This window comes from Actinoplanes sp. NPDC048796, assembly GCF_040650035.1.
In the GTDB taxonomy this organism is placed as follows: Bacteria; Actinomycetota; Actinomycetes; order Mycobacteriales; family Micromonosporaceae; genus Actinoplanes.
Genome location: NZ_JBEZGO010000002.1, coordinates 828698 through 939799 on the forward strand (window position 1 = coordinate 828698; position 111102 = coordinate 939799).

The window sequence follows — 111102 nt, forward strand, 5'->3', positions numbered from 1 at the left end:
CGCCGAGCCACGTCCCGTAGGCGATGGCCGCCAGGGACACCCCGATGACCGAGCTGCTGACCTGAAGGGTCACGCCCACATAGGGCCCGACGAGGCGCAGCGCGACGATCTCGAGGACGAGCACGGCCCCGCTGGCGCCGAAGACCAGGGCGGTGGCGAGACCGGACGGCAGGGCACGCGGTGGGTTTCCCATCAGCCGGATGTTATCCGGGCCACCATCACAGCATGGACAGGTGCACGTGGTTCGTGTGGACCGCGGACGGGCCGCCGCTCGCGCTGTAACTCGTCCAGCCGGTGCCTGGCATCCAGATCTGTCGATACCAGATCACGTACATCACGCCGAGCCGGTCGGCGTTCTTGATGAAGTACGCCGCGAGCCGGTCCCCGTACGTCTTGTCGCCGCCGGTGGCGGCGGAGTTCTTGAACGTGGACGCGTTGGCCGAGAAGTCGCAGGCGCGGCCCTTGGGATGCTCGCCCGAGGACCGCTGGCTCCAGCACACCGTGTAGTGGGTGAAGCCGGCGGCGCGGGCTTCCTTGTAGGCGTGCAGCGTGCGCGGAGTGAGGCAGCCCGAGCTCGACGGGTCCTTCACCGAGCACGACTCGTCGGGCCAGGAGCCGTCGGAGTTGCGCGGGGCCGGCTGGGCCGACGCCGAGTTGGCCGAGACGAAGCCGCCCGAGCCGGAGCCGCCGCCGACGCTGGCCAGCGCCCGCTGCGCCTCTTTCTTCTTCTTGGTCAGCGCCGCGACCTGCTTGGTCTGCTCGACGACCTCTTTGTCGATGGCCGCTTTGGCCGCTCTGGCCCTGGTCACCGAGCCGCGGTACTGGTTGAGGACCTGGCTGTCGAGCTGGGCCATCATGTCGAGGCGCTCGATCCGCTCGAGGAAGATGTCGGGCGAGCTGCTGTCGAGCAGCATCGACATCGTGCTGGGGCGGCCGAGCCGGTACGACCGGCTGGCGATCTCGGCGACCTGACTCTCCATCGCCTTGGCCTGCGCCTCGGATTGCTTGACCGTCGCCTGAAGCTGGGTCTGGCGTTTCTTCGAGGCGTTGAGTTTCTGGATCGCGGTGGCCTGACCCTTGGCGGCGGACTCGAGCGCGCTGCGCAGGGTCTTGCTGTCACCCTCGTCGGGATCGGCTTGCGCCGCGCTCGGCACGGTCAGCACCAGGACGCCCACTGCCATGAGCAGGGCGAGCCCAGCGCTGATCCGGCGCAGGAAAACCGCCGCCACGGATACCTCCCCTATCGTCAGCGCGGGGAACTTTACCGCGCTGGGCAAGGGATCGGCAGATCGATCATGTGGCCGAGTAACCACCGTCGACGAAGAGTGTCTGGCCGGTTACGGCGACGGCAGCATCGCTGGCCAGGAAGACGGCACATGCCCCGAAATCATCCGGTACGCCGTTTCTGCCGATCATGGTGCGGGCGGCGTGCTTGGCGACCGTCGCCGGGTCGGCGAAGACCGGTTCGGTCAGTGGAGTGTGGACGACGCCGGGCGCGATCGCGTTGACACAGACACCGCGGGCCGACCACGCTTCGGCCTGCGAGCGGGTCAGGCCGACCAGGCCGGCCTTGGCCGCTCCGTAGGCGCCACTGTTCCCGTACGCCCGGAAGGCCTGTTGCGACACCACGTTGATGACGCGCCCCCAGCCGCGCGCGGCCATCAGCGGGCCGAAGGCCTGTCCAAGCAGGAACGGCGCGGTCAGGTTGGCCGCGAGCGTCACGTCCCAGTCGTCCTCGGTGAGCTCGTCCAACGGCGGACGGCGGTTGACGGCCGCCGAGTTCACCAGCACGTCGGGGGACCCGTACGTCTCAATGATCTCCGAAGCGACGGCCGTGACCGCCTCCCGCACCGCCAGATCGGCCGAGATCGCGTGCCCCTCGGCGCCGAACGAGCGCAGCTCGCCGACGACCTCCGCCAGCGGCTCGGCCCGGCGGGCGATCACGATCACGCGCGCTCCGGCCCGCCCCAGCGCGACCGCCATGGCCCGGCCGATGCCCGAGCTGCCACCGGTCACCACGGCGGTGCGATCTTTCAAGCCGAAGACGCTTTCGAGGTACGCCGACACGCGGCCCCCTTACAGAATCGACTGATCGGGGAAGAGCGTGTCCCGGACGGTGTGCCACACGTCGTCGTTGGGCGCGACGAGCATCCCGCGCTCGCTGTCCGTGGGCTTGTAGGGAGTGCCGTCGAGATGCAGCACAGTGCCCCCGGCCTCCCGGATGATCAGCGAGCCGGGCACGTGGTCCCAGGGCAGGATCCGCCAGAAGAGCACGAACTGCTGCTCGTCGAGGGCGACCGCCGGATATTCGTAGCCGGCACAGTGATGACCGTTGGTGACCTCGCCGAACGCGTGCGTGTGGGCGTCGGCCACCTCACGCAGGTGCTGCGGGAGGTAGTGCCGCGCGACGACCCCGCGCAGCGCCTCGGTGCCGGGATCGTCGGTGCGGGTCTTCACCCGGACGCCGTCGCGGTAGGCCCCGGAGCCGGCCTCGGCCAGCGTCATGTGATCGCCGACCACGTCGAGGATCCACGACGCCGCCGGCTCGCCGTCGCGCACCAGCGCCACCATCACGCAGAAGGGCGTCTTGCCGGCGGCGAAGTTGTTCGTCCCGTCGACCGGGTCGACGATCCACACGTCGCCGCCGTCGCCGAGCCGGTCGAGCACGCGCGGGTCGGCGGCCACCGCCTCCTCGCCGACCACGGTCGAGCCGGGCAGCAGCGCGGTGAGCCCGCGGGTCAGCGCTTTCTCGGACTCCTGATCGGCGATGGTGACGAGGTCACCCGGCGCCTTCTGCTTGATCTCGTCGTCGGCCAGGTGGCGGAAGCGCGGCAGGACCTCGGTCGCCGCGACCTCCCGGATGAGATCGGCGACCTGGTCAAGCACGCGGCGGCAACTTCACGACGCTGACGAAGAACTCGTCGATCTGCCGGATCACCGCGATGAACCGCTCGAAGTCGACCGGCTTGGTGACATACGCGTTCGCGTGCAGCTGGTAGCTGCGCAGGATGTCCTCGTCGGCGGCCGACGTGGTCAGCACGACGACCGGAATGCGGCCCAGGTCGGGGTCCTTCTTGACCTCCTCGAGCACCTCGCGGCCGTCCCGCTTGGGGAGGTTGAGGTCGAGCAGGATCAGATCGGGGCGTACGGCGTCGGCGTACTCGCCCTCGCGGCGCAGGTAGGCCAGCGCCTGGGCGCCGTCGGAGACCACGTTGAGCCGGTTGCGGACCTTGTGCTCCTCGAACGCCTCCTGGGTCATCAGCACGTCGCCCGGATCGTCCTCGACCAGCAGCACCTCGATGGGCGTGCCATCCGCCCGAACAGCGCCTGTCATGCCGTGACCTCTTTCCGCGTCTCCTGCGCCGGCACCTCGGGCGCGTCATCGTCGTCAGTCCCCGGCAGCACCGGAAGCGTGAAGTAGATCGACGTGCCTTCCTCGACCTCGAGGTCCAGCCAGATCCGTCCGCCATGATATTCGACGATCTTCTTGACGATCGCCAGGCCGATGCCGGTGCCCTCGTACGCGTCGCGGGCGTGCAGGCGCTGGAAGATCACGAAGACCTTGTCGGCGAACTCGGCCTCGATGCCGATGCCGTTGTCCCGGACGTTGATCCGCCACTCCTTGCCGTCCCGCTCGGCACTCACCTTGATCACCGGTGGCACGTCGGGGCGGCGGAACTTGAGCGAGTTGCCGATCAGGTTGACGAAGAGCGTGGTCAGCAGCGGCTCCTCGCCCTCGACCACCGGCAGGTCGGTCCAGACGATCTCGGCGTCCTCGCCGGCCCGGGCCTCGAGCTGCGATTTCACCTCGGGCAGGACCCGGCCCAGGTCGACGTCGGTGAACCCGGCGGTGAGGCGGCCGATGCGCGAGAAGGCGAGCAGGTCGTTGATCAGGCGCTGCATGCGCTGGGCGCCGTCGACGGCGAAGGCGATGTACTGGTCGGCGCGCTCGTCGAGCTGCCCCGAGTAGCGGCGTTGCAGCAGCTGGCAGAAGCTGGCCACCTTACGCAGCGGCTCCTGCAGGTCGTGCGAGGCGACGTACGCGAACTGCTCCAGATCGCGGTTGGAACGGGTCAGCTCCTCCGCCTGGATCTTGAGCTGGTCGTTGATCCACTCGATCTGGGTACGGGCCTCGCGGACCTCGGCCAGTTCGGCCGCGATCTTCCGCCGCATGCCGTCCACGTCGTCGGCCAGACTGGCCAGCTCGGGCGAGCCGGTGCTGACGATGTGCTTGTCGTAGTCGCCGTCGGCCACCTGCCGGACCTGGGCCGCCAGCTCCACCACCGGCCGGGTGACCAGGCGGTCGAGCAGCAGCAGGAGCGCGGCGCCGGCCAGGATGATGATGGCCGCGGCGGCGATCTGGATCGCCACCATGCTCTGGCTCGAGTCCTTGGCCGCGGTGGCCGCTTTCTGCCGCAGCGCCTGGATGTCGTCCTGCATCAGGGCGATCGACTTGCGCAGCTCGTCGAACTGCGTCGTCGAGGCGGCGTTGATCTTCTCCTGGCCCGCGTCGGGGCCACCGGTCTCGATCGCCCGGATGACCGGGGTGGCGACCTCGTCCTGCCACGTGGCGGCACGCTGGAGCACCACTTGCAGCGACTCGCGGATGGCGGTGTCCTCGGGGTGCAGATAGCCCTCGAGGCGGGACACCAGCCGCTGCTCGTCGGCCACGCCGGTCGTGTAGGGCTCGAGGTTGTCCTTGTCACCGGTGATCGCGTAACCGCGGATACCGGTCTCCTGGTCGACGTACGCCGTGTTCAGCGCCTCACCGGCCGCGCGCATCGGGCTGGCCCGGTTGAGCACGTCGTCGAGCTGGCGGTTGTTGGCGGTCGCGGTGATCGCGGCCAGGACGGCCAGCCCGGAGAGCAGGACAGCGACCGCGATGCAGAGCGCGACGACCCGGCGCCGCAAGGTCCACTTTTGCACGCTCGGGTTCACCGCCCACTCCCCTGCGAGATCAGCAACATCGCCACGTCGTCGGCGAGCGGGCCGCCGTTGGCCTGCTCGGCCCGGCCCACCAGCCACGCCGGAAGGGCGGGCAGCGGAACGGCCTTGGCCACGTCCTCGTCGAGCAGGCCGCACAGGCCCTCCACGTCGAGCCGCTCGTTACCGGCGCCGGTGTGACCCTCGATCAGGCCGTCGGTGTACATCAACAAGGACCAGTCATCTCCGGGGAACTCGATCTCGGTTGCGGGTGTGGGCCGGGGGCTCACCCCCAGGACGATCCCGGTACGGGCGTTCACCGGAACCGCCCGGCCGCCCGAGAGCAGCACCGGCGGCGGGTGGCCGGCCATCCGCACCACGGCGTTGTTACGGGACAGGTCGAGCGTCACCGAGGCGCAGGTCGCGAAGACCTCGCGGGCCCGCCGCTCGCTCATCAGCACCTGCTCGAGCGAGGGCAGGATCTGCTCGTCGGGCACGCCGGCCAGCACCAGCGCCCGCCACGCGACCCGGAGCTCGACGCCGAGCGCGGCCTCGTCGACACCGTGCCCGCAGACGTCACCGACGATCACCTGAAGCTTGTCGTCGCCCGCCTGCACGACGTCGAAGAAGTCGCCGCCGAGCACGCCCATGGCCCGCCCGGAACGGTAGAAGGTGTGCACCGAGACCTGCTCGGTGGACATGAGCGGCTGGGGCAGCAGACCACGCTCGAGACGGGCCGACTCGGCCTGGCGCAGCTCCACCTCGCGCAGCCGCTGGGCGTTCTCGTCGGCCCGCTTGCGCTCGACCGCGTACCGCAGCGCGCGGGTCAGCAGCACGCCGTCGACCTGGCCCTTGACCAGGTAGTCCTGGGCGCCCTCGGCGACCGAGGCCACACCCAGGTGCTCGTCGGAGCGGCCGGTGAGCACGCAGACCGCGGCGCTGCCGGCCACGGCCAGCAGCTTGCGCAGGCCGTCGATGCCCTCGGCGTCGGGCAGGCCCAGGTCGAGCAGGACGCACTGAACGCCGCGGAGCATGCCGCGGGCCTCGCGCAGGCTGGTCGCCACCCGCAGGTCGAACGGGGCCTCGGCCTCGTCGAGCAGCTCACGCACCAGGAAGGCGTCGCCCTCGTCGTCCTCGACCAGCAGGATGCGCAGCCGTTCCTGAGGGACGGGACTGCTGGTACGGGCGCGCGGCGCGACGGACCGCTCAGTCATGCCCCACCCCGATCGCTCCCCACCCCGCGCCAACCCGCTGATCGTGTACCACCGGATCGCCCGGCACAACACCGAGGCGGTCTCACGTGGCGTCCTCGGCTGCCACCCGGCGGGCGTGGTGGGCGATGACCTCACCAAGGATGCCATGGAGCCGGCCGCACTCCGGGCAGTGCAGATTGGCGTCCAGGCGGCGGCCGCCGCACTCGACGCAGGTGCCCCGGTCATCGGGATCGCGGTACGACTCCAGCGCCCGGCACATGGCGCGGATCACGTGATCGCCGACCGCGTAGGTGGCCTCACCCAGCGCGGTGCGCACACCGATCACCGCGACCGGCGCGGCTCCCGGCTGGGGGTCATAGGGTGCGACCCGGTCGATGAACTCCGCGACGACGGCGGCGGGGTCGAACGGCGTGCTCACCCCGTCAACGCTAGGCCACGCCCCAAACGATCTTCCGACTACCCACTGCCGTACCCAGGCGCTTAGATGACACCCATGCGTGCACCCGCCCTTGTCGATCCCGCTCGGCGGGCATCGGCCGCTGTGATCGCGATTGTCGTGTTCGTGCTGGCCGGGGTCGCGGCGGCGTGGGCCGTGCGGCCGCCCGAGGCGCGGGGCGCGTCGGCGCCGGCCGGGGAGTTCAGCGCGGGGCGCGCGTTCCCGTTGGTGGAGACGATCGCCACCCGGCCCCATCCGGTCGGCAGCGCCGCCCAGGACGAGGTGCGTGAGCGTCTGCTGACCACGTTGCGCGGGCTCGGGCTGTCGCCCGAGGTGCAGGACACGGTGTCGGTGCAGGGGGCCGAGCTCTCCTCCAGCGCGGGCGGGACGAGCTTCGCCCACGTACGCAACGTGGTCGCGGTGATTCCGGGCACTGCCTCCACCGGGCGGCTGTTCCTGGTGGCGCACTACGACTCGGTGCAGACCGGGCCGGGCGGCAACGACGACGCGGCCGGCACCTCGGCCGTCCTCGAGACGGCCCGGGCGCTGCTGGCCGGTCCACGCCCGCGCAACGACGTCGTACTGGTGCTCACCGACGGCGAGGAGGCCTGCCTGTGCGGGGCCAAGGCGTTCGTCGACCAGCATCCGCTCGCCCGGGACGGCGGTGTCGTGCTCAACCTGGAGGCCCGCGGCAGTTCGGGGCCGGCCATCATGTTCGAGACCACCGACCGCAACAGCCGGCTGGTCGGCGTCTACGGTTCGGCTCCGCACCCGGTCGGCACGTCGTTCGCGGTCGAGATCTACCGCCTGATGCCGAACGACACCGACTTCACGGCGTTCAAGGACAAGGGCTTCGCCGGCCTGAACGCGGCCTACATCGACGGCGCCGCGATCTATCACGCGCCGACCGACGTGCCCGGCGTGATGGACCAGGACAGCCTTCAGCATCACGGCGACAACACCCTCGCTCTCACCCGTGAGCTGGGCGATCGTGACCTCACCGGGCTGAGCAGCGGCCAGGACGCCACCTACTTCCCGGTGCCCGGCCTGCTCGTGCGCTACCCCGGCGCGCTGGTGTGGCCGCTGGCCGTGCTGGCGCTGCTCGCGGTGGCCGCCCTGGCCTGGCTGGCCCGCCGCCGTGGTCTGATCACCGGGCGCCGGCTCGCCGCCTCGGCCGGGCTCACACTGATCCCGCTGCTGCTGGCGCCGGCGCTGGCCCAGGTCCTCTGGTGGCTGCTGACATCGGTCCGGCCGGGGTACGCCGAGCTGCCCATCGACCCGTACCGGCCGGGCTGGTACCGGCTGGCCGTGGTGGCCCTCACCGCAGCCGTGCTGTTCGCCTGGTTCGCGCTGTTCCGGCGGAAGGCCGGCCCGGCCGCGCTGTCCATCGCCGGGCTGGCCTGGCTGGCCCTGCTCGGGGTGGTGCTGGCCGCGGTCACGCCCGGCGGTTCCTACCTGGCCGCGCTGCCGGCCCTGGCCGGGGCGGTCGCCGGCCTGGTCGCCGTCCGGGCCCGGCCGTGGATCCAGGTGCTCGCGGTCACGGCCGGCGGGGTGGTCGCGGTGGTGATCCTGCTGCCCACGGTGGTCATGCTCTTCCCGGCGCTGGGCCTGCGGCTGGGCGCGGCCGGCGTGTTCCTCACGGTTCTGCTCGGGCTGGCCCTGCTGCCGGTGATCGACCTGATCCACCCGGTTCCCGGCGGCCGCCGGGGCGTGGAGGCGGCCCGCGACCGGCGGCGCGGCGCGCTGCCCACCGTGGCCGCGGCCCTGGCCGCGATCGTCTTCACCGTGGTCGGCCTGGCGGTCGACCGGTTCGACGCCGGCCATCCGGCGCCGACCCAGTTGATGTACGCGATGGACGCCGACGACAACACGGCCCGATGGGTCAGCGACGAGCCGAAAACCCAGGAGTGGACGAGTCAGTACGTCTCGGGCGACCTTCACCGGGTCGACGACACGCTGCCGTCCTTCGGCGCCGAGGAGGTCCGCACCGGCCCGGCCCAGGCGGCTTCTCTCCTTCCGCCGAAACTCACCCTCACCGGCGACACCCGTTCGGGCGACACGCGCACGATCAAGCTCCGCCTGGAGCCGCAACGGCAGGTCCGGCTGGTCACCCTGCACGTGGGCGCGGACACTCCGGTGACCTCGGCCGACGTCGAGGGCCAGGCGGTGCCGATCGGCAAGCCGGCCGCCGAGGGCCCGTGGGGTTTCGGCTTCGCCTTCCACGCCCCGCCCACCGGCGGCGTCGAGGTCACGCTCACCGTGCGCGCGTCCGGACCGGTCAAGTTCCGGGCCATGGACGGCAGCGACGGCCTCACCGACCTGCCCGGATTCCGGGCGCGCCCGGCCGGCGTCGGCGCCGTCGGCTCGCACACCAGTGAACTGCTGGCAGTGGCCAAGTCCTATACGTTGTGACCATGGCCCAGGTCCTCTACTCGGTACAGATGTCGCTGGACGGCTACATAGCGGGTCCCGGCGGCGACATGTCCTGGCTGGCGCCGCACCTCGGCCCCAACCCGACCGCCGACGCCCTGGTCGACCGGATCGGCGCCATGCTGGTCGGCCGCCGCACCTTCGGCGGCGACGACCCGAACAAGGGCACCGACAAGGAGGGCGCCATGTCCGGCGCCTGGGAGGGGCCACAGTTCGTGCTGACCCACGAGCCGCCGCGGGATCCGGTGCCGGGTGTCACCTTCGTCACCGGCCTGCGTGAGGGCGTGGAGGCGGCCAAGAAGGCGGCCGGCGAGCGGTACGTGAACCTGCTCGGCGCCGACGTCGCACGCCAGGCCCTCGCGGCCGGGCTGGTCGACGAGATCCTGACCTTCGTCTCACCGGTGCTGCTGGGCGACGGCACCCGGCTGTTCGCCCAGCCCGGCGGGGCCGAGATCCAGCTGGAACGCATCGTTCAGGCCGACCACGATCCGGTCGCCGGCCTCTGGTACCGCGTGGTGAAGCCGTGAGGATCGCCCCGGCCGGGCCGGCGGACGCCGCCGAGCTGACCAAGGTCTACGTCGAGGCGTTCCGGGAGCCCTGGCCGGCGGACACGCTGCCCACGCACGCCGGCCGGGCCGGCTTCAAGTGCCTGGCCGCGTGGGACGGCGACGAGATGGTGGGCTTCACGTACGGCTACACGGGCGAGTTCGGCCAGTGGTGGACCGACCGGATCGCCTCGCTCGTCGCGCCCGAGCTCAGCAACTGGCTGGGCGGGCACTTCGAGCTCGTCGAGCTGGCCGTGCTGCCCTCGCACGAGCGGCGGGGCATCGGCTCGGCGCTGCTCGACGCCGTGCTGGACGGGCTTCCGCACCGGGTCGCCCTGCTCACCGCCACCGATGACGAGAACGCGCCGGCCCGGCGGCTCTATCACCGCAAGGGCTGGCGCGTGCTCGCCGACGGGGTCTTCGACGGGGCGGTGCTCATGGGGCGGACGCTGAATTAGCGGCCCCGGCCGCGACGGCCGGTGGGCGCGTCGTGGCGGAAGTGCACGAAGAGCCGGCCCCAGTTGTCGCCGTCCTTCTCGACCCGGTGGTAGAGCTGCTTGATCTCTTTCTGGTCGAGGAAGCGGAGCACCTTCTTCTTCAGCGCTCCGCTCCCCTTGCCCGGGATGATCTCGACCATGGCGGCCTTCTTCTGGATGGCCTCGTCGATGACGCCGCGCAGTGCGCGGTCGATCTCGTGACCCTTGTTGAAGATGTCGTGCAGGTCGAGCTTCAGCTTCACGGTTGACGATCCTATGACTCGGGCGACGGCGACGACTCGGACTTGCCCAGCCACTCCTCGACCCGGTGCACGGCCTCGGAGTAGTCGGTGTGCTGCTTCATCGCGGCGGCCAGGCGCAGGTGCGGCAGGGCCTCACGAAAGCGGCCGGCCCTCTCCAGGGTCCGGCCGAGCACGTGGTGCGCGTAGTGATCCGATGGATCATGGTCCACGAGCTCTCTGAGCTGCTTCTCGGCCCCGTTGAGCTGGGCCGAGTTGAAATAGGCCCGGGCGAGCAGAAGCCGTACGGCCGAGTTGTGCGGCTCCGCCTCGACTATCGGCTCGAGCAGGCGCGCGGCCCCGAGCGGGTCGCCGGACTCGAAGTAGAAGGTCGCCTTGCGGTAGTCCTCCAGAAGATCCACGTCCCACGCTCCTCTGCCCACGCGCCTGCAACAACGCTTGCACAACAACGGCCGAACGGCGAGTGTTCCGTTGATCCAAGCTTCCCGACAAAACGGCTCATATGGCAACCCAGCCGTCAGACAATGCCAGCGTGGGGGACTTTCCGAGTCAGTTCGTGTCCGCGCCGGCCCGTCCACGATTCGGGCGGCTCAAGGCGGCAGTCGTGGGTGTCTTCGCGATCTCCCTGTGCCTGATGCTGGCCGGGGGCACGTCGACGCCGGCGGTGAACTCGCCCGCCTTCCTGATCTCCGGGATGCGAAAGATCCCCTCGCCGCCGTCGGGCACCTCGTGGGCGCCGGCCCCGCGCGAGGCCGGCGGCCTGCGGATGGTCGCCAGCACGGACGGGCAGTCCTTCCAGGTGCACACCGCGGGCGGCGACCGGGATTTCCTTCCCGGCGTCGATCTGAGCGACACCACGCCGGGCCATCTGCCCGGCGAGCCGGCCATCTCGGCCGCGCAGTACCGGGCCTGGTTCGCGGCGATGGGCTGGCTCGGCATCCGGGTGGTGCGCATCTACAAGATCCACCCGCCCGCCTTCTACGAGCAGCTGGCCGCCTACAACCAGGACAACCCGGAGCGGCCGCTCTTCCTGGTGCAGGGCGTGTCGATGACCGACGTGTCGTACATCGGCGAGAAGAACCTCTTCGACGCCCGGGTGACCACGACGTTCCGGCAGGAGCTGGAGGCCGCGGCCCGGGCCGTCTCGGGCGATTTCAGCCGCTCGACCCGGCCCGGCCGGCCCGGCGGCGTCTGGAACACCGATGTGACGCCGTGGCTGGTCGGCTGGATCATCGGGGCCGAGCTCGATCCGCGCGCCGGCGCCGCCTCCGACCAGCGCAACGCGTCGGTGAAGCGGTACACCGGCAAGTATTTCCGGAACACGCCCAAGTCCACGCCGACCGAGCGCTGGCTCGCGGCCCGGATGGACGAGCTGGCCGGCTACGTGGCCAAGAAGGGCGTCAGCCAGCCGATCGCCTTCGTCAACTGGGCCACCACCGACCCGCTGCGGCATCCGGCGGAGCCGCTCGACCAGGAGGACCTGCTCCAGATCGACGCCAACCACGTGCTGCCCACCGCCGACTGGCCGGCCGGCACCTTCGCCAGCTACCACGCGTACCCGTACTATCCGGACTTCCTTCGCTACGAGCCCGATCTCAACAATTTCCAGTACGAGGGACAGGCCGATCCGTACGCCGGATATGTGGCCGCGCTGCGCAAGCACCACTCCACGATGCCGACAATGATCACGGAGTTCGGCGTGCCGTCCTCGATCGGCTCGGCGCACAGCGGGCCGCTGGGCCGCTCGCAGGGCGACCACAGCGAGCAGGAGGCGATGCGGATCAATGCGGACCTGCTGCGGATGATGAAGAACCAGGGGCTCGCGGGCGGTTTCCTGTTCGGCTGGATGGACGAGTGGTACCGCTACACGTGGAACACCGTCGGGCACCAGGACGGGGCGCGCCGCCAGCTGTGGCACGACCCGCTCACCAACGAGCAACACTTCGGGGTGCTCGCGATGGATCCGGCCGGCGCCCGGGACGCGGCCGAGCAGCAGTTGCTCGACAGCGACGGCGCCTGGCCGGCGCGCGAGGTCAAGGCCACTACCGATGAGGCGTACGTGACCCTCGACGTCAAGCTCGCGAAGTCGCCGCCCGGGTCGATGATCGTCGGGTTCGACGTGCTGGACGCCGTCACCGGGCCGCCGATGGCCGGCAGCACCGACCGCCGGCCGGACGCGGTCTTCGCGCTCAACCTGGTCGGGCACACCGGCCAGGCGTACCTGCGCGACCAGCTCGACCCGCTGAAGCTGGACTTCGCCGTACCGGAGTCGGCGCGCGGGCCGGCGCCGGCGGGCTGGAAGCCGTTCGAGCTGATCACCAACCGGGCCCACACCGTGCCGACGACCAAGGCCAAGCAGCCGGTGGAGCTCCAGAACGCCGGTCTGCTCGTGCACGGAAGCTGGGATCCGTCGGACGACAAGGCGGACAGCCGGGCGCTGTGGCACCTCGACGACGACCGTCTCACCGTTCGGGTGCCGTGGGCGATGCTCGGTTTCGCCGACCCGTCCACGCGCCGTGTCGCCGTACCCAGGAACGGGAATTTGACCTTGTCGACCAGCCCCGGCGTGACCGTGTCGCTGACCGCGTCCGGCACCGAGCAGGCGATCGGGCAGGTCAAGTGGCCGAACTGGAATCGGCCGAACTACACGGAGCGCCTGAAGCAGGGTGCGTCGCAGCTGCGCGACGCCGCGCTGTCGGCGACGAACGGCTGACCAGCAGCATCGACGCGCCGGCGGCGATCATCAGAGCGCCGATCGCGACCAGCAGCAGCGTGGTGTTGCCGGCCGGCCGCTGGGGCGGATAGCCGGCGCCCCAGCAGTAGACCTCGCCGCTCTCGGTCAGCGCGCAGGTGCTGTCCCCATCGGCCACGAGCTGGACGACCCGCTGGTGGAGGCCGACCTCGACGACGTCGTCGCCTCCGCCGGCGGCCGAGGCGGGCGCCGCTGACAGGGTGAGCGCCGCGGCGACGGCCAAGATCACAAGTATCCGTCGCATGCAACCATTATGGGCGTTTTATACGCTTTCGGGGGTCTTCGACACTCCAGCGGCGGCGACCTCGGCCAGCACCGGGGTGGCGGTGATGGTGTCGGCCGCGGTCACCGTCGCGTAGCCGGCCACCTCGCTCGCGGCGTACCGTGTGGTGCCGAGCGTGGCCGGCCCGAAGGCCGCGGTCAGGGCGAGAGCGGTGCCCAGGGCCAGGAAACCGGTGCGCCGCCGCCATCCGAGGTGCTTCGTCGTCTGCGTCATAGGGACCACGATCAGGGCGTACGGTGTCTGTCCGCTGTGCGGAATTCATGCGTTTCCTGTGCTTCTGATCCACAGGTGGTACACAGGAATCAGAAAGCCGGCGCAAAGCGTGGCCCGCGAAAGTAGGGGCATGACGATGGCGAACGCAGATTCCAGCACCGAGCTCCGGCGGCCCGACGGCAGCCCCGTCCGGGTCCTCGTGGTCGACGACGAGCCGACCCTGGCCGAGCTGCTGTCGATGGCGCTGCGCTACGAGGGCTGGGACGTCAAGAGCGCCGGCGACGGTCTCTCGGCCGTTCGCACCGCCCGCGACTTCCGCCCGGACGCCGTCGTCCTCGACATGATGCTGCCCGACATCGACGGGCTCGAGGTGCTGCGCCGGCTGCGCGGCGAATCGCCCGAGGTGCCGGTGCTCTTCCTGACGGCCAAGGACGCGGTCGAGGACCGGATCACCGGCCTCACGGCCGGCGGCGACGACTACGTGACCAAGCCGTTCAGCCTGGAAGAGGTGGTGGCCCGGCTGCGCGGCCTCATGCGGCGGATGGGTCACTCGCCGATGCGTACCGACTCGCAGCTGATCGTCGGCGACCTGTCCCTGGACGAGGACAGCCACGAGGTGCGGCGCGGCGGCGACCTGGTCACGCTGACCGCCACCGAGTTCGAGCTGCTGCGCTACCTGATGCGCAACCCGCGGCGGGTGCTGAGCAAGAGCCAGATCCTCGACCGGGTCTGGAACTACGACTTCGGCGGCCAGGCCAACGTGGTGGAGCTCTACATCTCGTACCTCCGCAAGAAGATCGACGCGGGCCGCTCCCCGATGATCCACACCATGCGCGGAGCCGGGTATGTCCTCAAGCCCGCGGACTGAACATCCGGCCCGGTGGCGCAGCCCGCGCGGCTGGCCGCTGCGCACCCGGATCGTCGCCATCATCATCACGCTGCTCACGATCCTCGGCCTCGCGGTCGGCACCACGGCGTACGTCTTCCTGCACGACCAGCTCTACAGCCAGACCGACGCCAAGCTCGACGGCGTACCGGGCCGTAATTTCCCCGGCACACCGCGACTGAGCTTCAACCCGGGGCAGGAGGACAACGGCCGCAGCAAGCCGTACCCCGGCCTGGAGACCGGCGCCATCACGGTCTACTTCGTCAACGGGGAGTTCACCGACGGCGGCAAGGTCAAGACCGTCCAGACGACCACCGGCTACAGCACCGAATTCGAACCCCTCGGTGACACCGCACTCGCGGAACTGAAGTCCGTCGCGGTCGGCGACAAGGTCAACATCACCGTCGACGGCGATTCCTACCGGGCCACAGCGAGCGTTCAATACGACGGGGCGGTACGAGTCACCGCGCTGTCTCTCAAGCCGGTCAACGACACGCTGTTGCGGATCGCGCTGGTCACGGCCGGGGCCATCCTCATCGCGATCGGTGTGGCCGGGTGGGCGGGTGCGTTCATCGTCAGGCGTACCCTCGCTCCGCTCGACCGCGTCGCCGCCACCGCGACCCAGGTCTCCGAGCTCAAGCTCGACCGCGGGCAGGTCGAACTGGCCCAGCGCGTGCCCGAGAGCGACACCGACCCGCGCACCGAGGTGGGCCAGGTCGGCGCCGCCCTCAACCAGATGCTCGACCACGTCGGCAACGCCCTGGAGGCCCGGCACGCCAGCGAGATGCAGGTACGGCAGTTCGTGGCCGACGCCAGCCACGAGTTGCGTACGCCGCTGGCCGCCATCCGCGGGTACGCCGAGCTCAGCCGGCGCAGCCGGGCACCGATCTCGGAGGAGATCGCGCATGTGCTCAACCGGGTCGAGTCCGAGGCCAAGCGGATGACCCTGCTCGTCGAGGACCTGCTGCTCCTCGCCCGCCTCGACGCCGGCCGCCCGCTCGCGCACGACCCGGTCGACCTGACCATGCTCGTGGTCGACACGGTCAGCGACGCCCACGCCGCCGGGCCGCGGCACTACTGGCAGCTCGACCTGCCCGAGGAGCCGGTCATCGTCTACGGCGACGGGGCCCGGCTGCACCAGGTGCTGGCCAACCTGCTGGCCAACGCGCGCACCCACACGCCCGAGGGCACGACCGTGACCGTGGCCGTCACCACCATGCCGGACGCGGCGGTGATTCACGTGATCGACAGCGGGCCCGGCATCCCGGCCGAGCTCCAGCCGCACATCTTCGAACGGTTCGCCCGCGGCGACAGCTCCCGGTCGCGGGCCGCCGGCAGCACCGGCCTGGGCCTGTCGATCGTGCACGCGGTCGTCACCGCCCACCGGGGCCAGGTGGCCGTACAGAGCGAACCCGGCCGTACGGTGTTCAGCGTCATGCTCCCGTACGACGCGCCCCGGCCCGCCGTCCCACCTGCTGAGCAGCAGCTGGCTCCACTTCCCAGCTGACGCGCTATGCTGTCCGACGTGTCTCGTTGGTATTCGTGGTTTAGTGGGCCGGCTCCCGCCGGTGCCTCAGCCATGCACTGAGACATCCGCCAGAGCCGGCCCGAGGCAGCGACTTGACGTCGCTGCCTTTTTGTTTGCCGCCGGCTCCTTTCTTGGGCCGGCATCTTCTCCGCCACCGTCCAAGGAGTGACCGAATGACTGCCCCCGAGGTTCAGCGCGTCCGCGACCAGCGCATCGAGAAGGTCGTCCCGCTGATGAGCCCGGCCCTGCTGCACCACGAGCTGCCGCTGACCTCCGACCTGCACGACACCGTGCTGGCCGGCCGCAAGCAGGTCGAGGACGTGCTGAACCACCGAGATCCGCGCCTGCTGGTCGTCGTGGGCCCGTGCTCGGTGCACGACCCGGCCGCCGCCGGCGAATACGCGTCGCTGCTGGAGAAGGAGGCGCAGCGGCTCAGCGACGACCTGCTGATCGTGATGCGGGTGTACTTCGAGAAGCCGCGCTCGACGGTCGGCTGGAAGGGCCTGATCAACGACCCCGCCCTGGACGGCACCGGCGACGTCGGCACCGGCCTGCGGATCGCCCGGCGGCTCCTGCTGGAGATCGTGGGCCGCGGGCTGCCGACCGCCGTGGAATTCCTCGACCCGATCACGCCGCAGTACTACGCGGACACCGTGGCCTGGGGGGCGATCGGAGCCCGTACCGTCGAATCGCAGGTCCACCGCCAGCTCGCCTCCGGCCTGTCCATGCCGATCGGCATGAAGAACCGCCCCGACGGCAGCATCGCCACCGCGATCGAGGCCATCCAGGCGGCCGAGGTGCCGCACGTCTTCCCCGGCATCGACTACTCGGGGACCCCGGCCATCCTGCACACCTCGGGTAACCCCGACACCCACCTGGTGCTGCGCGGCGGCGGCGGAAAGCCCAACTACAGCGCCGAGGACGTCGCGCACTCGCTGGAGCTGCTGCGGGCGGCCGGCCTGCCGGAGCGCCTGGTGATCGACTGCTCGCACGGCAACAGCGGCAAGGACCACCTGCGCCAGCCGCTGGTGGCCGAGGACGTGGCCGGCCAGATGGAGGCGGGCCAGCGCGGCATCAGCGGCGTGATGTTGGAGAGCTTCCTCGTCCCGGGCCGGCAGAACCTCGGAGGCCCGTTGACGTACGGCCAGTCGGTCACCGACGCGTGCATGGGCTGGGAGCCGACGGTCGGTGTGCTCGAGCGCCTCGCCGTCGCCTCCGCGAAGCGCCGCTCCTCGTAACTCACAGCGGGCTTACAGGAACGACATAAGGGCGCGACAGGGGCAGCGTCGACAGTGGCGAGGTATTGATCCTCCTTCCGTGGAGAGCCTCGATGACTTCGACGTTGCCCACCCCGCCGACGGCGGCGCCGCAGCCTTTGTCGCCGCCTTTGCCGCCGGCTTTGTCGCCGGCTTTGTCGCCGGCTTTGTCGCCGGTGCCGAGAACGCGCTTCCAACGGCTTTACCTCGGCCCGAGCGGCGACCCGGGCTGGGCCCGGCCCTCCCTGCTCGGCCTGCTGCTGGTCACCGGCGTCCTCTACATCTGGGGCCTCGGCAAGAACGGCTGGGCCAACGCGTTCTACTCGGCCGCCGTGCAGGCCGGCACGAAGAGCTGGGAGGCGTTCTTCTTCGGCTCCTCCGACGCCGCCAACTCGATCACTGTGGACAAGACGCCCGGATCGCTGTGGTTCATGGAGATCTCGGCGCGGATCTTCGGCGTCAACGCGTGGAGCATCCTGATCCCGCAGGCGCTGATGGGCGTGGCCAGCGTCGCGCTGGTCTACGCCACGGTGAAGCGGTGGTACGGACCGGCGGCCGGCCTGATCGGCGGCGCGGTGCTCGCCTCCACCCCGATCGCGGCGCTGATGTTCCGCTTCAACAACCCCGACGCGCTGCTCGTGCTCTGCATGGTGGCCGGCGCATACGCGACCGTACGGGCCATCGAGAACGGCTCCACGAAGTGGCTGATGCTCGCGGGCGCCTTCGTCGGCTTCGGCTTCCTGGCCAAGATGCTGCAGGCACTGCTGGTGGTACCGGCGTACGGCCTGGCCTATCTGATCGCGGGCCCGCCCAAGCTGGGCAAGCGGATCTGGCAGCTGCTGGCGGCGGTGGGGGCGCTGGTCGTCTCGGCCGGCTGGTACATCGCCATCGTCGAACTGGTACCGGCCGCACACCGGCCGTTCATCGGCGGCTCGCAGAACAACAGCATCCTCGAGCTGGCGCTGGGCTACAACGGCCTCGGCCGGCTCAACGGTGACGAGACCGGCAGCGTCGGTGGCGGTGGCGGCGGCGCGGGCGGCGGGATGTGGGGCGAGACCGGGATCCTGCGGATGTTCGACAGCTCGCAGGGCGGTCAGATCTCCTGGCTGCTCCCGGCGGCGCTGATCGTGCTGGTGGCCGGGCTGGTCCTGACGGCCCGCCGGCCGCGCACCGACCGGCAGCGGGCCGGCCTGATCGTGTGGGGCACCTGGCTGCTGGTCACGGGCCTGGTCTTCAGTTTCATGCAGGGCATCTTCCACGCCTACTACACGGTCGCCCTGGCGCCGGCGGTCGGCGCGGTGGTCGGCATGGGCGTGGCGCTGCTCTGGAAGCACCGGTCGAACGCGATCGCGTCGCTCACGCTGGCGGCGACGGTGGCGGTGAGCGCCTGGTGGTCCTTCCATCTGCTGTCGCGCAGCGCCGACTTCCTGCCCTGGCTGCGGTGGGTGGTCCTGGTGGGCGGTCTGGCCGGGGCGGTGGCGCTGCTCGCGGCCCTGCGCCTGCCGGCGCGGATCGCGGCTCTGGCGGCGGGGGCCTCTCTGGCCGCGGTGCTTGCGGGTCCGGCGGCGTACGCGGTACAGACGGCCTCAACCGCACACACGGGTTCCATCCCGTCGGCCGGCCCGTCCACCGGCGGTTTCGGCTTCGGCGGCGGCCGGGGCGGATTCCCCGGCCGCGGCCAGGGCGGCTTCCCGGGCGGCTTCCCGGGCGGCGGCGGTCAGGGCGGCTTCCCGGGCGGCGGCGGTTTCCCCGGCGGGCAGAACGGCAACGGCACTGGTGGTACGGGCAATGGCGGCACCGGCAACCAGGGCGGCTTCCCCGGCTTCCCGGGCGGCCAGAACGGCACCGGCAACGGCGGAACCACTGGAAACGGCGGAACCGGCAACGGCGGCACCGGCAACGGCGGCGCTGCGAATGGCGGCTTCCCCGGCGGCGACGGCCGTGGCGGGATGCGCGGCGGTGGCGGCATGGGTGGTCTGCTCGACGCCGCGACGGTCAGCGACGAGATGAAGGCGCTGCTCGAAGCGGACGCCGACAAGTACACCTGGGTGGCGGCCGCGGTCGGCTCGCAGAGCGCGTCCGGCTACCAGCTCGCCACCGGTGACCCGGTGATGGCGATCGGCGGCTTCAACGGCACCGATCCCTCCCCCACGCTGGCCCAGTTCCAGCAGTACGTCGCCGACGGCAAGATCCACTACTTCATCGGCAGTGGCGGTCTCGGCGGACGGGGCGGCAGCTCCAGCGGCAGCAACTACTCCTCGCAGATCGCCGAGTGGGTGGCGGCAAACTACACGGCCAAGACCGTGGGCAACACGACGGTCTACGACCTGACTGCTTGATTCACCCCGGAAGGACGGGCGGCTCCCCCTCGCGGGGAGCCGCCCGTTCCATTTCGGACTGGCTCGACTCACAGTGCCGCCACAGGAACGGCACAAAGCCCGCTCAGCCGCCACGATCATGGTTGTCGACATGAGCCTTTCGACGCAGCCCACGCCTGACGTTGCCACGACCCACGTCGATGCACCGGTGCTCGACGTCGTCGTCCCGGTCTACAACGAAGAGGTCGATCTCGGCCCGTGCGTGCAGCGCCTGCACGCGTACCTGCGGGCCTATTTCCCGTACCGCTTCCGGATCACGATCGCCGACAACGCGAGCACCGACTCGACCGCCGACGTGGCCCGGCTGCTGTCGACCGAACTGTCCGAGGTGCGCTGGGTGCACCTGGCCGAGAAGGGCCGGGGCCGCGCGCTCAAATACGTCTGGACCCATTCGGACGCGGCCGTGCTCGCGTACATGGACGTCGACCTGTCGACCGACCTGGGCGCGCTGCTGCCGCTGGTCGCCCCGCTGATCAGCGGGCACTCGGACCTGGCGATCGGCTCACGGCTGGCCCGCGGCTCGCGGGTGGTGCGCGGGGCGAAGCGCGAGTTCATCTCCCGCAGCTACAACCTGATCCTGCGCGGCACGCTGTCGGCCCGTTTCACCGACGCGCAGTGCGGCTTCAAGGCGATCCGCGGCGACGTGGCGGAGCGCCTGCTGCCGATGGTCGAGGACACCGGCTGGTTCTTCGACACCGAGATGCTGGTGCTGGCCGAACGGGCCGGCCTGCGCATCCACGAGGTGCCGGTGGACTGGGTGGACGATCCGGACAGCCGGGTCGACATCGTCTCCACGGCGATGGCCGACCTCAAGGGCATCGCCCGCTTGCTGCGCGCTTTCGGCTCGGGCCGGCTGCCGCTGGCCACGCTGCGCGAGCAGTTGGGCCGCAACCCGCTGCCGGTCGCGGGTGTGCCCACCGGCCTGACCGGCCAGCTCATCCGTTTCGCCGGCGTGGGCGTGGCCAGCACCCTGGCCTACCTGGCCCTGTACGCGATCCTGCGCACTTTCGCCGGCCCGCAGTGGGCGAACTTCATCGCCCTGCTCGTCACGGCCATCGCGAACACGGCCGTCAACCGCCGCCTGACCTTCGGCGTCCGCGGCAACGACGGCGCCTGGCGACACCAGGCCCAGGGCCTGATCGTCTTCGGCGTGGGCCTGCTCCTGACCAGCGGTTCGCTGGCCGCGCTGAACACCGCCGCCCCCACCCACTCGAAGCCGCTCGAACTCGTCGTCCTGGTAGCGGCCAACCTGCTGGCCACAGCGGTCCGCTTCCTGATGCTGCGCGTGTGGGTCTTCCGCTCCCGAGCCCGGGCTTGACCTGCCGCCGGGATACCAGCACTTCCAGCCCAACGAAGAGACGGCGCCGACTCCTACCCGGCGCCGTCTTTTCCACGTCACACGCATCAATCGCCAGGCCGCCGCAGCCCCTGCTCGCCCCGCGACCACAGCCGCCTTCTCCCGCAGCCGCCTTCTCTCCCACTGCCAGGCGCCCTCGCCACGGCCGAGCCGCCTCTCCCCAGCCGGCGGGCATCTTCATCCCTAAAGCCGCGAATCCCCACAGCCGCGAATCCCCACAGCCGCGAATCCCCACAGCGGCGGGCCTACGCGAGTGTCAGGTCGGGGGCTGGCGCCGGTGGCGGGGCTTTCTCTGGGTGATGGCGGCAATGACCACTGTCGTCGCGAAGACGGCGGAAACCGCGGCGGCGATCCACCAGCCGAGGACGCCGAGGGTCACGGCGGCGATCCAGACGACGACCGCCGTGAGGATCAAGGTGAGGGGTGGACGTCTCGACCGCGGCGGGTCGAGCTGCCCGCTGCTCATGCGGGCGCAGAACTCCGGATCATCCTGCTGCAGCTGGCGCTCCAACTGCGCCAGTCGACGGCTGTCTTCCCTGCTCAACATGACGCCACCTCCGCCTCGGCCAGCGGCCCTGATCGAACGGCACGCACTCCGATCAATGCCATTGTTACTCAGATGTTGCCTCCCGGATACCTCTTGATTCTGGCTCGCCACGCTGATCCGCATATGACCAGGCCAAAGAGATCCAACGAGGCTGCCACCCAGGTCCGGAAAACCAAGATCCGGGAGTCCGCACCCACGACGTGAGATCAATCGAACGCGACTGTCACTTCCGGAACCTCGCGGGCCCGCGCCACCTCCGCGGCCTCGGCCTCGACCTGCTTACGGCGGCCGGCCGAGACCTTGTCGAACGCGGTGATCGTCAGGTCGACCCGCTTGCGACCGGCGAGCTTGGCCCGCCAGACGCCGACGATTTCCCCGTCGAGCAGGAGCGCCCCGGGGTTGCCGATGACGCGCCACACCTCTTTCTGCTGAGCGCGGTCGGGCACCAGCACGTCGCGATCGCGGGCTTGCAGCAGCGCGTCCATCGGCGGAACAAAGCGGACGCCATCGGCCCGCGCCGCTCGTGCGAGATCGTCCACCGCCTCGACGGGCAGCCACTTCTTCTTACCGTCCACGGTGATCTCGGCCAGCCGCTCGACCGGCCAGACCGATTTCATCTCGGCGGTCGAACTGCCCAGGTATTTGCCGACCTCGAGCGGCGTCGCCGGACCCAGGAGCCGCAGGTACGTGAGGATCAGCTCGCCGATGCCCTCGTTCTCCCGAGGGCGTGGAGGCGCGGAAGGGATCGGTCCCAGCGTCGCGTCCTTGCCGCGGGACTGCACCTCGACGCCGCCGGCCAGGCCGGAATGCTGCCAGACGTTGCCCGCGATGTGTCGCGCCCGGCAGCTCCGGCACTCATACGTCAGGGCACGCGGCACCCGCTTGCTGACCTCGCCGCTCACCTCGCCGCGCGGCATCGGGCCGTGGACCACCTCGCGGAACGCGTCGGCGGTGACCCGGAAGGCCTCGACACCCAGCTTCATGCCCTCGGGGATCTGGCCGCTCTGGATGCGCGCGGTGGCGTCGGCGTCGCTGATCGGCCACAACTGTTTGATCAGGGCCGCCAGGTCGGCGCGACGATGCAGGTGAGGCGCGCCGCGGGCGGCCCACACGGTGATCAGCCGGTCGTCGGCGAGCGGACCGCTGGTGCGCGCGGCGAGCGCGACCCAGGCCGAGCCGGGCGTGTATTCCTGCACGCCGAGGTCGAGGACGGGCAGGTCGGCCGGGCGCGCGTCGACGCGCTCGGCGAGACCGAGAGCGGCGATGCGGTAGGCCGTCACCTGTGCACGATCGACGCTGACCATGGCACACCTCCAGGGAAGCTCAGGTGCGACGACCGTACCGCCTGGCTGCGACATTTTTGAGCCGATCGCGGCGGGTGCCGGCCTGGCCCTCGACGAGTTCCCAGGTGTCGAGCCGGCTTGAGCCGTACGGTCCCTCCTGGAGGATCGGCGGTTCGCCGGTCAGCCGATAACCGCAGCGCTGGGCCACGGCGGTGCTGGCGGTGTTACGCGGGTCGATGCGGAGCAGGAGCCTGCTCAAGGCGAGCGCGCTCCGGGCGTACTGGGAAAGCAGTGCGAGTGACCCCGACGCCAGCCCGCGCCGGCGATGGTCCTTGCCCACCAGATAGCCCAGTTCGGCCTCTTTGAGGCCGAGGTCGACGCCGAAGAGCAGGACCTCGCCGAGCGGTCGCCCGCCGTCGGCGGTGATCGCGAGCTGGATGCGTGAACCGCTGACGCGGCCCTGATGAGAGCGCTTGAGGTACGCGATGCCGGCCTCGACGTCGAACGGCGACGGCATGGGCGTCCACCGGGCGATCTCGGGTTCGTCGAGCAGATCGATCAGATCGTCGAGGTCGTCGGATCGCCATTCGCGCAGCACGATGCCGTCTCCCGTCAAGGTGAGCGGGTAAGGAAGACGGCCGGCCATGATTTCGATCCTGCCCGTAAGGGGCCGGTTGCAGCCAGTCTCGATCCATATCTGGCTCATGAGTGATTGCTCATGTCGCGAACGCCTGCCGCCGCCCGAGCACCTCGGTGGTTACTCCTCGATATGTCGTCTGGCGTCCCGAAATCCTCCCGCCGGCCGTCGCGCAGCCGTTGATCATGCGGGTAGCCATGGATTCTGCACACTCAGTGCCCAATGTGGACGTTGGCGTGTGTGGTGATCTACGAAGTCGTACGGTAATCGTCGTGGACGAACAGAGCGCTACTCCGGCCCGCCGCGGGGAGACGTACGGCGGTCGGTCGCGCGCGCAACGTTCCTCCGATCGCCGGGAGCGGATCGTGGCATCGGCAGTGTATCTGTTCGGCACGCGCGACTACGACGAGGTGACCATCACCGACGTCTGCGCCCGGGCGAAGGTCTCAAAAAGGTACTTCTACGAACATTTCCGCGACCGTGAGGCCTTGGCGATCGAGGTGCAGCGGGAGCGGAACGAATGGCTGCTGCGCCGGGTGGCGGCGGCCGCCCCGCCGAGCCCGGCCGGCCTGGCCGAGCTGTTCCGGCCGGTCCTGCGCACGATGGTCGGCTTGCTGCGCGACAATCCGGAGACGGCGCACGTCATCTACATCAACGCGCCGCGGATGGAGACCCGGCGCCGCGGGGTGCTGCGCGAGGACGCCCGGTTCGTCGCGGTCATGCTGCGGTCGCTGATCACCCCGGAAGATCAGGTCCGGTACGAGCGCACCCTGCTCGCCCTGGTCGCCGGCGTCAGCGAGGTGATCATCGACTGGATCACCCACGGCATGACCGGCGACCCGGACGAGCTGGCCGAGCACCTGACCACCATCGCCGTCGCACTGGCCGAAACCCTCCAGCCCGGCGGCGGCCTCCAGCCCGGCGGCGGCCTTTAGCCCGGCTGCGGCTTTCAGCTGGGCTTGCGCCCCACGATGACCGTCCGGGTGGCACGGACGACCAGGTCGTCGCGGGTCTTGATACCGGCCACGATCTCCTCGAGGGCCTTCAGGTCGTCAGCCGAAAGCCGATCCTCGAGCCGGTGCAGCCCGCGGCCCAGCGAGATCTCCGCGTAGCGGCCGGCCGCGGCCGGCAACGGCGGCCGCAGGTCGATGTCGAACCGGCGGTCAGCCTCGACGACGAAGCCGGCCTCGGCCAGCAGGGCCGGCCAGTCGGCGTGCATGTGCAGCCCATGCTCGGCCCGCATCTTGTCGAGTTCCGCGTTGAGGCGGCCCTCGATGTCGGCCTCGGGACCGGCCGGCAGGAAGCTGGGGAAGGACTCGAGCTCCGCGACCACGAGGTGCCCACCGGGCCGCAGCACGTCGAGGGCCTGCCGCAGCCCGCGAACCGGGTCGGCCAGGTGGTGCAGCGAGGCCGAGGCCCAGATCAGGTCGGCCGGCCCGAGGTCGGGCCAGGGCTGGTCGAGGTCGGCCCGGACCGTCCGGATCCCGGGGTCGGTGGCCTGGATGTGGGCGAGCATCTCGTCGTCCATGTCGACCGCGACGACCTCGGCTCCCGGCAGCGCCCGCAGAAGCGCGCGGCTGCCCACACCGGTGCCCGCACCCAGGTCGATGATCTTCGGCTGGGCCGGGGCCAGCGAGCCGACCCAGGTGATGACCTCGTTGTGGTAGTCGCGCAACACCTCGGCGTCGAGGTCAAGCAGCTCAGCGAAAGCGGTATGTGCCATGTCTCGAAGGTAGCCGCATCTTGCGTCAGCGACATAGCATCTTGCGTATGACGCAAGACGGCGAACTCGATGCCCTGGTCCGCCAGCGCATCCGGGGCCTGCGGATGGCTCGCGGCTGGTCCCTCGACGAGCTGGCGGCCCGCTGCTACCTGAGCCCGTCCACGCTCAGCCGCATCGAGACCGGCCACCGGCGGATCGCCCTCGACCAGCTGGCCCCGATCGCGCGGGCGCTCAGCATCACCCTCGACCAGCTCGTGGAGTCGGGCGCCGACGACGACGTGGTGATCCGCCCGCACCGCGACGAGGCTCGCGGCATCACGACGTGGTTGCTCTCCCACGAGAGCAACCAGACCGTGGCCAAGCTGCGAGTGACCCGTGCGATGCCCAAGGATCTGCGGGTCCACCCGGGCCGCGACTGGTTCACCGTGCTCTCGGGCACGATCATCCTGCGCTTGGGCGAACGCACCATCACCGTCCGCACGGGCGAGGCCGCCTCGTTTTCCACGATGGTCCCGCACGCGTTCGGCGCCCTCGACGGCCCGGCCGAGGTCCTGTGCGTGCTCGACCACGAGGGCGAACGCTCCCACCTGCTCAACCACGGCGACCATCACTGACGCTGGAACCGCGGGTGGAGATCTCCACGCCGGCGGCCCGAAGGCGCTCCACGAGCGTGTCGCCGAGCGCCGTGGCCGGGGTCAGCACGCCACCCTCACCCTTCGGCAGGTCGACGGCCAGGGCCAGGGCGCTCTCCCCCAGCATGATCGCCGTGCCGCTGTAGCCAGGATCGTGGTCGTCCCGGAACCGGGCCGTGTAGTGGGCGCCCGTCGAGGTGCGGCCGAAGAGGTCGCAGGTGAAGTGCCCCTTGTCGCTGGACGGCCCCTCACCCGGTTTCGGCAGCACGCGGTCGATCACATATCGCGTCGGCGGGAACATCAGACCCGCGACGAGGGCACCGAAGCCCAGCTTGACGCCGTTGGCGGCCACCGGGGACACCAGGGGCGACGCGCCCACACTCATGAACTCCCGATAGCGGAACTCGCGCCCGTACGCGTAACCCCGCAGCGCATTGCTGCGCCGGACGACCCGCGTGTTGTAGGACGCCATGAAGAACGGCGCGAGTGTCCCCCGCAGCGACGGATGTACCCGCTCGCCCCGAACGGTGGCGATGTCGGACTGCCGGCCGAGGTCCGGCTCGGCGGCCCGGTCCGGGCTCAGCGAGTACGGGCCGGCCGCGACCCGCCTTTTCGCCGGATCCCTCTTGACGGTGTCGAGCTGATGGCGCAGCGAGTCGATGGTGCCGCCGCTGACCCCGCCGCGCAGGCTCGTCACCACCATCGCGGTGTCGGTGAGCTCGCCCGCGCCGTCACGGCGAACGGCCTCGCTCAGAACGTGCACACCGAGGTCGGACGGGATCGAGTCGAACCCGCACGAATGCACTATCCGGGCACCGGTGCCACGGGCCACCTCGTGGTTGTCGTCAATGCTCTGACGTGCGAAAAGAACCTCACCGGTCAGGTCGAGATAGTCGGTTCCGGCCCGGGCGCAGGCGTCCACCAATGGCTTGCCGTATTTCGCGTACGGCCCCACGGTCGTGACGAGAATCCGCGTCGCCCGCGCGAGCCGGGCGACCGCGTCGGCGTCACCGGCGTCCGCGACCAGGATCGGCCATTCGACGCCGAGCCGGCGTTTCACAGCATCGAGTTTGCTTTCGGAGCGGCCGGCCAGCGCGATCCGAAGGCCATCGGGGGAATGTTCGGCCAGATGCCGTGCCACCAGCGCACCGACGAAGCCGGAAGCGCCGTAGACGACGATGTCGTGCTCGGTCATGGTTGCCAATTCTCCAACAAGCTCCACAAATGCGCGCGACACGATAACGTCGATCTCGCCTATTCCTATAAGAATCCGGCGGGTGCCCTTTCGCGGTCGCCGCCGGTCCGTACGGGCGGAACGCCGAATCCTGCCGCTGCCCGGCGGAACACATACTTACGGCATGGAGCGGGGGACCCGAGTTCTTCGGCGCTTTGGCGCGCCTCGGGGTGAAGCCGCGCACGCGCGGCCGGGCACCTCAGCCCGAACCCGACAGCTGACCTCGCAGGCGTGGAGGGTCTTTCGTCATGGCACAAATGTGCAAACCTGCCCGCGTCATGGTGGGCCTGGCCGCCGCAACTGTCACTCTGGCCGCCCCAGCAGCCCCGGCACTCGCTTCACCCCCGGCCGCCGCGCCGGCGCACGCCGTCGCGCTCGCCAAGGGCGGTTCCGTCAACTGGGACGCCATCGCCGAGTGCGAATCCGGCGGCAACTGGGGCATCAACACCGGCAACGGATACTACGGCGGCCTGCAATTCAGCCGCAGCACGTGGCGCTCCCACGGCGGACACCGTTTCGCTCGCACCGCCGACCAGGCATCCCGCGCGGAACAAATCCAAATCGCCGAGCTGGTCCGCCGTTCCCAGGGCCTGGGCGCGTGGCCGACTTGTGGCCGAAAGGCCTTCTCTACCCGCCAATATCGCAGTACAAACACGGTCACTCGCAAATCCACCGTCAAGGCTCCATCCACAGCGTCATCCACAGGCCGCTACTACGTGGTGCGCGCCGGCGACACCCTTGCTTCAATCGCCGCCAAGGCAAACGTGGAAGGCGGCTGGCGAGCCCTATACCGCCTGAATCGCGCCGCTTTGAACAGCCCGCATCGCATCTTCCCGGGTCAGCCTCTGGCGCTGTAATAGCTGCTCCCGGCGCCGGCGAATGCCTGATCGCCGGCGCCGGGATCACGACCGCGGAGTCTGGAATTCCGGCTGGTCGAGAACCCGCAGCCACGTGCCGTCGGGCTGGCGGCGAACCACCTGGGCCCGGGCGCCCGAGCCATCTCGCGGAGGTGTGGAGGTCAGGGCCAGCTCGCCGCTCAGCAGGGTGGGCAGCGGCTCCTCGGGCTCGACGGTGGGCATGTGTGGCAGAGCCTCCTCCCACATGCGCTGGATGGCGGCGCGGCCGACGGTCTGGCGTCCGGGTGGGTACGCCATCACGGCATCCTCCTCGTACAGCAGTGCGAGGCCTTCGGCGTCTTTGGCGTTGGCACGCTCGACGAACAGGCGGGTCAGGTCTTCGGGGCGCTGGGCCTTCTCTCGTTTCGTCATGCGTCCAGCCTTCTCGAGGCGGGATGAGAAGTCCAACGCATGGTTTTCATGGGAGCTAGAATCCGCAGTTATGGAACTGCGGCAGCTGGAGTACTTCGTGACGGTCGCCGAGGAAGCGAACTTCACCCGGGCGGCGGAGAAGGTGCACATCAGCCAGTCGGGCGTGAGTGCGCAGGTCAAGGCGCTGGAAAGCGAGCTCGGTGCGGAGCTGTTCGACCGTTCGGGACGAGTCGCCCGCCTCACCGAGGCGGGGGTGGCCGCGCTGCCGTACGCCCGGGCCGCGCTCGACGCCGCAGCCGACCTGCGCGAGGCCATCGACGAGGTGAAGGGCCTGGTTCGCGGGCATGTGACGGTCGGAATGGTGAGCGGCTGCGAGATCACACCGCTGTTCGCCGGGATCGCCGGCTTCCACGGCGAGCACCCGGGCATCGAGCTCGAACTGACCGAGGGCGACTCCCATGATCTCGTGGCCGGAGTCCGGGCCGGCGCGATCGACATCGCCCTGGTCGGCCTCGCCGGCGAGCCGCCCGAGCACCTGGCCACGCAGGTGATCAGCAGCGAGGGCCTGGTCGCGCTCTTTCCTCCGGACGAGCCCCGCGACCGCATCTGTCTGGCCGACCTCACGGCGTACCCCATCGTCACCCTGCCGCAAGGCACCGGGATCCGTGCCGCCTTCGACGAGGCCTGTCTGGCGGCGAGGTTGATCCCCGACGTCGCGCTGGTCGCGTCGGCGCCCGGGACCGTCGCCGAGCTCGCGTCGCGCGGCTTGGGAGTGGGAGTGCTGAGCGAGTCCATGGCGCCCGCATTTCCCCACCTCACCGCCATACCCATCGATAACGTGCCGATTCCGGCGCTGTTGGCGCTTGTTTGGCGCCGGCGCGCGAGTCCGGCGCTATCGGCCCTGCTCCCGCACCTGCGGCGGGCCTTCGCTGTGGACAACTCGGTCGCCGAGGGCGCCCCTGTGGATAACCGAAAGCCTCGATCGCCGGAACTCGATAACGTCTCGGCATGACTGAGACACCGCTCCGGCAACAGCTTCGAGAGGCGCTTCCACCCGCGATGAAGGCCCGCGATCGTGCCGCGATCGCGGTTCTGCGGGCGACGCTCGCAGCTATCGACAACGCCGAAGCAGTGCAGACCGATGAGGGTACGGGGGTGAGCCTGGCCATCGAGACATCGCCTGTCGGCGTCGGCGCGACCGAGGTGGCACGCCGAGTGCTGACCGAGGAGGACGTGAGACAGATCGTCCGGGCGGAGGCGGACGATCGGGAACGCGCTGCGACCGAGTATGCCGAGCTGGGCCGGCCGGAGCGGGCCGAGCAGCTGCGTTCGGAGGCCGGCGCTCTGCTCGCCCATCTGAACCCGGAGTGAGTCAGCGCAGGGCGAAGGCGTCGTACTGGATGCGCGCCGCCGGCACCCGCAGCGCCTCCAGTCGCTCCAACATGCAGTCCACCATGGACTGCGGCCCCGAGATGTAGAAGTCGTGATGGGGCCAGGGGCCACGTGCGGCGACGGCCTCCGCGACGTCGGCCGTCGTGCGCACGATCGTCAGCCAGGGATGGCGAACGGCCAGCCGGTCCAGCGGCTCGCGGTCGTAGAAGGCGCCGTCATCCCGCTCCGCGCGGAACAGATGGATCCACCTTGTGCGGTTGTACCTTGACAACTCATCGATCAACGCCTTGGCCGGGGCGAGGCCGGTTCCTCCCGTGATGAAGACCAGGTCCCTGCGGGAGTACGGGTTGAGCGCCATCGAACCGTGCGGCTCGCCGAGCCTGAGCGTGTCGCCGGGCTTGAGCCGTTCGACGAGGGCGGCCGATACGCCGGACGGGGATCCCGCGCGCACATGGAACTCGAGCACCCGGTCCCGCCGCGGGGCGTTCGCCATGGCATAGGGCGAGCTCTGCCACGGCCGGTACGGGCACTCGATCTCCACGTGCTGCCCGGCCCGGAACGGCATCGCCCGGCGGGTGCGGCAGGTGAAGACCACGACGTCGGCTCCGCGGCGCTCGTGGGTGAGCACTTCCGCGGGCCACCACTGTGAGGCCGCCACCCCGGAAGCGTCGCCGATCATCCGCCCCGGCGCGACGGACACCGAGTGCGAAACGCGCTGCTCTACGCGGCCAGCTCGGACAAATCCACGTCCGTGGCGGCCAGCCGGGTCCGGTCGACGGTGGCGCCCGATCGGATCAGCGCGTCGATCTTGTCGGAGACGTCCCAGATGTTGACGTTCATGCCGGCGGCCACCTTGCCGTCGACCAACCAGAACGCGATGAACTCGCGAGCGGCGAGGTCACCGCGGATCACCACCTCGGCGTCCGCCGGCGCCGAGCCGGTGTACTCCATGCCCAGGTCGTACTGGTCGGTGAAGAAGAACGGCAGGCGGTCGTAGACCACGTCCTCGCCGAGCATCGCCCGTGCCGCCACCGGACCGCTGCGGATCGCCGTGTCCCAGTGCTCCACGCGCAGGCGCCGGCCGAGCAGCGGGTGCTCGATGTTGGCGATGTCGCCGGCCGCGAAGATGTCGGGGTCGCTGGTGGCCAGCCTCGACGAGACGAGCACGCCGTTGTCGACCTCGAGGCCGGCGCCGGCGGCGAGCGAGACGTTCGGCGTCACACCGATGCCGGCCACGATCACGTCGGCCGGCACCGAGGTGCCGTCGGCCAGCCGTACGCCGTCGGCCGTCACCTCGGTGACGTGCGTGTTCATGCGCAGCTCGGTGCCGTTGGCGCGGTGCAGGTCGGCGAAGACCCGGGCGATCTCGTCGCCGAGAATGTGCTGCAGGGGCAGGGCCGACGTTCCGACGACGGTCACCCGCGCGCCCCGGCTGCGCGCGGCGGCGGCGACCTCGAGGCCGATCCAGCCGGCGCCGACCACCACGAGGCGGGTGTCCTTGGCGATGGCTTCGTCGATGCGGTGGGAGTCGGCGAGCGTCCGCAGCAGGAGCGCTCGCTCGCCGCCCGGCACGTCCAGCCGGCGCGGGGACGAGCCGGTGGCCAGCAGGAGGCGGTCGTAGTCGACGTCGTCGCCGTTGTCGAGACGCAGCGACTTGGTGGTGCGGTCGAGCGCGGTCGCGGTGACGCCGAGGCGCAGGTCCACGTCGTGGTCGGCGTACCACTCGGTGGAGTGCACGAAGACGCTGTCGGGCTCGTCGTTGCCGAGCAGCAGGCCCTTGGAGAGCGGCGGACGCTCGTACGGGCGGACGGTCTCCGCACCGATCAGCGTGACCGGGCCCGCGAAGCCGGACTTGCGCAGGGTTTCCACCGCTTTGGCGCCGGCCAGGCCGCCGCCCACCACGACATACGTCATGGGCTCATCATTCACCCGTCCGGCCGGCCGGACTATGACGCGGGACGCAGGCCGGATTTTTCGCCAAACCCCTTGGCACTCGGCTGACGACAGTGCTAAAAAATGACTTGTCGGTGCTGCTCAGAGGCTCACCGACCTCGGCAGAACTGATCTGAGCCGAGCGCCACGCGCTCGCCGGGCAGGCCGGCGAGCCATCTATGGGAGGTGGTTTCCGTGGTGCTGACTTTCGATCCCTTCCGCGAGTTCGACCGTCTGGCGGGCCAGATGCTCGGTGGCGGTAACTCCATCGCGATGCCGATCGACCTCTACCGTTCCGGTGACCATTTCGTGCTGCACTGCGACCTCGCCGGCATCGACCCGGGCTCCGTCGACGTGGGTGTCGACGGGCGGGTGCTGACCATTCGCGCCGAGCGTTCGCCGCGCACCGACGAAGAGGTCCAGTGGGTTCGCCGCGAGCGCGCGACCGGCACGTTCGAGCGCCGGCTCACGCTGGGCGACGGGCTCGACCTCGACCGGATCGAGGCGACGTGGCAGGACGGCGTGCTGACGCTGACCATTCCGGTCGCCGAGGCGGCCAAGCCGCGCCGGATCGCCATCAACACCTCGCCCGCCACGACGGGCGACCGCGCACTCGAAAGCGCGTAAAACGTTCTGCCTTCAGGGCCCGGTGGGCGATGCGCCCGCCGGGCCTTCGGCCGTTTCCGCCATCTTCTCCACGGCCGCCATCAGCAGGTCGACGCCGAACGCGAAGTAGGCCTCCTGGTCGGGCGTATCGGCGTACGTCTCACCGAACTCGACCATCATCGGGAACTGATCGGGCGGCAGGCACACCAACTCCAGGCGGCGCTGCCGCCGCCACTCGGCCGTCTCCTCCGGGCTCGCGTGCGGCGGACCCTCCGGCTGCATCTGGAGCAGGCCGATGACGCCGTGCATCAGGTACGACGCGATCCAGTAGCCCTGCCGCACCGTGAAACCGGCCCGGGTCAGCAGCATCAGGGCGTCGTTCGAGGCGCGGGTGAAGCTCGCCGTCCGCGACTTCTCCACCATGGCCAGCAGGTCGGGCAGGCTCGGGTGCTTCCGCATGACGGCGAGCAGCGCCTCGACCATCGCGCGGACCTGTTTCTGCCACGGATCGTCGGCGTCGCGATCGGCCCGGACCGTGGACAGCGCGTGATCGGCGATGCCCAGCAGCAGCTCTTCCTTGTTCTTGAAATGCCAGTACAGGGCCATCGGCGTGACACCGAGCTCCTGAGCCAGACGACGGATCGTCACAGCTTCGAGACCGTGCTCATCACCGATCCGCAGTGCCCGTTCGGCCACCGCGGTCTTACTCAGCTTGTCCCCTGCCACTTGACAACCATACAACGTACAGGTGTCATGTACGAGGTACATGTACGCCGTACATGTACCTCGTACGGGAGGGTGGAATGGACAAGAACCGTAGGTGGTGGGCGCTCGTCGCGGTGGCCCTGGGCACCTTCATGACGTACCTCGACAACAACGTGGTCAACGTGGCCCTCCCCTCGATCCAGCGGGACCTCGGCCTCTCGCTCGAGGGCCTGGAGTGGATCGCCAGCGCGTACGTGCTGGTCTTCGCGGGCCTGCTGCTCGCCGGCGGGCGCATCGCCGACGTGCTGGGACAGCGTGGGGCCTTCTACGCGGGGCTCGCGATCTTCACGGTGGCGTCGGTCGGCGCCGGCCTCGCCCAGAGCCAGGAGATGCTGATCGGGGCGCGAGCCGTACAGGGCGTCGGGGCGGCGCTGCTGACGCCGGCCGCGCTGGCCCTGCTCACGTCGCTGTTCCCCGACCCGCGCGAACGCGGGACGGCCATCGGCATCTGGGGCGGGGTGGGCGCGCTCGCCCTGGCCTTCGGGCCGCTGACCGGCGGATGGCTCAGCGAGCACGTGTCCTGGGGCTGGATCTTCCTGATCAACCTGCCGATCGGGATCGCGACCTTCGCGCTGGCCGCCTGGAGCATCCCGGCCCTGGGTCGCGGCACCACACGGGGGCTCGACCTGCCCGGCGTGATCACGTCGTCGCTGGCGCTGTTCACCCTGACGTACGCCCTGATCGAAGGCGAATCGCAGGGCTGGACCTCCCCCGAGATCCTGCTGGCGTTCGGAGCCGCCGCGGCCTCGGCGATCGCCTTCGTGGTCATCGAGGCGCGCTCGGCCAATCCGATGATCGACCTGGCCGTCTTCCGGCTGCGGGTCTTCAGTGGAGGGCTGCTCGCCATGGGGCTGTGGGCGTTCGGCGTCTTCGGCATCTACTTCTACATGGCGATCTACATGCAGAACGTGCTCGGCTTCTCGCCCACCGCGGCCGGGGCCGCGTTCGTGCCGATGGCACTGATCATGGCGGCGATGGCCACGATCGCGCCGCGGCTCGAGGCACGCTTCGGAGCGGGCCGGACGGTCGCGGCGGCGCTGGCGTTGATGGCGGCGTCGGTGGCGGGCATTTCCTCGTACGGCGAAGGAACCTCGTATTTGGCGCTTTTGCCCTGGTTCCTGGTGTACGGGGTGGGTGGTGGCCTGCTGGTGCCGCTCAACAACGTGATCGTCGGTGCGCTCCCACAGGAGCGGGCGGGCATCGCGAGCGGCATGCTGAACGTGTCGCGCGAGGTCTTCGGCCTGCTGGGCATCACCATCCTCGGCGCGATCCTGACCAACCGGTCGAACGCCGCCACCGGCACCGAGCTGCACCGTTACCTGGCCGGCTACCAGTTCTCGCTGGTGGTGGCCGCGATCCTGGTGGCGGTGGGCGTCCCGATCGCGCTGTGGACGCTGCGTACGGTGAAGCCGGCCGCCGGCGAGGTCGAGGAAAAGGTCCCCGAGCTGGTCTAATCGTCGATTGTGACGACCAGGGAACCTCGTCTGCAGATCGAGTACTGCACCCAGTGCCGCTGGCTTCTGCGAGCGGCCTGGACTGCGCAGGAGCTCCTGACCACCTTCCAGAAGGAACTGGGCGAGGTCGCCCTGGTCCCCGGCACCGGCGGCATCTTCGAAGTCACACTCGGCGACGAACTGCTGTGGTCCCGCAAGGAACAGGGCGGTTTCCCCGAGCTACCCGACCTCAAGCGAATGGTCCGCGACCGCATAGCCCCCGGCCGAAGCCTCGGCCACACCGACCGAACCGCGGAGCCGACCCCCTAATCCTCGGGGAATGCGGCGCTTTCCCAGGGCGCCGATACGGCCGCGCTGACCGGCTGCGGCGATCAACCCGTGGCCGCCTGCCACCGGCCGGTCAGGTGCGGCGGCGGCGCAAGGTGACGATCACTCCGCCGGCTACCAGGAGCGCGCCGGCGATGGCGGCGACCAGCCACAACGTCGACGAGGAGCTGTCCTCGTCGGAGACCAGGGCGGTGGGGGCGGGTGCGGCGGCCGCCGGCGATGAGGTGACCGGGGAGGGCGACGGCGCGGTGGGCGCGGAGGTGGCCGCCACCGGGGCCGGCGCGGTGACGGTGAACTTGTAGGAGCCCTTCACCGGGTGGCCGTCCTTGGAGACGACGTCGTAGGCGACCGTGTACTCGCCGTTCGGGAGTGGGTCGAAGGTGATCGTGCCGGTGGCGCCTTCGATCTTCGGGGCGGAGGCCGTCACCGGGGCGGCGCCGGTGATGGTGATGGTGGTGGCTGTGGGATTCAGCTTTTGCAGGAAGCGGAGCTTCACGCTTTCCGGGGCCTTCTTCAGCGTGGCGTTCTTGGCCGGGCTGGCCTCGGCCAGCGAATTGTGAGCCCACGCGGGGGCGCCGGGCAGCAGGACCGCGACGGTGGCTACCAGGGCCAAGGCCAGGCGAGAGGTGAGACGGCTCATCAGTCGGAAGTCCTTCTGCTAGGGCTGGGTCTTCGTAGTTTTACGGATGGTCCCCGGGTAGTCGTTCACCGGAGGGAGCTAGTTCCCCGCGTACGTCTGTGGGCGTAGCTCCAGTGCCGCTCCGGAGGCCGGCCACTACGGGTGTCTGATCAGGGTCGGCCGGGGGGATCTCACCGATCCAAGGCATCGGGTGTCGTCCATACGCTGGCAAAGGTGCAGGTGGTCGACGAAATCCTGGGGGCTCTCCCGCCCGTTCTGGTGTTGGTCGTGGTGGCGGCGCTGGTGGCGGGAGAGGCGGCGTTCGTCGCGGGGCTTGTGCTGCCGTCGGCCACCGCGCTGGTGGCGCTGGGGCTGCTCGCCAACGAGGGGGTGGTGGGCATCGGCCCGGCGCTGGCCAGCGCGGTGGCCGCGGGGCTGGCCGGAGGTAACTTCGCCTACTTCGCGGGGCAGCGGAAGCCGCCCAAGGCGAACAAGAAGGCGGAGAGGCTCTTCGAACGCTACGGCGGGCGTGCGGTGTTCCTCGGGCAGTGGGTGGTGGGGGCGCGCACGCTGGTTCCGCGGCTGGCGGGACGAAAAAGGGTGCCCTATCGCCGCTTCGCGGCATTTCATACCCCGGCGGTCCTTCTCTGGGCGACGTGGCTGGTGGGTGCGAGCTATCTTGCCGGGGCCTCGTACGACGTCCTGGCCGCCCGCGCCGGGCGAGCCGGCGGCGCGCTGGCCGTGTTGACCGCGCTCATCGTCGCCCTGGTCCTGGCCGGTCGATGGGTGGGCCGCCATCCGGTGCGGCTGCCGGTGCCCGGTTTCCGGGTCCGGGGTCCGCTGCTGGTCAGCGTGGGTCTGCTCGCCGGGGCGGCGTTCGTGCTGGTGGTGGCGATTCCGCCGATCGTGCGGTTCAGCGGCCTCTCCGAGGCGGACGAGGTGGTCGCTCGACGGGCGCGTGGCGAGTGGACCTCGGACGGCTATCGCTTCGCGCTCGACCTCGCCACGTCGGTGAGCCCGGAGGCGCTGCTCGGGGTGGCCGCGGCGGTCTCCCTCGGCGGCTGGCTGTTAGGTCATCGGCGGCGCGCGACGCGGCCCGATCTGCCGGGTTTGTTGCGGTGTCTCGCGCCTGTGCTGCCGATGGTCATCCTCGCGCTCACCCTGGAACTGGCCGATCCGGTCGACTGGACCCAGCCCGGCGCCCTCGTTCTGCCGTCACCCGGTGAATTCGACGGGCCGCTACCCTCCGCCGGCTCCGGATCCGCGCTCGCCACTCTGGCCGCCGCCGAGACGGCACGCCTGGCCGCGGTCATCGGCCTGCTCACCTGGCTCATCATGCGAAAGATCAGGTTCCGGCGTACGCGGGTAGCACTGTGGACAGTCGCCGCGATCGCCGTCACGGTGTGCGCCGGGTCGTGGGTCTACCTGGGCTGGAGCCGGCTCAGTGAGACGGTCGCCGCGGTGCTGCTCGGTGCCGCCTGGGCGGCGCTCAACGCGGGAATCTGGTCGACCCGCCAGCCGGTCGGAGAAAACCGTCGGACCCTTGCTCTAACGTGACGCCCGTGAACCTGATGGACCGGGCCCGCGCGGCCGTCGACGCCCTGGAGCGGCTCGTCGGCGGGCTCGGCACGGCCATCCTGGCCATCGGCACGCTCATCTGGGTGGCCGCCGTCGCCGTCACCAGCGTGGTCGGCGTCGGGCTTCCGTTCGCGCACAGCGCGGCCCGGGCCGTGCGGGCCGCCGGCGGACGGGAGCGGGCGCGGCTGTCCCGGTGGGGTCCCGAGATCATCGAGCCCGATCCGCTGCCGCCGGGGTTGCGGGCGGCGCGCGATCCGGTGGTCTGGCGCGAGTTCGCCTGGGTCGCCGTGCACTCCACGTGGGGCATGGTCCTCGGCCTCCTCGGCATCAGCCTGCCGCTGTACGCGGTGCAGGATCTGACCTTCCCGCTGTGGTGGACGCTGGTGCCGCCGGGCACGGGCCCGGGTCTCGTTTTCTGGTACGTGCGCGGGCTTCCCGGCGCCTTTCTCGTTTGCTTGTACGGGGTGTTCTGGCTGGCCGTCTGCGTCTTCGGTCATCCGTTCCTGGCCCGGGTGCAGGCGTGGCCCGGGCGCAGGCTGCTCGCTCCGCCGGCCGGGGCCGACCTGTCCCTGCGGGTGGCCCAGCTGACCGCGACCCGGGCCGCCGCGCTCGACGCGCACGCCGCCGAGCTGCGCCGCATCGAGCGGTCGCTGCACGACGGCGCGCAGAACAGGCTGGTCGCGGTGACCGTGCTGCTCGGTGCGGCCCGCAGACAGGTCGCCCGCGACCCGGAGGGTGCGGACGAGCTTCTGGAGCGGGCACAGGGCGCGGCCGAGCAGGCGCTGGCCGAGCTGCGGACGGTGGTGAAGACGATCCTGCCGCCGGTGCTCGACGGGCGTGGGCTCGACGGGGCGCTCAAGGCGCTGACCGCCGACAGCGGTGTGCCCTGCAAGCTCGAGGTCGACCTGCCCGGCCGGTGTGCCGCCTCGGTCGAGGCGACCGCCTACTTCGTGGTGGCCGAGGCGCTCACGAACATCACCAGGCACAGCCGGGCGACCAGCGCGAAGGTGTCGGCGAGCCTCGAGAACCGGACCCTGCGGATCCGGGTCGAGGACGACGGCCGGGGCGGGGCGGACGAGGCGAACGGGTCGGGCATCAAGGGCATCCGGCGGCGGGTCGAGGCGTACGACGGAACTTTGACCATGAACAGCCCGCCGGGCGGGCCGACGACGATGTGGGTGGAGCTGCCGTGCGGATCGTGATCGCCGAGGACGACCCGTTGCTCCGCGAGGGCCTGGCGCTGCTGTTGCGCGCCGAGGGACTGGACGTGGTGGCCACGACCGACTCGCCGGAACCGTTCCTCGAGGCGGTCGACAAGCACGAGCCCGATGTGGCGATCGTCGACGTCCGGATGCCGCCGACGCACACCGACGAGGGCATCGTGGCCGCGGTCGAGGCGCGCCGGCGCCGGCCCGATCTGGCGGTGCTGGTGCTCTCGGCGTACGTGGAACAGGCCTTCGCCACCGATCTGCTGGCCGGCGGCGCGGCCAAACTCGGATACCTGCTCAAGGAGCGGGTCGGGCGCGTCGAGGAGTTCCTGGTGGCGCTGCACCGGGTCGCCGACGGCGGCACGGCGATCGACCCCGAGGTGGTGGGCCTGCTGCTGGCCCGGCAGCGGCCGGAGAGCTCGCTGGCCCGGCTCAGCCCGCGCGAGCGCGATGTGCTGGCGCTGATGGCCGAGGGGCTGGGCAACACCGCGATCGCCGACAAGCTGGTCGTGACGGAGGGCGCCGTGCACAAGCACATCCGCAGCATCTTCGCCAAGCTCGACCTGGCCCCGGACGACCGCGCCGACCGCCGGGTGACGGCCGTCCTCCGCTACCTCGAAGCGGCCCGGTAGCGCCGGGGTATAGCCAGCTATACCCCCAAGTCGGTAGTTAGCCATATCGCCCGCGAAGGCCCGCCGAAATAGCGTTTTCGCCATGGACGCAGTCATCAGGATCGAGCAGCTCACTCGGACATATGCCACGGACGGCCAGAAGGTCACGGCGCTGGCCGGCGTCGACGCCGCCTTCGCCCGCGGGACCTTCACCGCGATCATGGGGCCCTCCGGCTCGGGTAAGAGCACCCTTCTGCAGACTGCCGCCGGGCTCGACCGGCCGAGCTCCGGCCGGGTCTGGATCGGTGACACCGAGCTGTCGAAGCTCAACGAGACCAAGCTGACCGAGATGCGGCGCCACCGGATCGGCTTCGTCTTCCAGTCCTTCAACCTGATCGGCGCGCTGACCGTCGAGGAGAACATCCTGCTGCCGGGTCGGCTGTCCGGGCTCCTGCCCGATCCGGAGTGGGTGTCCGAAGTGGTCGAGCGGGTCGGCCTGACTCAGCGGCTCAAGTATCGGCCCGCCCAGCTGTCCGGGGGTCAGCAGCAGCGCGTCGCCATCGCGCGCGCCCTCGCCGTACGGCCCGAAGTGATCTTCGCCGACGAGCCGACCGGTGCCCTGGACACGACGTCGGCCGGTGAGGTGCTGGCGTTGCTGCGGTCGGCCGTGACCGATTACGGGCAGACCGTCGTGATGGTCACGCACGATCCGGTGGCCGCCTCGTACGCCGATCGCGTGCTCCTGCTGGCCGACGGCCGGATCGTGCACGACACGCCGCAGCCGGGCGCCGACCGGATCGCCGAAATGCTGGCCTCGCTGGGCCGCCGCCTCGTGGCCGTGGAGGGCTGAGCGATGCTGAAACTGTCGATTGGCCTGCTGCGCCGCCGCCTCGGCACCTCGGTGGCCACCCTGGTCGCGCTGGCGGCCGGGGTCATGATTCTGATGACCCTGTCCGTCTTCATCGTCTCGGCCGCCGTCTACAAGCCCGATCCCGGCCGTTATGCCGCCATGGATGTCGTGGTCGCCCACCGCCAGGTCGAGATCGTCACCAAGGAGTTCGACGGCGAGAACTCGGTGACCCACGTCGCGCTTCCCGAGGGGACTGTTCCCGCCGACCTCGGCGACAAGCTCCGCGCCCTGCCCGGGGTCACCGACGTTCAGGTGTTCCCCGGTCCGACGAGGGATCGTGTCGCGGCGTTCGGTGTGAAGGGCGACGCGCTCAAGGCTGTGGAACGCCTCGCGAAAGAGAACGGCGTGGAGGCGTACGCGGGAGACGACCGCGGATTCGCCGACCGCTCCGAAGCGGGTGACGCACGATCGTTCCTGATGGAGGCCGGCGCCGCGTTCGGCGGCTACGTCGTGCTGTTGATCATTTTCGTGGTCACCGGCACGGTCGGGCTGGCCGTGCGGCATCGCCGCCGCGACCTCGCCCTGCTACGCGCGATCGCCGCGACCCCACGCCAGGTGCGCGCGCTGGTCATGGCCGAGAACGCCGTCCTGGCGCTGGCCGCCTCCGTGATCGGCGTGCCGGCCGCCCTGTCCGCCACCACCTGGGTGCACGACCAGCTGATCAGCCGCGGTTTCGTGCCCGAGACCCTTCCGATCGTGGGTGAGCCGGTGGCGGCGGCCTTCGCTGTCGTCCTCATCCTGCTCGTCGCCATCGTCGCGGCCCGCATCGCCGCGCGCCGGGTCAGCCGGATCAAGCCGGCCGAGGCACTCGGTGACATCGCGGTCGAGCCGCCGGGCGGCGGCAAGGTGCGCTTCGTGTTCGGCGTCCTCACGCTCGGCGCTGGTGGCGCGGCGACCGTGTTCGCGCTGGGCACGACCGGGATGGCCGCGCAGGCGTCGGCGATCGGGCTGCTCTATCTCTACGTGATCGCGGTGGCCCTGCTCGCTCCGTGGATCAACGCCTTCGCCGCTCGGGTCTTCGGCCCTGTCCTGCGGGCGGGCTGGGGTGTCTCGGGCGGCCTGGCCGTGGCGAACCTGCGGGCCAACGCCCGGGGCTCGGCCGCCGTGCTGACCGCGCTCGTGCTGGCCGTCGGGTTCGGGGGTTCGGTCTGGTTCCTGCAGAACAATCTGCAACGGCAGACGGTCACGCAGAGCCAGGACGGCATGAAGGCCGACTACGCGCTGGTGGGCTCGCTGCCGGCCGGTGCCGCCGAGAAGATCCGCCGTACGCCGGGGGTCGAGGCCGCGACGGGCGTGCGGAACACGTCGGTGGTGGCGCCGATCTTCGACGGCGGCGAGCCGGCCACCGCCAAGGCGGTCGACGTGAGCGGGCTGTCGTCCACGATGGATCTCGGGGTCAGCCAGGGCAGCCTCGAGGCGCTGAACGGGAACAGTGTCGCGGTGTCGCAGCTGCGGGCGGACTCGTCCGGCTGGAAAGTCGGCGATGACGCGAAGATGTGGCTCCCCGACGGACGCCAGGTCACGCTGAAGGTGGTGGCGATCTACGACCGTGGGCTCGGGTTCGCCGACGTGCTGCTTCCCCGTGACCTCGTGGCCGGGCCGGACGACCAGGTGCTGATCCGGGGCAAGGCCGTGCAGTATCCCGGCGCCTCGCTGGTGCCGGCGTCCGAGCTGACCGGGCAGCTGAGCCGCGATCTGGCCCTGAGCGCCTGGCTGAACAAGCTGCTCATCGGGGTGATGGTCGGCTACGCGGCGCTGGCCGCGGGCAACACGATGGTGATGGCCGCGCTGGCCCGCAAGCGGGAGCTGGCCGTGCTGCAACTGGCCGGGGTGACCCGCCGGCAGGTGCGGCGGATGGTGACCGCGGAGCAGGTCGGGCTCCTCGGCGGCGCCCTCACGATCGGGGCCCTGATCGCGGCGGTGACGCTCACGGCGGTGGTGAACGCGCTAACCGGGAGCCCGATCCCCTACGTGTCGGCCATGGGCTGGGCCGTCGTTCTCGGTGGAGCGACGGTGTTGGCCCTGGTCACGACCATTCTTCCGGTGTGGCGGCTGCTGCGCGTCCCGGCCGTTCATAACGCTGGGATAAAGGAGTAGACACGTGTGACCTGTGTTTCTCCGGTTTGAAGATCAGGTCGATCCCATTAGGTTAGGCTCACCTTTCCCTTCCACTGGAGTTTCTGATGCGTCTCCCGCTTGGCCGGCTCCTGCCGGTCGCCATTCTGAGCGCCGCGGTCGCCCTCGCCGGCTGCTCGACGACCGGCACCGAGGACTCCTCCGAGCCCGCCGCCTCGTCCACGGCCGCCGCGCAGTTCCCGGTCACGATCCCGACCGCGTTCGGTGACGTGACGGTCTCCAAGCAGCCCGAACGCGTCGTCGCGCTCGGCTGGAGCGACGCCGACGTGGCCCTCTCGCTCGGCGTCCAGCCGGTCGGGGCCAGCGATTGGCTGGCCTTCGGCGGCGACGGGCAGGGCCCGTGGAACGCCGGCAAGTACACGACGGCGCCGACCATCCTGGGCACGCTCGAGCTCGACATGGAGAAGGTGGCCGCGCTCAAGCCCGACCTGATCCTCGACACCCGGTCCAGCGGCGAGAAGGCCCGGTACGACCAGCTGGCCAAACTGGGCGTGCCGGTGGTCGACGTGCCCAAGGGCGGCGAGATGTACCTGACGAGCTGGGAGCAGCAGCTCGACATGATCGGCAAGGCGCTCGGCAAGCAGACCGAGGCGGCCAAGCTCAAGACCGACCTGGACGCCAAGTTCACCGCGGTCGCCCAGGCCAACCCGAAGTTCAGCGGCGCCACGGCGTCGGCGATCGCCCGCACCGGCGACGGCTGGGGCGCGTACGTGACCGGTGACGGCCGCGTCGACTTCCTGCAGAAGCTCGGCTTCAAGAACGCCCCGAAGATCGAGGCGCTGAAGAAGGACAACTTCTACATCCCGCTCTCCAACGAGCAGCTCGACCTGGCCGACGCCGACGTCACGGTGGTCTTCCTCATCCAGGCCACGCTCGACCAGGTCAAGAACGACAAGATCTTCCAGGCGGTTCCGTCGGTCAAGGCCGGCCACGTGGCCTACATGGACAACAAGGACGTCTCCAACGCGTTCTCGAGCAGTTCGGTCGCCGGCCTCTCGTACGCCGTCGACAAGGTCACCCCGCTGCTGGCCAGCGCTCTCGGCTGACCTGTGCCGGAGGAAACCCGTCACCGCAGGGCCACCGTGCTCGCCACCGGACTGGTGGTGATCGCGGTGGCCCTCGCCGGCGCGGCCCTGCTGAGTCTGGTCGTCGGCGCCCGCGACATCCCGTTCGGCACGGTCATGCACGCGCTGGTCAACCCCGGTTCGCCGGCGCGCGACGACCTGATCGTCACACAGTCCCGCATTCCCCGTACGCTCGTGGGCCTGCTCGCGGGCGCGGCGTTCGGGCTGGCCGGAACGCTGATCCAAGGCGTCACCCGCAACCCGCTCGCGGACCCTGGAATCCTCGGGGTCAACGCCGGAGCGGGTCTTTTCGTGGTCATCGCGATCAGCATCTTCAGCGTCACGACCCTGACCGGGTACGTCTGGTTCGGCTTCGCCGGGGCGGCCGTCACGTCGGTGCTGGTCTACACGATCGGCTCGGTCGGGCGGGGCGGGGCGACACCGATCAAACTGGCCCTGGCCGGGGCGGCGGTCACGGCGGCGCTGACCTCGTTCACGACGGCGGTGCTGCTCAACGACGTGGACACGTTCGACCAGTTCCGGTTCTGGCAGGTGGGGTCGCTGGCCAACCGGGGCTCGGACGTGGTCGTACAGTCGCTGCCGTTCCTCGCCGTCGGCGCGGTGCTGGCGTTCGCGTCGGCCCGGGCCCTGAACGCGCTGGCCCTGGGCGACGACGTGGCCACCTCGTTCGGTCAGAACGTGCTGGTGGCCCGGCTCGTCGCCGGGTTGGCGATCGTGCTGTTGTGCGGCACGGCGACGTCCATGGCGGGGCCGATCGTGTTCATCGGGCTGATGATCCCGCACGTGGCGCGGGCGATCACCGGGCCGGATCACCGGTGGATGCTGCCGTACTCGATGCTCCTGGCGCCGCTGCTGTTGCTGCTGGCCGACGTGATCGGGCGGGTCGTCGCGCGGCCCGGCGAAGTGCAGGTCGGCATCGTCACCGCGATCATCGGCGCGCCGGTCTTCGTGATCCTGGCCCGCAGGCGGAGGCTGGCCGAGCTATGAGCATCGTCGCCACCACCCGTCGCCGCTCGCACGCGCGGGCGCGTCGCGTCTCTCTCGTGCTCTTTGCCGCGGTGGTTGCGATGTTCGGGCTCACGCTCTCCTACGGCGACTTTCAGATCTCGCTGCCGGACGTGGTGCGGTCCCTGCTCGGGCAGCCCACCCCGGCCGGCGTGGACTACATCATGCATACGCTGCGGCTGCCCCGGGCGTCGGTCGCGGCGCTGGCCGGTCTGGCGTTCGGCCTGGCCGGGGCGATCTTCCAGCAGCTGCTGCGCAACCCGCTGGCCAGCCCGGACGTGATCGGGGTGGCGCAGGGAGCGACCACGGCGGCGGTGCTGGCGGTGATGGCCGGCGGCTTCTCCGGGGTGGCGGTCTCGGCCATCGGCCTGGCCGGCGCGCTGGTCACGGCCATCGCGATCTATCTGCTGTCCTGGCGGAACGGGGTCGGCGGCTACCGCCTGATCCTGGTCGGCATCGGGGTGGGCACGGCCCTGACCAGCGTCACGTCGTTCATCCTGACCCGGTCCGACGTGAAGGTCGCGGCCGAGGCGCTGATCTGGCTGACGGGCAGCGTCAACGGGCGTACATGGGCCCAGATCGTGCCTTTGTTCGTGGCCCTTGTGGTTTTGCTGCCGGCCGCGCTGATCCTCGGGCGCGCCATGTCGGGCATGCAGCTCGGCGACGACCTGGCCCGAGCATTTGGTGTACGGGTGGAGACGTGCCGCCTGGCGCTGCTGCTGACGGGCGTGATCCTGGCCGGAATGGCCACAGCGGCGGCCGGCCCCATCGCCTTCGTGGCCTTCATGTCGGGACCGATCGCGGTACGCCTGGTCGGCGGCGGCCGTCCGGTGTTGCTGCAGGCCGGCCTGGTCGGCGCCCTCCTGGTCCTGGTAGCCGACTTCGCCGGCTCCCACCTGCTCGGCGCCCGCGTCTACCCCGTCGGCGTCGTCACGGGCGTGATCGGCGCCCCGTACCTGCTGTGGCTGCTGGCCACATCGAACCGCACCGGCCGAGGAGGCTGACCGCTTTGCAGGCCCCATCCACTCTCGCGGCGTCGTCGCTGTCCCTCGGCTACGGCGACCGGCCAGTCGTCAAAGACCTGACCCTGCCCCTCCCCACGGGCAAGGTCACCATCATCATCGGCCCGAACGCCTGCGGAAAATCGACGTTCCTGCGCGGCCTGGCCCGTCTGCTGCCACCGTCCTCGGGCGCGGTGCTGCTGGACGGCAAGTCGATCCAGGAGACCCCGAGCCGCGAGGTGGCGCTGCGGCTGGGCATCCTGCCGCAGGGCCCGATCGCCCCCGACGGCATCACGGTGACCGACCTGGTGAGCCGCGGCCGCCACGTACATCAGGGTTGGTTCCGTCGTTGGAGCAGCTCGGACGACGAGGCAGTGGAACAGGCCCTGACGGCAACGGGAACCTTGGAGTTGGCGGCCCGCTCGGTGGACGAACTTTCGGGCGGCCAGCGCCAGCGGGTGTGGATCGCGATGGCGCTGGCGCAGCGGACCGGCGTGCTCCTGTTGGACGAGCCCACGACGTACCTGGACGTGAGCCACCAGGTCGAGGTCCTGGACGTCTTGACAGACCTCAACGAATCCGAGGGCACCACCATCGTGATCGTCCTGCACGAACTGAACCTGGCCTGCCGCTACGCCGACCACCTGGTAGTCATGAAGGACGGCGCGGTGGTCACGGCCGGCGCCCCCACCGAGGTCCTGACCGAGGAGGTAGTCACCGACGTCTTCGGCATCCGCTGCCGCGTAGTCCCCGACCCCGTCTCAAACACCCCCATGATCGTCCCGATCGGCCGCCACCGAACCTCGCGAGGCCGCTCGTAACCGTGTGCACGAATTCGATAGCATGCGGTGAATGTTCGACGGTGAGTCCGTAGACGGTGCACTCGAGCGCATTGACGACTGGGAGCAGTCCCTGGCTCGGCGTGCCGAACAAGCGCAAGCGCTGGCAGCTCGCGCGTCCATGATGTCGGCCACCGCACGCAGCGGTGACGGCCTGGTCGAAGTGACGGTCGACGCGGAGGGACAGATCGCGGATCTGCACCTTGACGAAGGCATCCGACGACAGTCCGCCGAGGCTACCGCTCGCAGCATCGTGGAAACGCTCCAGGCAGCCAAGGAAAACCTCATCAGGCAATTCGGCACGGCAACCGCCGAGACGGTCGGCGCGGACAGTGAGACCGGTCGAATGCTGGTGGAGGCGCTACGCCACAGGCTTGGCTCGTCAGGATGAACAAGCCGGAGATCCAGGTCGACTCGCGCTCCCTGACGGCGCATGCCGGCGCTGTCGACGGTGCCGGCGCCGGGTTGACTTCGGCTGCCGATGCCGGCCGAACTGTGCAGACCAGCACTGACGCTTACGGGCAGCTGTGCCAATTCCTGCCGGCGATTCTCAACACGCTGCAGACGACGTTGGTGGACGGCATATCGACAGCTGCCGCCTCGGTCCACGACACGGCCAACGCCCTCCGTTCGGTGGCCGCCGCCTACGACAGCGCTGACCATGCCGCGGCCGAGCGACTGCGGAACACCAGGTGACTCCGGTACGACCGCCACTCGTAGCGGCGGCGGACCCGGCAGGACCGTCAGATCCATGGGCCGGGGTGTGGCTCGCCGAGGACATCGAGACGGTTCTGGACGGCGTCCGAAGCGGAAGCTGGATCGACACCACACTCGGCGCGGTCTCCGCGGGGCTCGACGCCCTCGCGTTGATCTCCGACCCGATCGGCGGCCTTCTCCAGTACGGCGTGGCCTGGATCATCGAACACGTCAAGCCGCTGTCCGAGGCACTGGACTGGCTGGCCGGCGACCCCGGCCAGATCGCCGCCCACACGCAGACCTGGCGCAACGTCGCCGCGGCGCTGCGTGACGAGGCGGCGGGACTGGACCGGGCGGTGCGTTGGGACACCAGCGAGTGGGTGGGCAGCGCCTCCGACGCCTACCGGAACTGGACTGGTCAACAACGGGATGCGGTGGGCGCGCTGGCCACCGCGAGCGACACCATGGCCGCGATCACGGAAGGCGCCGGCATGCTCGTCGCCGGCGTGCGGACGATGGTGCGCGACGCCATCGCGGTGCTCGTCTCGCGCCTGATGTCATACGCGGCCGAGATGGCCTTCTCGCTCGGTTTCGCCACGCCGCTGGTCGTCGAGCAGGTCAGCACCCTATGCGCTTCGTGGGCCGCGCGCATCGCGGGCTGGCTCCGCGGATTGGTCCGCAGCTTGTCGAATCTCCGCGGTCTGGCCGGCCGGATGAACAGGGTGCTCGAGGCCGTCAAGAAGCTTCTGTCTCGCCTTCGGGGCCGCGGAAACGGCGTGACCACGCCCTCCGGCAAACCGGACCCTGGCCGTAGGCCTACTGGCAGGCGCACAGAGGCGCATCCGACGAGAAAGAAAGATCGCGGCCTGAGACGCGAGAACGAATCGGCCGACATTCTCGCTCAACACGGGTACGACGTCGAACAGAACCCACCGCCGAAACTCAACGGCAAAGAGCCTGACTATCGCATCGAAGGCGAGTACTTCGACAACTACGCGCCCGAGACGAGCAATCTTGACAACATCCGCACCAGGCTCAGTTACAAGGTCTCCGAGGATCAGGCAGATCGTCTCGTCCTCAACATGGACGACACCTCGGCGACTCTCGACCAGGTCGCCGACATGCTCCGGCGAAAGCCCATCGTCGATTTGAAGCAGGTTCTCGTGGTCAAGGACGGTAAGGTCATCCCGTTCTTCCCCTTCGGAGAGTGATGTGGCGTGGCCCTTGAATACGACTGGTCCGGCGACGCGAGGATCGACACTCCGACGCTGCGCTCTTTCCTCGCCACCGCGCTCGCCGGCGAACTGCACGCCGACGGCACCCTCTTCCGGGACGGCATGTACGTCACCGCGCGGGCGGTCTCCGGTGACAACGTCAATCCCGCTATCGCGCTATTCGGCTGGAAGGAGCGATTCAGTGCCACCTTCCGCTTCGCCAACCAGGCGACCGAAGAAACCACCGAACACAACCACGCCCTGATGGCTCATGCGCTCATCGCGTTCGCGCAGCGACACGGCGGCAACGGTGTACTGCTGTACAACGGCGACGAAGCGGTCTTGCAATACGGAGAAGGTGGGATCGTCTTCTCCTCCGACTGGGACGACTGGGCAGAGAACAGTGAGACCGCGCCACTGCTGGCGCAGTTCCCGATGGCGGTCCTCCCCCAGCCGCTGCTGTAGGAACCGCTCGTAGAGTTCAGGGCGGTGACAAGTTGCGGGAACTCACCGGAGCCAGTGAGCTCGAACTCGCTCAAGTGATCTGCCGGGTCGCCCGGACCCGGGCCCTGCTCGATTACAGCAGTGTCGCGGCGAGGTTGTGGTGTCTGGTCACCGCGGACGGTAGCCACGGACAGGTACAGACCGATGCCTTCGAGCCCATTCCGGGCGAGCCGGATCTGCCTGTCGTCTCGCCGCCCGGCTGGGCGCAGCATTGAGGGGGTACGGCGCGTAGACCGTACCCCCTCAATGCCCTATCCCCCAGATCAGCAGTAGAGGTTGCCGCCCGGCGTTACGCCGAGGATGGCGGTGAAACGGTTGTAGGCGTCGACGCGGCTCTGGACCTGGGCCGGGTTGCCGCCGTTGCACTCCAGGGAACCGTTGATGGAGCGGATGGTCTCGCCGAAACCGCGGCCGTTCACGATGGCGTCGTGGGGGGTCATGGTGCCCGGGCCGCGCTGGGTCATCCAGTACCAAATGGCCGTCTGGTAAGCCACCGACGACTCGTTCTTGACGCGGTCGGGGTTGTTCAGCAGGTCGATGCCGAGGGCGTCGCCGGCCGCCTTGTAATTGAAGTTCCAGCTCAGCTGAATGGGGCCGCGGCCGTGGTATGCGCTCTGGCCGGCGGGGCAGCCGTACGGCTGGTTGCGGTCGCAGTAGAGGGGCCAGTTGGCCTGGTTGATCTCCTCGACGTAGACCAGGCCGCCGGACTCGTGATTGACGTTGGCGAGGAAGGCCGCGGCCTCCTGCTTCTTGACCGTGTCGCTGCCGGTGGCGGTGAAGGCGGGAAACTTCTTGATGGCGTCGATCAGGCCCGAGTACGAGTAGAACGCGATCCGGTTCGGGAACATCTGATTGAACTGGGCTTCGCTGACCGGGAAGGAACCGGAGCCGGTGGGCGGCGGAGTCGTGGTGCCACCTCCCGAGCAGGTGAACGGGGACCAGTACCAGGTGCTGATGACCGGATCGTAGCCCGGGTTCTCATGCGAGGCCTTGTAGTACTGCCCGTTGGTGTACTTCACGATGGCGCCGGCCGCGTAGTACTGCCCAGCGACCCAGTTCGGGTAATTGCAACCGGTCGCCGGGGGCGGCGTCGTGCCACCGCCGCAGGCGCCGTTGTCGGCCCACACACCGGAGCCGCCGGTGCTGGGCGTTTCACCCTGGGTCCACCACTTGGCGGTCCAGTTGTGCCCGTTGTACGAGGCCCGCTGATTACCGGTGTAAACCGCCGAGCTGCTGTACGCGGCCACGCAGGCCTCAGCCGCACTGGACGCCGTCATGGGGATGACCGCGGCGGCGGCACCGGCCAGCGCAACACCAACCGCCGCCACGATGGACAGAAGCCGTTTTCTGGGCATGACAAACCTTCCGTACGTCGGGGAACGTACTGGCGCGAGGGGGATGAGTGGTACATCGACTCAACTAGATCCCGCTCACCGAAGTCAAGCCCTCTGTAAACAAACCTCAAAGTTTGCCCGAACGCCCCGCGTAGCGCCCATCCAGTGGCTTCTGCAGTCACTACGTGACGAGCTACAGCTCCTCGAGTTCCTCTTCGATCTCTTCTTCGACCGCTTCGGCGCTGGACAAGAAGATGTGGTACTTGTCCGACTCGCTCAGATGATCGAGGAATGACTGGCGAAGCTCCTGCATTCCGAGGTAGTACTTCCGGAACGACTCGCTGACCTCATCTGCCCTGTTCCGGCTGGGCGCCACCGGAATGAGGATTTCGCGGTAACGGCTACCGACGTCCTCGCGGTTGGTCTGCATGAAGACGATCCGGTCCCATTGCCGGCGCACCGCCCGCAGGCTCATGGCCCACAGCAGGTAGAAGTTGTCGAAGCCGGAGTCCTCGGCGGCGTGGAGCACCAGGATCTCCTTGGTGAGCACCAGCCTCTCCTGGCCGGGCATGAGAACCGCGAAGTCGCCGATGTTCTTGCTGGTCCGAATGGGCGTGAGGATGTCGTACGGCGACAGACCTGAGGTCTTTCCGCGCCAGAACCGCTCAGCGACGACATCCGTCACCCGGTTGGTCGGATTGATGTTCACCTGGCCGGCCCTCAGGTCGGACACCTTGATGTACGGAACCATGCCGGTCCGGAGGTCAGCGCTCGGACTGCCGTGCCCCGGCCGCGCGACGACGCGCCCGTCGTCAATCAGGTCACCTAGAGTCACAGCCTCGAAGCCGGAAAATTCCGGCTCTTCGAGGAGAGTCTTGAAGTTCGCGACCGATCGGTCGTCGAAGTAGACCGGAACCGCCTGCAAACCGGGCTCAAGCCTCTCCCGTTCGACCCACCGGGAAGTCGCAGTCGTTTCCTTGTCCCAAATTACGTTGTTGACGTCCTCGAGAACCTTGTCGTCCAGTTCGCCGGTCCGAGTTCCGGTCCGCGGGTCGACGACATAAAGTTCTTCGCCATCTTTGTTGATGCCGACGGTGGGCGCGTATGAAACGAAGACGTAGCCGTCTCTGAACCAGCTGGGTCGGTGTGCCATCACGCCTACCTCTTCTCGAAGACGTACAGGTTGGTCTTGGCTCGGCAGAAGCCTTGGAAGGCCTCCATCGGAATATTGACGACACCACGCAGGATGAATCGACTCTCGAGCCATTTCGGCAACCAGTTGTAGGTCGCCGAGAAGAAGTACGTTTCCGGCAAAATGATGCCCAACCGACCACCGCTCACCAACAGTCGATGTGCACGCTCAAGGAAGACGAGTCCAATTTCGAGCGCCCGATACTGGCCGTTTTCCCGCTGGGCGATCGTGTACTTGTTGCGACGCGCCTCCACGCTGCTGACCTTGAGGCCCTGGCCGAACGGCGGGTTGGTGAGAACCACCGTGAACGACTCATCGGCGAGGGGCTTGAGGAGGTGCGGGTAGTCGCGCTCCCAGCGATCCTCGCGGATCGAGTCGCCGGCATGAATGTTGACCGGCCCATCGCCCAGGCTGAGCATGATCGCTCGGGCGAGCTTGACGTTGATCGCGTCTTTGTCGACGCCGTATATCTGCCGATGAGCCCGCGCGCGCGCCGCAGCGTCGGCCATGTCGCTGCTTGATCTGATCAACTCGGTCACGGAAAGGAAGGACTCCACCAGAAATCCTCCGGTACCGCAGGCGGGATCGATCACCTTGTCGCTCGGGGTGATCTCCATCAGCCGGACAGCCGCCTCGATCACTCTCTGCGGAGTGAAGTACTGCCCTTCGCCCGCTTTGAGGTTGGCCCGCCGAAATACCTGGAAAGCCGACGAAATAGCTTCCGGCCTCATGTCGACCAGGTTCAGCCCGGAGAGTTCGTAGACCACGTCCTGAATACTGTGATCATCCAGGTCGAGATCGGCATCGTTTGGATCGGTGAAGACGTCCGGCTGAAACCTGGTCAAATCGGCGAACATGCCACGAATCTTCTTCGCGGTCTCGGCTTCGCCGCCTGCGGCAAGCTGGAATTGCACCGGCTCGCTCGGCGACGCCTGGGCGCTCTTGTCCGACTCGATCTTCAGGAGCAGAAGGTTGCAGAGCTCGTTCAACTGCGTCTCGGACCGCGTGGCGCGGCTGTCGCGGGCCACCACCGCATCGAGCAGACGCTTGAAGACCGAGCGAAGGCTGCCGTTTTGAGGAACGCTGAGGTCGTCGTAGGTGAGAGGTTTCTCGGACGGCAGCTCGAGTTGCTCGGCCGGCTTCGGCACCCCGCGATTGCGTTGGTGTTTGAAGTTCCCGTCCGGGAGTTTGTAGACCCGCACATTCTCTTGACCGTTGGTCCAGTAGCCGAGCTTGGCGCGAGGCTCGCGGGCCAGGTAGATCTCGAGTTGCGAGATGCCTTGCTCGAGCTGGGGTGCCTTGAACTCGAACAGAACCACGACGTGCTGCCAGTCGTCGACGTGCGCAGCATCATCGAAGAGGGCCAGGTCAACCGGCCACGAGGCGAACGACTTGCCGCCCTCGCGCTGCGCAGCATCGTGCGGAGACTTGGGGACACGCCACTCGGGCTGCCAGCGCACCTGATCCCGGCTCCAACCGGCCTTCGCGAGCTCCTCGATGATGGGCAGACGAACCTGCTGGTGCTCAGGACCGCTCAGTGTTCGGTTGTAGTCCGTGTTCTCTCCAGGCACCGAGCCATCCTATGGGCTGGGTACGACACTTCTGGGCAGCGACCCGTCCGCCTGACGGGGTCCCTCGGGGGTCGGCCGGCGGGTCCCGATATACCCGGACTATGCTGGATTCGCCGACGCGGGGTGGAGCAGCTCGGTAGCTCGCTGGGCTCATAACCCAGAGGTCGCAGGTTCAAATCCTGTCCCCGCTACAAATGTTCCAAGCCGTCCTCCGCGTTCGTCATCGCGGATGACAGGAAAGCCTCGGGCCGCTATCGCGTGCGACAATCCACTTCGCACTCCGCTCTTCGGCTCGAGGAGGCCCATTTGAGCTCGCCCAGCCACCGATCCGGTGCCCGCGACGTAGCTCTGCAGGTCCGTCAGACCGAGGCGGCTCTCCGCTCGGTCTACATCAACCCGGGTCTGCTCAACCTCGAAGATATCGAGGGACGGCCGGAGGAGGAGCGCGCTCCTCGCGCTCTTTCGCGGGCGCTCGCCGCCCAGGCCGTGCGCATAGTCACCGGGTGGGCCGCACCGGATGCGGCGCTCACCGTCATCGACGGCGTCGCTGATCAGGGCATCGACGCGATAGCGGTGGTGGAGAAGCCCGAACCGCACGTCTTCCTGGTGCAGGCGAAGTGGAGCAAGAACGGGAACGCGAACGCCGACCGATCCGGGGTGATGGAGCTTCTGGCCGGCCTGCGCCTCATCGACGACGAGGAATTCACACCGTTCAACCTCCGCGGGCGGATCCTGGCCGAGCAGGCCAAGAACGTCATGTCACAGGGACCCGTGCCGGTCACGCAGGTCATCGTTCTGATGCGGGCCGATGACGTGCCGCTCGGATTTCTCGATGCGGTCCAGGGCGGAGAGCGCGAATTCAACCGTCACGGCAACGTGCTCGACAGCCGTATCATCCTCGCGTCCGAGGTCTGGGCATCGGTTCGCGACGACATGTCCACGCGGCCGGTCGACTTGGACGCCGAGCTGTTCCCGTGGTTCCCCATCAGCACGCCGTACATTTCCTACCAGGGCGTAGTGGAGGCGGAACAGGTTGCCCGGTGGGTCGAACACGGTACGAACCTCTTCCAGCTGAACATCCGAAACCCTCTCGGGCGCACCGCGATCAACAACGAGATAATCGAGACTCTGACCGACGAGCCGGCGCACTTCTGGTACTTCAACAACGGCATCACCATCCTTTGCGAGTCGGCGGACGCCGTCCCTCAGTCGATTCGATCGCCGCAGATGAAGCCGATCAAGCTGACGCTGCACAACGCGAGTGTCATCAACGGGGCCCAGACCGTCCGGTCCGTCGCGGAGGCCGTTGCCGCTGACGAGGAGGCCGGATCCGCCCAGGTCGGTGTGCGCATCATCGTGACCGGCAAGGCGGAGGAATTCGCCAAACGCGCCACCCAGGCAACGAACCGCCAGAATCGGGTGGAGGCACGCGACTTCATCGCGCTCGATCCGGTACAGGCCGCCATCCTCGAGGACATGCGCGCCGAGCTCGGTCTCGAATACAGCGTGCGCCGAGGCGAGTTGGAGCCGGAGCGCGATACCGGCTGCTCGGTCGTCGAAGCTGCTTGCGCGCTGGCCTGCGCTCACTCGGACAGCCAGTACGCGGCCCGGATCGCGACTACGCTCGATGTCCTCTGGGAACGTGGCTCGCAGGGCATCTATGACATCCTGTTCCGGCCGCAGCCCGGTGTTTATGCCGTTTGGAACACCGTGCTGGTTCTGCGGGAGGTGCGCCGTGTCCTGCACGAACTGAAGCCGCAGTATCAAGGCCGCGGCGCCGCCCTGATCGAGCACGGCGCGTACCTTCTCACCCATCTGGTGTTCCGTCGGCTCGACACCGATGGGATCGATGAGCCCGATTCGAGGCTGGAGTGGTCACGGCAGGCGCTGAACCAAGTGAAGATCCTGATTGAGGAGCTTCTGCCGAGGGTGGCCACGACCATCGACGATCTCTTTTCGGACCGTGCGCAGATCCGAGCCGTCTGCTCTGACGTCACACGTTGTCGCGAGATCACCGAACATGTGCTGACCTCGCAAGGAACCTCTCAAGTGTCAAGCAACAGGTATCGCCGGATGCCGCCAGGACGTACCCGTCGCCCCAACGCGGTGTCGGTTCTGGTGGACAAGGCAGTTCTCCCCGAAGGGGAGCCTCTCACCCTTGTCGTCTCGGTGCCCAGCGAGGTGGAGGCCTTACACCAATGGCTGGCCGAAGACCCTAAACGCGGACGCGGTATCTGGGTTCCCCATCGCGGCAAGCCGATCATCTGGGCTGCCGACGGCCGGCCCTACTCACCATCGGGACTGGTCTCTCGCATCTGGGAGCTGGCCGGCTGGGAGAACCGGCCAGTAGCCAATCAGGGAACCGCTCGATGGACTGTCAGCTCCGGAGAGACGCTGGCGGAGCTCGCCTGGCGCACCCTGAGCGAGATCGATTCCGCTGATGAAGCCAGTTAGCGAGCCGAGGATGACGGAAAGATCGGTCGGCGTCGCTGTTGTGGGGTTCGGGTGGATGGGGCGGGTGCACACGCAGGCGTATGCGCGGGTGCCTCATCACTTCGCTGATGTGCCGGCGGTGCGGCTTGTTTCGGTGGCGGATGACGTGCCGGGGCGGGCTCAGGCGGCGGCCGCGCGGTACGGGTTCGGCCGGTCGGTGGAGAGCTGGCGGGAACTCGTCGACGATCCTGCGGTTGAGGCGGTCAGTATTACCGCGCCTAACTTTCTGCATCGGGAGATGGGTGCCGCGTTCGCGGCGGCCGGGAAGCACATCTGGATCGAGAAACCGGTGGGACTCAACGCCGATGACGCCCGGGCGATCGTCGGGACTGGTCAGGTCGCTGTGGGGTTCAACTACCGGAACGCGCCGGCCGTTGAGCGGGCCAAGGAACTCATCGCCGGTGGGGAGATCGGGTCCGTCACCCATGCGCGGTTTCGGTTTCTCAGTGACTATGCGGCTCATCCGGATGGGGCGTTGAGCTGGCGGTTCGAGCGGGACCGCGGCGGCAACGGGGTGCTCGGGGATCTCGGGGCGCACGGTGTCGACCTGGTGCGGTATCTGCTGGGGGAGATTGATTCGCTGGTTGCCGACACCGCGATTTTCATTCCTGAGCGGCCTCGGCCGACCGGAGCTACGGAGGGGCATCAACGCGGCAGCGGTGAAGCGGGAGTTGTGGAGAACGAGGACTACTTCGGCAGTCTGCTCCGGATGGTGAATGGGGCGCGTGTCACGCTCGACTGCAGCCGGGTCGCGGTGGGTGAACAGAACAGCTACGGGTTCGAGATTCATGGGACCGAGGGAGCGCTGTACTGGGACTTCCGGCGCATGGGTGAGCTGGGCATTGCCGGCGGCGGCGACTATTTTGTGCGGCCGGGCGACGGCGACTTCGGGGCGTTTCAGCCGGGGGCGGGCATTCCGATGGGGTACGACGACCTGAAGGTGATCGAGGCGGCTCGGTTTCTGCGGTCGATCGCCGAGGGGAAGCCGTACGGGGCAACGCTCAAAGATGCCATTCGCAGTGCCGAAGCGCTCGACGCGATGGAGCGCTCGGCGGCGACCGGCGCCTGGGTGCAGCTTCAGAACAAGTAGCGGTCGAACCATTCGACGGCCAGTCTGTCCACCGCCGCGGCGTGTGGCGTCTGCGGTGCCGGGTCTGTTCCCGGTTGCGGGGCCAAGGCGTGGGCCATGTCCGGTACGACTTTCCAGTCGACAGTCGCACCGGAGGCGGTCAATGCGTCGACGGCGGCGCCCACCGGATTCAGGATGACGTCCGGCATGTCGTCGGCGCCGGTGATGAAACGAATGGCGGCATCCGCGATGTCCGCTGAGCGGGCGACGAAATCGACTCGGGACGCCACCGCGGAGGACGCGGAACTCCACGTGTACGGGTTGTCGTGAACGACCGACAGGGCGTCGATGGTGTCCCGCATGCGGACCACGGGATTGACCAGTACGGCGGCGTGCGCGGCGTAACCGCTCTCCGCCATGACCAGCTGAGCCGCCGCGCCGCCCATCGAGCCACCCATCATTCCGAGGGGAACGTCGTCGGCGATGCCGTTCTCGCGGCGGATGGAGGCGAGAGCGGACGGGAACTCGGCGAGCGCGCCGAAAAGGACGTGCTGGTAGAGACTCAGAACGGCGTCTTCGCCGAGCAGGCGCCAAAGCTCGTCCCGATCCGAAGTGGGCAGTGGCAGGCCCAGGTAGATCTTCCACGCGTCCAGGCCGTCGAGCGGCACGGCGGCGGCGAATGCGGACGGCGTACGAGGCGCGTCGAGCAGGTGATATCCGACCACCACCGGAGCCTCGGGGCGGGGACCACCGGATGGCGGCAGCACTACATGCGGAACCATGACGACGAGGCTATGCGACGCGGAGGTCGCCGAAGCCGGACACGATGAGGTCGGCGCGCCGCCACGGCTGGTCGGACAGGAAGAACGGAATCTCCTCCGCCATCCATTCGTCCCATTCGCGCTCGGCGTCGGCCATCGGCAGGCCCTTTTCGACGACGTCCCGTTGCAGGCCGCGCGCGCGGGCCTCGTCGAAAGGCGACTGCACCCACACGGCCACGTCGAGGTAGCGGGCCAACTCGCGGCGGGAGGCGCCACAACCCTCGACGATCACCGCGGATGCGGAGGCGGGAACAAAGATCTCCCCGGTACGCCCGTGAGCCTCCCACCCGGGTGGCGTGAAACGCACATCCTCGCCGGAACGCAGCGGTGCCAGGACTCCGTCGATCATGGCTGGCGCCCAGTCGAAGCGGGAATGCCACCAGGCCACGTCATCCGTGTGGACGAGGACAGCGCCGTCGATCGAAGCGGCCAGAGACGACGCGAAAGTCGTCTTTCCGGAGCCGCCGCGGCCGTCGACGGCGATGACGCGGGGGCCGCTGCCACGCGAGAAACCGTCGTCGAGAAGCGCTTCGACGACGGTTTCCATGCTTTCGGCCTGCCACGGGCCGGCCACCGGTTCACCCGGCCCGGGAAACATGCCCCGAGGCTACCCAACCGAGCCAAATCGGCCGTACGGGCCGATCAGCCGACACCCTGCTGGGCGCCCTTGTGGACGTGGACGCCGGCGCCGAGCTCGACGATCTGGCTTTCGCTCAGGCTGAGGCCCTGCCAGACCTGGACGATCATGTAGATGCCGGAGGGCTGCTTGACCCACAGCTCCCAGCCGGTGTCGCCGCCGGGGGCGGTCGGGGCCGGGCCGTCGGGGGTCATGTCCTGGAGGCTCTTGAGGAGTACGCCGTCCTGGTCACCGACCTTGACCTTCTTGCCCTCGCGGCCCGGGCCGCTCTGGTCCTTCGACTCCAGCATCACGACGATCTTGTCGGCGAAGTGGTTCGGGTCGTAGATCGGGTCGGCCGACGGGTCGACGTCCGGGCCCGGGTTCTTGGCCTTCTCGGGGGCGAAGACCAGCGAGTAGTTGTCGTCGTTCTGGATGAACCAGCCCGACGGCACCTTGTCGACGGTGAAGCCCTTGGGCTGCTCGCCCTTGTAGGCCACGAGCTGTACCTTCGCGGCGGGACGAGCGGCGGGGCGGTCGGCGGGGCGATCGACAGCGCGATCGGCGGCGATCGGCGCGGCGGACTCGCCGGCACCGCCGGTCGTGGTCACCGCGAACACCGCGACCAGGGCCGCGACGCCGAACGCGGATCCGGCGACCGACTGCAGGGTGCGGCGGCGGCGCAGGGCCCGGCGGCCGCGGACGACATCGGCCTCGGCGAGAGCCCGGACGGTGGTGGGGTTGGTCTCCGGCGCGGGGCCCGCGATCTTCTCGAAGTGACGGCGCAGGTCGCTCATCGGGTGGCTCCTTGGCTGCTGAGAAAGGTGGTCTGCGCCGAGTCGAGCGCAGTGCGGAGACGGTCCAGCCCACGGGCGGTCTGGCTCTTGACGTTGCCTTCGGAGCAGTTGAGGGCGTCCGCGGTCTCGGCGACACCGAGGTCGTGGAAGTAGCGGAACACCACCGCCGCCCGCATCCGCGGCGGCAGCTCGCGCAGCGCCTGCCGCACGGCCTCGCCCACATCGCCCGTGGCCTCGGCGAAAGCGACCTCGGGGAGCTCGGCCACCGGGCGTTCCCGTCGCCGCCAGATCCGCCGCCGCTCGTCGATCAGCGCGTTCACCAACACCCGGCGCACGTACGCGTCGGGGTTGTGCGCGCGCCGGAACGCCGGCCACGCCACGTACAGCTTCGTAAGCGCCGCCTGGACCAGGTCCTCCGCCAGGTGCGTGTCGCCCGCTGTGAGCAGGGTCGCCGTGTGGAGAAGGCGAGGCCGCCGGCCGACCACGAACTCGTGGAACTGCTCGTCTCGCTCGGTTCTGCCCGAGCCGCTGTCTCGTCTCACGCCCCGATGACGATTCCGCCGGCGGCGAGGTTGCATCTATCCGAGAAGGACATGGAGACCACTCTCGAAAAGGTCGTCGTCGTTCCATTCACCCGGATCGAGGTGGCCGGAGGCGGTCAAGGTCGGGTAGGCGCCGGGGTCGGCGGTGATGTGCCGGCGCGCCTGGGCCGGGTCGGCGACGGCGGCGGTCGCGGCGGCGCCGACCACGAAGTTGGCCAGCAGGCGGGTGGCCACTGCCAGGTCGTGGCCGGTCAGGCCGCCGCGGATGAGGGTGGCCTGGAGGAATTCGGTACGGGCGAGGACGTTCGGGCCGAGCATCGGGCGGCCGATGAGGGTGACCGACCACGGATGACGCAGCATGGCGTCGCGCCAGCCCCGGATCAGGTCACTGACGTCGGCCCGCCAGTCGGCGGTCGCGGCCGGGAGGCGTACCTCGGAGAAGATCTCGTCGACCGCCAGGTCGAGCACGTCGTCCTTGGTGCGGACGTGCCAGTAGAGCGCGGTGGCGCTGACGTCGAACCGCTGCGCGAGCCGGCGCATGGTCAGCCCGTCGAGGCCGTCCGCGTCGAGCAGGGCGATCGCCGCCTCGACGATGCGTTCCCGGGTGAGCGGCGGCGGGCGGCGGGGGCGCTCCGGCTCGGCGCGGAGCCAGATGCTGTCGGTCTTCGGCACCGAACGATGATAACCCGACTTAACAACGTTAAATTGCTTGCATGCCTCTCGTACGGGTTCAGGTCGACAGCAGTCGAGGCGCGGCAAAGAAGGTGCTCGCCCTCCATCGGGCCGGAAAGGTGGACCGGCCGTCGCGGGAGGCGGCCCGTGACGCGGTGATCCGGCTCGGCCGTACCCCCGCAAGCGACCCCGTCTTCGTCGGGGTGACGAACGGCGAGCCGGTCCGCCTGCTGTACGACGTCGAGGTCTATCTGCACGCGACCCCATGAACACGCCACTGGTACCCTCGCGAGGACGGGCTCGTAGCTCAGTGGATAGAGCAACCGCCTCCTAAGCGGTAGGTCGCGCGTTCAAATCGCGCCGGGCCCACGGACGGCATTGGCCAGCGTCCTGGTCAGCAGGTCCAGGACGTGGTGGCGGGAGGCGCCGGGGCGCTCGGCCAGATATGACCACGCGGCGTAGAGCTGAGACCACATCAGGCTGATCACCCAGTCGGGCGGCAGCACCGGGTCGATGGAGCCGTCGGCGTGGCCGCGGCGGATCACCGCGTCGAGGTCGGGCTGCTCCCCCTCGGTGTAGCAGGCACCGTCGGGCTCGCTGAAGACCAGCGACAGCAGCGAACCCAGGTCGAAATACTCGCGGCAGAGCCGCAGCAGCGCCTCGGCGCCGGTCCCCTTGTCCAGCTCGGCCAGCCGGGCGGCGCGGGTCAGGCGTTCGCCGCCCTCGACGGCCACGGCCGCCATCAGGTCGGCCCGCTCGGCGAAGTACCGATGCAGGGTGGTGCGCCCGACCTCGGCCGCGGCGGCGATGTCGCCCAGGGAGCAGGACGGGTTGCCGGCGAGCAGGGTGATCGCGGCGTCGACGATCGCCTGCCGGGTGCGGTTCTTGATGCCGGAGGTCACGCGCATACCTTACGGGAATTGGCATTGCCCGCGATGGAACACCTGTGTTCCACTACAGAACATGCAGATTCTCCTGCGCCTCCTTCGGCCGCACTGGCCGGTCCTCGCCCTCGGGCTGCTTCTCGGACTGATCGCCAACGCGGCCAACCTCGCCGCCCCGCTCGCCACCAAGCGGATCATCGACACGCTCGGCGACGGCGGCGCGCTGACCGGGCCGATCACGCTGCTGCTCGGGCTCGTCGTCGTGGGCGCGGTGATCGGGCTCTGGCAGTGGATCCTGATGGGCACGCTGGCCGAGCAGGTCGTGCTCGACGCGCGGGTCTCGGTCATCCAGCGCTACTTCCGGGCCCGGCTGGCCGAGCTGACCGGGCGCCCGGCCGGCGAGCTGGTCACCCGGGTCACCGCCGACCCGGGCCTGCTGCACGCGGCTTCGTCGAGCATCGTCGGCCTGATCAACGCGGGTCTCGCCTTCATCGCCACCCTGGTGCTGATGGGCACGCTCGACCTCGTGCTGCTGCTGTGCACGCTGGCCGCGGTCGTCGTGATCGGCATCGTCATGGCGACGCTGCTGCCGACGATCAGCCGGGCGCAGAAGGCGGCCCAGGACGCGGTGGGCAACCTCGGCGGCGAGCTCGAGGGAACGCTGCGGGCGATGCGGACGGTGAAGGCGAGCCGGGCCGAGTCCCGGCAGGAGGCGCGGATCGATGCCGACGCCCAGCGGGCGGCGGCGCACAACGTGCGGGCCGCGAGGCGGGCCGCCTGGGTCTGGACGGTCGCCTGGAGCGGCATCTCCTTCTCGGTGATCGCCGTGCTGGGGGTCGGCGCGTGGCGGGCCGACGCGGGTCTGCTCGAGGTCAGCAGCCTGATCGCGTTCCTGCTGTACGCCTTCCAGCTGATGGGGCCGATCGGCGAGCTGACCCAGAACGTCACCGCCCTGCAGTCCGGCATCGCGGCCGGGCGGCGCATCAGCGAGGTCTACGCGATGGACGAGGAAACCTCGACTCCGCGCGCCTCCGCCGCCATGCCCGAAGCGCCCGTTCTGGCCATGCACGATGTCACCCTGCGCTACGGGTCGACCGAAGCGCTCAAGACGATAAATCTGGACATTTCGTCAAGGGGGCACACAGCGATCGTCGGACCCTCCGGCGCCGGCAAGACCTCGCTCTTCTCGCTCATACTGCGCTTCCTCGATCCCCAGGAAGGCCAGGTGCTGCTGCACGGGCGGCCATATGAAGACCTCACGCATGCCGAGATTCGGGACCAGTTGGCGTACGTCGAGCAGGAAGCCCCCGTGGTCCCGGGCACCATTCGGGAAAACCTCATGCTTGGCAATCCCGGGGTGACCGAGAGTGAGCTGTGGGATGTGCTGGAGCGGGTGAGACTCCGCGAGAAGGTCGACAACCTGGACAGTCCGATCTCGGCGACCGAGCTCAGCGGCGGGGAGCGTCAGCGGATCGCGCTGGCCCGGGCCCTGCTGCACTCCCCCGCGGTCCTGCTGCTCGACGAGGCGACGGCCCAGGTGGACGCGCTGACCGAGGCGGCGCTGCACCGGTGCGTACGGGAAAAGGCATCGGAATCCGCCGTGGTGACCATCGCGCACCGGCTGTCGACCGTGATCGACGCCGACCGGATCATCGTGATGCAGGACGGGCGGGTCCGGGCCGAGGGGACGCACGAGTCGCTGCTGGCCACCGACGAGCTCTACCGCGGCCTGATCGAGGCGCTGCGGATCGCTACTCCGGCTCCGGTATGAATTCGAGGAGGTCGCCGGGCTGACACTCGAGGACGCGGCACATCGCCTCGAGGGTGCTGAAGCGCACCGCCTTGGCCCGGCCGTTCTTGAGCACGGCGACGTTCGCCGGGGTGAGCCCGACCTTCTCGGCGAACTCGCCCACGCTCATCTTGCGTTTGGCCAGTTCGACGTCTATGCGCACCACGATGGGCATCAGATGACCGCTTCCATGTCGGTCCGCAGCGTAGTGGCCTGCCGCAGCAGCGCTCGCAGCACGGTGATGAGCAGCCCGAGCACGGTGACGCCGGTGGTGGCCAGGAACAGCAGCAGCGGCAGGCCGGGGTCCTCGGCGTTGAAGCCGACGTAGAGGAAGACGCCCACCAGCGTCACCCAGCCGGCGCCGAAGGCCCAGAGGATCACGTCGACCCAGACCAGCGACGCCGGCGTGAAGATCCGGTCTTTGCGGACCAGGGTGAGCAGCTTCCACGTCGCCACGATCACGGCCTGAACGCAGAGCACCCAGAAGATCGTGACGATCGTGGCCGGCCATCTCAGGTAAGCGCCCTCGGGAGCCTCCCGGGCCATGTGGGCGAACTGACCCGGGAGCGACACGGTCTGAAAGAAGATCAGGACCGCGAAAAGGAGGGCGAGGAAGACACGGAGGGGCGCGACGACCCGATGCGCGAACATGCATCGACTATCGCTCGTTACCTATCGAAAATCAATAGGCAGCGGCGGGCGTCCGCGAACGAAGACCCGTCGCCCACACCCCCAGGCCCACCAGAGCCAGGACCGCGCCGAGTACGCAGGCGCCGGTCCAGCCGTAGCGGTCGTGCAGCACGCCGGTCAGGGCCGAGGCGAGCGCCCCACCCGAGAAGACGGTGGTCATGAAGACGGTGTTGATCCGGGCCCGGGCGTTCTCGCGCAGCGCGTAGATCTCGTGCTGGCTCATCACCTGGTGGGCCTGCACCGCGAAGTCGAGAAGGACGCCGGCCAGAGCAAGCACGATGACGCTGCCGTGACCCACCGCGGCCAGGATCAGCATCAGCGCCGCCAGCAGCAGGGCACCCCCGCTGGCCGCCTTGCCGTGGCCGCGGTCGGCGAACCGGCCGGCGATCGGGGCGGCCAGCGCGCCGCCCGCGCCGATCAGCGCGAAGACCGCGATCGCGCCCTGGCTGAAGCCGTGCTCGTCGATCAGCTCGTAGCCGATCGCCGTCCAGAACGCGGTGAACGCGCCGAACAGCGTGGCCTGGCTCAGCGCGCGGCGGCGCAGCGCCGGCTCCTCGCGCACCAGCGTGCCGACCGAGCGCAGCAGCGAGCCGTAGCCGGCCGTGTGGTCGGCCGGCCGCACCGGCAGCATCCGGCGCAGCACCACGGCCAGCACCACCATCAGGACTGCCGAGATGAAGTAGATCGCCCGCCAGCCCCACACCTCGGCCACCAGGCTGGAGAACGTGCGGGCCAGCAGGATGCCGAGCAGCAGGCCGCTCATCACCTTGCCGACCAGCGCGCCGCGCTGCTCGGCCGGAGCCAGATGGGCCGCCAGCGGCACCAGGATCTGCGCCACCACCGACGTCACGCCGACCAGGACCGAGACGACCAGGAAGATTGAGTACGCCGGGGAGACCGCCGCCAGGAGCAGGGCGATCGCCGTGCCGCCGAGCATGCGGGTGGTCAGCTTCCGGTTCTCGACGAGATCGCCGAGGGGCAGCAGGAAGAGCAGCCCGACCGCGTACCCGACCTGGGTCAGCGTGACCACGACGGTGGCCGCGCCCTGACTCACGTGGAACGAGTCGGCGATCAGGTCGAGCAGCGGTTGCGAGTAGTAGAGGTTGGCCACGGTGAGACCGCAGGCCACGGCCAGAACGAAAACGAGGGAACGTCGCACGACAGTTGATCTACCCGCCGGCCACCCTGTTCGCCTCAGTGACAACCGTTACGCACGACCCGAAAACTTGCCAATTCCGGATCGGACGCGTCGGGGATTACCATGCCCGCCGCGCGCCCGGCACGCAGATACTTCACGACCGCGTCGTTGAAGCGCTCGCCCGGCAGGATCGCCGGGACGCCCGGCGGGTAGGGGCTGATCATCTCGGCCGAGATCCGGCCGGCCGGGTCGGCCACCTGCTCGGTCTCGGCGAAGTACGCGTCGCGGGGGTTCATCGCCTGGTCGAGGTCGAGCTCGTCCAGCGGCGGCACGGCGGGCGCCGGCCGGTCCGGCGCCGGTGGCTCGGCCACCAGATCCTCGAAGGCGGTGGCCAGCCGCTCCATGGCCACCTCGGAATCGGAGTAGGTCAGCGAGCAGATCACCCGGCGCGAGTCGCCGAGCTGCAGGCTCAGGCGCCGGCGCTCCGACATCCAGTCCATGACCTGGTAGCCGGTGAGGCCGAGGCCGGAGACGTCCACCGAGAGCTTCATCGGGTCCCACTCGGCCACGGCGTCGTGCCCGATGATCGACTCGTCCATGACCAACAGCGGGGACAGCTTGCCGAGCCGGGCTCGCAGGTGGTTGGTCCGGCGCAGCGCGTCGTCCAGCAGCTGGCGGCCCTCGGCCACCATCCGGCGGCGGAAACCGTCGATCGAGCCGTAGAGCAGCGCCGACGGGCTCGTGGTGGTGATCAGGTCGAGCCGCAGCCGCAGGTCGACCGGGTTGACCAGGTCGCCGCACATCAGGATCACCGAGGCCTGGCAGAGGCCGCCGTCGGCCTTGTGCAGGCTCTGCACGACGATGTCGGCGCCGGCCTGGATGGCCGCGGTGGGCAGGTCGTCGTGGAATGGGAAGTGCGCGCCCCAGGCCTCGTCGACCAGCAGCGGGACGCCGTGCTTGTGGCAGGCCCGGGCGATACCGCGGACGTCGGCGCCGGTGCCGTACTCGGTCGGTGTGATCATCAGGACGGCCGAGACGTCCGGTTCCCGCTTCAGGGCGGCGGCGACGTCGCTCGCGGTGGCCGGGTGGGCGATCTGGTTCTCGGCGTCCCAGCGCGGGCGCAGCCACACCGGCTCGGCGCCGGCCAGGATCAGCGAGGCCACCACCGACTTGTGTACGTTCCGGTCGACCAGCACCTTCCGGCCGGGCCCGGTGACGGTCAGCATCGCGGTGTGGATCGAGATGCTGGAGCCACAGGTGGTGAAGACGGCGTGGTGAGCGCCGACGGCATCGGCCAGCAGTTCCTCGGCCTCGGAGACCGCGCTCTTCGCGAAGATGACGTCGGCCTCGAAGGCGCCGCGCGACAGCACCGAGGCGGTGCGGTCGTCAATGCCCAGGCCGAGGCGGTGGCCGGGCAGGGCGAAGGAGTACTGGTCGTTGTGCCGGAACTGCTCGATGGCGTCCAGCACCGGGGTGCGCCGCTGATCCATACGGCGGCGCGTTCCCGGTTGATCACCCGTTAAACGGGGTGGGCCGCCACGAAGGACGCGATGTACTCGTCCAGGTGACGCTCGGGGCGCCAGCCCAGCTCGGCCGCCCTGGTGTTGTCGGCCTGGCCCCGGACGCGCTCGCCGCGCAGGGCGGGAACCAGCTCGTACGGCACACCGAACATCTTCGCCACCTCGAGGATGGGGCGCTCGTGGCCGGCGCCGAGCAGGTAGCCGTCGCCGCTGCCCTTCTGGGCGACCAGCACGATGCCGCGCACGATGTCGTCGATGTGGGTGAAGTCGCGGGTCTGGGTGCCCGGCGAGACCACCGGCAGCGGCTCGCCGCGCAGGTAGCGGTCCTCGAAGATGCCGATCACGGTCGCGTACTTGCCGCTGGTGATCTGGCCCGGCCCGTACACGTTGTAGAAGTAGGTGATGGCGAAGTCGAGGCCGAACCAGTCGGCGTAGTTCTTGATGTACTCGATGTTCTTCGCCTTGGTCCAGGCGTACGGGTTCAGGTTTTCGTCCTGGCCGTCGTTGCCGAACTTCGAGCTCGAGCCCGCGTAGATCAGCTTGGACCCGTTGGCCGACGCGAACTTCACGACCTCCTTGGTCCCGTGGAGGTTGAACTCCCAGGTCAGGTCGTGGTCGTCGAACGACTGCACGATGCGCGAGTACTCGCCCAGGTGAAAGACGATCTCGGGGCTGGGCAGGCCGCGACCGGCCCAGATCTTCGCGAGGTCGACCGTCGAGCCGTCGATGTAGGTCACCCGGGGGTCGTTCACGTGATTTTCCGGCACACCGGTGAAGTAATTGTCGAGCGACACGATCGCCGCCCCGGGGAAGTCGGTCAGCAGTGACTTGATCAGAGCGGAACCGACAAATCCGGCACCACCGGTGACCAGCAGCGTTTGACTCAAAACTTCCTCCGTACGACGTTCCCCGGCCGACTCGGGCGAGGCTACCAAGGAAACGCCGCCCCACCGGAATCGTCCGATGGGGCGGCATCCTTCGGGCTACCAGGTGGAGGGCGCGGGCGGCGCGACCACCGGGGGCCTGTCGTCGCAGGTGATCGTGTTGGGCAGCATCCACGGGGCCAGCCAGCCGCCGTCGTTGCCGCCGAGATCCGACAGTGCGAACTCCGACCCCTCGGGCGTGAAGTGGAACGTGCCGCAGTTGTTCACGCCGACCGCGCCCACGTTGCGGGCGTCGACGTTCTCGAACGTGGCGCCGCCGGCCACCCGGGCGCTGAGAACGCTCGTACCGGTGCCGTCGACCCTGATGTCCTTGAAGTGCAGATCGGTGATCGAGTAGAGATCCTTCACCGGCCAGTCGGCGACCAGCATGATCGCGTTGTAGGTGCTGTCCAGGAAGTGGTCGCCGGTCACCCGGATGTCGGCGTCGATGTTCCGCTCCAGCGCGTAGATCCAGATCGCGCCCAGGCCGATGTTCCAGTTCAGTTCGTACGTGCCCGCGCGCACCGTGGTGTTGTCGGTGATCCACAGGTGGCCGGTGAACGGCTCGGCCCCGAACCGGGAACCCGCGTGGATCGCGCTGCCCTCGCGGATCGGGTCGGCGACCAGATTGTTCGACACCGTGATGTCGTGGCCGCCGTAGATCGCGATGCCGTTGGCCAGCGTCGGCGTCTGCACGGTGTTGCGGTCGAACGTGTTGCCGGAGTTGGTGACCTTCTCGGCCCACATCGCCAGCGCGTCGTCGCCGGTGTTGCGGACGAAGTTGCCGCGCACCAGCGAGCGGGTGACCCCCGTGTGGAAGTTCAGCCCGTCGGCGATCTGGTCGACGATGATGTTGTTGGTGACCCTGGTGTTCGCCATCGGCCCGTCGAACCAGAGACCCACCTTGGTGTGGTGGATGTAGAGGCCGTCGATGGTCGAGTCGCTCATCGCGCCGCCGACGCCATTGACCTGGTCGGTGTCGATGCGCTCGCGGACGTCGCCCTCGATCGCGAAGCCGGACAGACGCACGTTGCGGCTGCCGCCGTCCTTGGCGTCCTTGCCGTAGAAGCCGACGCCGGTGTGCACGGATCCGTCCGGCGCCGGGGTGCTCAGCGCGACCTCGCGGCCCTTGATGATCGTGTACCAGTTGCCGGCGCCCTCGATCGTCACGTCGTCGACGATGATGTGCCGGTTGACCTGGAAGGTGCCCGGCGGCACGTACACCTTCAGTTTGGCCTTGCGGGCGAAGGCGATGGCCCGGTCGAAGGCCGGGGCGGAGTCGCGGCGCCCGGTCGGGTCGGCGCCGAAGGCGAGGACGTTCGCCGCGACGAGGCTGACCTTGGGCGGCGCGACCAACTCGGAGTCGAGCAGGTCGATGACGGTCCACGCGGCCTTGTCCGAGGCGGTGAGGCGGACCTTCTCGCCGGCCCGGACCGTCTGGCCGAGCGGGAGGCGCTGCTCGTCGTAGAAGTGCATGGGACGGAACGGCTTGGCGATCACCGGCGCCGGGGTGGTGGCGGCCGGCACGCAGGCGCACTCGGTGATCCACCAGTCCGGGTGCAGCAGGTCGGCGTTGGGGTCGTTGGTGAACTGGTACTGGTTGTAGAGCCAGGAGTACTGCGAGGTCAGCGTCATCGCGCGGGTCAGGTTGCCGGCCTTCACGGTCAGCGGCGCGGTGATCCCGCCGCCGTTCGGCGCGTCCGGCAGGCTGTATCGCACGGTGATCGCGTTGGCCGCCCGGGGCAGCGTGAACTCGACCCACTGGCCCGGCGTGAGCCGCACGGCGGAACGGCCGGACGCCTCGGCGGGAAGCGTGTAGGCCGTGCGGTCGGGGCCGATGACGGCACCGTTCGTCCGGGCGTTCTCGGCCTCCTGCTCGTGGAAGCCGACGGCTGCGCCCCGGCCGGCGACGAGGGCGGGGTCGAGCCCGGCGCGGGTGACTTTCGGCGCCGGCGAGGCGGGAGCCGCGTAGGCCGCGCCCCCGCTGAGGACGGTTCCCAAGGCTGTGGCGGCCGCGATGGCCCAGCCGCCACGTCTCAGTTCCAGGAACATCGACGAACTCTTCTCTACGGAGGAGGGAGCTTGCCGGTGACCATAGGTCCGGTGTGACGAAGTGCACAAGATGCTGTCGTCTAATTTCGCGCTGCTGTTCGGTGTTTGCGCTCTACGAATCTCCTTCTTGCACCTTTCGACCCCTTGCGGGGGTTCAACCACGCCGGGTGCCCGGATCTTGAGAAGCTGCCTGCATGTCATCGGACGAACACCCCCATAAACACCATTTCGCCCGACGCTCCGTGCTGGCCGCCGCCGGCGGGATGCTCATGCTCGCGGCCGCACCCGGCAGTGCCCGGGCGGCCGTCGCCGGACGGCGCCGATCCCCGATCAGCCACGGCACCCGGCTCGTCGAAGCCGACCTGCACAACCACACGCTCATGTCCGACGGCCACGGCGACCCCGCGCTCGCCTTCGCCTCGATGCGCTCGGCCGGACTCGACGTGGCCGCGCTGACCGACCACTCCAAGCTCCTCGGCATCGACGGGCTCAACCACGCCGAGTGGAGCCGCACCGGGCAGCTCGCCGACAAGGCCGACGAGCCCGGCGCCTACACGGCGATCCGCGGCTTCGAGTGGTCGCACTCGGCCCTCGGCCACGTCAACGTCTGGTTCACCGACGACTACACCGAGCCCACCATGACCGGCGGCATGCGCCGGCTCTACGACTGGATCGCCAACACCTCCGGGATCTGCGGCTTCAACCACCCCGGACGGCAGTTCCTGCGCTTCGACAACTTCGCCTACCACCCGGCACTGCGCCGGCAGATGGTGAGCCTGGAGATGTTCAACAACCGCGACGACTACCTCTTCGAGGGCTGGCCGCTGCAGGGCTCACCACTGAACGCCTGCCTCAACGCGGGCTGGCGGACCGGGATCACCGGTGTCGCCGACGAGCACGGCACCGACTGGGGCTTCGACGAAGGCCGGGGGCGCACCGGCATCTGGGTCACCGAGAACACCCGGGCCGGCGTGCTCGAGGCGATGCGGCGCCGCCGCTTTTTCGCCACCCGGGTGAGCGGACTACGCCTGGACGCGCGGGCCAACGGCGTACGGATGGGAAAGCACCTGCCCCTCACCAAGGGTGACGTGAAATTCGAGCTCGACCTCGACCGGGGCCGCCACTGGGAAGGCCGGGAACTGCTGGTCCAGGTGCTACGGCCCGGCGGTCAGGTCCCCGAGGTGGCCGACGTGATCGCCGTCGAGGTCGGCCGGGTCACCCGGTTCACCGTCCCGCTCGACGCCGCCGACGGCGACTGGGTCCTGCTGCGCGTCTCCGACCCCGGACAGGAGAACGACTCCCCCGGACCGCTCGGCCATCCCTGCAACGACTGGGGCGTCGCCTACTCGAGCCCGTGGTGGCTCAAGTCGGATGAGTAGTGGCCGATAGCAGCGGTGTGACATCCACCGCCTCCTCGACCGGCACCCAGCTCGTGCACGTGGGCCGCCAGCCGATCTTCGATGAGCAGGGCGACGTGTTCGCCTACGAACTGCTCTTCCGCGGCAGCATGGAAGCGGTCGCGGCGGGACGGCAGGACACGTACGCCACCAGCACGGTCATCGTGAACGCGTTCACCGAGTTCGGCATCAACGAGGTGGCCGGCGGCCGGCTCTGCTTCATCAACCTCACCCGGGAATTCCTCACCGGGCAGCTCGCCCTCCCGTTCGGCCCGGCCCAGGTGGTGCTCGAGGTGCTGGAGACGGTGCAGATGGACGAGGAGGTCGTCGCCGGCATCACCCGGCTGGCCGAGGCCGGATACCGGATCGCGCTCGACGACTTCGTCTGGGGCTCCGGGCACGAGCAGCTGTTCGGCATCGCCTCGTACGTCAAACTCGACCTGCTCGACGGCGACCTGAGCAACCTCGACGAGGTGGTGGCCGCCTGCCGGCAACACCCCAACATCAAAATCGTGGCCGAGCGGCTGGAAACCGACGAACAGCTCGCCCTGGCCGACCGCTACGGCATGGAATTGCGTCAGGGGTACGCCCTCTCGCACCCCCAGGTGCTCACGGTGGCCAGCCTGTCACCGTCCCGCCTGCGGCGCCTCGAACTGGTGGCGGCGCTGAGCGCGCCCGACGCCGACCTCCCCCGCATCGTCTCGATCATCGCGAGCGACCCGGCCCTGTCCCTGCGCGTGCTGCGGGCGAGCAACTCGGTGGCGGCCGGCCACGCGAACCGGGTCTCATCGGTCCAGCAGGCGGTGGTGATGGTGGGCCTGCCGCACATCCGCCAGTGGGCGATGCTGATGGTGCTGGACGAGGTGGGCGGGGCGACCGAGGAGCACATGCTGGACGTGCTGACCCGGGCCCGGCTCTGCGAGAACGTGGCCCACTCGTTCGGCGCCCCGTCGGACGCGGCGTTCATGGCGGGAGTCATCACGGGGGTGGCGGGCGTGCTGGGCATGACACCGGCCGACATGGCGGAGCAGTTCCCACTGCACCCACAGGTGGCGGCGGCCCTGACCAACGGGACAGGCTCGCTGGGTCAGGTGCTGCAGGCGGTGGACGCGTACGAACACGGCGAATGCGGCCCGGCCGACGTGAACCTGGTCGGCGAGTACATGGACGCGGTGCGCTGGTCGACGAAGGCCCTGGACGCCACCAACAAGCTGGCCGCGGCCTGAGGCATCAGGGCTTACGCGGCTCGCTGTGGACGCGCTTGAGCAGGGCTCGCCGTTCCGGGCCGTCAGGCACCGCGGCCGCGGCCCGGCGGAACAGGTCTAAAGCGCGGTCCGCCTCGCCGCCGCGCTCTCGCAAGTCGGCCTCCACGGCCAGCATGTACCCCTCGGGAGCGCCGCTCACCGAGGCCAGCAGCGACAATCCGGCCGCCGGGCCGTAGGCGTAACCATGTGCCACGGCCCGATTCAGTTCGACCACCGGTGTCGGCTGCACCCGCGCCAACTCGTCGTACCACGAAGCCGCCGACCTCCAGTCGGTGCTCTCCCCCGCGTGGCAGGCCGCGATGTGCGCCTGGATCGCATATGGACCTTCCACCGGCATACCGGACAAGATCTTCACCGCCTCGTCGATCGCCGCCCGGTCCCAGCGGGAACGGTCCTGCCGCGCGAGCGTGATCGGGTCGCCCGCCTCGTCGCGGCGGGCGGCTCGGCGGGAATGCTGCAACAGCAACAGGGCCAGCAGTCCCGCCACTTCCGGCTCGCCCGGCATCAGCGCCGCCAGCATGCGGGCCAGCCTGATCGCCTCGTCGGCGAAGGCCGGCTCGCCGTCGGCGTCGTAGCCTCGGGTGAACAGCAGGTAGAGCACGGCCAGTACGCCCGGCAAGCGTTCGCCCAGGTCGGCCGGTACGCGGTACGGGATGCGGGCGGCCGCGATCTTCGACTTGGCCCGGGTGAGGCGGCGGGTCATGGTGGCCTCGGAGACCAGGAAGGCGCGGGCGATGCCGGCCGTGGGCACCCCGGCGACCGTACGCAGGGTCAGCGCCACCCGCGCCTCCAGCGACAGCGCCGGATGGCAGCACGTGAAGATGAGCCGCAGCCGGTCGTCGGACGGCGCAGAATTCCCCGAGCTCGCAAGCATCGCCATCTCCCGCAGCTTGGTCTCTTCGACCGCGGCGCGCCGCAGCACGTCGACGGCCCGGTTCCGGGCGACCGTCATGAGCCAGCCGCCCGGGTTGCCGGGCACGCCGTCGCGCGGCCATCGCTCCAGCGCGGCGGTCAGCGCGTCCTGGGCGCAGTCCTCGGCCAGGCTCCAGTTCCCCGTCACCCGGATCAGGGTCGCGACGATCCGGGCGTACGAGTCCTGGGCCGCCTCAGCTACTTCCTTCACAGGTCCGCGAAGGGGCGGAGCTCGATCCGGCCGTTGTAGGCCATCGGGTGGGCCGCCGCCACGGCGATCGCCTCGTCCAGATCAGCGCACTCCAGGATGTCGAATCCCACGATCACCTCTTTGGTCTCGGTGAACGGGCCGTCGGTGAGCAGCACCTCGCCGCCGCGGACCCGGACCGTGGTGGCGGCCGACGTGGCGCCCAGCACGCTGCCGGTGACCCGGCGGCCGGCGGCGTCGTTCTCGGCGACCCACACCTCGATGTCGGGCACCCGTGACTCGTGGGTCTCCGGCTCGGTGTCGGTGCAGACGAACATCATGTACTTCATCGCTGTCCACTCCCTCGCTGTTCGCTTGTCACCAGGGTGACGAACGGGGACACCGGCTATCGGACAGCATCAGGCGGAAATGTTCATCGGAGTTATCACCCGCACCGGGGCGGGCGTCTCCGGCAGCGGCCCGGGCAGCAGGCCGAGCTCCCGCAGGATGGCTCGGCACGCGTTCCGAAGGTCGGACCGCACATCATGATGGAGTACGGCGGACAGCTTGCCCTCGCGCAGCAGGCCGGCGTTCTCGTCGTCGAGGTCGTACGCCACGAAGACGTCGTAGCGGCGGCGTTCGGCCGCGAACGCCGCCACCACCTGGGCGTTGCCGCTGGTGGCCGAGTAGACCGCCCGCACCGACGGGTTGGCGGCCAGCGCCGGCCGCACCTCGGCGAGCGGCACGGACAGCAGCCGCCGGTTCGGTGCGCGCGACCTCATCTCGGCCCGGAAGGCGCTCTCGTCCCGGTCGCCCTCCACGAGCAGCACGTCGCCGGCCCGGTCGGCCAGCCACTGCTCGATCAGGTACGCGGCGGTCGCGCCGGCCTCCCCGTGGTCGGGCCCGAAGTGCGCGATCCGTTTGCTCGAGGGCAGGTCGCGGCCGAGGGTGACGACGGGGACGCCGAGCCGGCCGACCGCCTCGGTGACCTCCGGCGTGTCGGGGGCGTCCAGGATCAGGCCCCGGGCGTGGCCGGCCCGGGCCAGGTCGCTGAGGAAGCGGGGGCGGATCAGCGGCGGCGGCTCGGCCGCGAAGGCGGCCCGGACCGGATCCGGGCGGGGGACGACCACGTCGATCGGCACGGCCGGGTGGTACGGCGGTTCCCGGCCGTCCAGGGCGGCGATGGCCTGGTGGACCCGGCGGACGGTGCTCTCACGCACCCCGCCCCGCTCGTGCAGCACCCGGTCCACGGTGGCCGGGCTCAGGCCGGCGCGCTCGGCGATCTCGCGGATCCGGTGGGGGTGCTTCACGCCGTACAGAATGAGGGGTTTTTGAGGTCTTATGGAAGGTCTTTGATGTTTGTTCCACCCCTGGCGGGACTGGTCACCGGTCAGCTTGCTCCGCGAGCAGGGCGAGCATGCGACGGTGCTCGTCGGCCATGGCGGCCAGGATGAGGTGGCGCTGGGTGGCCGGCATGTCCGGATTGTCGAGCAGGGTCTCGAGGTTGGCGCCGAGATCGGCCAGCGGCGGGCGGAGGTCGGGCCCCGGCGTGGTGACGACCTTCTCCACGACCTTCTCCACGACGATCTTCGGTATCTCGATCGTCTCGGCGGTCAACGGCGAGGAAACCGGCGGGGCGGACGGGGCGGGAGCTCCGCGGGCGCGGTCGAGCAGGCCGTTCAGGGTCGACGCCAGCTCGGCCACCTCGCGCGGGCTGCGCACCTCGGGCAGGCGCGACGCCGGGTCCGCCGGGTCGAGGTCCCGCGCCGAGGTCAGCAGCCGCTGGAACGGGCGCAGCATGTATCCCGTCGCGAACCAGACACCGGCCGCGCTGAACAGGGCCGCGAGGACCACGAGGAGAACCACGATGCGCACGTTACTGCCGTGCTGGTCGTTCAGGTCGTCCTGACTCATCAGAATCTGGAGTTGGGCGCCCGACGGCAGCGTCTCGCCGAGCGAACGCCACTGGCCGTCACCGGTTTTCACCGTCGTGTATCCCTCGGCGACCGGCAGCGGGACGCCGGCCGACGATCCGACCTGCTTGACGAGTACGCCGTCCTTGATCAACCGGGCCACGAACGAGCCGTCCGAGGCGAGGGTCCCGGTCTTCGACGCGGTGACGCGTACCCGGTCGGCCCGGGACGAGATCTCGCGGTCGAGAGCCTCCTGATCCCGGCTGTCGATGCGCAGCACGACGAAAAACCCGGCCAGGGCCACCACGAGGGCCACCACCGCCGTGACGGCCAGGGTGAGCTGAGTGCGCAGACGCATGATCCCCTACCCTGCCAGACCGGACACGCTAGAGTATTAGAGCCCGCGTCCGAGAGGCGCTGCGACGGGCCCCCGAGCTCCTGATGGGTGGTTCGCCACGCTCGGCTCGGGTTTCTGACTCAAGGGCGCCTCCTGATGAGGGAGGAGACCCTCTTCGTGAGCGACAAGCTTCAGACCCGTAACGGCCTCGAGTTCGCGATCGCGGACATCTCACTGGCCGAGGCCGGTCGTCATCAGCTCCGCCTGGCCGAGCACGAGATGCCCGGCCTGATGTCCCTGCGCAAGGAGTTCGGCGACGCCAAGCCGCTCAGCGGCGCCCGGATCGCCGGCTCGCTGCACATGACCGTGCAGACCGCAGTCCTGATCGAGACGCTGGTCGCGCTCGGCGCCGAGGTGCGCTGGGTGTCCTGCAACATCTTCTCGACCCAGGACGAGGCGGCGGCCGCCGTCGTCGTCGGCCCGAACGGCACCGTCGACGCCCCCGCCGGCGTTCCGGTCTTCGCCTGGAAGGGCGAGACGCTGGACGAGTACTGGTGGGCCACGATGAACCTGTTCGACTTCGGCAACGGCCAGGGTCCGAACATGATCCTGGACGACGGCGGCGACGCCACCCTGCTCGTACACAAGGGTGTCGAGTTCGAGGCGGCCGGCGCGGTCCCGCAGACCACCGACGCCGACAGCCACGAGTACTCGATCATTCTCGAGACGCTCCGGTCCTCGCTGGCCACCGACGGCCAGCGGTTCACCCGGGTGGCGGCCGACATCCGCGGCGTCACCGAGGAGACCACGACCGGCGTGGCCCGGCTGTACAAGCTGGCCAAGGAGGGCACCCTGCTCTTCCCGGCGATCAACGTCAACGACGCGGTCACCAAGAGCAAGTTCGACAACAAGTACGGCATCCGCCACTCGCTCGTCGACGGCCTCAACCGGGCCACCGACGTGATGCTGGGCGGCAAGCTGGCCATCGTCTGCGGCTACGGCGACGTCGGCAAGGGCGCGGCCGAGACGCTGCGCGGTCAGGGCGCTCGCGTCGTCGTCACCGAGATCGACCCGATCTGCGCGCTGCAGGCGTCGATGGACGGCATGCAGGTGGCCCGGCTCGAGGACGTCGTCGGCGAGGCGGACATCTTCATCACCACCACCGGTGGCACCGACATCATCCGGGTCGAGCACCTGCAGGCGATGAAGCACAACGCGATCGTCGGCAACGTCGGGCACTTCGACGACGAGATCGACATGGCCGGCCTGGCCAAGGTGCCGGGCATCGAGAAGGTCGAGATCAAGCCGCAGGTCCACGAGTGGCGCTTCCCGGACGGCCACTCGGTGATCGTGCTGTCCGAGGGCCGCCTGATGAACCTGGGCAACGCCACCGGCCACCCCAGCTTCGTCATGTCCAACTCGTTCACCAACCAGGTCATGGCCCAGATCGAGCTCTGGACCAAGCCGGGTGAGTACGAGAAGCAGGTCTACGTGCTCCCGAAGCACCTGGACGAGAAGGTCGCGCGGCTGCACCTGGACGCCCTCGGCGTCAAGCTGACGACCCTCAGCAAGAAGCAGGCCGAGTACCTGGGCGTCGACGTCGACGGCCCGTACAAGCCGGAGCACTACCGCTACTGATCATTGTTTTCCTGGCCGACACAGTTATCCCTGTGTCGGCCAGGAAAGATGAGAGGTGTGCACGCCGAGACCACACTCCTTCTCATCCTCGGCGGCGTCGCGCTGATCGTGGGCGTACGGCTGATCGCGGAAAAGACGGGCCTTCCGGCCGCCGCTCTTCTGACGATCGCCGGCATCACGTACGCGTTGCTGCCCGGGCCGAATCTGGAGCTCGAACCCGAGCTCGTGATGACCTATGTGATCCCGCCGCTGCTCTACAACGCGGCGCTCGATTCCTCGCTGCTCGACATCCGCCGCCACATGCGCACCGTGATCAGTCTTTCGGTGCTGTTGGTTCTGGTCACCGCCCTGCTCATCGGCTGGGGGATCGATCTGTGGGTCGGTGGCGCGACGTTGGCCGCCGGTGTCGCCCTGGGCGCCGCGGTCGCCCCGCCCGATCCGGTGGCCGCGCTCGCGGTGGGCCGCCGGGCCGGCCTGCCGGGCAAGCTGATCACACTGATCCAGGGCGAGGGCCTGCTCAACGACGCGACCGCGCTGACCATCCTCACGGTCGCCGTCGCGGCCGCCAACGGCGGTCACTTCTCCGTGCCGTCGGCGATCGGCGAGTTCTTCCTGATGGCCATCGGCGGCGTGGTCGCCGGTGTCGTGGTCGCTTTCGTGATCCGGCAACTCCGACACATCCGGCAGGACCCGCTCACCGCGAACGCGATCTCGCTGGCCACCCCGCTCGCCGCGTACATCCTGGCCGAGTCCGTCCATGTCTCCGGTGTGCTGGCCGTGGTGATCGCCGGCCTGATCATCGGGCACGACTCGCCCCGCTACAGCGGGGCGGCCAGCCGCCTGCAGACCAGCGCGGTCTGGCGGCTCGTCGACTTCCTGCTCGAGGGCATCGTCTTCCTGCTGATCGGCCAGCAACTGCCGAACGTGGTGGACGAGCTGAGCAACTACGACATGTCCACGATCATCATCGCGGTGTCGGTGACGGTCGGCGTGACGCTGATCCTGCGCCCGCTGTGGCTGATCCTCACCCAGTTGCTGCCACGCTCGCTGCACGCCCGGCTGGGCGGCGAGGACGTCGAGGGGCCGCGTAGCGAGCAGGCCCTGACCGGCCGCGAGGTGACCGCGCTGAGCTGGGCCGGAACCCGGGGCGTGATCAGTCTGGCCGCCATCTTCACCCTGCCGGAGTCGGTGCCCAACCGCGAGCTGCTGCACTTCTGCGCCTTCGTGGTGGTGCTGGTGACGTTGCTCGGCCAGGGTCTGACCTTTGCCCCGCTGGTCCGGATGCTGGGCCTGCGGGCCAACCACGCCGACGACGCCCGGGAGCGCAACGAGGCCCGGTCGGCCGCGGTGCGGGCCGCCCTGGACCGGCTCGAGGACATCCAGGAGGAGCAGCACGACCACGTCGAGGACCGGGCCATCGAGAACATGCGCAAGCAGCTGGAGATCCGGCTCGAACGCTACAGCCGGCGCCTGGACCTGCTCGAGAACGCCGACTCGGACGAGGTGCCGACCTCGCCGGAGTACGAGGCGGCACTGATGGTCAGGCGCATGGTGATCGAGTCGCAGCGCGAGGAGCTGCTGCGATGGCGGGACGCGGGCAACCTCAACGACGAGAGTCTGCGGATCTTGGAGCGGGAGCTCGACCACGAGGAGCGACTGCTGCCAGATCGACGCTAGGCACGCTACACACGTGTGCAGTAAACTACACATGTGAGTAGCGACCTGACCGCACGAGCGCGCATCCGCGACGCCGCGATCGAGCTCTTCGCCGAGCGTGGCATCGAGGCCGCCACCATCCGTGACATCGCGCAGGCGGCCGGGGTCTCCTCCGGCCTCCTGCGTCACCACTTCGGCTCCAAAGAGGGGCTACGAGACGCCTGCGACGAGTACGCGCTGAGCGAACTCCTGCGGGTCAACGCCCACTTCACCGAGTTCCAGTCGCTCGACCGGCTGACACCCAAGATCCTGCTGCTCCAGCGCTACTTCATGCGCTCGACCATGGACGGCTCGCCGTCCGGCACGGCCATGTTCGACCGGATCATCGACCACGGCCGGGAGTGGCTGGCCCAGCAGCCCGATCTCAAGGTGACCGACCCCGCGGCGTTCATCGGCCTGCTCACCGTCATGAAGATGTCGATGTTCACCATGCGCGAGCTTCTCTCCCGCGCCGTGGGCAGCGACGTCGGCTCCGTCGAGGGCTGGACGCGCGTACTGAACGCGTCTCTCGACCTTTTCTCGCAACCCCTCATCACGCCCTCGCAGGCAGATCAGGCGCGGGCCCAGCTCGACAAGATCTTCGGGGAGGCCCCATCATGAGCGACGCCATCGACGTCACCGGGCTGATCAAGCGGTTCGGCCCGGTCACCGCCCTCGACGGGCTCGACCTGCACGTGCGTACCGGCGAGGTGCACGGGTTCCTCGGCCCGAACGGGGCCGGCAAGACCACCACGATCCGCGTCCTGCTCGGCCTCATGCGGTACGACGGCGGCCACGCCCGCCTGCTCGGCGGCGACCCCTGGTCGTCCGCCACCGAACTGCACAAACGCCTCGCGTACGTGCCCGGAGATGTCACCCTCTGGCCCAACCTGACCGGCGGCGAGGTCATCGACCTGCTCGGCCGGCTGCGCGGCGGCCTCGACCCCCGGCGCCGCGCGGACCTGCTGGAACGCTTCGAACTCGACCCGCGCAAGAAGGGCCGCACCTACTCCAAGGGCAACCGGCAGAAGGTCGCCCTGGTCGCGGCGCTCGCCTCCGACGTCGAACTGCTCATCCTCGACGAACCGACCTCCGGCCTCGACCCCTTGATGGAGGAGGTCTTCAGCGAGGTGATCAAAGAGGAGAAAAGGCGCGGCGACCGTACGGTCCTGCTCTCCAGCCACATCCTGGCCGAGGTCGAGAAGTTGTGCGACCGGCTGACGATCATCCGCGACGGCCGCACCGTCGAGACCGGCACCCTGGCCGACCTGCGCCACCTCACCCGCACCACGATCCAGGCCGACCTGGCCGGACCCCCGGACGGCCTGGCCTCCCTGGCCGGCGTGCACGACTTCCAGATCGACAACGGCCGCGTACGGTTCGACGTCGACTCCGACGCCCTCTCGCCCGCCCTGCAGACGCTGGTCCAGGTCGGGGTGACCTCGCTGGTCAGCCAGCCGCCGTCGCTGGAGGAGCTGTTCCTGCGCCAGTACTCGCGGTCCGGCTCATGACCGGGACCGGCCGGCTGATCCGGCTCATCCTGCGCCGCGACCGCGTCGTCCTGCCGCTGTGGGTGATCGCCCTCGCCCTGATCCCGGCCGGCTACGCGACGTCCTTCGAAAGCCTGTTCCCGACCGCGGCCGACCGCCTCGAATACGCGACGGTCAGCGGCTCCAACGCCGGCTTCGTCGGCCTCTACGGCTTGATCAGCGGCTCCTCGCTGGGCGAGATAGTGGCCTGGCGGTCCGGCTTCATCCCGATCATGGTGGCGCTCTTCGCGGCCCTCACGGTCATCCGGCACACCCGCGCCGACGAGGAGTTCGGCCGTACGGAGCTGGTGGCGGCCGGCGCCGTCGGGCGGCACGCCCCACTCGCGGCCGCCCTGATCACGACGTGCGCGGCCAGCCTGCTGCTCGGCGCGATCCTGACCGCGGCCATGCTCGGGCAGAACCTGCCGGCCGAGGGGGCGGTGCTGTTCGGGGCCGAGTTCGCCCTCAGCGGCTGCGCCTTCGCCGCCGTCGGTGCCGTCGCCGCGCAGCTCACCGCCGGTGCGCGCGGGGCGCGGACCATCGCGGTGGTCGCGCTCGGCGCCGCGTACGCGCTGCGGGTGGCGGGGGACGTCTCGGCCGTCGGCGACGGCGCGGTCTCGTGGCTGAGCTGGCTCTCCCCCATCGGCTGGGCGACACACATCTTCCCGTGGGGCGCGAACGACTGGTGGCCGGTGCTGCTGTCGGCCCTGTTCGTGGTCCTGGCCTCGGGGTTGTCGGCGGTTCTGCTGGCCCGGCGCGACTTCGGCGGCGGCCTGCTCCCGGCCCGCCCTGGACCGGCGACGTCCGGCTTGGGCACGCCCCTGGCCCTGGCCTGGCGCCTGCACCGCGGCCTGCTGATCGGCTGGACGACCGGCTTCGCCCTGCTCGGTCTGATCTTCGGCGGCGTCGGCGGCAGCGTCGTCGACCTCGTCGAGGACAACCAGCGGGTGGGCGACATCTTCGCCCGCCTCGGCGGCGCCACCAGCCTGGTCGACAACTACTTCGCCGGTACGGCCGGCATCGTCGGCCTGATCGCCTCCTGCTACGCCGTGCAGGCCGCACTGCGCCTGCGCGACGAGGAACAGTCCGGCCACGCCGAGCCGATCCTGGCCACGGCGGTGTCCGGCTACGCCTGGGCCGGATCCCACCTGCTGTTCTGCCTCGTCGGCCCGGCCGTGGCCCTGTTCGCGGAGGGTCTGGTGGCCGGCCTGACCTACACCGACGGAGACCTCGGCGCCATCGTGGCGAGCGCCCTGATCGAGCTGCCGGCGGTCTGGGTCCTGGCCGCGGTGACCGTCCTCCTGTTCGGACTGCTCCCCCGCCTGTCGGCCGCGGCCTGGGGCGCCCCCGCCCTGTGCCTGCTGATCCTGCTGGTCGGCCAGACCGTGCGGCTCGACCAGTGGCTCCTGGACGTCTCGCCCTTCACCCACATCCCGCACCTTCCGGGCGGCGACGTCGCGGTCACCCCGCTGCTAGCGCTCCTGGCCATCGCGGCCGCCCTCACCGCGATCGGCCTGAACGGCCTCCGCCGCCGAAACATCCCCGCCTGAGCCGCCGCGGTTGAGCCGCGCCCCGCGGTTGAGCCGGCCCCGCGGTTGAGCCGCGCCCCGCGGTTGAGCCGCGCCCCGCGGTTGAGCCGCGCCCCGCGGTTGAGCCGCGCCCCGCGGTTGAGCCGCGCCCCGCGGTTGAGCCGCGCCCCGCGGTTGAGCCGCCCCGCTACCCGCGGGCGGCTCGGCGGCGGGCCTGGCGCTGGACCTTGGCCTCGACGCCGCATCCGTCCATGGTGCACCATCGGCGGCTGCGGTTCTTGCTGGTATCGACGAACAGCCCGATGCAGCCGGCCTCGGCCGCGCACGTCTTGACCCGGTCGAGAGGCCCCTCGGTGAGCAGGCGCACGGCGTCGACGCTGATCGGCCACCAGGCTCGATCGGGCTCGTGACCGGTGAACTCCCAGATGAACTTCCCGCCGGAGGACGTTCCGGGCACGAGACGGGCGGAGGCGACCGCTTCGGCGTACCGCCGCCGCACCTCGTCGAGCGGGCCGGCCGGCGGCTCCAGTCCACGGCCGATCGCGGCGAAGACCTCGAAGATCGCCTCACGCAGGCCCAGCGCGGCGCGCAGCGACGCCTCGGCGTCGTGCCGGCGCAGCCGCGCGCTCGTGGCCCCGTCGATCAGCCCGGCGAACGCGGACCAGCCGGCCAGATCGGCGTACGTGTGCAGGTACTCCGCCGGTTGGGCGGTCGCCCGCCCGTCGAGCGTGTTGGCGAAGTCGAGACACACGGCACCGCCGAAGGGCTCCAGGAACGCGGACATTGATTCCACCAAAACGTGTTTGACCCGCATCGGGCGTGGTAAGACTGATTCCAGTGAAACGAGTTTAGCCCGCATCGATCCGAAGGAGATCCCGATGCAGGAACTGGCACTAGCCCCACTCGTGACCGGCGCCGGCACCTCCCCGATGCGCTCCGCCCTCCCGGCCAGCCCGGTGGTGCCGGAGCGGCCACCGGGCCGCAGCCGCCGGGCGACCGCCGCCGCGCTGCGCCGCCTGGCCACCCACCTCGACCGCGGCGCCTCGCCGGAACCGGCGTTCTCGTAGATCGCGTCAGCGGACCTGGAGGATGCGCTGGAGTTCGTCGGCCAGGACCCAGATGGCGGCGACGCGGCCGTCACCGGTCAGGGTCAGGACGTCGATTCCCAGGCCGTTCACCTCGCGGCCGGTCGGCGGCAAGTCACCCAGAGGCGTGACCCAGACGCCGGTGTGGCGGGCCCGGTGACGGAAGGCCACCGTCAGCTTGCCGGGCGCCTCGACGCGGTCGACCACCTCGATGTCGTGCTCGGTGAAGGCCGCGTGCAGCGCCTCCGCGCGGGCGACCAGGTCGGCGACCGGCATCGGTGTGCCGTTGATGGTCACCGGGTCGGTGTAGACCCGCCGGAACGCGGCCAGGGCGTCACCGTGCTCCCGCGGTGGCACCCGCCACAACGCGAACAACTGGTCCTCGAGCTCCATGGCCGCCTCCCGAGCTCAACCTATCTCGACCCACACCTCGTCGAGAACGCCCTGGAACTGGTCGTTGTCGGCGAAGGAGCCCTTGCCGCCGATGCTGAACGGGAGTCGGTTGTGGACCGACAGGTCGGCCGGGATCGCGGTCTGGCCCCGGGCAACGCCGTCGACCAGGATCGTCAGGTGCGGGCCGGAGCGGCGGCACTCCAGGGTGTGCCAGCGGCTGTCGGCCACGCCCACCGTGCTGAGCACGGTGTGGATACGCGGATCGCGGTCGTCGACGAAGACGCAGCTGGGGCGGCCGGCCAGGCCGTCGATCTGGAGCTTGTACTGGCTGCCCCGGGCGGAATAGCCCTTCTGCAGCACGTTCTCGCCCTTGGTGGTCTCGTCCGCGGCCAGCCGGACCGCGGCGCCGTAGCGGATCGGGCGGCGGCCCGGGTTGAGCTCGGCCGCCACCGCGCGCAGGGCGATCCGGGGGCAGGGCTCGGTGCGGCAGGGCGGCGGGAAGGCCAGGGCCCGGCCGCCGTTGTGGGCGACCGTGGTGAAGGAGCCGCCGTACCGGCTCACCGGGCTCAGGTCGAAGCCGCGGCCGGACGCCTCGGCCAGCGGCGACGGGCCGTCGAAGGTGTAGCGGACAGTGACCTTGCCGGCGGTGGAGGCGGCGGCGGGCATGACGGCGGCGAGGCCCAGCACCAGGGCGCAGCCGGCGACGAGGGACAGACGCACGCCGGGTCAACGGACGGCACGCCTCGAAGGATGCGCGCGCATTTTGACGCGATGTTAACGCCTGATCGTGGGAGGTGCCGGTCGCCCGGTGGAACCATTCGCGGGTGACAACCACGGGGTTCCGGGACTGGATGCTTTCCGGATTGAACGACACCGCGAAGCACCACGAGGGCCCGCACGGCGTACCGGCCGATCCGGCGGAGAAGCCGCACCCGTGGTGGAAGGTGATGTGCCTGACCGGCGTGGACTATTTCTCCACGCTGGGCTACCAGCCGGGCATCGCGGCGCTGGCCGCCGGTGTGCTGTCGCCGGTCGCGACGCTCGTGCTCGTGCTGGTCACGCTGCTGGGCGCGCTGCCGATCTACCGGCGGGTGGCAGCCGACAGCCCGAACGGCGAGGGCTCCATCGCGATGCTGATGAAGCTGCTGTCGTTCTGGAAGGGCAAGCTGTTCGTCCTCGTGCTGCTCGGGTTCGCGGCGACCGACTTCATCATCACGATCACCCTGTCGGCCGCCGACGCCACCGCACATGTCGACGAGAACCCGTACCTCCCGCAAGCTCTGCACGGCCATCAGGTGATCGTCACCCTGCTGCTGGTGGCCCTGCTGGGCGCGGTCTTCCTGAAGGGTTTCACCGAGGCCGTCGGTATCGCCGTCGGCCTGGTCGGCGTGTACCTGGCGCTGAACGTGGTGGTGATCGCCGACGGGTTGTGGGAGGTGCTGACCCATCCGCACGCGGTGACCGACTGGACGACCGCGCTCACCACCCAGCACGGCAATCCGCTCGTGGTGGTGGGGATCGCGTTGCTGGTCTTCCCGAAGCTGGCGCTCGGCCTGTCCGGCTTCGAGACCGGCGTGGCCGTCATGCCGCACATCAAGGGCGACCTGCGGGGGCGCGTCCGGGGCGCGAAGCGGCTGCTCACCACGGCCGCCGTCATCATGAGCGTCTTCCTGCTGACCAGCAGCGTGGTCACCACCGTGCTCATCCCGCAGCGGGAGTTCGAGTCGGGCGGTGACGCCAACGGGCGGGCGCTCGCCTACCTCGCCCACGAAAACCTGGGAAATGCGTTCGGGACCGTGTACGACCTCTCGACCATCGCCATCCTGTGGTTCGCCGGGGCGTCGGCCATGGCCGGGCTGCTCAACCTGGTGCCGCGCTACCTTCCACGGTTCGGCATGGCGCCGGGCTGGGCCCGCGCCGTACGGCCGCTGGTCCTGGTCTTCACCGGGACGGCCTTCCTGATCACCTGGATCTTCGACGCGGACGTGGACGCGCAGGGCGGCGCCTACGCCACCGGCGTCCTCGTGCTGATCACCTCGGCCGCCGTCGCGGTGACCCTGTCGGCGCACCGCCGGCGGCAGAAGGGCCGCACCGTCGCCTTCGGCGTCATCGCGGTGCTGTTCGTCTACACCACCGTCGCGAACGTGGTGGAGCGACCGGACGGCGTGAAGATCGCCGCCTGTTTCATCGCCGGGATCCTGATCGTCTCGTTCCTGTCCCGGCTGTTCCGCGCGTTCGACCTGCGGGTCACCGACATCTCGGCCGACGAGACGGCGCTCGGCTTCCTGGCCGACTGCCGGCGCCGGCAGATCCGGCTGATCGCCAACGAGCCCGGCCGCCGGGACAGCCGCGAGTACAGCGACAAGATCGCGCAGATTCTGGCCGACAACGACATGGCCGACGACCGGGACGTCATCTTCGTCGAGGTGACGGTGCAGGACGCCTCCGACTTCGAGACCGAGCTGCGGGTGACCGGCGAGCTGCTGCACCACCGCTACAAGGTGATGCGGGTGACCAGCTCGTCGGTGCCGAGCGCGCTGGCCGCGCTGCTGCTGTGGATCCGGGACACGACCGGCCGCCGGCCGCACATCTACTTCGAGTGGACCGAGGGCAACCCGGTCGCCAACTTCGTGCGCTACCTGGCGTTCGGGCAGGGCGAGGTGGCGCCCGTGACTCGCGAGATGTTGCGCCGGGCCGAGCACGACCGCAACCGCCGGCCCCACGTGCACGTCGGCTGACATGATGGCGCGATGAGCCGGCTCGAGGCGTTCCGCGACCTGCTGCGCATCCCGACCGTCTCGACCCGCGAGACCGAGGCGTGGGACGAGACGGCGTTCGACGACTTCCACGAGGCGCTGCGACGGCACTTCCCGCTGCTGCACGAGAGGCTCGAACTGACCCGGGTCGGTACGCACGGCCTGCTGTTCCACTGGCCGGGCGCCTCGGCCGAGCGGCCGGTGGTGCTCATGGCCCACATCGACGTGGTGCCGGTCGAGGGCGAGTGGACCCATCCGCCGTTCGAAGCGGTGGTCGCCGACGGCGTCGTCTGGGGCCGCGGCACCCTCGACTGCAAGGCCAGCCTCACCGCCATCGGCCAGGCCGTGGAGGACCTGCTGGCCGCCGGGCACACCCCGGCCCAGGACGTGTGGCTCTCGTTCGGCTGCGACGAGGAGGTGGCCGGCATCGCGGCCGGGCTCGCCGTCGACGAGCTGCGCCGGCGGGGCGTCAAGCCGTGGTTCGTGCTCGACGAGGGCGGCGCGATCGCCCACGACGTGCTGCCGGGCGTGCCCGTGCCGGTCGCCGCCATCGGCGTCACCGAGAAAGGCGTCGCCTCGATCGAGCTGAGCGTCGCCGGCCGCGGCGGGCACGCGTCGACACCGGCCCCGATGGGGCCGACCGCACGCCTGGCCCGGGCCATCACCCGGCTCGACCGCTCGCCGATGCCGGCCACCACACCGGACGTGGTGGTCGAGTTCCTGCGCCGCGCCGCCGAACACGCCACCGGCCCGATCGGTGTCGCCCTGCGCGCCGCCGTCCGGTCCCGTCCCGTGCTGACCCGGCTGCTCCTGGCCGCCGGTCCGGAGGCGGCGGCGATGGTACGGACGACGTTCGCGGTCACCACGCTCAGCGGCTCACCGGCCCTGAACATGGTGGCGTCGAACGCGACCGCCGGCGTCAACATCCGCATCCTGGTCGGCGACACCATGGCCGGCGCGATCGCCCACGTCCGCAAGGTGATCCGCGACAGGAAGGTGACGATCCGGGTCGTTCACGACGGCGAGCCGTCACCGCCGTCGCCGCTGGACGACGCGTTCCAGCTGATCGAGGCGGTCACGGTGTCGCATTTCCCCCAGGCGGTTCCGGCGCCGTACGTCATGATGGCCGCGACCGACGCCCGCCGCTTCACCGCGATCTGCGAGCGCGTCTACCGCTTCACGCCGTTCGAGATGACCAGGAAACAGCGGGAGGCCATCCACTCCTACGACGAGCACATCACGGTCGACGCCTACCTCGCCGGCATCAGGTGGTACCGCTCGCTCCTGGAGAAGCTGCCTGCCGGGCCGCGGTGACGAAGGCCGCCACCTCCCGCGACCGGCTGCTCTCGGCCCAGGCCAGGACGAGGGTGGCCGGGACCGCGTCGAGCACCGGCCGGTAGGTGACGCCCGGGAGCGGCCGCTGCGACGCCGACTCGGTGACCAGCGCGACCGCCCGGCCCAGCGTCACCAGCTGCATCAGTTCGCCCACGTCACCGACCCGCGGACCCGGGCCCGGGCGCGCCGCCTCGGGGAACCATGGCAGATCCTCGCCGGCCAGATCGGCCATGCGCAGCTCGTCCCGGGCGGCCAGCGGGTGGCTGTCGGCCAGCGCCAGCACCCGCCGCTCCACGGTCAGCTCCTCGGTGGCGAGGCCGCTCAGATCGTTCTGCGGGTGATGCAGAAGCCCGACGTCGGCCCGGCCGTCGCGGAGCATGGCCGCCCGCTCACCGAGCGAAAAGGCGAAATCGACGGGCAAGGCATCGGGCCGGTTCTCGTACGCGGCGAGGATCGCCGGCAGGAGCCCGGCGTCGCCGCCCGGCTTCATCGCCAGCACCAGGCTCGGCTTCCGCCCGGCCCGCCGCGCCCGCCCGACGGCGGCGGCCACCGCGTCGAGCGCGGTCCGCCCCTCGGCCAGCAGCACCTCGCCGGCCGGGGTCAGGCGGCTGCCATGGCTCGTACGCTCAAGCAGCTCCACCCCGAGGCGATGCTCGAGCCGCCGGATCGCCCGGGAGAGCGGCGGCTGCGCGATGCCCAGCCGCTCCGCGGCCCGCCCGAAGTTCAGCTCCTCGGCCACGGCGACGAAGTAGCGCAACTCGCGCGTCTCCACGTCCTCCATACCCCGAGGGTATCGCCGGCGTACTCAATCGATCTTGGGATGGGACGCGGCCCGATGCTCAGATGAAGGCATGTCAGACACGAAGATCGCCCTGGTCACCGGGGCCGCCCGGGGAATCGGCGCCGCCATCGCGGAAGGACTCGCCGCCCGCGGCATGACCGTCATCGCGGCCACCCGCGCCGATCTCGACGTCACCGACGACGACTCGGTCGCCGCTTTCGCGTCCCGCTACCCCCACGACCACCTCGACATTCTCGTCAACAACGCCGGCATCTCCGGCGGCCGCGAAGGTCAGACGCCGGGCCAGGTCGACCCGGCGGTGATCCGCGCCGTCTACGAGACCAACCTGTTCGGCGTCATCCGGGTCACCGAGGCCTTCCTGCCCCGGCTCCGCGAGTCGGCCGATCCCCGGATCATCAACGTCTCCAGCGGCACGGCCTCCCTGCACTGGAACACCGACCCGTCACACGGCTTCGCCGCCCGCGGCGCCATGGCCGGTTATCCGTCGTCGAAGGCCGCCCTCAACATGGTCACCGTCCAGTACGCCAACGCCTTCCCCGGCATGTCGGTGAACGCCGTGGCCCCCGGCGCCTGCGGCACCGACTTCGCCAAGGATCTCGGCCTCTCGCTGGAGCGCACGGCCGCCGACGGCGCCGCCATCGCGATCCGTCTGGCCACGATGGATAAACCGCCGACCGCCACGTTCGTCTCCGACGAGGGGACGGTTCCCTGGTAGATCAGCGACCACCCGGTGCCGCACGCGCGAACCACGGCTCGGCCGCCGGGTCGAGGGCGATCGCCAGGCACCGCGCCTGATGCGGTGGCAGCGGCGGCACGGCGTCCGGGTCGAACCAGGCGACCTCCACCGACTCGTCGTCGCTGACGCGGGGCTCACCGGCCACGACCCGGCACCGCACGCCGACGGTGAGCCAGTGAATCTGGTCGCCGTTGGGGGCCACTGACAGGTCCAGGGCCTCCACCGCGAGCAGGCGCTCGACCGTGACGTCGACCCCGGTCTCCTCCCGGACCTCCCGGACGGCGCCGGCCGCGGGCTGCTCGCCCGGCTCCAGGCAGCCGGTGGTCAGCGCCCACTCGTGGGTGTCCGACCGCCGGACCAGCAGCACCCGATCGCGGTCGTCGAGCACGACCGCGATCACGCCGGGTAGCGGAAGCGGATCGTGTCCGATCTTCGAGCGGAGGGCGACGACGAATTCGGGGATCGGCATGCGCGCACGGTAGGACGGCCCGGCAACCGGGCGCGTGGTGCAATGGCCGGCGTGAACAGGCGCCGACGTAAGAAGTTGCAGGACAGGCTCGTGCAAGCCGCCGGCTGGGGCAGCACGCATGACGTGGCGAGGCTGCTGCTGGACGGCGCCGACCCGAACACGGCCGACCGCGACGGGAGCACGCCCCTGTACCGCGCGAGCGTTCAGAACATGGCCGGCAGCGTCCGGCTGCTTCTGTCGGCCGGGGCCGACCCGAACCGCGAGAGCGGCCGCGGCGACGAAGGGCTGCCGCTGTGCGCAGCCGCCGCCTGGGGGCATGCCGGCACGGTCCGGGAACTCGTCGCGGGTGGCGCCGACCCCGACCGCCGCGAGGACGCCGGTCGCGGGCGGTCGGCGCGGGAGTGGGCCGAAGCCGGCAAACATCACGCGGTCGCGGAATCGATGTAACCGGATCGCGGGGTGCGGTGTGTCTTCAAGTGTGCGGGAATCCACGGGCAGCGCCGACTTCGACGCCTTCTACATCGCGACGGTCCGGCGGGTCGTGCTCTACCTCTACGCGGCCGGCGGTGACCGGGGCGACGCCCAGGACATCGCCCAGGAGGCCTTCGCCCGGGCCTGGCAACACTGGCCGAAGGTCTCCGGGTACGAGGATCCCGAGGCCTGGGTACGGACGGTCGCCTGGCGCCTGATGCTCAACCGCTGGCGTGGCCTGCGGCGGTGGCTCGCCGCCCGCTCCCGCCTGGGCCCCGGCGACGAGGCGACCGGCGGGCCGTCGCCCGACCGGGTGGCCGTCGTCGACGCGCTGCGACGGCTGCCGGCCGCGCAACGTCAGGCCGTCGCGCTGCACTACCTGCTGGACATGCCGGTCCAGGAGATCGCCGCCAGCACGGGCGTCCCGGCGGGGACGGTCAAGGTGCGGCTCTCCCGGGCCCGGGCCACTCTCGGCCGCCTACTCGACGACCACGATCAGGAGATCAGCGATGCCTCGTTCGGTGCATGACCGACTTCACGAGCTGGAGACCGACGTACGGGATCTCCCGGTCCCCCCGGCCGCCACGATCCGGGCCCGCGGCAACAGCCGTCGCCGCCGGCGGCGCGTGACCGTGGCGACGGCGGCCGTGGCGGTGGCGGCGGCCACGGCCGGCATCACGCTCGCCTGGCCGCAGCAACAGCGGCAGCTCCCCACCGCCATCGCGCCCGCCGACCGCCCCGCCACCCCCGGCCTCACCTGCGACCTGACCCTGCCCAGCGACCCGCCCCAGGTGCGGGTCCGGGTGCTCGACGGCGGCGCGTCCCCGACCCGGATGGCGACGACGGCCGCCCAGCTCGAGGCCCGCCGATTCACCGTGCTCGACGGCACCACCGGCCCCCGCCCGGCCACGCCGGCCACCGTCGTCTACGGCCCCGCCGCGATCGGCACAGCCGCCGTGCTGCGCGCGGTGGTGTACGGCGACGCCACGATGCGCTTCGACCCGACCCGCCCGGCCGGCGACAAGACGATCGACCTGATCCTCGGCCCCGCCTTCACCCGCCTGGCCACCACCACCGAGATGAACGAGAACCTGGCCACCGCCGGCGAGCCCACAGCTCCCCCGGAGTGCGCGAACCGCTGACGCCCCTCAACCCGAAACGACCCGGGCCCCAGCTCGGCCGCCCCCGATCTGAAGATCGAGAAGATGGTCCTGGGCGTTCCTCGCCGCGTCCAGGGCCGCACGCACGAGTTCGTGCCGCAACTTCCACCGGAGCGTCGGGTCCGCCTCCTCGCCGAAGCGCTCGGCCAGCCACTCGGCGTGCAGCAGGTAGCAGTGCACGAGCGGCTGACCGTAGTAGTAGCTCATCTGTTTCGCCGTCATCTGGAACGGCCGCAGAAAGACCACACTGAGAAAACTGCTCAGCGCCGCTCCGACGGCGGTCAGCACAGCTGCCGTGATCTGGCCGGCGAGATCCTGGACGGAAAGCGCCGCGGTCGCCCCGACCAGCAGCACGAGCAGCCCGGCGGTCGCGGCACCGATGCAGGCGAAATAGGACGTCCGGGACTGCGTAATGGCCACGGCCACGAACCTGTGCATGAGACGGAAATTGAAGGTGATCAAGTCACCCAGCGCCGGGTCGTTTATCGACTTGGCGATGTGGGCCAGCTCCCGGCATTCCCGCTCGCGCCGTTCCCACCGTCGCCGCCGTGACCGATGTGATCCCAGGACGACCAGCGGGACGACGACAGCCGAGATCGCGAGGAACGCGGCGACGATCAGCATCGAGGCGAGCGGGACGCCCTGGGCCTCGTGATCCAGCCGGAACGACACGATTGTCAGCCCGGCTGCCCCCACTACCAGTACGGCGGCGAGCGCACCGGCCGTCCAGCGGGCGAGCCGTTTGTCGGCGCGGATCACTTCGTCCAGGTCGGCGTTGCTCATCAACCAGGGTGCGGCGGAGTCGGGCATGACCGGATGGTCGCAGCCCGGCCGGTTCGGCTCAGTCGGATCACGGACCGGCGCGGTGACCGGGATCGCAGGTGATCGGCCTCTCCTAAACGTATCGATGACTGATGCGTGGGGGTAGTCGGAGGTATCACCTAGCAGGGGGGACCCGAGATGAGCACCACCGTTACGAAACCGGCGGGCGTGGATCTCACGCATCGTCAGGTGTTGCAGGTGCTCGGCGGGCTCATGCTCGGCCTCCTGCTCGCCTCGCTGGACCAGACGATCGTCGCCTCGGCCATCCGGACCATCGGCGACGATCTGCACGGGCTCAGCGCTCAGGCGTGGGTGACCACGGCGTACCTGATCACTTCGACCATCTCGACCCCGCTGTACGGCAAGCTTTCCGACATCTACGGGCGCAAGCGTTTCTTCCTCGCCGCCATCACCATCTTCGTGATCGGCTCGGCCGCCTGTTCGTTCGCGCAGTCGATGTACGAGCTCGCCGCGTACCGGGCCTTCCAGGGTGTCGGCGCCGGCGGCCTGTTCTCGCTGGCCCTGGCGATCATCGGCGACATCGTCCCGGCCCGGGAGCGGGCCCGCTACCAGGGCTACTTCCTGGCCGTCTTCGGCACCTCGAGCGTGCTCGGGCCGGTCATCGGCGGCTTCTTCGCCGGGGCCGACCAGATTCTGGGCATCACCGGCTGGCGCTGGGTCTTCCTGGTCAACGTGCCGATCGGCATCGTGGCCCTGATCGTGGTGGCCAAGGTGCTGCGCCTTCAGCAGGAGCGGCGTGAGCACCGGATCGACTGGTGGGGCGCGGCCTGGCTGTGTGTGGCCCTGGTGCCGTTGCTGACCATCGCCGAGCAGGGCCGCTCGTGGGGCTGGGACTCGGGCCGGGCGTTGTTCTGCTACGGCGTCGGCGTGGCCGGTCTGCTGCTGTTCGTGCTGGCCGAGTGGCGGATGGGCGAGGACGCGCTGATCCCGCTGCGGTTCTTCCGCAACCGGACGTTCAGCCTGACCGCGGTCGGCGGCTTCATCGTCGGTCTCGGCATGTTCGGTGGCCTGGCCGTGCTGCCGCTGTATCTCCAGATCGTCCAGGGGTCCACGCCGACGGAGTCGGGTCTCCAGTTGCTGCCGTTGACGCTCGGCCTCATGGTCGGCTCGGTGATCTCGGGTCAGTTGATCAGCCGTACCGGGAAATACAAGATCTTCCCGGTTGTCGGCAGCGTGTTCGCGGCGGCCGGCATGTGGTTGCTGCACACGGTCGGGGTGGACACGCCGTTCTGGCGCACCGGTGTCTTCATGGCCGTGCTGGGCCTGGGCCTCGGCCTGGTCCTTCAGCCGATCACGCTCGCCGTGCAGAACGCGATGTCGGCCCGCGAGATCGGGGTGGCTACGTCGTCGGCCACGTTCTTCCGCCAGATGGGCGCGACGGCCGGCACCGCGCTCTTCCTGTCGCTGCTGTTCTCAACGGTGGGTCAGAACATCGCGGATGAGGTACGGGCGGCCGGCCCCGCCTTCCAGCAGGCGCTCGCCGATCCGGCCAACAGTGCGGTGGCCGAGGCCCTGCGCGGGGGCGCCGACCTGAACGACACCTCGTTCCTGAACGGGCTGAGCGCCGTGGTCGCGTACCCGTTCAAGGCCGGCTTCTCCCAGTCGATGGACATGATCTTCCTGGCCGCCTCCGTGGTCATCCTGGCCGCGCTGGTGATCTTCGCCTTCCTGCCGCAGATCCCCCTGCGCACCCAGTCGGGCCTGGCCGCCCGCGCCGCCGAGGAGCAGAGCGGCCCGGCGGCACGTGGCGACGAGGAGGGGCGGCACGCGGCGGAGACCCACCCCGAAGGTCACCGTGTCGTGGTCAAGGAGCACGAGGGTAGCCACGAGGTGGGCGTCCACCGGGCCGAGGTCGACGAGCGCTAGAAGGAGCCCTTCTTCACGTCGGCCAGGCTGATCCGGGTCACGACGAAGGTCGTGCTGCCGTCGGAACCGTTGGAGAGCTTCAGCGGTACGCCGGTCGCGGCGTCGATCGTGATGGTCTGCGGCGACTCGCCGGGCATCGCCGGCATGCCGACGGTCAGGTTCAGCACCTGCTTGCCGTCGAGGGTGCCCGGGGCCACCTTGACCTCGGGCATCTGGTCGAGCAGCCGCAGCGCGCCGGCCCGCACGACCCGGGTCGCCGGCGCCGGCGTGCAGCGCGTCGAGGACGTTGTTCCAGACCCGGTTGTCGGCGATGTTGGTCCGCATCCCCTCGCGGACCGCGGCCGGGATCTTGGTGTTGGCCGGGGCCGGGTGGCTGTAGCCGGGGGCCTCGGTCGGCACCGGCGCCCCCTTGGGCGCCCCGGCCACGATCATGCGCTTGCGGGCGGCGTTCAGGTCGCCGGTGGCCGCCGCTTTCGCCGCCGCCACGTACTCGCGGTAGGAGTTCCCGCCGCGGATCTTGCCGCCTCTCACCTGCGCCGGAAGACCGTCGCGGGTCGTGGCGAAGTAGTAGCCGCCCTGGTCCGCCCACAAATCCCAGACCTTGACCCGCTTGCCGTCGAACAGCGTCTGATCACGCAGCACGAGGGTCGCGTCACCGGCGGGCGGCTGGGCCTTGGACAGATAGCCGACCAGCTGCACCAGCGGCGCCGGCTGCGCCGAGGAGGTGGCGGCCGAGGACGTGGCGGCCGAGGACGTGGCGGCCGGGGCGGCCGGGGCGTTGTCAGGAAATTCGAACCTTTTCCCGCAATCACTGCGGGAGCGAGTACCTCTTCGAGACGACCTCGACCGAGCTGAACCACGTGGTGATGTGCACGCGCACCTCGGGGGTGCCGGGAACCCGCGGCACCCGGGCCAGGTGCAGCTGACGGGAGGAGAAGACGGCGGCACCGGTGAGGTCGACCTCGACCCCCTCGGGAACGATCAGCTTGAGCTCGCCGAACGTGACACTGCCGGAGATCTCGATGACCGCCTGGTCGGTGGCGATCTCACGCAGGTCGAGTTCGGTCGAGCCGAACAGCGTCCGGATGGAGACCCCGGAGTCGCGCAGCCGCCACCGGCCGCGCCGCTTGTTCTCGCTGAAGATGGTGATGACCCGGTCGACCGTGCGCGACGAGCCGACGATCGGGGTGGCCGCCAGCCCTTCGGTGGCCCGGGCCAGCTCGTCGGCGTCCTCGGCGGCCCAGACCGCGCCGACCCGCACACTGAACTCTTCGAGAGTGAGCCGGCCATCGCCGCACGCCCGCTGCAACAGCTCGGCGGCGCGCTCACGCTCGGGCTCGGACGGCGGCACCCGCATCGGTGTGGTCACGGCAAGATCTTAGGGCTTGCGGGCCAGTACGCCGTAGACCGCGACGTCGGCGGCCGCGGCCACCAGCAGTCCGAAACAGCCAGGTCTGGCGGAACGGCCAGCTGCCGACGACAGGCCGCCAGTGAGGTGTCGAGCGAAGGGGATCATGAGCGCTTTCGCCTGCCGGTGCGGAACCCGGTCGATCGCTAGCCAATGATCCTTGTCACTGTCGTCGTCGTTGCGCGGATTCATCTTTAGTGCATGCGCTGTATCAACCGATTGACGATCACGGAGTGCATTGGTGTCACCTCGGACCGATTTACGATCCCCAGTTCATATTGCTGATCTCGACTATCGACAACAGCCGTTCTTACGTTGTAAGCCTTCGTTCAGGTCAAATCGGGGAGACGAGGCTGTGTTCAGGCTGCGGTCTGCGCGTTCTTTTCTTGCCCTTGTGGCATCCGCGTCATTGGCGGCGACGAGCGTTGTCGTGGCCGGTCAGCCGGTGGCCGCGCTGGCGCAGACGCCGGTGAAATGTCCCGGCACCGCGCCCACCGAGGCTGCCGCCGCGAAGGCCGCGGTCGCCTGCCACGGCCGGGTCGAGGTGGCGTCGGCTCGCGACGAGCGCACCCAGGTCTTCGCCAACGCGACGGGCTCGTTCACTTCCCAGACGGCCGTCGAGGTGCAGCGGGTACGCAATGCGGCGGGTACGTGGGTCAAGCCGGACACCACCCTCAAGGCCTCAGGCGGCCGAGTCGTGCCGAGTGCGACCTCGATGGCGCTGTCGTTCTCGGGCGGGGGAACCGGGCCGGTTGTGACACTCGGAAAGGGCGCCGCCGAGCTGAGTCTCACCTGGCCGACGGCATTGCCGGCACCGAAGTTGGACGGTGACGACGTGACCTACCCGGAGGTGCTTCCCGGCGTCGACCTCGTGTTCACCGCGCACGTTACGACGTACAGGTACGCCGACACCACGCCGAACGACCCGACGACCGGCCAGCCGCACGCCCTGCGCAGCACCACGAAAAAAGACAGCAGCGGGAGCAAGACCGTCACCTACAGCTACGACAAGGGCGGGAACACCAAGACCCGGCCCGGTCCCAACGGCACGCAGAGCCTGGTCTGGGACGCCGAGGCACCTTGCAGTCGGTCACCGACACGGCCGGCAGCGTCAGCTACCTGTACGACGCTGACGGCAACCGGCTGATCAGCCAGGACACCACCGGGAAGACGCTCTACCTGCCCAACCAGGAGATCCGCTACACCAACAGCACCGCCGCTTCGTCGTGCACCCGCTACTTCGGCTTCGGCGGCGGCACGCTCGCGCAGCGCACCTCGAAGGGCATCACCTGGCTGGCCAGCGACCACCAGGGCACCCAGAACGTGTCGGTCGACGAGGACACCCTCACCGACACCATTCGCCGCCAGACCCCGTTCGGCACCGCCCGCGGCCCGGCCGTCACGTGGCAGAACACCAAGGGCTTCGTCGGCGGCACGAACGATCCGACCGGCCTGGTCCATCTGGGCGCCCGCGAGTACGACGCCGCGCTGGGCCGCTTCATCTCGGTCGACCCGGTCTTCAACTCCTCCGACCCCCAATCGCTCGAGGGCTACGCCTACGCCGACAACAGTCCCGTCGTCCGCTCCGACCCCTCCGGCCTGATCGCCATGGACGAGGAGTTCGGCGGCAACAGCGGTGGGGCCGACGTCGACGCAATCAACAAGCAGTACCAGGAGGAGCACCGCGGCTCGGAGAAGGACGAGCACAAGAGCGGCAAAAAGAGCAAGAAATGCGGGTGGAAGTGCAAGGCGGGTAAGGCCTGGAACAAGGGCTCGAACTGGGTCGACGACCACAAAGGCGTCGTCGCCGGAGCAGTTGTCGGTCTCGCTGTCGGCATCGGCTGCGACGCCCTGACCCTTGGCGCCGGAGCCGTCGCCTGCGGTGCCCTCGCCGGCGGCATAGCCAGCGCCGTCGAATACTCGGTCGACACACTGATCGACCACAAAGGCAACTTCAGCTGGGGCGGCCTGGCCACAAACGTCGCCATCGGCGCCATAGTCGGCGGCCTGACCGGCGGCCTGTCGGTCATCGCCGGCCAAGGCATCAAAGCCGGAGCCAGAGCCCTGATTTCCGGAGCCGGCGCCAAGGCCGCAGCCTCGGCCGCCACAGCAGGCGCGAAGAAGGAGGCCAGCAACGTAGTCAGCGGCCTGACGAAGAACGGCTTCGGCAAGTCCGCTCCCAAGGCCTCCAAGGGAGCCGCCGACGAAGCACCCTCAGGTGGCGGCTGCCCGACTCACAGCTTCGCAGCAACAACCCTCGTGCTGATGGCGAACGGCAAGACCAAGGCCATCTCCCAGATCAAGGTCGGCGACAAGGTCATCGCCACCGACCCGATTACGGGAAAGCGCCGAGAGCAATCTGTTAAGAAGATCCACGTCAACCACGACATCGCACTGACGGACCTGACAGTCCGTGTCAACGGCACAACCAAAGTTCTGCGGACCACCCAGCACCACCCGTTCTGGAGTGATACCAAGCACCGCTGGGTCAACGCAGGCGACTTGAACTCCAGCGACGCTCTGCGCACTTATCAGTTCGGATTTCCTGAGATCAGCCGCGTAGAGAACTTCACCGACCTCCGGACGATGTACGACCTAACGGTCGACGTCATCCACACGTACTATGTTCTGGCTGGTAACACTCCAGTACTGGTCCACAACTGCGGTGGACTCGACGACGCCCGTGCAGCGCGCGATGCTCTTGCGGATGAAGTAGGTGCGAGTAAGGCTACGGTGACTGGTGGACGAGATCCTGCGTCAGGCCGTGTGGCGGCAGGATGCAACAGCAACCCCACTGGATGCGCGGAGGCAGACGTTGTGCGCCAGCTTGACGTTGACCCGAAATCAGTTCAGTTCACCGAAGCAATTCGACCGCGGACTAGACGACAGGTTCCGATCTGCCATAGATGGCAGGAAACCTACGATCCATCTCAGTTCCCGTCTGGCACCCTAGTGAAGCCTGGTGGAGCGTGGGGAATTGAGGTTGTGCCATGAACCCAGTAACGCGGGCTCTCATTGGCGCAGTGGACTGGGCTGCGTTGAGGACCGAATCCGGTAATGGTGTCGGATTGCCTCAAGCATTCGATGACTTGTCGAAGGCAACTTCGGAGGCGGCGGCCGACGATGCGTATTGGAGGATCGACAACGAGGCGATTGTCCAGGGAGAACTCTACGAGGCTGCTGTCCCGACACTCGAAGTTCTTCTATCCATGGCTTCGACCATGTCACCCGGTCCCGCGCGTCGATCATTGGCGGAATTAATCCAACAGATCACGTTTGGGCAACCGCACGGTTCCGAGGTCGAGCTGGGAAATCTGAACGTCGCGACCGCATGTAAATCGCTAGCTTCTGGGGCGATCTGGATTTTCTATGGATGGTTGACGGATACTGACAGTGACGTTCGAGAATGCGCTCTCCTGACATTGCAGAAGATCGACGTGGACGATAGAAGGAAATCCGTAGTTCTTGCTGAATTGCGGGACATTGATCCTTCACCTGGTGTGCAGAAGATATTTTCTCAAATCGACCAAGGGCTGATTTAATCGAAAAAGGAAGGCTGGAGGGCTGCCTGGGAAGGGTGGTGCATAAGCGGGTCGCGGGCGTGCTCGCCGGAAACACGCCCGTCCTAGTACACAATTGCGACGACGTCAGGATTGGTGAGACGAATGTCGCTAGTGAAGTGGTCGCTACGAACGGCAAGCGTGGGTTCGGAGTCAGCATGCCACGAACTGCCGGCGACCTGACCCCGAACGTGCGAGTTGCAGCACAAGCAACCAACCATCACATGGGATGCGCTGAGATTGGCGGGCTATGCGAAATCGAGAAGCAGGGAGCTGCGATTGCAGGAGCCCGCGCCGGCGCCGTTAAGGTGGCGAACGGTGAAAAATGGACGTTGGAAGAGCATGGAGAACCATGGGAATTTTATGAGGCGTGTGAAAGTTTGTTCTGCTATTTGGACTGCGGCCCGCTGAAGTGAAAGAGTCGAAACCTTGGGAAGCGCTCTCAGTCAGGGCTCAAGCGTATTTTGACAAGTTTTCGATCCTCGTGCCGGAGTCGGTACGTAATGGCTTGGCGGCGGCTTACGAGGATCTTGGTGCGTGGATGGATGCAATCGACCCCCGTTATATCGGTAAACGATTTCCGGTGCTGGGTGGGGAACTGGCGGGCCACCTTACCCTGGGGCCAGGTTGCCGGCCCTCTGGCGCACACCGGGCGATCTTCTGATAATGCCCATTGCCCAGCACGAGACCGTGCAATGCACCCTTGCGCTGGCGTCGGATGGCCGATTCGGTTGCTCTTGGAACCGGGATTTCGTGCCGCTGTTCGATTCCGTAGATGCGATGCTGGAAGACGTTGCAGCTTGGGGCTCCCTGCAAGGCTGGTATTTCGTTGGTCATGCCTCAGATACCGACCCGAACGAGCTTGCAAGCCTACTTGGCGGATTGGCTGTTGATGAGGCTGCCTATGGCCAACTTTCGGGGTGGTGGCGCGGCCACGGTATTGCGATGTCCTTCGGGCGCCATCTGACCCACCAGCCCGAGAGCCTGCCTAATGACAGTTTCTTGCCGACTCGGCCGAGGGCGCTCGTTCTATCGCTGATGCGCTGTCGGGAAGGTTGGCGTCCACATGGCCCCTCGAACGGGGCAAGACAGTGCCGCGGCTTCCCTGAGTCAGGCCGAGAAGTTTTTCTGTGGCGGGGTCGGCTGCTGCCGCTTTCCTTTGGCGTCGCATCACAACTGGCGGCAAGGGCTGGGGTCGTCCGGGGCGCAAACGGTGAGGTTGACGTCGAAGGTTTTTTGGTAGCCGAGGCCGCCCGTGTGGTAGCGCACGGTTATGCCGTGCAGTTCGGAGGTGCGCGTCGGGACGGGGAACTCGAAGAGCACCTCGACGCTTTCCTGCTCGGGCTGCGGCGCTATCCGGAAATTTGCCACCTCGTGCCGGGGCGGTATCTTCCAAGCTTTCGGCAGGGGCAGGGCGTAGCCGCTCACCGCGCCGGTGTCGAGCAGGGCCACCCGGTCCGGACCCCACAGGTAGGGGCCGGCCGTCGGCTCGAGGCCCTGCGGGTTACCGGCCAGGGTGATCTCGTCGAGCACGATGTCGCTGCTTGTCGAGTTGTGCAGGAGCAGGGAACCCCACAGCAGGCCCGCCTGCGACGGCTGGGTGCGTGCGCGCAACTGTTCGAAGTCGGTGCCCTCCAGCGGGCCGGCCCGCAAGGGGACACTGCTGGGTGCCCGGCCGGTCATCCACAGCGCGCCGGCCGCGACGAGCAGGCAGGCGAGTACGGCGGTCGCGGCGAGCACCAGCCATCGGCGACGGGGGGCACGCCCCGGAACATCGTTCCGAGGCGTGCCGGCAACCTGATTCGTCACGCGACTTCCCGCGTCTTGGCCACACCGGTGTACCAGCGGCCCTTGTAACCGCAGATGTTGAACCCTGAGGCGTCGCCCTTGTAGCCGACCGTCACGCCCGAGCTCCAGGTCTGCGTCAGCTTGAGGTTTCCGCTCGTCGTGTTGCCGAAGCCGAAGGAGCCGGTGTACGTCGAGGTCTTGTCCTTGGCGACGCTGATCTCCATATTGCCGCCGAGGGTGTTCTTGTAGGACGAGCTGCAGGAGAACGGCGTCCACAGGCGGCGGTTGGAGTTGCCGGTGAAGCCCTTCGGGCGGTACTCGGTGTATCCCGACCACCACTTCACGCCGGTCGTCCGGTTCTGGCACCACACGTCGTACAGGTTGAAGCCGTAGCTGACGTACCACTCGGCCCGGGTGTTCTTCGGAATGGTGCCCTTGATGGTCGCCGTCGTGGTGGCGCCCTTGGTCATGCCCAGCGTGGTCACGAGGCTGCCGCTGCGGTTGGTCACACCGACCTCGAGGCTGGTGTTCTTGGAGGTGCGGTACTCCCAGGTGCCGGTGGTGTGCGAGCCGGTGGACTGGTCGGAGACGGTCACGTTGCGGCCGATCACGTCCTTGCTCTTCTTCAGCATCCAGTGGTGCCCGCCGCACCACACGTCCGGGTCGAAGGTCTTGCCGGAGGCGGAAACCTGGGCGTTGGCGGCCGCCACGGCCGCGTCGTACGTGGGCCGGTCGGTCCGCGGCGCGTCGGACGCCTCGATCGCGGCGCCGGTGGCGCAGATCATCCCGGTCGGGCACTGACTGCCGGTCTCGACGGTGGCGGTGGGCGGCACCTCGTTCGGCTCGACCTGAGTGGAGACCAGGTCGAAGTCGGGGCGGCCGTTCGGCGCCACCTCCATCGCCGACAGGCTCGACTGGCGCTCCTCGGCGTCGCCGTCGGCGGCCACGTCATCGGCGAACGGCTTCATCACGCCATCGTCGCCGATCGTGACGCGGCTGCGGTAGAAAACCTGCCCCTGGTCGGTCGGCGCGGTGAGTACCAGGGAGATCAGCCCGTCGGCGTCCTTGGACGCGAGCAGGGTCGTCGGGTCGGCGATCCAGGTGTAGAACGTGCCGTCGTCGAAGGACCAGCCCCAGCCGACCTCGGTCGGTTCGATCTCCGCGCCGGCCGGCAGCGCCAGCAGTTGCTCGGCGGGCGGCTCCACGGAAACCGTGATGAGCGCGTCGGCGATGGGTTCACCGGACGGTGTGCGAAGGGTGCCGGTCAAGGTGGGTGTGACGGTGTCGTCCGCGTAGGCGCGGACTGGTGATCCGACGACAAGGCAGGCCAGGGCCAGGCCGACGACGGCCCACCTTTTGGCTGTCGAAACTAACCTCATTGGGCAATATCCCCGTTTTCCGGAGGGCTCATTCACACCAGGCGATGTGAACGTGCGCAGAGGTTAACCACCAAGATCGAATCCTGGCTATGAAAAGTTTTCCAGGTGCTCGGTCGATTTGAAGGCCCTGGGGTTGTATTGATGGGATTGCCTGTCACGCAGGTGACACTTTCGCGATCAGGGCGGGCGGCTGCTAGGCGGGGTAGGCGGACCCCGCGCGGCGTGTGCTCGCACTATTTGAGCAATACCTATCTCCGCGCGCAGCGCGCGGTGCGGCTAATTCATATCAAAACAGCGTTGTTAGTGTTCACCAAGACCGAGCACCACAATTCAGGTCCTGGCTCGGGCTACTGCATCGTGATGCTGGCCGGGAAGGCCACAGCAGCCGTCGGCGAGATCACGCGTGGGGGCGCTGAGAGTCGGCGATCCGAAGTAGGCCGGGTCGAGGCGGCAGGTCAGTTCGGTGCCGGTGCCACGTGTGTGCGTCGAGATCGTGGGCCGTACCGCGTAGAGCTCGGCCCGGAAGCTGTCGTCGTCCCATTCGAGCTCCTCGGTGAAGGTCATGCCGGGCCGCGCCGGAACGATGCCGAGGAAGTGGGCCATCCACCCGTGCTGGTCGCCGCGCCGGGGAGGCCAGGCCCGGCGCGACAGGTCACGGCGCACCAGTTCTCCCGGGCCGTGATGCGGACGCCCGGGAAAGCGGCGGCGATCAGGTCGCCGGGCTCGCGGTCGACGGCGAAGTTGTCCTTCCCGTCGAGCCGGTAGTTGTACCGCCGGGTGGAGTGGACGCGGGTGTCGCCGACCGTGACGACACCCTCATCCACATCAGACGCTCCGGAAATCGATTCCCAACAAGCTCGCGGCCGCCTTGTAGGTGGCCGCCCGGTGACCGAGCGACAGCGACCAGTGGTGGCCGACCCCGGACGCGCTCCAGTCGTCGACCCACTCGCCGGGGTCGCGGCCGAAGTCGACGCGGCTCGTGGTGTTGCCGATGGCCAGCAGTGGGCCGTCGACCACGGTGCCCTCGGCCGCGATGAACGACAGCGAACCGTCCCGGTCCTGGCCGAGCCCGAGGAGGGTGACCGGGCCGTGCCGTACGTCGAATTCGACGCTCACGCCCCAGCCGCGCTTGCCGTGATAGACGCCGAGGCCGCGCAGCAGCGGCTGCCGCGAGCTGACCGCGAGGTGGGCCGGGCCGTCGTGGCCCATCTCGACCACGTTGTCGGTGAAGTTCAGCGCCTGGATCTCGCAGAACGAGCCGCCGGCCCCGGCGACCTCGGTGGCGAGCTGTGCGACGGTGGTCCTCAACTCGTACTCACCGGTTGTGGGAATGCCCCTCGCGGTCAGCAGCGAGGCGCCCAGGATCATCCCGGCGCCGAGCCGTTCGTGCTGTTCGCCGCCCAGCCCGCGATGGTAGTAGGCGAGGCTGTCCAGGTCGAAGTCGTCGGCCAGCCGGTCGAGGCCGACCGAGACGCGGGCACCCCAGGAGAAGTCCTCCTCGTTCACCGACTCGTCCAGCTCGAAGATCTTGCGGGCGAGCTCCTTGCGCTCGGCCACCTCGTCGTCGGTGACCGTGGCGACCCGCTCGCGCAGGTCGTCGAACTCGAGCACCTCGACGTGCGAGCCGAAGGTGGTGGGCAGCAGCGTGAGGTCGGTCGAGACGTCGAGCATGCCCGGATAGAGGTGACCCATCAGGCCGTGCCGGGCGTTGCGCAGCGCGGCCCGGATGCGGGCCGCCTCGATCCACCGGCCGATGTGCTGCCAGGCCGCCTCCTGCCGCAGCCAGCCGGTGACCGACCGGAACGGGATGCCGGCCCGGCGGAACAGGTTGCCGACCTCGGGCACCGGGCACTGCCCGCAGTACGCCAGCCAGGCGCCGGTGTCGAAGTTCGCGTGGTCCATCCGCTCGGTCGGCTGGAGGTCGATCACGAGGACCGGCGTGTTGGCCCGCTGCGCGATCGGCAGGACCATCGACGAGGTCAGGTAGGTCGTGAGGAACAGGACGATCAGGTCGCAGTCGGCGCGGCGCAGCTCCTCGGCCGCCCGGACGCCGTCGGTCGCGTCCGAGATGAAGCCGACGTCGGTCACCGACGCGTCCATCTCCTGGAAGCGCTCGCTGACATAGCGGGCGGACTCCTCGAGCTGCGGGAGGAGATGGGGGAATTGCGGCCAGTACGTGCCCAGGCCGCCCGCCACGAGCCCGATGCGCACCTTCCGGCGCGCTTTACTTTCCAAGATCATGCTGCCTCCCAGAGGATGACGTGCAGATGTCGAGGGCCGTGCACCCCCTCGACCCGGTTGAGCTCGATGTCGCTGGTCGCCGAGGGGCCGCTGATCCAGGTGAGGGGCCGGGCCGGGTCGAGCCGGGCGACGGCCTCGGGCACCGACGCCACGACCTGTTCGGGCCGTAATACGCAGATGTGCAGATCGGGTAAGAGGGTCAGGATTCGCGGACCCTGGTCGGGCGAGGCGTCGAGCACGATGGTGCCGGTCTCGGCGATCGCCACGGCCGCCCCGGTCAGCACGCCGTCGGCGCTTTCCACGCCGGTCAGGGCCGCTTCCGGCGGCAGCCACGACTCGGGCAGGCCCGGTGGGACGACGAGGGTGCCGGCGCCGATGATGCCGGCGACGATGGTGGCCACGTCGGCGCCGCGGTGGACCACTGCCTTGTAGTCGACGAGCCGGTCGATGAGCACGTCGAGGTCGGCCGGCGGGAACTCGCGGCGGTAGGAGCGCGGAATGTCGGTTGTTTCAGGGCCGTCCGCGAGCGCCGCCCGTACCCGGCCCAGAATCAGGTCTTTGCTGTTCATCGCCCTCGCCACCAGTCACGGAAGCTTTCGTCGGGCGGGGCCGGCAGGTCGCGCGCGGCCGACCAGCCGTTCAGCGGCGGCGGCAGGCCCCGGCCGCGCTTGCCGACGAGCTTGGTGAACTTGGCCGCCCGCTGCGCGCGGGCGTACAGCCGGGGACGGTCCATCGTGTACGCGGCGGCGGCCATCACCGCCTTCTCGGCCGCCGGGTGCGGCACCCGGTTACGCAGGTGGACCAGGATCGACGGGATGTCGATCTTCACCGGGCAGGCGTCGAAGCAGGCGCCGCAGAGCGACGACGCGTACGGCAGCGAAGCGTTGTCCTCGACCCCGGTGAGCTGCGGCGACAACACCGCGCCGATCGGGCCGGGATAGACCGAGCCGTACGCGTGCCCGCCCGTCCGCTCGTAGACCGGGCACACGTTGAGGCAGGCCGAGCAGCGGATGCAGTGCAGCGCCGACCGGCCCACCTCGTCGGCCAGCACGGCCGAGCGCCCGTTGTCGAGCAGCACCAAGTGGAAGTTCTGCGGCCCGTCGCCCGGCGTCACCCCGTGCCACATCGAGGTGTACGGGTTCATCCGCTCGCCGGTCGACGCGCGCGGCAACAGTTGGAGGAAGACCTCGAGGTCCTGCCAGGTCGGCACGATCTTCTCGATGCCCATCACCGTGATCAGGGTGTCCGGCAGGGTCAGGCACATCCGGCCGTTCCCCTCCGACTCGACGACGGTGAGCGTGCCCGTCTCGGCGATGCCGAAGTTGGCCCCGGAGACCGCGACCTTCGTCGTCAGGAACGTCTCGCGCAGATAGCGGCGGGCCGCCGCGGCGAGCACCGGCGGGTCATCGGTCAGGGCCGGGTCGACACCGGGCATGGCGCGCAGGAAGATCTCGCGGATCTCCGAGCGGTTGCGGTGGATCGCCGGCACCAGGATGTGGCTCGGCTTGTCCTGGCCGAGCTGCACGATCAGCTCGGCCAGGTCGGTCTCGACCGGGGTGATCCCGGCGCCCTCCAGGGCCTCGTTGAGCCCGATCTCCTGGGTCGCCATCGACTTGATCTTGATGACGCGCCGCTCACCGGTGGCCCGCACGAGATCGGTGACGATCCGGTTGGCCTCGGCCGCGTCGGCCGCCCAGTGCACCACCCCGCCGGCCTCGGTGACCTTGGCCTCGAACTGCTCCAGCAGGCGGGGCAGATTCGCCATGGTGTACGCCTTGAGCGCCGACCCGGCCGTACGAAGGTCCTGCCAGTCGGGAAGCTCGGCGATGACCCGCCCCGACTTGCCGCGAATGGTGGCCGTCGCATGCTGCAAATTCCGGCGTAGCTGCGGATCGGCCAGGGCCGTCCGGGCCGCCGCCGGGAACGGTTCGTCCCCGCGCAGATGACCGACCCCGCGCGGCGCGTACGCCACCGGCATGCCCAAGAAGGTGCTCATACGCCCGCCGTCTCCGTCGAAGCCAAGATCTCGGCCAGATGTACGGTCTTCACGCCCGTCCGCAATCGCGACAATCCGCCGCCGATGTGCATGAGGCACGACGTGTCGCCGGCCGTGCAGACGTCGGCGCCCGTGTCGAGAACGTGCCGCATCTTGTCGGCCAGCATCGCGGTCGACGTGTCCGCGTTCTTCACCGCGAACGTGCCCCCGAAACCGCAGCACTGCTCGGCCGCCGGCAACTCGACCAGGTCGAGCCCGCGCACCCGGCGCAGCAGCCGCAACGGCCGGTCACCCACGCGCAGCATGCGCAAGGAGTGACAGGTCGGGTGATAGGTCACCCGGTGCGGGTAGTAGGCGCCCACGTCCTCGACCTCGAGCACGTCCAGGAGAAATTCGGACAGCTCGTACGTGCGGCTCGCGACCTGCTCGGCCCCGGCGGCCAGGCCCTTGTCACCCGCGGCGTTCGCCACCATCCGGTGCTGATGCCGGATCGAGCCGGTGCAGCTGCCGGAGGGCGCCACGATGACGTCGTACGGCTCGAAGGTGCGCACGTAACGCCGTACCAGCGGCAAAGCCTCTTTCTGATAGCCGGTGTTGATGTGCATCTGCCCACAGCACGTCTGCGCCTCGGGAAAGACGACGTCGTGCCCCAGCCGCTCCAGCAGCAGGACGGTCGCCTTAGCCGCCGCCGGAAACATCGTGTCGGCCAGACAGGTGGCAAACAACGCGATCCGCACCGCAACCTCCTAACTGGACTCGTTTGAATCGGGCTCGCTATTGGGGAGCGGTGATTGCGCTCGTACGGCGCGGCCGACTGGGCTTTCCGCAGCACCGCGCGCTACTTGGGCCATACCGCGCGAATCGGCTGCGTTCCCACAGCCCCGCGCAGGCCACAGGGCTCGTACCGCGCAATCGGCTGCGCTTCCACAGCACCGCGCGCGCTACTCGGCTCGTACCGCGAGCACCGCGCGTGCTACTCGGCTCGTACCGCAATCGGCTGCTTTCTCGCTCCACCGGCGCTACCTGGGCTCGTACCGCGCGATCGGCTGCCTTCTCGCTCCACCGGCGCTACCTGGGCTCGTACCGGACGATTTGCTGGGTTTTTCGCAGGACGGCGCGCAGTGCGGTCAGGTCGCCGTCGATCACGCCGGCGGCGCGGGCCTGGACGAGCAGGTTGCCCAGGGCGGTCGCCTCGACCGGGCCGGCCAGCACCGGCAGCCCGCAGGCGTCGGCGGTGAGCTGGCAGAGCAGCTCGTTGCGGGCGCCGCCGCCGACGATGTGCACCGCGTCGACGTGTTTGCCGGAAAGCTCCTGTGCCTGAACGATCGCCCGTTTGTGCGCCAAGGCGAGACTGTCCACTATGCACCGGGTCAGCAGGGCCGGGCTCGCGTCCGGGGACAGCCCGGCCGCCTTGATCAGCCGGTCCGCCATGTCGCCCGGCGGCAGGAAGACCGGATCGTCCAGATCGACGACATGTGCGAACGGCTTCTCGCGGGAGGCGGCCCGCAGCAGCTCGACGATGTCGGGCGAACCCCACTCGCGCATGCACTCCTGAAGCGGCCAAAGCCCCATCACATTGCGCAGATAGCGAATCGTGCCGTCGACGCCGCCCTCGTTGGTGAAGTTGGCCGCCCGCGACGCCGCGCTCAGCACCGGCCCGGTCAGCTCCAGGCCCACCAGGGACCAGGTCCCACAGGAGATGTACGCGAAATTGTCGCCGGCCGCCGGTACCCCCACGACCGCCGAGGCCGTGTCGTGCGATCCGACCGCCACCACCCGCGTACCGCCGAAATCGCCGATGACCGACCCGGGGTGACGAATCGACGGGAAGAGCGAAGGCCGCAGGCCGAGCTTCTCGATGAGGGGCGAGGACCATTCCCGGGTACGCACGTCGACCAGCTCCGTGGTCGACGCGTTCGTGTACTCGGCGCCGGTCTCCCCGGTCAGCCAGTACGCGAGCAGGTCGGGGATGAGCAGAAGTTGCTGCGCAACCTCGTATTGCGGACTTTTCTTCGCCGCGGCCAGCTGATAGATCGTGTTGAAGGGCAGCTTCTGGAGGCCCGTGATCTCGTACAGCCGCTCGTCGCCGATCGTCTCGGCGACCCGCTCGGGAACGCCGTCGGTGCGGGCATCGCGGTAGTGCACCGGATTGCCCAGCAGCTCACCGGTCGCGTCGACGAGGCCGTAGTCGACCGCCCACGAGTCGATGCCGATGCTCTCGACCGGGCCGGCCCGCCTCAGCCCCTCCAGGACGCCGCGGTGGAGCCCGAGAATGTCCCAGTAAAGGGTGTGATTCGTCCGGACTGGCTCATTGCGAAAGCGATGCGCCTCAGACAGCGTGATCTCGCTGGGGCCGACGCGGCCGACCATGACGCGTCCGCTCGACGCGCCGAGGTCGACCGCGGCGAAATCCTTCGTCATCGGGTCGTCACCGCAGGAACGCGGCGGCCACGCCGGCGTCCACCGGGATGTGCAGGCCGGTCGTGTGGGTCAGGTCGCCGCCGGTCAGGACGAAGACCGCGTTCGCCACATGCTCCGGCAGCACCTCGCGCTTGAGCAGGGTGCGCTGCGCGTAGTACTCGCCCAGCTTCTCCTCCGGCACGCCGTAGACGGCCGCCCGCTTGGCGCCCCAGCCGCCGGCGAAGATCCCGGAGCCGCGTACGACGCCGTCGGGGTTGATGCCGTTGACACGGACGCCGTACTGGCCCAGCTCGGCCGCGAGGAGGCGTACCTGATGGGCCTGGTCGGCCTTGGTGGCGCCGTAGGCGACGTTGTTCGGGCCGGCGAAAAGCGAGTTCTTGCTGGAGATGTAGACGATGTCGCCGCCCATCCCCTGCGCGATCAGCACGCGCGCGGCCTCGCGGGAGACCAGGAACGAGCCCTTGGCCATCACGTCGTGCTGGAGGTCCCAGTCGGCCTCGGTGGTCTCCAGCAGCGGCCTCGAAATGCTCAGGCCGGCGTTGTTGACGACCAGGTCGACACCGCCGAAGGCGAGCACACCCTCGCGCAGCGACTGGACGATCGCGTCGGCGCTGGTGACGTCGGCGCCCACGGCGATCGCGGCGTCGGTCCCGCCGATCTCGGCCGCCACATTCTTCGCCGCCTCGAAGTCGCGGTCGGCGACGATCACGACGGCGCCCTCGGCGGCCAGCCGCAACGCGATGGCCCGGCCGATGCCCGAGCCGCCGCCGGTCACATAGGCGATGCGGGTGGCGAGCGGCTTCGGCTTCGGCATGCGCTGAAGCTTGGCCTCCTCGAGCGCCCAGTACTCGATGCGGAACTTCTCGGCCTCGTCGATCGGCGCGTACGTCGACACCGACTCGGCCCCGCGCATCACGTTGATCGCGTTGACGTAGAACTCGCCGGCCACGCGGGCGGTCTGCTTGTTGGCCCCGAACGAGAACATGCCGACGCCGGGCACCAGCACGATCGCCGGGTCGGCGCCGCGGATGGCCGGGCTGTCCGCGGTGGCATGCCGGTCGTAGTAGGCCTGGTAGTCCTCGCGGTAGGCGGCGTGGAGCTCTTTGGCCCGTTGTGCGATCTGTTCCAGCGGCGCGTCGGGCGCGGTGTCGAGGATGAGCGGCTTGACCTTCGTACGCAGGAAGTGGTCCGGGCACGAAGTGCCCTTCGCTCCCAGTTCCTCGAGGCGCTCGCTGTTGACGAAGTCGAGGACGACCTCACTGTCGGTGAAGTGGCCGACCTGGGGACGGTCAGTGGAGGCGAGGCCCCTCAGGTACGGGAAGATCAGCGCGGCCTTCTCGCGGCGCTCGGCCTCGGGCAGCGACGTGAACTTCCGGTCACCGAACGGCTGCGGGCGGCCGTGCTCCGCGAGGTACCGCTCGGCGGTCTTGATGATCTCGAGCGAGTTGGCCTCGCACTCGGCGCTGGTGGCGCCCCAGGCGGTGATGCCGTGCCCGCCGAGGATCACGCCGATGGCCTGCGGGTTCGCTTTCTGTACGGCGGCGATGTCGAGGCCGAGCTGGAAACCGGGCCGGCGCCACGGCACCCACAGAACCTTGTCGCCGAAGATCTCCTTGGTCAACGCCGGCCCGTCGGCGGCGGTCGCGATGGCGATACCCGAGTCGGGATGCAGGTGATCGACATGCGGAACGTCGATGAGGCCGTGCATGGCGGTGTCGATGGAGGGGGCAGCCCCGCCGCGGCCGTGCAGGCAGTAGTCGAAGGCAGCGACCATCTCGTCCTCGCGCTCGACACCGGGGTAGACACCGGTGAGCGCGCGGAGGCGGTCGAGCCGCAGGACGGCCAGGCCCTTCTCGCTGAGCGTGCCGAGATCGCCGCCGGAGCCCTTGACCCAGACGAGCTCGGCGGGCTCGCCGGTGACCGGATCGGTCTCGGTGCCCTTCGCCGAGGTGTTTCCCCCGGCGTAGTTGGTGTTGCGCGGATCGGCCCCGAGCCGATTGCTGCGCTCCAGAAGCTCACGCACTGCGGGATTCGTCATGGTTTCCTTCATCGCGGGGAGATGGCATGAAACGTTTCAGACGTTGCCGACACATTACGGCTCTGTGGCGTCCCCGGTCAAGACACAGATCACATTTGAAACGTTGCGAACCAGCGGCCGACCGCGCTATCCGCGCCCGCACAGCACGCCACTTCACGCCCCGGCCCAGCGGCCGAGACCCACTCATCACGCCGCCCGGCACCCACCTCCATCACGCCGCCTCGCCACTTGCCGCCGGCGTTCTTCACCCCACCTCGCGCCGCCCCTTCACGCCGCCCCGGCGCCCACTTCCTTCGCCGCCTCGCCGCCCAGATTTCGCACCGCCCGGCGCCCACATGCTTCGCCTCGCAGCGCGGATTTCGCACCGCCGGCGACCCACGTCCCTCGCATCGCCGCCCCGCCGCGCAGCTTCACGCCGCCCGGCGACCCACGTCCCTCGCATCGCCGCCCCGCCGCCTTGCCGCGCAGCTTCACGCCGCCCACCGCCCGCTTCCTTAACCCCACCTCGCGGCGCCCTTCACCCGAAGTGAGGGGGCAACGCCGGGTCGGGTGAAGGGGCGGCGCAAAGCTCGGGTCGAGCTCAGACCGCGGAAGCGCCGGACGGTGCCGCGGTGCCGCGAGCTGGGCGAAGGAGGCGACGCCGCGCGGCGCCAAAAGGACCGCACGAGCTGGCGAAGGAAGCGACGCCAGGCGGCGCGAAGGAAGGCCGCGAGCTGGGCGAAGAAGGCGACGCCGGGCGGCGCCAAAGGGCGGCGCGGGCTGGGCAAAGAAGGCGACATCAGGCGGCGCGAAGGAAGGCCGCGAGCTGAGCGAAGGAGGCGACGCCGGGCGGCGCGAAGGAAGGCGACGAGCTGGGCGAAGGAGGTAGCGCCGGGCGGCGTGAAGGGGCGGGCGCACCGTTCGGGGGGAGCTGAGCGCCGGGCCCCGTACGGCGGGTGGGTTCGCGATGAGATGCCGGGCTTTGCCCCGCCTCGCGGCGCCGGCTCTCGTTTCCGGTCTGGGGCGCGTGCCGCCCTCCTTCGTACTCAGAAGCCGGACAAAAGGGGATTCGCCGCCAGGCGCTACGCGATCACCGTGGGTGGGCTGCGTACAAAGATCATCTTTTCGGACTTGTCCATCCCACTATTCGATCTCTCTGGCACCGATCGGAGGATGCCGACGCGGGCTGTCCACTTACGACACAACGATCTTCGGATGGATCTAGGGGCTTTAGTCCTTTGTTTAGTGCTCAACCAAACTCGGCCGTGTCACTGTTGCCCGGAAAGCCCACCCGAGCACCGGATTCGTCACTCGCCGTCATAGGCGCGATCCGGGGCTCGTTTTTTGGAGGACAAGCAAGTGGCGAACATCGAGACTTCCCTCAAAGAGGCCATGACGATCGAGGGCGCCATCGGCGTGGCCCTGGTCGACTACACCAGTGGCCTCACCCTGGGTGTCATGGGCGGCGGCCTGAACATGGACATGAACGTCGCCGCCGCCGGCAACACCGACGTGGTCCGGGCCAAGGTCCGCACGCTCGAGATGCTCGGCCTCACTGACAGCATCGAGGACGTCCTGATCACGCTGGACTCGCAGTACCACCTGATCCGGCTGCTGCACGGCCGCGGCAACGAGGCTTTCTTCCTCTACCTCGCGCTGAACAAGAGCCGCGCCAACCTCGGCCTCGCGCGCCACCAGCTCCGCAAGATCGAAGCGGAACTCGACGTA

The 111102-nt window shown here is 69.4% G+C and carries 116 protein-coding genes, 2 tRNA genes and 1 riboswitch (3 of these 119 cut by a window edge); of the genes, 58 read left to right on the top strand and 60 right to left on the bottom strand.

Features of this window, described 5'->3' with window-relative positions:
* The 8 genes from AB0C26_RS12270 to AB0C26_RS12305 all read right to left on the bottom strand — a co-directional run.
* Positions 1–193, bottom strand: partial view of a fused MFS/spermidine synthase gene (locus AB0C26_RS12270; protein ID WP_360245808.1) — the beginning only. 1298 nt of this gene lie to the left of the window's left edge; the window shows 193 of its 1491 coding nt (coding positions 1–193); the start codon lies at positions 191–193; the stop codon falls past the left edge of the window.
* A gap of 25 nt (positions 194–218) precedes the next feature.
* On the bottom strand, positions 219–1181 hold the full coding sequence (locus AB0C26_RS12275) for a hypothetical protein (RefSeq protein WP_360246538.1): 963 nt from the start codon (positions 1179–1181) through the stop codon (positions 219–221).
* Between the two features lie 112 nt (positions 1182–1293).
* Positions 1294–2067 carry an SDR family oxidoreductase gene (locus AB0C26_RS12280; RefSeq protein ID WP_360245811.1) on the bottom strand — a complete coding sequence of 258 codons (774 nt, stop codon included), beginning with the start codon at positions 2065–2067 and terminating at the stop codon, positions 1294–1296.
* 9 nt (positions 2068–2076) lie between these two features.
* Positions 2077–2886: an inositol monophosphatase family protein gene (locus AB0C26_RS12285; RefSeq protein WP_360245814.1), complete on the bottom strand. Its 810-nt coding sequence runs from the start codon at positions 2884–2886 to the stop codon at positions 2077–2079.
* Positions 2879–3334 carry a response regulator gene (locus AB0C26_RS12290; protein WP_360245817.1) on the bottom strand — a complete coding sequence of 152 codons (456 nt, stop codon included), beginning with the start codon at positions 3332–3334 and terminating at the stop codon, positions 2879–2881. The genes AB0C26_RS12285 and AB0C26_RS12290 overlap by 8 nt, the downstream gene beginning before the upstream one ends.
* Entirely contained in the window at positions 3331–4926 is a 1596-nt protein-coding gene (locus AB0C26_RS12295; protein ID WP_360245821.1) for an ATP-binding protein, read from the bottom strand. Before AB0C26_RS12295 ends, AB0C26_RS12290 begins: the two co-directional genes overlap by 4 nt.
* 8 nt (positions 4927–4934) lie before the next feature.
* On the bottom strand, positions 4935–6137 hold the full coding sequence (locus tag AB0C26_RS12300; protein ID WP_360245824.1) for a fused response regulator/phosphatase: 1203 nt from the start codon (positions 6135–6137) through the stop codon (positions 4935–4937).
* Between the two features lie 82 nt (positions 6138–6219).
* Positions 6220–6555 (bottom strand): hypothetical protein, encoded by a 336-nt coding sequence (locus AB0C26_RS12305; RefSeq protein ID WP_360245827.1) that lies wholly within the window; start codon positions 6553–6555, stop codon positions 6220–6222.
* A 75-nt stretch (positions 6556–6630) separates the two neighbouring features.
* On the opposite strand from AB0C26_RS12305, the gene AB0C26_RS12310 reads away from it, so the two are divergent.
* From AB0C26_RS12310 to AB0C26_RS12320, 3 genes are read left to right on the top strand one after another with little or no spacing between them, the layout of a single operon-like run.
* Positions 6631–8985, top strand: coding sequence for a M28 family peptidase (locus AB0C26_RS12310; protein ID WP_360245830.1), 2355 nt, complete (start codon positions 6631–6633; stop codon positions 8983–8985).
* Between the two features lie 2 nt (positions 8986–8987).
* Positions 8988–9530, top strand: coding sequence for a dihydrofolate reductase family protein (locus AB0C26_RS12315; RefSeq protein WP_360245833.1), 543 nt, complete (start codon positions 8988–8990; stop codon positions 9528–9530).
* Positions 9527–10006 carry a GNAT family N-acetyltransferase gene (locus tag AB0C26_RS12320; RefSeq protein WP_360245836.1) on the top strand — a complete coding sequence of 160 codons (480 nt, stop codon included), beginning with the start codon at positions 9527–9529 and terminating at the stop codon, positions 10004–10006. Before AB0C26_RS12315 ends, AB0C26_RS12320 begins: the two co-directional genes overlap by 4 nt.
* Here the strand turns inward: AB0C26_RS12320 and AB0C26_RS12325 are convergent.
* Entirely contained in the window at positions 10003–10287 is a 285-nt protein-coding gene (locus tag AB0C26_RS12325; protein ID WP_127545541.1) for a Smr/MutS family protein, read from the bottom strand. The two genes, AB0C26_RS12320 and AB0C26_RS12325, sit on opposite strands and share 4 nt — an antisense overlap.
* An 11-nt stretch (positions 10288–10298) precedes the next feature.
* A complete protein-coding gene (locus AB0C26_RS12330) occupies positions 10299–10685 on the bottom strand; it encodes a tetratricopeptide repeat protein (RefSeq protein ID WP_360245840.1) in 387 nt (128 codons plus the stop codon).
* A gap of 131 nt (positions 10686–10816) precedes the next feature.
* Between AB0C26_RS12330 and AB0C26_RS12335 the strand changes: the two genes are divergently transcribed.
* A complete protein-coding gene (locus AB0C26_RS12335) occupies positions 10817–12997 on the top strand; it encodes a hypothetical protein (RefSeq protein ID WP_360245843.1) in 2181 nt (726 codons plus the stop codon).
* Here AB0C26_RS12335 and AB0C26_RS12340 read toward each other — a convergent pair.
* Positions 12900–13280 (bottom strand): RCC1 domain-containing protein, encoded by a 381-nt coding sequence (locus AB0C26_RS12340; RefSeq protein ID WP_360245846.1) that lies wholly within the window; start codon positions 13278–13280, stop codon positions 12900–12902. The two genes, AB0C26_RS12335 and AB0C26_RS12340, sit on opposite strands and share 98 nt — an antisense overlap.
* Positions 13281–13298: 18 nt before the next feature.
* Positions 13299–13532, bottom strand: a complete 234-nt coding sequence (locus AB0C26_RS12345) for a hypothetical protein (protein WP_360245849.1) — start codon at positions 13530–13532, stop codon at positions 13299–13301.
* A 130-nt stretch (positions 13533–13662) separates the two neighbouring features.
* Here AB0C26_RS12345 and AB0C26_RS12350 point away from each other — a divergent pair, with 130 nt between their 5' ends.
* From AB0C26_RS12350 to AB0C26_RS12370, 5 genes are all read left to right on the top strand, one after another.
* Positions 13663–14400: a response regulator transcription factor gene (locus AB0C26_RS12350; protein WP_360245852.1), complete on the top strand. Its 738-nt coding sequence runs from the start codon at positions 13663–13665 to the stop codon at positions 14398–14400.
* The gene (locus tag AB0C26_RS12355; protein ID WP_360245855.1) at positions 14378–15925 is read left to right on the top strand and encodes a HAMP domain-containing sensor histidine kinase; all 1548 of its coding nucleotides are present in this window, start codon (positions 14378–14380) and stop codon (positions 15923–15925) included. The genes AB0C26_RS12350 and AB0C26_RS12355 overlap by 23 nt, the downstream gene beginning before the upstream one ends.
* A 194-nt stretch (positions 15926–16119) precedes the next feature.
* Positions 16120–17184, top strand: a complete 1065-nt coding sequence (locus tag AB0C26_RS12360; protein ID WP_360245858.1) for a 3-deoxy-7-phosphoheptulonate synthase — start codon at positions 16120–16122, stop codon at positions 17182–17184.
* Positions 17185–17276: 92 nt separating this feature from the next.
* Positions 17277–19541 (top strand): glycosyltransferase family 39 protein, encoded by a 2265-nt coding sequence (locus AB0C26_RS12365; RefSeq protein WP_360245861.1) that lies wholly within the window; start codon positions 17277–17279, stop codon positions 19539–19541.
* A gap of 130 nt (positions 19542–19671) precedes the next feature.
* A complete protein-coding gene (locus AB0C26_RS12370) occupies positions 19672–20898 on the top strand; it encodes a bifunctional glycosyltransferase family 2/GtrA family protein (protein ID WP_360245864.1) in 1227 nt (408 codons plus the stop codon).
* A 295-nt stretch (positions 20899–21193) separates the two neighbouring features.
* Here the strand turns inward: AB0C26_RS12370 and AB0C26_RS12375 are convergent, their stop codons facing one another.
* From AB0C26_RS12375 to AB0C26_RS12385, 3 genes are all read right to left on the bottom strand, one after another.
* Positions 21194–21484 (bottom strand): DUF3040 domain-containing protein, encoded by a 291-nt coding sequence (locus AB0C26_RS12375; RefSeq protein WP_360245867.1) that lies wholly within the window; start codon positions 21482–21484, stop codon positions 21194–21196.
* Positions 21485–21690: 206 nt separating this feature from the next.
* Positions 21691–22788 (bottom strand): DNA glycosylase AlkZ-like family protein, encoded by a 1098-nt coding sequence (locus AB0C26_RS12380; protein WP_360245870.1) that lies wholly within the window; start codon positions 22786–22788, stop codon positions 21691–21693.
* Positions 22789–22807: 19 nt separating this feature from the next.
* Positions 22808–23473, bottom strand: a complete 666-nt coding sequence (locus AB0C26_RS12385; RefSeq protein WP_360245873.1) for a GNAT family N-acetyltransferase — start codon at positions 23471–23473, stop codon at positions 22808–22810.
* A 296-nt stretch (positions 23474–23769) separates the two neighbouring features.
* On the opposite strand from AB0C26_RS12385, the gene AB0C26_RS12390 reads away from it, so the two are divergent.
* The gene (locus AB0C26_RS12390; protein WP_360245876.1) at positions 23770–24339 is read left to right on the top strand and encodes a TetR/AcrR family transcriptional regulator; all 570 of its coding nucleotides are present in this window, start codon (positions 23770–23772) and stop codon (positions 24337–24339) included.
* A gap of 14 nt (positions 24340–24353) precedes the next feature.
* On the opposite strand, the gene AB0C26_RS12395 is transcribed toward AB0C26_RS12390, so the two are convergent.
* Positions 24354–25127, bottom strand: a complete 774-nt coding sequence (locus AB0C26_RS12395) for a methyltransferase domain-containing protein (RefSeq protein WP_360245879.1) — start codon at positions 25125–25127, stop codon at positions 24354–24356.
* A gap of 47 nt (positions 25128–25174) precedes the next feature.
* Between AB0C26_RS12395 and AB0C26_RS12400 the strand changes: the two genes are divergently transcribed.
* A complete protein-coding gene (locus tag AB0C26_RS12400) occupies positions 25175–25741 on the top strand; it encodes an XRE family transcriptional regulator (protein ID WP_360245882.1) in 567 nt (188 codons plus the stop codon).
* Here the strand turns inward: AB0C26_RS12400 and AB0C26_RS12405 are convergent.
* Positions 25719–26954 (bottom strand): saccharopine dehydrogenase NADP-binding domain-containing protein, encoded by a 1236-nt coding sequence (locus AB0C26_RS12405; protein ID WP_360245885.1) that lies wholly within the window; start codon positions 26952–26954, stop codon positions 25719–25721. The genes AB0C26_RS12400 and AB0C26_RS12405 overlap by 23 nt on opposite strands.
* 111 nt (positions 26955–27065) lie before the next feature.
* Positions 27066–27237: riboswitch (cyclic di-AMP (ydaO/yuaA leader) on the top strand.
* A gap of 4 nt (positions 27238–27241) precedes the next feature.
* On the opposite strand from AB0C26_RS12405, the gene AB0C26_RS12410 reads away from it, so the two are divergent.
* Positions 27242–27850, top strand: coding sequence for a transglycosylase family protein (locus tag AB0C26_RS12410; protein ID WP_360245888.1), 609 nt, complete (start codon positions 27242–27244; stop codon positions 27848–27850).
* A 45-nt stretch (positions 27851–27895) separates the two neighbouring features.
* On the opposite strand, the gene AB0C26_RS12415 is transcribed toward AB0C26_RS12410, so the two are convergent.
* On the bottom strand, positions 27896–28261 hold the full coding sequence (locus AB0C26_RS12415) for a nuclear transport factor 2 family protein (protein WP_360245891.1): 366 nt from the start codon (positions 28259–28261) through the stop codon (positions 27896–27898).
* 70 nt (positions 28262–28331) lie between these two features.
* On the opposite strand from AB0C26_RS12415, the gene AB0C26_RS12420 reads away from it, so the two are divergent.
* On the top strand, positions 28332–29273 hold the full coding sequence (locus AB0C26_RS12420; RefSeq protein ID WP_360245894.1) for a LysR family transcriptional regulator: 942 nt from the start codon (positions 28332–28334) through the stop codon (positions 29271–29273).
* Complete coding sequence (locus tag AB0C26_RS12425; RefSeq protein WP_360245897.1) at positions 29270–29632, top strand: hypothetical protein; 363 nt, start codon at positions 29270–29272, stop codon at positions 29630–29632. The genes AB0C26_RS12420 and AB0C26_RS12425 overlap by 4 nt, the downstream gene beginning before the upstream one ends.
* 1 nt (position 29633) lies before the next feature.
* Here the strand turns inward: AB0C26_RS12425 and AB0C26_RS12430 are convergent, their stop codons facing one another.
* Complete coding sequence (locus AB0C26_RS12430) at positions 29634–30311, bottom strand: FAD-binding oxidoreductase (protein ID WP_360245900.1); 678 nt, start codon at positions 30309–30311, stop codon at positions 29634–29636.
* Between the two features lie 62 nt (positions 30312–30373).
* A complete protein-coding gene (locus AB0C26_RS12435) occupies positions 30374–31567 on the bottom strand; it encodes an FAD-dependent oxidoreductase (protein ID WP_360245903.1) in 1194 nt (397 codons plus the stop codon).
* A 213-nt stretch (positions 31568–31780) separates the two neighbouring features.
* On the opposite strand from AB0C26_RS12435, the gene AB0C26_RS12440 reads away from it, so the two are divergent.
* Positions 31781–32212, top strand: coding sequence for an Hsp20/alpha crystallin family protein (locus AB0C26_RS12440; protein WP_360245906.1), 432 nt, complete (start codon positions 31781–31783; stop codon positions 32210–32212).
* A gap of 12 nt (positions 32213–32224) precedes the next feature.
* Here the strand turns inward: AB0C26_RS12440 and AB0C26_RS12445 are convergent, their stop codons facing one another.
* On the bottom strand, positions 32225–32917 hold the full coding sequence (locus AB0C26_RS12445) for a TetR family transcriptional regulator (protein WP_360245909.1): 693 nt from the start codon (positions 32915–32917) through the stop codon (positions 32225–32227).
* Between the two features lie 77 nt (positions 32918–32994).
* Here AB0C26_RS12445 and AB0C26_RS12450 point away from each other — a divergent pair, with 77 nt between their 5' ends.
* On the top strand, positions 32995–34410 hold the full coding sequence (locus tag AB0C26_RS12450) for an MFS transporter (protein WP_360245912.1): 1416 nt from the start codon (positions 32995–32997) through the stop codon (positions 34408–34410).
* A gap of 9 nt (positions 34411–34419) precedes the next feature.
* A complete protein-coding gene (locus tag AB0C26_RS12455; RefSeq protein ID WP_360245915.1) occupies positions 34420–34719 on the top strand; it encodes a SelT/SelW/SelH family protein in 300 nt (99 codons plus the stop codon).
* A gap of 91 nt (positions 34720–34810) precedes the next feature.
* Here the strand turns inward: AB0C26_RS12455 and AB0C26_RS12460 are convergent, their stop codons facing one another.
* Positions 34811–35377, bottom strand: coding sequence for a copper resistance CopC family protein (locus AB0C26_RS12460; RefSeq protein WP_360245918.1), 567 nt, complete (start codon positions 35375–35377; stop codon positions 34811–34813).
* 213 nt (positions 35378–35590) lie between these two features.
* Here AB0C26_RS12460 and AB0C26_RS12465 point away from each other — a divergent pair, with 213 nt between their 5' ends.
* The 14 genes from AB0C26_RS12465 to AB0C26_RS12530 all read left to right on the top strand — a co-directional run bounded on the left by AB0C26_RS12465 (position 35591) and on the right by AB0C26_RS12530 (position 48358).
* Positions 35591–36913, top strand: coding sequence for a VTT domain-containing protein (locus AB0C26_RS12465; protein ID WP_360245921.1), 1323 nt, complete (start codon positions 35591–35593; stop codon positions 36911–36913).
* A 14-nt stretch (positions 36914–36927) separates the two neighbouring features.
* Complete coding sequence (locus AB0C26_RS12470; RefSeq protein WP_360246540.1) at positions 36928–38136, top strand: sensor domain-containing protein; 1209 nt, start codon at positions 36928–36930, stop codon at positions 38134–38136.
* Positions 38124–38774, top strand: coding sequence for a response regulator transcription factor (locus tag AB0C26_RS12475; RefSeq protein WP_360245924.1), 651 nt, complete (start codon positions 38124–38126; stop codon positions 38772–38774). The genes AB0C26_RS12470 and AB0C26_RS12475 overlap by 13 nt, the downstream gene beginning before the upstream one ends.
* Before the next feature lie 82 nt (positions 38775–38856).
* Complete coding sequence (locus AB0C26_RS12480; protein ID WP_360245927.1) at positions 38857–39603, top strand: ABC transporter ATP-binding protein; 747 nt, start codon at positions 38857–38859, stop codon at positions 39601–39603.
* 3 nt (positions 39604–39606) lie between these two features.
* Positions 39607–41760: an FtsX-like permease family protein gene (locus AB0C26_RS12485; RefSeq protein ID WP_360245930.1), complete on the top strand. Its 2154-nt coding sequence runs from the start codon at positions 39607–39609 to the stop codon at positions 41758–41760.
* A gap of 86 nt (positions 41761–41846) precedes the next feature.
* On the top strand, positions 41847–42845 hold the full coding sequence (locus tag AB0C26_RS12490) for an iron-siderophore ABC transporter substrate-binding protein (RefSeq protein WP_360245933.1): 999 nt from the start codon (positions 41847–41849) through the stop codon (positions 42843–42845).
* A 36-nt stretch (positions 42846–42881) separates the two neighbouring features.
* The gene (locus tag AB0C26_RS12495) at positions 42882–43871 is read left to right on the top strand and encodes an iron chelate uptake ABC transporter family permease subunit (RefSeq protein ID WP_360245936.1); all 990 of its coding nucleotides are present in this window, start codon (positions 42882–42884) and stop codon (positions 43869–43871) included.
* The gene (locus tag AB0C26_RS12500; RefSeq protein WP_360245939.1) at positions 43868–44893 is read left to right on the top strand and encodes an iron chelate uptake ABC transporter family permease subunit; all 1026 of its coding nucleotides are present in this window, start codon (positions 43868–43870) and stop codon (positions 44891–44893) included. Before AB0C26_RS12495 ends, AB0C26_RS12500 begins: the two co-directional genes overlap by 4 nt.
* A gap of 5 nt (positions 44894–44898) precedes the next feature.
* Positions 44899–45711: an ABC transporter ATP-binding protein gene (locus AB0C26_RS12505; protein WP_360245942.1), complete on the top strand. Its 813-nt coding sequence runs from the start codon at positions 44899–44901 to the stop codon at positions 45709–45711.
* Positions 45712–45742: 31 nt separating this feature from the next.
* Entirely contained in the window at positions 45743–46120 is a 378-nt protein-coding gene (locus AB0C26_RS12510) for a YbaB/EbfC family nucleoid-associated protein (protein ID WP_360245945.1), read from the top strand.
* Positions 46117–46425, top strand: coding sequence for a type VII secretion target (locus AB0C26_RS12515; protein ID WP_360245948.1), 309 nt, complete (start codon positions 46117–46119; stop codon positions 46423–46425). The genes AB0C26_RS12510 and AB0C26_RS12515 overlap by 4 nt, the downstream gene beginning before the upstream one ends.
* Positions 46426–46490: 65 nt before the next feature.
* Positions 46491–47636, top strand: coding sequence for a hypothetical protein (locus AB0C26_RS12520; protein WP_360245951.1), 1146 nt, complete (start codon positions 46491–46493; stop codon positions 47634–47636).
* 6 nt (positions 47637–47642) lie between these two features.
* Positions 47643–48104 carry a SitI3 family protein gene (locus tag AB0C26_RS12525; protein ID WP_360245954.1) on the top strand — a complete coding sequence of 154 codons (462 nt, stop codon included), beginning with the start codon at positions 47643–47645 and terminating at the stop codon, positions 48102–48104.
* A 32-nt stretch (positions 48105–48136) separates the two neighbouring features.
* Positions 48137–48358, top strand: coding sequence for a hypothetical protein (locus AB0C26_RS12530; RefSeq protein WP_360245957.1), 222 nt, complete (start codon positions 48137–48139; stop codon positions 48356–48358).
* Positions 48359–48406: 48 nt separating this feature from the next.
* Here the strand turns inward: AB0C26_RS12530 and AB0C26_RS12535 are convergent, their stop codons facing one another.
* The 3 genes from AB0C26_RS12535 to AB0C26_RS12545 all read right to left on the bottom strand — a co-directional run bounded on the left by AB0C26_RS12535 (position 48407) and on the right by AB0C26_RS12545 (position 52240).
* Positions 48407–49498, bottom strand: coding sequence for a glycoside hydrolase family 19 protein (locus AB0C26_RS12535; protein WP_360245960.1), 1092 nt, complete (start codon positions 49496–49498; stop codon positions 48407–48409).
* A gap of 172 nt (positions 49499–49670) precedes the next feature.
* A complete protein-coding gene (locus AB0C26_RS12540) occupies positions 49671–50630 on the bottom strand; it encodes a hypothetical protein (RefSeq protein WP_360245963.1) in 960 nt (319 codons plus the stop codon).
* Between the two features lie 5 nt (positions 50631–50635).
* Entirely contained in the window at positions 50636–52240 is a 1605-nt protein-coding gene (locus tag AB0C26_RS12545; RefSeq protein ID WP_360245966.1) for an N-6 DNA methylase, read from the bottom strand.
* Positions 52241–52357: 117 nt separating this feature from the next.
* Here AB0C26_RS12545 and AB0C26_RS12550 point away from each other — a divergent pair.
* The 3 genes from AB0C26_RS12550 (at position 52358) to AB0C26_RS12560 (ending at position 55823) form a co-directional block, all read left to right on the top strand.
* A tRNA-Met gene (locus AB0C26_RS12550) sits at positions 52358–52431 on the top strand.
* A 115-nt stretch (positions 52432–52546) separates the two neighbouring features.
* A complete protein-coding gene (locus tag AB0C26_RS12555; protein WP_360245969.1) occupies positions 52547–54694 on the top strand; it encodes an AIPR family protein in 2148 nt (715 codons plus the stop codon).
* Positions 54695–54704: 10 nt separating this feature from the next.
* Positions 54705–55823, top strand: a complete 1119-nt coding sequence (locus AB0C26_RS12560; RefSeq protein ID WP_360245972.1) for a Gfo/Idh/MocA family oxidoreductase — start codon at positions 54705–54707, stop codon at positions 55821–55823.
* On the opposite strand, the gene AB0C26_RS12565 is transcribed toward AB0C26_RS12560, so the two are convergent.
* The 5 genes from AB0C26_RS12565 to AB0C26_RS12585 all read right to left on the bottom strand — a co-directional run bounded on the left by AB0C26_RS12565 (position 55811) and on the right by AB0C26_RS12585 (position 59250).
* Entirely contained in the window at positions 55811–56584 is a 774-nt protein-coding gene (locus tag AB0C26_RS12565; protein WP_360245975.1) for a prolyl oligopeptidase family serine peptidase, read from the bottom strand. The genes AB0C26_RS12560 and AB0C26_RS12565 overlap by 13 nt on opposite strands.
* Before the next feature lie 10 nt (positions 56585–56594).
* Positions 56595–57197: a hypothetical protein gene (locus AB0C26_RS12570; RefSeq protein ID WP_360245978.1), complete on the bottom strand. Its 603-nt coding sequence runs from the start codon at positions 57195–57197 to the stop codon at positions 56595–56597.
* Between the two features lie 68 nt (positions 57198–57265).
* Positions 57266–58036, bottom strand: a complete 771-nt coding sequence (locus AB0C26_RS12575) for a hypothetical protein (RefSeq protein ID WP_360245981.1) — start codon at positions 58034–58036, stop codon at positions 57266–57268.
* A complete protein-coding gene (locus AB0C26_RS12580; protein WP_360245984.1) occupies positions 58033–58578 on the bottom strand; it encodes a SigE family RNA polymerase sigma factor in 546 nt (181 codons plus the stop codon). The genes AB0C26_RS12575 and AB0C26_RS12580 overlap by 4 nt, the downstream gene beginning before the upstream one ends.
* A gap of 36 nt (positions 58579–58614) precedes the next feature.
* On the bottom strand, positions 58615–59250 hold the full coding sequence (locus AB0C26_RS12585) for a TetR/AcrR family transcriptional regulator C-terminal domain-containing protein (RefSeq protein ID WP_360245987.1): 636 nt from the start codon (positions 59248–59250) through the stop codon (positions 58615–58617).
* A 41-nt stretch (positions 59251–59291) separates the two neighbouring features.
* Between AB0C26_RS12585 and AB0C26_RS12590 the strand changes: the two genes are divergently transcribed.
* The gene (locus tag AB0C26_RS12590) at positions 59292–59519 is read left to right on the top strand and encodes a hypothetical protein (RefSeq protein WP_360245990.1); all 228 of its coding nucleotides are present in this window, start codon (positions 59292–59294) and stop codon (positions 59517–59519) included.
* 27 nt (positions 59520–59546) lie between these two features.
* A tRNA-Arg gene (locus AB0C26_RS12595) sits at positions 59547–59619 on the top strand.
* Here AB0C26_RS12595 and AB0C26_RS12600 read toward each other — a convergent pair.
* Entirely contained in the window at positions 59601–60158 is a 558-nt protein-coding gene (locus tag AB0C26_RS12600; protein WP_360245993.1) for a TetR/AcrR family transcriptional regulator, read from the bottom strand. The two genes, AB0C26_RS12595 and AB0C26_RS12600, sit on opposite strands and share 19 nt — an antisense overlap.
* Before the next feature lie 55 nt (positions 60159–60213).
* Between AB0C26_RS12600 and AB0C26_RS12605 the strand changes: the two genes are divergently transcribed.
* The gene (locus AB0C26_RS12605) at positions 60214–61905 is read left to right on the top strand and encodes an ABC transporter ATP-binding protein (protein ID WP_360245996.1); all 1692 of its coding nucleotides are present in this window, start codon (positions 60214–60216) and stop codon (positions 61903–61905) included.
* Here the strand turns inward: AB0C26_RS12605 and AB0C26_RS12610 are convergent.
* The 6 genes from AB0C26_RS12610 to AB0C26_RS12635 form a co-directional block, all read right to left on the bottom strand.
* Positions 61886–62098, bottom strand: coding sequence for a helix-turn-helix transcriptional regulator (locus AB0C26_RS12610; protein ID WP_360245999.1), 213 nt, complete (start codon positions 62096–62098; stop codon positions 61886–61888). The two genes, AB0C26_RS12605 and AB0C26_RS12610, sit on opposite strands and share 20 nt — an antisense overlap.
* Positions 62098–62574, bottom strand: coding sequence for a DUF2975 domain-containing protein (locus tag AB0C26_RS12615; RefSeq protein WP_360246001.1), 477 nt, complete (start codon positions 62572–62574; stop codon positions 62098–62100). The genes AB0C26_RS12610 and AB0C26_RS12615 overlap by 1 nt, the downstream gene beginning before the upstream one ends.
* A 31-nt stretch (positions 62575–62605) precedes the next feature.
* Positions 62606–63772, bottom strand: a complete 1167-nt coding sequence (locus AB0C26_RS12620) for an MFS transporter (protein WP_360246004.1) — start codon at positions 63770–63772, stop codon at positions 62606–62608.
* A gap of 35 nt (positions 63773–63807) precedes the next feature.
* Positions 63808–65241: an aminotransferase class V-fold PLP-dependent enzyme gene (locus AB0C26_RS12625; protein ID WP_360246007.1), complete on the bottom strand. Its 1434-nt coding sequence runs from the start codon at positions 65239–65241 to the stop codon at positions 63808–63810.
* 29 nt (positions 65242–65270) lie between these two features.
* The gene (locus AB0C26_RS12630; RefSeq protein ID WP_360246011.1) at positions 65271–66158 is read right to left on the bottom strand and encodes an NAD-dependent epimerase/dehydratase family protein; all 888 of its coding nucleotides are present in this window, start codon (positions 66156–66158) and stop codon (positions 65271–65273) included.
* 96 nt (positions 66159–66254) lie between these two features.
* Complete coding sequence (locus AB0C26_RS12635; RefSeq protein WP_360246014.1) at positions 66255–68246, bottom strand: glycosyl hydrolase family 28-related protein; 1992 nt, start codon at positions 68244–68246, stop codon at positions 66255–66257.
* 194 nt (positions 68247–68440) lie between these two features.
* Between AB0C26_RS12635 and AB0C26_RS12640 the strand changes: the two genes are divergently transcribed.
* Both AB0C26_RS12640 and AB0C26_RS12645 read left to right on the top strand, forming a co-directional pair.
* Positions 68441–69625, top strand: coding sequence for a CehA/McbA family metallohydrolase (locus AB0C26_RS12640; protein ID WP_360246017.1), 1185 nt, complete (start codon positions 68441–68443; stop codon positions 69623–69625).
* A gap of 17 nt (positions 69626–69642) precedes the next feature.
* Positions 69643–70869 carry an HDOD domain-containing protein gene (locus AB0C26_RS12645; RefSeq protein ID WP_360246020.1) on the top strand — a complete coding sequence of 409 codons (1227 nt, stop codon included), beginning with the start codon at positions 69643–69645 and terminating at the stop codon, positions 70867–70869.
* 4 nt (positions 70870–70873) lie between these two features.
* Here the strand turns inward: AB0C26_RS12645 and AB0C26_RS12650 are convergent, their stop codons facing one another.
* From AB0C26_RS12650 to AB0C26_RS12665, 4 genes are all read right to left on the bottom strand, one after another.
* A complete protein-coding gene (locus AB0C26_RS12650) occupies positions 70874–72031 on the bottom strand; it encodes a DUF6596 domain-containing protein (RefSeq protein ID WP_360246023.1) in 1158 nt (385 codons plus the stop codon).
* Entirely contained in the window at positions 72028–72357 is a 330-nt protein-coding gene (locus AB0C26_RS12655) for a YciI family protein (RefSeq protein ID WP_360246026.1), read from the bottom strand. Before AB0C26_RS12655 ends, AB0C26_RS12650 begins: the two co-directional genes overlap by 4 nt.
* Before the next feature lie 69 nt (positions 72358–72426).
* Positions 72427–73317, bottom strand: a complete 891-nt coding sequence (locus AB0C26_RS12660; RefSeq protein ID WP_360246029.1) for a LacI family DNA-binding transcriptional regulator — start codon at positions 73315–73317, stop codon at positions 72427–72429.
* A gap of 73 nt (positions 73318–73390) precedes the next feature.
* Positions 73391–74278, bottom strand: coding sequence for a hypothetical protein (locus AB0C26_RS12665; RefSeq protein ID WP_360246032.1), 888 nt, complete (start codon positions 74276–74278; stop codon positions 73391–73393).
* 135 nt (positions 74279–74413) lie between these two features.
* Here AB0C26_RS12665 and ahcY point away from each other — a divergent pair, with 135 nt between their 5' ends.
* The 5 genes from ahcY to AB0C26_RS12690 are packed head-to-tail and all read left to right on the top strand — an operon-like array spanning position 74414 to position 80669.
* Positions 74414–75895, top strand: a complete 1482-nt coding sequence (gene ahcY / locus AB0C26_RS12670; protein WP_360246035.1) for an adenosylhomocysteinase — start codon at positions 74414–74416, stop codon at positions 75893–75895.
* Between the two features lie 48 nt (positions 75896–75943).
* Positions 75944–77572, top strand: coding sequence for a Na+/H+ antiporter (locus AB0C26_RS12675; protein WP_360246038.1), 1629 nt, complete (start codon positions 75944–75946; stop codon positions 77570–77572).
* Between the two features lie 33 nt (positions 77573–77605).
* Positions 77606–78211: a helix-turn-helix domain-containing protein gene (locus tag AB0C26_RS12680; RefSeq protein ID WP_360246041.1), complete on the top strand. Its 606-nt coding sequence runs from the start codon at positions 77606–77608 to the stop codon at positions 78209–78211.
* The gene (locus tag AB0C26_RS12685; protein WP_360246044.1) at positions 78208–79101 is read left to right on the top strand and encodes an ABC transporter ATP-binding protein; all 894 of its coding nucleotides are present in this window, start codon (positions 78208–78210) and stop codon (positions 79099–79101) included. The genes AB0C26_RS12680 and AB0C26_RS12685 overlap by 4 nt, the downstream gene beginning before the upstream one ends.
* Entirely contained in the window at positions 79098–80669 is a 1572-nt protein-coding gene (locus tag AB0C26_RS12690; protein ID WP_360246047.1) for an ABC transporter permease, read from the top strand. Before AB0C26_RS12685 ends, AB0C26_RS12690 begins: the two co-directional genes overlap by 4 nt.
* 166 nt (positions 80670–80835) lie before the next feature.
* Here AB0C26_RS12690 and AB0C26_RS12695 read toward each other — a convergent pair whose 3' ends face one another.
* Positions 80836–81432: an ABATE domain-containing protein gene (locus AB0C26_RS12695; protein ID WP_360246050.1), complete on the bottom strand. Its 597-nt coding sequence runs from the start codon at positions 81430–81432 to the stop codon at positions 80836–80838.
* A gap of 94 nt (positions 81433–81526) precedes the next feature.
* Between AB0C26_RS12695 and AB0C26_RS12700 the strand changes: the two genes are divergently transcribed.
* Positions 81527–81715 carry a hypothetical protein gene (locus AB0C26_RS12700; protein ID WP_360246053.1) on the top strand — a complete coding sequence of 63 codons (189 nt, stop codon included), beginning with the start codon at positions 81527–81529 and terminating at the stop codon, positions 81713–81715.
* Positions 81716–81721: 6 nt separating this feature from the next.
* Here AB0C26_RS12700 and AB0C26_RS12705 read toward each other — a convergent pair whose 3' ends face one another.
* Both AB0C26_RS12705 and AB0C26_RS12710 read right to left on the bottom strand, forming a co-directional pair.
* Complete coding sequence (locus tag AB0C26_RS12705) at positions 81722–82126, bottom strand: ester cyclase (RefSeq protein WP_360246056.1); 405 nt, start codon at positions 82124–82126, stop codon at positions 81722–81724.
* Positions 82127–82141: 15 nt separating this feature from the next.
* Positions 82142–82846, bottom strand: coding sequence for a LamG-like jellyroll fold domain-containing protein (locus AB0C26_RS12710; RefSeq protein ID WP_360246059.1), 705 nt, complete (start codon positions 82844–82846; stop codon positions 82142–82144).
* Positions 82847–82977: 131 nt separating this feature from the next.
* Here AB0C26_RS12710 and AB0C26_RS12715 point away from each other — a divergent pair, with 131 nt between their 5' ends.
* Both AB0C26_RS12715 and AB0C26_RS12720 read left to right on the top strand, forming a co-directional pair.
* Positions 82978–84864: an amino acid transporter gene (locus AB0C26_RS12715; protein ID WP_360246542.1), complete on the top strand. Its 1887-nt coding sequence runs from the start codon at positions 82978–82980 to the stop codon at positions 84862–84864.
* 12 nt (positions 84865–84876) lie between these two features.
* Positions 84877–86196 (top strand): M20/M25/M40 family metallo-hydrolase, encoded by a 1320-nt coding sequence (locus tag AB0C26_RS12720; RefSeq protein WP_360246062.1) that lies wholly within the window; start codon positions 84877–84879, stop codon positions 86194–86196.
* Here the strand turns inward: AB0C26_RS12720 and AB0C26_RS12725 are convergent.
* On the bottom strand, positions 86147–86998 hold the full coding sequence (locus AB0C26_RS12725; protein ID WP_360246065.1) for a LysR family transcriptional regulator: 852 nt from the start codon (positions 86996–86998) through the stop codon (positions 86147–86149). The two genes, AB0C26_RS12720 and AB0C26_RS12725, sit on opposite strands and share 50 nt — an antisense overlap.
* Positions 86999–87068: 70 nt before the next feature.
* Between AB0C26_RS12725 and AB0C26_RS12730 the strand changes: the two genes are divergently transcribed.
* Positions 87069–87734, top strand: coding sequence for an SDR family NAD(P)-dependent oxidoreductase (locus AB0C26_RS12730; protein ID WP_360246068.1), 666 nt, complete (start codon positions 87069–87071; stop codon positions 87732–87734).
* 1 nt (position 87735) lies between these two features.
* On the opposite strand, the gene AB0C26_RS12735 is transcribed toward AB0C26_RS12730, so the two are convergent.
* Positions 87736–88224, bottom strand: coding sequence for an NUDIX domain-containing protein (locus AB0C26_RS12735; RefSeq protein WP_360246071.1), 489 nt, complete (start codon positions 88222–88224; stop codon positions 87736–87738).
* 51 nt (positions 88225–88275) lie between these two features.
* Here AB0C26_RS12735 and AB0C26_RS12740 point away from each other — a divergent pair, with 51 nt between their 5' ends.
* From AB0C26_RS12740 to AB0C26_RS12750, 3 genes are read left to right on the top strand one after another with little or no spacing between them, the layout of a single operon-like run.
* The gene (locus tag AB0C26_RS12740; protein WP_360246074.1) at positions 88276–88671 is read left to right on the top strand and encodes an ankyrin repeat domain-containing protein; all 396 of its coding nucleotides are present in this window, start codon (positions 88276–88278) and stop codon (positions 88669–88671) included.
* Positions 88672–88702: 31 nt separating this feature from the next.
* Positions 88703–89224, top strand: coding sequence for a SigE family RNA polymerase sigma factor (locus AB0C26_RS12745; RefSeq protein WP_360246077.1), 522 nt, complete (start codon positions 88703–88705; stop codon positions 89222–89224).
* Positions 89217–89837: a LytR C-terminal domain-containing protein gene (locus AB0C26_RS12750; RefSeq protein WP_360246080.1), complete on the top strand. Its 621-nt coding sequence runs from the start codon at positions 89217–89219 to the stop codon at positions 89835–89837. The genes AB0C26_RS12745 and AB0C26_RS12750 overlap by 8 nt, the downstream gene beginning before the upstream one ends.
* A 6-nt stretch (positions 89838–89843) precedes the next feature.
* Here AB0C26_RS12750 and AB0C26_RS12755 read toward each other — a convergent pair whose 3' ends face one another.
* On the bottom strand, positions 89844–90665 hold the full coding sequence (locus AB0C26_RS12755) for a hypothetical protein (RefSeq protein ID WP_360246083.1): 822 nt from the start codon (positions 90663–90665) through the stop codon (positions 89844–89846).
* A 150-nt stretch (positions 90666–90815) separates the two neighbouring features.
* Between AB0C26_RS12755 and AB0C26_RS12760 the strand changes: the two genes are divergently transcribed.
* Entirely contained in the window at positions 90816–92564 is a 1749-nt protein-coding gene (locus AB0C26_RS12760) for an MDR family MFS transporter (protein ID WP_360246086.1), read from the top strand.
* Here AB0C26_RS12760 and AB0C26_RS12765 read toward each other — a convergent pair.
* The 3 genes from AB0C26_RS12765 to AB0C26_RS12775 form a co-directional block, all read right to left on the bottom strand.
* Positions 92561–92809 carry a hypothetical protein gene (locus AB0C26_RS12765; protein WP_360246089.1) on the bottom strand — a complete coding sequence of 83 codons (249 nt, stop codon included), beginning with the start codon at positions 92807–92809 and terminating at the stop codon, positions 92561–92563. The two genes, AB0C26_RS12760 and AB0C26_RS12765, sit on opposite strands and share 4 nt — an antisense overlap.
* A gap of 563 nt (positions 92810–93372) precedes the next feature.
* The gene (locus AB0C26_RS12770; protein WP_360246092.1) at positions 93373–93933 is read right to left on the bottom strand and encodes a DUF1707 domain-containing protein; all 561 of its coding nucleotides are present in this window, start codon (positions 93931–93933) and stop codon (positions 93373–93375) included.
* A 9-nt stretch (positions 93934–93942) separates the two neighbouring features.
* Entirely contained in the window at positions 93943–94164 is a 222-nt protein-coding gene (locus tag AB0C26_RS12775) for a hypothetical protein (RefSeq protein ID WP_360246095.1), read from the bottom strand.
* Between the two features lie 238 nt (positions 94165–94402).
* Between AB0C26_RS12775 and AB0C26_RS12780 the strand changes: the two genes are divergently transcribed.
* The 4 genes from AB0C26_RS12780 to AB0C26_RS12795 all read left to right on the top strand — a co-directional run bounded on the left by AB0C26_RS12780 (position 94403) and on the right by AB0C26_RS12795 (position 97948).
* Positions 94403–95119, top strand: coding sequence for a hypothetical protein (locus AB0C26_RS12780; protein ID WP_360246098.1), 717 nt, complete (start codon positions 94403–94405; stop codon positions 95117–95119).
* Positions 95053–96966, top strand: a complete 1914-nt coding sequence (locus AB0C26_RS12785; RefSeq protein WP_360246101.1) for a polymorphic toxin-type HINT domain-containing protein — start codon at positions 95053–95055, stop codon at positions 96964–96966. Before AB0C26_RS12780 ends, AB0C26_RS12785 begins: the two co-directional genes overlap by 67 nt.
* Positions 96963–97514 carry a hypothetical protein gene (locus AB0C26_RS12790; protein ID WP_360246104.1) on the top strand — a complete coding sequence of 184 codons (552 nt, stop codon included), beginning with the start codon at positions 96963–96965 and terminating at the stop codon, positions 97512–97514. The genes AB0C26_RS12785 and AB0C26_RS12790 overlap by 4 nt, the downstream gene beginning before the upstream one ends.
* 176 nt (positions 97515–97690) lie before the next feature.
* The gene (locus tag AB0C26_RS12795) at positions 97691–97948 is read left to right on the top strand and encodes a hypothetical protein (RefSeq protein WP_360246107.1); all 258 of its coding nucleotides are present in this window, start codon (positions 97691–97693) and stop codon (positions 97946–97948) included.
* A gap of 754 nt (positions 97949–98702) precedes the next feature.
* Here AB0C26_RS12795 and AB0C26_RS12800 read toward each other — a convergent pair.
* From AB0C26_RS12800 to AB0C26_RS12845, 10 genes are all read right to left on the bottom strand, one after another.
* Positions 98703–99272, bottom strand: coding sequence for a hypothetical protein (locus AB0C26_RS12800; protein ID WP_360246110.1), 570 nt, complete (start codon positions 99270–99272; stop codon positions 98703–98705).
* A 65-nt stretch (positions 99273–99337) separates the two neighbouring features.
* Positions 99338–100588, bottom strand: coding sequence for a hypothetical protein (locus tag AB0C26_RS12805; RefSeq protein WP_360246113.1), 1251 nt, complete (start codon positions 100586–100588; stop codon positions 99338–99340).
* A 441-nt stretch (positions 100589–101029) separates the two neighbouring features.
* Complete coding sequence (locus AB0C26_RS12810; RefSeq protein ID WP_360246116.1) at positions 101030–101302, bottom strand: hypothetical protein; 273 nt, start codon at positions 101300–101302, stop codon at positions 101030–101032.
* Positions 101260–101523 carry an SAM-dependent methyltransferase gene (locus AB0C26_RS12815; protein WP_360246119.1) on the bottom strand — a complete coding sequence of 88 codons (264 nt, stop codon included), beginning with the start codon at positions 101521–101523 and terminating at the stop codon, positions 101260–101262. The genes AB0C26_RS12810 and AB0C26_RS12815 overlap by 43 nt, the downstream gene beginning before the upstream one ends.
* A gap of 1 nt (position 101524) precedes the next feature.
* Positions 101525–102940 carry an L-fucose/L-arabinose isomerase family protein gene (locus AB0C26_RS12820; protein WP_360246123.1) on the bottom strand — a complete coding sequence of 472 codons (1416 nt, stop codon included), beginning with the start codon at positions 102938–102940 and terminating at the stop codon, positions 101525–101527.
* Positions 102937–103509 (bottom strand): LUD domain-containing protein, encoded by a 573-nt coding sequence (locus tag AB0C26_RS12825; RefSeq protein ID WP_360246127.1) that lies wholly within the window; start codon positions 103507–103509, stop codon positions 102937–102939. The genes AB0C26_RS12820 and AB0C26_RS12825 overlap by 4 nt, the downstream gene beginning before the upstream one ends.
* A complete protein-coding gene (locus tag AB0C26_RS12830; protein WP_360246130.1) occupies positions 103506–104936 on the bottom strand; it encodes a lactate utilization protein B in 1431 nt (476 codons plus the stop codon). Before AB0C26_RS12830 ends, AB0C26_RS12825 begins: the two co-directional genes overlap by 4 nt.
* A complete protein-coding gene (locus AB0C26_RS12835) occupies positions 104933–105673 on the bottom strand; it encodes a (Fe-S)-binding protein (RefSeq protein WP_360246133.1) in 741 nt (246 codons plus the stop codon). Before AB0C26_RS12835 ends, AB0C26_RS12830 begins: the two co-directional genes overlap by 4 nt.
* Before the next feature lie 331 nt (positions 105674–106004).
* A complete protein-coding gene (locus tag AB0C26_RS12840; RefSeq protein WP_360246136.1) occupies positions 106005–107357 on the bottom strand; it encodes a rhamnulokinase family protein in 1353 nt (450 codons plus the stop codon).
* A gap of 7 nt (positions 107358–107364) precedes the next feature.
* Positions 107365–109395, bottom strand: coding sequence for a bifunctional aldolase/short-chain dehydrogenase (locus AB0C26_RS12845; protein WP_360246139.1), 2031 nt, complete (start codon positions 109393–109395; stop codon positions 107365–107367).
* A 1338-nt stretch (positions 109396–110733) separates the two neighbouring features.
* Between AB0C26_RS12845 and AB0C26_RS12850 the strand changes: the two genes are divergently transcribed.
* Positions 110734–111102 carry the 5' portion of a hypothetical protein gene (locus tag AB0C26_RS12850; RefSeq protein WP_360246142.1) on the top strand. The gene runs 3 nt beyond the window's last position, so the window shows 369 of its 372 coding nt (coding positions 1–369); it begins with the start codon at positions 110734–110736; its stop codon lies beyond the right edge, outside the window.
* A protein-coding gene (locus AB0C26_RS12855; RefSeq protein ID WP_360246145.1) for a hypothetical protein crosses the window boundary here: on the top strand, position 111102 shows a 1-nt sliver of it. 455 nt of this gene lie beyond the right edge of the window; only 1 of the gene's 456 nt is visible here; its start codon straddles the right edge of the window (only 1 of its three bases is visible, at position 111102); its stop codon lies off the right edge, out of view. The genes AB0C26_RS12850 and AB0C26_RS12855 overlap by 4 nt, the downstream gene beginning before the upstream one ends.

What these genes read in the sequence shown, in the direction of transcription:
- AB0C26_RS12275 (WP_360246538.1), bottom strand. Translation starts at nt 1,181, where the DNA reads ATGGCAGTGGGCGTCCTGGTGCTGACCGTGCCGAGCGCGGCGCAAGCC.
- AB0C26_RS12290 (WP_360245817.1), bottom strand. Translation starts at nt 3,334, where the DNA reads ATGACAGGCGCTGTTCGGGCGGATGGCACGCCCATCGAGGTGCTGCTG.
- AB0C26_RS12300 (WP_360245824.1), bottom strand. Translation starts at nt 6,137, where the DNA reads ATGACTGAGCGGTCCGTCGCGCCGCGCGCCCGTACCAGCAGTCCCGTC.
- AB0C26_RS12310 (WP_360245830.1), top strand. Translation starts at nt 6,631, where the DNA reads ATGCGTGCACCCGCCCTTGTCGATCCCGCTCGGCGGGCATCGGCCGCT.
- AB0C26_RS12315 (WP_360245833.1), top strand. Translation starts at nt 8,988, where the DNA reads ATGGCCCAGGTCCTCTACTCGGTACAGATGTCGCTGGACGGCTACATA.
- AB0C26_RS12340 (WP_360245846.1), bottom strand. Translation starts at nt 13,280, where the DNA reads ATGCGACGGATACTTGTGATCTTGGCCGTCGCCGCGGCGCTCACCCTG.
- AB0C26_RS12345 (WP_360245849.1), bottom strand. Translation starts at nt 13,532, where the DNA reads ATGACGCAGACGACGAAGCACCTCGGATGGCGGCGGCGCACCGGTTTC.
- AB0C26_RS12350 (WP_360245852.1), top strand. Translation starts at nt 13,663, where the DNA reads ATGACGATGGCGAACGCAGATTCCAGCACCGAGCTCCGGCGGCCCGAC.
- AB0C26_RS12355 (WP_360245855.1), top strand. Translation starts at nt 14,378, where the DNA reads ATGTCCTCAAGCCCGCGGACTGAACATCCGGCCCGGTGGCGCAGCCCG.
- AB0C26_RS12360 (WP_360245858.1), top strand. Translation starts at nt 16,120, where the DNA reads ATGACTGCCCCCGAGGTTCAGCGCGTCCGCGACCAGCGCATCGAGAAG.
- AB0C26_RS12365 (WP_360245861.1), top strand. Translation starts at nt 17,277, where the DNA reads ATGACTTCGACGTTGCCCACCCCGCCGACGGCGGCGCCGCAGCCTTTG.
- AB0C26_RS12370 (WP_360245864.1), top strand. Translation starts at nt 19,672, where the DNA reads ATGAGCCTTTCGACGCAGCCCACGCCTGACGTTGCCACGACCCACGTC.
- AB0C26_RS12375 (WP_360245867.1), bottom strand. Translation starts at nt 21,484, where the DNA reads ATGTTGAGCAGGGAAGACAGCCGTCGACTGGCGCAGTTGGAGCGCCAG.
- AB0C26_RS12380 (WP_360245870.1), bottom strand. Translation starts at nt 22,788, where the DNA reads ATGGTCAGCGTCGATCGTGCACAGGTGACGGCCTACCGCATCGCCGCT.
- AB0C26_RS12385 (WP_360245873.1), bottom strand. Translation starts at nt 23,473, where the DNA reads ATGAGCCAGATATGGATCGAGACTGGCTGCAACCGGCCCCTTACGGGC.
- AB0C26_RS12395 (WP_360245879.1), bottom strand. Translation starts at nt 25,127, where the DNA reads ATGGCACATACCGCTTTCGCTGAGCTGCTTGACCTCGACGCCGAGGTG.
- AB0C26_RS12400 (WP_360245882.1), top strand. Translation starts at nt 25,175, where the DNA reads ATGACGCAAGACGGCGAACTCGATGCCCTGGTCCGCCAGCGCATCCGG.
- AB0C26_RS12405 (WP_360245885.1), bottom strand. Translation starts at nt 26,954, where the DNA reads ATGACCGAGCACGACATCGTCGTCTACGGCGCTTCCGGCTTCGTCGGT.
- AB0C26_RS12410 (WP_360245888.1), top strand. Translation starts at nt 27,242, where the DNA reads ATGGCACAAATGTGCAAACCTGCCCGCGTCATGGTGGGCCTGGCCGCC.
- AB0C26_RS12415 (WP_360245891.1), bottom strand. Translation starts at nt 28,261, where the DNA reads ATGACGAAACGAGAGAAGGCCCAGCGCCCCGAAGACCTGACCCGCCTG.
- AB0C26_RS12420 (WP_360245894.1), top strand. Translation starts at nt 28,332, where the DNA reads ATGGAACTGCGGCAGCTGGAGTACTTCGTGACGGTCGCCGAGGAAGCG.
- AB0C26_RS12425 (WP_360245897.1), top strand. Translation starts at nt 29,270, where the DNA reads ATGACTGAGACACCGCTCCGGCAACAGCTTCGAGAGGCGCTTCCACCC.
- AB0C26_RS12435 (WP_360245903.1), bottom strand. Translation starts at nt 31,567, where the DNA reads ATGACGTATGTCGTGGTGGGCGGCGGCCTGGCCGGCGCCAAAGCGGTG.
- AB0C26_RS12450 (WP_360245912.1), top strand. Translation starts at nt 32,995, where the DNA reads ATGGACAAGAACCGTAGGTGGTGGGCGCTCGTCGCGGTGGCCCTGGGC.
- AB0C26_RS12460 (WP_360245918.1), bottom strand. Translation starts at nt 35,377, where the DNA reads ATGAGCCGTCTCACCTCTCGCCTGGCCTTGGCCCTGGTAGCCACCGTC.
- AB0C26_RS12470 (WP_360246540.1), top strand. Translation starts at nt 36,928, where the DNA reads ATGGACCGGGCCCGCGCGGCCGTCGACGCCCTGGAGCGGCTCGTCGGC.
- AB0C26_RS12480 (WP_360245927.1), top strand. Translation starts at nt 38,857, where the DNA reads ATGGACGCAGTCATCAGGATCGAGCAGCTCACTCGGACATATGCCACG.
- AB0C26_RS12485 (WP_360245930.1), top strand. Translation starts at nt 39,607, where the DNA reads ATGCTGAAACTGTCGATTGGCCTGCTGCGCCGCCGCCTCGGCACCTCG.
- AB0C26_RS12490 (WP_360245933.1), top strand. Translation starts at nt 41,847, where the DNA reads ATGCGTCTCCCGCTTGGCCGGCTCCTGCCGGTCGCCATTCTGAGCGCC.
- AB0C26_RS12500 (WP_360245939.1), top strand. Translation starts at nt 43,868, where the DNA reads ATGAGCATCGTCGCCACCACCCGTCGCCGCTCGCACGCGCGGGCGCGT.
- AB0C26_RS12510 (WP_360245945.1), top strand. Translation starts at nt 45,743, where the DNA reads ATGTTCGACGGTGAGTCCGTAGACGGTGCACTCGAGCGCATTGACGAC.
- AB0C26_RS12515 (WP_360245948.1), top strand. Translation starts at nt 46,117, where the DNA reads ATGAACAAGCCGGAGATCCAGGTCGACTCGCGCTCCCTGACGGCGCAT.
- AB0C26_RS12535 (WP_360245960.1), bottom strand. Translation starts at nt 49,498, where the DNA reads ATGCCCAGAAAACGGCTTCTGTCCATCGTGGCGGCGGTTGGTGTTGCG.
- AB0C26_RS12540 (WP_360245963.1), bottom strand. Translation starts at nt 50,630, where the DNA reads ATGGCACACCGACCCAGCTGGTTCAGAGACGGCTACGTCTTCGTTTCA.
- AB0C26_RS12560 (WP_360245972.1), top strand. Translation starts at nt 54,705, where the DNA reads ATGACGGAAAGATCGGTCGGCGTCGCTGTTGTGGGGTTCGGGTGGATG.
- AB0C26_RS12565 (WP_360245975.1), bottom strand. Translation starts at nt 56,584, where the DNA reads ATGGTTCCGCATGTAGTGCTGCCGCCATCCGGTGGTCCCCGCCCCGAG.
- AB0C26_RS12575 (WP_360245981.1), bottom strand. Translation starts at nt 58,036, where the DNA reads ATGAGCGACCTGCGCCGTCACTTCGAGAAGATCGCGGGCCCCGCGCCG.
- AB0C26_RS12590 (WP_360245990.1), top strand. Translation starts at nt 59,292, where the DNA reads ATGCCTCTCGTACGGGTTCAGGTCGACAGCAGTCGAGGCGCGGCAAAG.
- AB0C26_RS12600 (WP_360245993.1), bottom strand. Translation starts at nt 60,158, where the DNA reads ATGCGCGTGACCTCCGGCATCAAGAACCGCACCCGGCAGGCGATCGTC.
- AB0C26_RS12605 (WP_360245996.1), top strand. Translation starts at nt 60,214, where the DNA reads ATGCAGATTCTCCTGCGCCTCCTTCGGCCGCACTGGCCGGTCCTCGCC.
- AB0C26_RS12610 (WP_360245999.1), bottom strand. Translation starts at nt 62,098, where the DNA reads ATGCCCATCGTGGTGCGCATAGACGTCGAACTGGCCAAACGCAAGATG.
- AB0C26_RS12615 (WP_360246001.1), bottom strand. Translation starts at nt 62,574, where the DNA reads ATGTTCGCGCATCGGGTCGTCGCGCCCCTCCGTGTCTTCCTCGCCCTC.
- AB0C26_RS12625 (WP_360246007.1), bottom strand. Translation starts at nt 65,241, where the DNA reads ATGGATCAGCGGCGCACCCCGGTGCTGGACGCCATCGAGCAGTTCCGG.
- AB0C26_RS12635 (WP_360246014.1), bottom strand. Translation starts at nt 68,246, where the DNA reads ATGTTCCTGGAACTGAGACGTGGCGGCTGGGCCATCGCGGCCGCCACA.
- AB0C26_RS12640 (WP_360246017.1), top strand. Translation starts at nt 68,441, where the DNA reads ATGTCATCGGACGAACACCCCCATAAACACCATTTCGCCCGACGCTCC.
- AB0C26_RS12655 (WP_360246026.1), bottom strand. Translation starts at nt 72,357, where the DNA reads ATGAAGTACATGATGTTCGTCTGCACCGACACCGAGCCGGAGACCCAC.
- AB0C26_RS12665 (WP_360246032.1), bottom strand. Translation starts at nt 74,278, where the DNA reads ATGCGTCTGCGCACTCAGCTCACCCTGGCCGTCACGGCGGTGGTGGCC.
- ahcY (WP_360246035.1), top strand. Translation starts at nt 74,414, where the DNA reads ATGAGGGAGGAGACCCTCTTCGTGAGCGACAAGCTTCAGACCCGTAAC.
- AB0C26_RS12675 (WP_360246038.1), top strand. Translation starts at nt 75,944, where the DNA reads ATGAGAGGTGTGCACGCCGAGACCACACTCCTTCTCATCCTCGGCGGC.
- AB0C26_RS12685 (WP_360246044.1), top strand. Translation starts at nt 78,208, where the DNA reads ATGAGCGACGCCATCGACGTCACCGGGCTGATCAAGCGGTTCGGCCCG.
- AB0C26_RS12690 (WP_360246047.1), top strand. Translation starts at nt 79,098, where the DNA reads ATGACCGGGACCGGCCGGCTGATCCGGCTCATCCTGCGCCGCGACCGC.
- AB0C26_RS12695 (WP_360246050.1), bottom strand. Translation starts at nt 81,432, where the DNA reads ATGTCCGCGTTCCTGGAGCCCTTCGGCGGTGCCGTGTGTCTCGACTTC.
- AB0C26_RS12700 (WP_360246053.1), top strand. Translation starts at nt 81,527, where the DNA reads ATGCAGGAACTGGCACTAGCCCCACTCGTGACCGGCGCCGGCACCTCC.
- AB0C26_RS12705 (WP_360246056.1), bottom strand. Translation starts at nt 82,126, where the DNA reads ATGGAGCTCGAGGACCAGTTGTTCGCGTTGTGGCGGGTGCCACCGCGG.
- AB0C26_RS12715 (WP_360246542.1), top strand. Translation starts at nt 82,978, where the DNA reads ATGCTTTCCGGATTGAACGACACCGCGAAGCACCACGAGGGCCCGCAC.
- AB0C26_RS12720 (WP_360246062.1), top strand. Translation starts at nt 84,877, where the DNA reads ATGAGCCGGCTCGAGGCGTTCCGCGACCTGCTGCGCATCCCGACCGTC.
- AB0C26_RS12725 (WP_360246065.1), bottom strand. Translation starts at nt 86,998, where the DNA reads ATGGAGGACGTGGAGACGCGCGAGTTGCGCTACTTCGTCGCCGTGGCC.
- AB0C26_RS12730 (WP_360246068.1), top strand. Translation starts at nt 87,069, where the DNA reads ATGTCAGACACGAAGATCGCCCTGGTCACCGGGGCCGCCCGGGGAATC.
- AB0C26_RS12735 (WP_360246071.1), bottom strand. Translation starts at nt 88,224, where the DNA reads ATGCCGATCCCCGAATTCGTCGTCGCCCTCCGCTCGAAGATCGGACAC.
- AB0C26_RS12755 (WP_360246083.1), bottom strand. Translation starts at nt 90,665, where the DNA reads ATGCCCGACTCCGCCGCACCCTGGTTGATGAGCAACGCCGACCTGGAC.
- AB0C26_RS12760 (WP_360246086.1), top strand. Translation starts at nt 90,816, where the DNA reads ATGAGCACCACCGTTACGAAACCGGCGGGCGTGGATCTCACGCATCGT.
- AB0C26_RS12775 (WP_360246095.1), bottom strand. Translation starts at nt 94,164, where the DNA reads ATGAATCCGCGCAACGACGACGACAGTGACAAGGATCATTGGCTAGCG.
- AB0C26_RS12790 (WP_360246104.1), top strand. Translation starts at nt 96,963, where the DNA reads ATGAACCCAGTAACGCGGGCTCTCATTGGCGCAGTGGACTGGGCTGCG.
- AB0C26_RS12795 (WP_360246107.1), top strand. Translation starts at nt 97,691, where the DNA reads ATGCCACGAACTGCCGGCGACCTGACCCCGAACGTGCGAGTTGCAGCA.
- AB0C26_RS12810 (WP_360246116.1), bottom strand. Translation starts at nt 101,302, where the DNA reads ATGGCCCACTTCCTCGGCATCGTTCCGGCGCGGCCCGGCATGACCTTC.
- AB0C26_RS12820 (WP_360246123.1), bottom strand. Translation starts at nt 102,940, where the DNA reads ATGATCTTGGAAAGTAAAGCGCGCCGGAAGGTGCGCATCGGGCTCGTG.
- AB0C26_RS12825 (WP_360246127.1), bottom strand. Translation starts at nt 103,509, where the DNA reads ATGAACAGCAAAGACCTGATTCTGGGCCGGGTACGGGCGGCGCTCGCG.
- AB0C26_RS12830 (WP_360246130.1), bottom strand. Translation starts at nt 104,936, where the DNA reads ATGAGCACCTTCTTGGGCATGCCGGTGGCGTACGCGCCGCGCGGGGTC.
- AB0C26_RS12840 (WP_360246136.1), bottom strand. Translation starts at nt 107,357, where the DNA reads ATGACGAAGGATTTCGCCGCGGTCGACCTCGGCGCGTCGAGCGGACGC.
- AB0C26_RS12845 (WP_360246139.1), bottom strand. Translation starts at nt 109,395, where the DNA reads ATGACGAATCCCGCAGTGCGTGAGCTTCTGGAGCGCAGCAATCGGCTC.